General features: G+C 68.0%; 105 protein-coding genes and 2 pseudogenes (2 of these 107 running past the window's edge). 53 read left to right on the top strand and 54 right to left on the bottom strand.

The features are described 5' to 3' along the window. From J2X58_RS01060 to J2X58_RS01050, 3 genes are all read left to right on the top strand, one after another. Positions 1 to 1,236, top strand: partial view of a DUF1631 domain-containing protein gene (locus J2X58_RS01060; RefSeq protein WP_310045971.1) — the 3' portion only. The gene continues 1,032 nt to the left of window position 1, outside the view; only the last 1,236 of its 2,268 coding nucleotides appear in the window; its start codon lies beyond the left edge, outside the window; its stop codon occupies positions 1,234 to 1,236. Positions 1,237 to 1,371: 135 nt separating this feature from the next. Beyond that, positions 1,372 to 2,262 (top strand): carboxylating nicotinate-nucleotide diphosphorylase, encoded by an 891-nt coding sequence (nadC, locus tag J2X58_RS01055; RefSeq protein ID WP_310045970.1) that lies wholly within the window; start codon positions 1,372 to 1,374, stop codon positions 2,260 to 2,262. Between the two features lie 472 nt (positions 2,263 to 2,734). Continuing rightward, positions 2,735 to 3,130: a DUF3301 domain-containing protein gene (locus J2X58_RS01050; RefSeq protein WP_090054667.1), complete on the top strand. Its 396-nt coding sequence runs from the start codon at positions 2,735 to 2,737 to the stop codon at positions 3,128 to 3,130. 51 nt (positions 3,131 to 3,181) lie between these two features. Here J2X58_RS01050 and J2X58_RS01045 read toward each other — a convergent pair whose 3' ends face one another. The 5 genes from J2X58_RS01045 to petA form a co-directional block, all read right to left on the bottom strand. Further along, positions 3,182 to 3,616: a ClpXP protease specificity-enhancing factor gene (locus J2X58_RS01045; protein WP_310047865.1), complete on the bottom strand. Its 435-nt coding sequence runs from the start codon at positions 3,614 to 3,616 to the stop codon at positions 3,182 to 3,184. Positions 3,617 to 3,751: 135 nt separating this feature from the next. Further along, on the bottom strand, positions 3,752 to 4,396 hold the full coding sequence (locus J2X58_RS01040) for a glutathione S-transferase N-terminal domain-containing protein (protein ID WP_310045969.1): 645 nt from the start codon (positions 4,394 to 4,396) through the stop codon (positions 3,752 to 3,754). 70 nt (positions 4,397 to 4,466) lie between these two features. Further along, entirely contained in the window at positions 4,467 to 5,222 is a 756-nt protein-coding gene (locus J2X58_RS01035) for a cytochrome c1 (RefSeq protein WP_310045966.1), read from the bottom strand. Continuing rightward, the gene (locus tag J2X58_RS01030) at positions 5,215 to 6,516 is read right to left on the bottom strand and encodes a cytochrome bc complex cytochrome b subunit (RefSeq protein ID WP_310045965.1); all 1,302 of its coding nucleotides are present in this window, start codon (positions 6,514 to 6,516) and stop codon (positions 5,215 to 5,217) included. The genes J2X58_RS01035 and J2X58_RS01030 overlap by 8 nt, the downstream gene beginning before the upstream one ends. Further along, positions 6,516 to 7,115 carry a ubiquinol-cytochrome c reductase iron-sulfur subunit gene (gene petA / locus J2X58_RS01025; RefSeq protein ID WP_090054672.1) on the bottom strand — a complete coding sequence of 200 codons (600 nt, stop codon included), beginning with the start codon at positions 7,113 to 7,115 and terminating at the stop codon, positions 6,516 to 6,518. Before petA ends, J2X58_RS01030 begins: the two co-directional genes overlap by 1 nt. Before the next feature lie 236 nt (positions 7,116 to 7,351). Between petA and J2X58_RS01020 the strand changes: the two genes are divergently transcribed. Then, positions 7,352 to 8,533 (top strand): trypsin-like peptidase domain-containing protein, encoded by a 1,182-nt coding sequence (locus J2X58_RS01020; RefSeq protein WP_310045964.1) that lies wholly within the window; start codon positions 7,352 to 7,354, stop codon positions 8,531 to 8,533. Between the two features lie 106 nt (positions 8,534 to 8,639). On the opposite strand, the gene J2X58_RS01015 is transcribed toward J2X58_RS01020, so the two are convergent. Next, positions 8,640 to 9,692, bottom strand: a complete 1,053-nt coding sequence (locus tag J2X58_RS01015) for a lytic transglycosylase domain-containing protein (protein ID WP_310045962.1) — start codon at positions 9,690 to 9,692, stop codon at positions 8,640 to 8,642. A gap of 247 nt (positions 9,693 to 9,939) precedes the next feature. Here J2X58_RS01015 and miaB point away from each other — a divergent pair, with 247 nt between their 5' ends. The 7 genes from miaB (at position 9,940) to tssA (ending at position 17,143) form a co-directional block, all read left to right on the top strand. Then, positions 9,940 to 11,289: a tRNA (N6-isopentenyl adenosine(37)-C2)-methylthiotransferase MiaB gene (miaB, locus tag J2X58_RS01010; RefSeq protein ID WP_310045961.1), complete on the top strand. Its 1,350-nt coding sequence runs from the start codon at positions 9,940 to 9,942 to the stop codon at positions 11,287 to 11,289. 5 nt (positions 11,290 to 11,294) lie between these two features. Next, positions 11,295 to 12,275 carry a PhoH family protein gene (locus J2X58_RS01005; RefSeq protein ID WP_090054678.1) on the top strand — a complete coding sequence of 327 codons (981 nt, stop codon included), beginning with the start codon at positions 11,295 to 11,297 and terminating at the stop codon, positions 12,273 to 12,275. Then, entirely contained in the window at positions 12,272 to 12,733 is a 462-nt protein-coding gene (ybeY, locus tag J2X58_RS01000) for an rRNA maturation RNase YbeY (protein ID WP_310045960.1), read from the top strand. Before J2X58_RS01005 ends, ybeY begins: the two co-directional genes overlap by 4 nt. A 102-nt stretch (positions 12,734 to 12,835) precedes the next feature. Continuing rightward, entirely contained in the window at positions 12,836 to 13,684 is an 849-nt protein-coding gene (locus J2X58_RS00995) for a transporter associated domain-containing protein (protein ID WP_090054681.1), read from the top strand. Further along, on the top strand, positions 13,684 to 14,892 hold the full coding sequence (locus J2X58_RS00990) for a DUF4105 domain-containing protein (protein WP_310045959.1): 1,209 nt from the start codon (positions 13,684 to 13,686) through the stop codon (positions 14,890 to 14,892). Before J2X58_RS00995 ends, J2X58_RS00990 begins: the two co-directional genes overlap by 1 nt. Positions 14,893 to 15,162: 270 nt before the next feature. Then, positions 15,163 to 16,149, top strand: coding sequence for a LysR family transcriptional regulator (locus tag J2X58_RS00985; protein ID WP_090178130.1), 987 nt, complete (start codon positions 15,163 to 15,165; stop codon positions 16,147 to 16,149). Then, entirely contained in the window at positions 16,136 to 17,143 is a 1,008-nt protein-coding gene (gene tssA / locus J2X58_RS00980; protein WP_310045957.1) for a type VI secretion system protein TssA, read from the top strand. Before J2X58_RS00985 ends, tssA begins: the two co-directional genes overlap by 14 nt. A 74-nt stretch (positions 17,144 to 17,217) precedes the next feature. Here tssA and J2X58_RS00975 read toward each other — a convergent pair whose 3' ends face one another. The 19 genes from J2X58_RS00975 to tssB all read right to left on the bottom strand — a co-directional run bounded on the left by J2X58_RS00975 (position 17,218) and on the right by tssB (position 41,490). Next, positions 17,218 to 17,508, bottom strand: a complete 291-nt coding sequence (locus tag J2X58_RS00975) for a hypothetical protein (RefSeq protein WP_310045955.1) — start codon at positions 17,506 to 17,508, stop codon at positions 17,218 to 17,220. Further along, complete coding sequence (locus J2X58_RS00970) at positions 17,508 to 20,414, bottom strand: bifunctional serine/threonine-protein kinase/formylglycine-generating enzyme family protein (protein ID WP_310045954.1); 2,907 nt, start codon at positions 20,412 to 20,414, stop codon at positions 17,508 to 17,510. The genes J2X58_RS00975 and J2X58_RS00970 overlap by 1 nt, the downstream gene beginning before the upstream one ends. Continuing rightward, on the bottom strand, positions 20,411 to 21,136 hold the full coding sequence (locus J2X58_RS00965) for a serine/threonine-protein phosphatase (protein ID WP_310045953.1): 726 nt from the start codon (positions 21,134 to 21,136) through the stop codon (positions 20,411 to 20,413). Before J2X58_RS00965 ends, J2X58_RS00970 begins: the two co-directional genes overlap by 4 nt. Next, a complete protein-coding gene (tagF, locus tag J2X58_RS00960) occupies positions 21,133 to 21,690 on the bottom strand; it encodes a type VI secretion system-associated protein TagF (RefSeq protein ID WP_310045951.1) in 558 nt (185 codons plus the stop codon). Before tagF ends, J2X58_RS00965 begins: the two co-directional genes overlap by 4 nt. After that, positions 21,687 to 25,220 carry a type VI secretion system membrane subunit TssM gene (tssM, locus tag J2X58_RS00955; RefSeq protein ID WP_310045949.1) on the bottom strand — a complete coding sequence of 1,178 codons (3,534 nt, stop codon included), beginning with the start codon at positions 25,218 to 25,220 and terminating at the stop codon, positions 21,687 to 21,689. The genes tagF and tssM overlap by 4 nt, the downstream gene beginning before the upstream one ends. Beyond that, positions 25,217 to 26,506, bottom strand: coding sequence for a type IVB secretion system protein IcmH/DotU (gene icmH / locus J2X58_RS00950; RefSeq protein WP_090178476.1), 1,290 nt, complete (start codon positions 26,504 to 26,506; stop codon positions 25,217 to 25,219). The genes tssM and icmH overlap by 4 nt, the downstream gene beginning before the upstream one ends. Then, positions 26,503 to 27,849, bottom strand: coding sequence for a type VI secretion system baseplate subunit TssK (gene tssK, locus J2X58_RS00945; RefSeq protein WP_310045947.1), 1,347 nt, complete (start codon positions 27,847 to 27,849; stop codon positions 26,503 to 26,505). Before tssK ends, icmH begins: the two co-directional genes overlap by 4 nt. Then, positions 27,846 to 29,129: a type VI secretion system-associated FHA domain protein TagH gene (gene tagH / locus J2X58_RS00940; protein ID WP_310045945.1), complete on the bottom strand. Its 1,284-nt coding sequence runs from the start codon at positions 29,127 to 29,129 to the stop codon at positions 27,846 to 27,848. Before tagH ends, tssK begins: the two co-directional genes overlap by 4 nt. Beyond that, positions 29,126 to 29,656 (bottom strand): hypothetical protein, encoded by a 531-nt coding sequence (locus J2X58_RS00935; RefSeq protein WP_310045944.1) that lies wholly within the window; start codon positions 29,654 to 29,656, stop codon positions 29,126 to 29,128. Before J2X58_RS00935 ends, tagH begins: the two co-directional genes overlap by 4 nt. A 10-nt stretch (positions 29,657 to 29,666) precedes the next feature. Further along, entirely contained in the window at positions 29,667 to 31,631 is a 1,965-nt protein-coding gene (gene tssI / locus J2X58_RS00930) for a type VI secretion system tip protein TssI/VgrG (protein WP_310045942.1), read from the bottom strand. A 3-nt stretch (positions 31,632 to 31,634) separates the two neighbouring features. Then, positions 31,635 to 32,285, bottom strand: coding sequence for a hypothetical protein (locus tag J2X58_RS00925; RefSeq protein WP_090054701.1), 651 nt, complete (start codon positions 32,283 to 32,285; stop codon positions 31,635 to 31,637). A 37-nt stretch (positions 32,286 to 32,322) separates the two neighbouring features. Then, positions 32,323 to 32,775, bottom strand: coding sequence for a hypothetical protein (locus J2X58_RS00920; protein ID WP_090054702.1), 453 nt, complete (start codon positions 32,773 to 32,775; stop codon positions 32,323 to 32,325). Positions 32,776 to 32,800: 25 nt separating this feature from the next. Then, entirely contained in the window at positions 32,801 to 35,467 is a 2,667-nt protein-coding gene (gene tssH, locus J2X58_RS00915) for a type VI secretion system ATPase TssH (RefSeq protein ID WP_310045941.1), read from the bottom strand. Further along, positions 35,464 to 36,534, bottom strand: coding sequence for a type VI secretion system baseplate subunit TssG (tssG, locus tag J2X58_RS00910; RefSeq protein WP_310045940.1), 1,071 nt, complete (start codon positions 36,532 to 36,534; stop codon positions 35,464 to 35,466). The genes tssH and tssG overlap by 4 nt, the downstream gene beginning before the upstream one ends. After that, the gene (tssF, locus tag J2X58_RS00905; protein WP_310045938.1) at positions 36,498 to 38,363 is read right to left on the bottom strand and encodes a type VI secretion system baseplate subunit TssF; all 1,866 of its coding nucleotides are present in this window, start codon (positions 38,361 to 38,363) and stop codon (positions 36,498 to 36,500) included. The genes tssG and tssF overlap by 37 nt, the downstream gene beginning before the upstream one ends. A 6-nt stretch (positions 38,364 to 38,369) precedes the next feature. Then, on the bottom strand, positions 38,370 to 38,873 hold the full coding sequence (tssE, locus tag J2X58_RS00900) for a type VI secretion system baseplate subunit TssE (RefSeq protein WP_090054708.1): 504 nt from the start codon (positions 38,871 to 38,873) through the stop codon (positions 38,370 to 38,372). Positions 38,874 to 38,880: 7 nt separating this feature from the next. Further along, positions 38,881 to 39,387, bottom strand: a complete 507-nt coding sequence (locus tag J2X58_RS00895) for a type VI secretion system tube protein Hcp (protein WP_090178168.1) — start codon at positions 39,385 to 39,387, stop codon at positions 38,881 to 38,883. A 92-nt stretch (positions 39,388 to 39,479) separates the two neighbouring features. After that, positions 39,480 to 40,973, bottom strand: coding sequence for a type VI secretion system contractile sheath large subunit (gene tssC, locus J2X58_RS00890; protein WP_310045934.1), 1,494 nt, complete (start codon positions 40,971 to 40,973; stop codon positions 39,480 to 39,482). A gap of 4 nt (positions 40,974 to 40,977) precedes the next feature. Then, a complete protein-coding gene (gene tssB, locus J2X58_RS00885; protein ID WP_090054713.1) occupies positions 40,978 to 41,490 on the bottom strand; it encodes a type VI secretion system contractile sheath small subunit in 513 nt (170 codons plus the stop codon). A 236-nt stretch (positions 41,491 to 41,726) separates the two neighbouring features. Between tssB and J2X58_RS00880 the strand changes: the two genes are divergently transcribed. Continuing rightward, positions 41,727 to 42,752, top strand: coding sequence for a magnesium and cobalt transport protein CorA (locus J2X58_RS00880; protein WP_310045933.1), 1,026 nt, complete (start codon positions 41,727 to 41,729; stop codon positions 42,750 to 42,752). 826 nt (positions 42,753 to 43,578) lie between these two features. Here the strand turns inward: J2X58_RS00880 and J2X58_RS00875 are convergent. From J2X58_RS00875 to J2X58_RS00865, 3 genes and pseudogenes are all read right to left on the bottom strand, one after another. After that, positions 43,579 to 43,815: a hypothetical protein gene (locus J2X58_RS00875; protein ID WP_310045932.1), complete on the bottom strand. Its 237-nt coding sequence runs from the start codon at positions 43,813 to 43,815 to the stop codon at positions 43,579 to 43,581. Between the two features lie 258 nt (positions 43,816 to 44,073). Then, positions 44,074 to 44,241 (bottom strand): annotated as a pseudogene (locus tag J2X58_RS00870) (RHS repeat-associated core domain-containing protein); the annotation flags it as partial. Between the two features lie 618 nt (positions 44,242 to 44,859). Next, the gene (locus J2X58_RS00865; RefSeq protein WP_310045930.1) at positions 44,860 to 45,234 is read right to left on the bottom strand and encodes a hypothetical protein; all 375 of its coding nucleotides are present in this window, start codon (positions 45,232 to 45,234) and stop codon (positions 44,860 to 44,862) included. Positions 45,235 to 45,688: 454 nt separating this feature from the next. Here J2X58_RS00865 and J2X58_RS00860 point away from each other — a divergent pair. Then, positions 45,689 to 45,859 (top strand): annotated as a pseudogene (locus J2X58_RS00860) (CorA family divalent cation transporter); the annotation flags it as partial. Between the two features lie 479 nt (positions 45,860 to 46,338). Here the strand turns inward: J2X58_RS00860 and J2X58_RS00855 are convergent. Next, a complete protein-coding gene (locus tag J2X58_RS00855) occupies positions 46,339 to 46,761 on the bottom strand; it encodes a hypothetical protein (RefSeq protein ID WP_310045929.1) in 423 nt (140 codons plus the stop codon). A 364-nt stretch (positions 46,762 to 47,125) separates the two neighbouring features. Beyond that, positions 47,126 to 49,216 carry a S9 family peptidase gene (locus tag J2X58_RS00850; RefSeq protein WP_310045927.1) on the bottom strand — a complete coding sequence of 697 codons (2,091 nt, stop codon included), beginning with the start codon at positions 49,214 to 49,216 and terminating at the stop codon, positions 47,126 to 47,128. Positions 49,217 to 49,410: 194 nt separating this feature from the next. Between J2X58_RS00850 and J2X58_RS00845 the strand changes: the two genes are divergently transcribed. The 5 genes from J2X58_RS00845 (at position 49,411) to J2X58_RS00825 (ending at position 55,941) form a co-directional block, all read left to right on the top strand. After that, the gene (locus J2X58_RS00845; protein ID WP_310045926.1) at positions 49,411 to 49,863 is read left to right on the top strand and encodes a pilin; all 453 of its coding nucleotides are present in this window, start codon (positions 49,411 to 49,413) and stop codon (positions 49,861 to 49,863) included. A 289-nt stretch (positions 49,864 to 50,152) separates the two neighbouring features. After that, positions 50,153 to 50,605 (top strand): pilin, encoded by a 453-nt coding sequence (locus J2X58_RS00840; RefSeq protein WP_310045925.1) that lies wholly within the window; start codon positions 50,153 to 50,155, stop codon positions 50,603 to 50,605. A 103-nt stretch (positions 50,606 to 50,708) separates the two neighbouring features. Then, a complete protein-coding gene (locus J2X58_RS00835) occupies positions 50,709 to 52,706 on the top strand; it encodes a tetratricopeptide repeat protein (RefSeq protein WP_310045924.1) in 1,998 nt (665 codons plus the stop codon). Further along, a complete protein-coding gene (locus tag J2X58_RS00830) occupies positions 52,703 to 54,664 on the top strand; it encodes a hypothetical protein (protein ID WP_310045923.1) in 1,962 nt (653 codons plus the stop codon). Before J2X58_RS00835 ends, J2X58_RS00830 begins: the two co-directional genes overlap by 4 nt. After that, positions 54,664 to 55,941 carry a lipopolysaccharide biosynthesis protein gene (locus J2X58_RS00825; protein WP_310045921.1) on the top strand — a complete coding sequence of 426 codons (1,278 nt, stop codon included), beginning with the start codon at positions 54,664 to 54,666 and terminating at the stop codon, positions 55,939 to 55,941. Before J2X58_RS00830 ends, J2X58_RS00825 begins: the two co-directional genes overlap by 1 nt. On the opposite strand, the gene J2X58_RS00820 is transcribed toward J2X58_RS00825, so the two are convergent. The 4 genes from J2X58_RS00820 to J2X58_RS00805 are packed head-to-tail and all read right to left on the bottom strand — an operon-like array spanning position 55,927 to position 59,731. Further along, positions 55,927 to 56,958: a glycosyltransferase family 4 protein gene (locus J2X58_RS00820; protein WP_310045919.1), complete on the bottom strand. Its 1,032-nt coding sequence runs from the start codon at positions 56,956 to 56,958 to the stop codon at positions 55,927 to 55,929. The two genes, J2X58_RS00825 and J2X58_RS00820, sit on opposite strands and share 15 nt — an antisense overlap. Then, a complete protein-coding gene (locus tag J2X58_RS00815; protein WP_310045918.1) occupies positions 56,945 to 57,733 on the bottom strand; it encodes a class I SAM-dependent methyltransferase in 789 nt (262 codons plus the stop codon). The genes J2X58_RS00820 and J2X58_RS00815 overlap by 14 nt, the downstream gene beginning before the upstream one ends. Then, a complete protein-coding gene (locus J2X58_RS00810; protein ID WP_310045917.1) occupies positions 57,730 to 58,848 on the bottom strand; it encodes a glycosyltransferase family 4 protein in 1,119 nt (372 codons plus the stop codon). Before J2X58_RS00810 ends, J2X58_RS00815 begins: the two co-directional genes overlap by 4 nt. A gap of 22 nt (positions 58,849 to 58,870) precedes the next feature. Further along, complete coding sequence (locus tag J2X58_RS00805; protein ID WP_310045916.1) at positions 58,871 to 59,731, bottom strand: glycosyltransferase; 861 nt, start codon at positions 59,729 to 59,731, stop codon at positions 58,871 to 58,873. Between the two features lie 172 nt (positions 59,732 to 59,903). Here J2X58_RS00805 and pilB point away from each other — a divergent pair, with 172 nt between their 5' ends. The 4 genes from pilB (at position 59,904) to coaE (ending at position 64,602) form a co-directional block, all read left to right on the top strand. Further along, positions 59,904 to 61,631, top strand: a complete 1,728-nt coding sequence (gene pilB, locus J2X58_RS00800; protein WP_310045915.1) for a type IV-A pilus assembly ATPase PilB — start codon at positions 59,904 to 59,906, stop codon at positions 61,629 to 61,631. Positions 61,632 to 61,771: 140 nt separating this feature from the next. After that, on the top strand, positions 61,772 to 63,037 hold the full coding sequence (locus J2X58_RS00795) for a type II secretion system F family protein (protein ID WP_310045914.1): 1,266 nt from the start codon (positions 61,772 to 61,774) through the stop codon (positions 63,035 to 63,037). 78 nt (positions 63,038 to 63,115) lie between these two features. Continuing rightward, positions 63,116 to 63,985 carry an A24 family peptidase gene (locus J2X58_RS00790; RefSeq protein ID WP_310045913.1) on the top strand — a complete coding sequence of 290 codons (870 nt, stop codon included), beginning with the start codon at positions 63,116 to 63,118 and terminating at the stop codon, positions 63,983 to 63,985. After that, positions 63,982 to 64,602 (top strand): dephospho-CoA kinase, encoded by a 621-nt coding sequence (coaE, locus tag J2X58_RS00785; RefSeq protein WP_310045912.1) that lies wholly within the window; start codon positions 63,982 to 63,984, stop codon positions 64,600 to 64,602. Before J2X58_RS00790 ends, coaE begins: the two co-directional genes overlap by 4 nt. 115 nt (positions 64,603 to 64,717) lie before the next feature. Here coaE and J2X58_RS00780 read toward each other — a convergent pair whose 3' ends face one another. Both J2X58_RS00780 and J2X58_RS00775 read right to left on the bottom strand, forming a co-directional pair. Then, a complete protein-coding gene (locus J2X58_RS00780) occupies positions 64,718 to 65,968 on the bottom strand; it encodes a GGDEF domain-containing phosphodiesterase (RefSeq protein ID WP_310045911.1) in 1,251 nt (416 codons plus the stop codon). Beyond that, on the bottom strand, positions 65,965 to 67,224 hold the full coding sequence (locus J2X58_RS00775; RefSeq protein WP_310045910.1) for an HD-GYP domain-containing protein: 1,260 nt from the start codon (positions 67,222 to 67,224) through the stop codon (positions 65,965 to 65,967). The genes J2X58_RS00780 and J2X58_RS00775 overlap by 4 nt, the downstream gene beginning before the upstream one ends. 126 nt (positions 67,225 to 67,350) lie before the next feature. On the opposite strand from J2X58_RS00775, the gene msrA reads away from it, so the two are divergent. Next, positions 67,351 to 68,019, top strand: a complete 669-nt coding sequence (gene msrA / locus J2X58_RS00770) for a peptide-methionine (S)-S-oxide reductase MsrA (RefSeq protein ID WP_310045909.1) — start codon at positions 67,351 to 67,353, stop codon at positions 68,017 to 68,019. Between the two features lie 360 nt (positions 68,020 to 68,379). On the opposite strand, the gene hutU is transcribed toward msrA, so the two are convergent. Both hutU and J2X58_RS00760 read right to left on the bottom strand, forming a co-directional pair. Then, positions 68,380 to 70,062, bottom strand: coding sequence for a urocanate hydratase (hutU, locus tag J2X58_RS00765; RefSeq protein WP_310045908.1), 1,683 nt, complete (start codon positions 70,060 to 70,062; stop codon positions 68,380 to 68,382). Positions 70,063 to 70,144: 82 nt separating this feature from the next. Next, the gene (locus J2X58_RS00760) at positions 70,145 to 70,573 is read right to left on the bottom strand and encodes a hypothetical protein (protein ID WP_310045907.1); all 429 of its coding nucleotides are present in this window, start codon (positions 70,571 to 70,573) and stop codon (positions 70,145 to 70,147) included. Between the two features lie 56 nt (positions 70,574 to 70,629). Here J2X58_RS00760 and J2X58_RS00755 point away from each other — a divergent pair, with 56 nt between their 5' ends. Genes J2X58_RS00755 through J2X58_RS00735 form a run of 5 tightly spaced genes read left to right on the top strand, consistent with a single transcriptional unit; the run spans position 70,630 to position 75,538 of the window. Then, positions 70,630 to 71,910 (top strand): ectonucleotide pyrophosphatase/phosphodiesterase, encoded by a 1,281-nt coding sequence (locus tag J2X58_RS00755; protein ID WP_310045905.1) that lies wholly within the window; start codon positions 70,630 to 70,632, stop codon positions 71,908 to 71,910. Between the two features lie 10 nt (positions 71,911 to 71,920). Continuing rightward, positions 71,921 to 72,313 carry a hypothetical protein gene (locus tag J2X58_RS00750; protein WP_090054751.1) on the top strand — a complete coding sequence of 131 codons (393 nt, stop codon included), beginning with the start codon at positions 71,921 to 71,923 and terminating at the stop codon, positions 72,311 to 72,313. A 36-nt stretch (positions 72,314 to 72,349) separates the two neighbouring features. Next, positions 72,350 to 72,919, top strand: a complete 570-nt coding sequence (locus tag J2X58_RS00745; protein ID WP_310045904.1) for a biliverdin-producing heme oxygenase — start codon at positions 72,350 to 72,352, stop codon at positions 72,917 to 72,919. Further along, positions 72,912 to 74,777 (top strand): GAF domain-containing protein, encoded by a 1,866-nt coding sequence (locus J2X58_RS00740; protein ID WP_310045903.1) that lies wholly within the window; start codon positions 72,912 to 72,914, stop codon positions 74,775 to 74,777. Before J2X58_RS00745 ends, J2X58_RS00740 begins: the two co-directional genes overlap by 8 nt. 59 nt (positions 74,778 to 74,836) lie before the next feature. Next, positions 74,837 to 75,538, top strand: a complete 702-nt coding sequence (locus J2X58_RS00735; protein WP_090178235.1) for an arginyltransferase — start codon at positions 74,837 to 74,839, stop codon at positions 75,536 to 75,538. Positions 75,539 to 75,712: 174 nt separating this feature from the next. Here J2X58_RS00735 and J2X58_RS00730 read toward each other — a convergent pair whose 3' ends face one another. The 3 genes from J2X58_RS00730 to pdxH are packed head-to-tail and all read right to left on the bottom strand — an operon-like array spanning position 75,713 to position 77,550. Further along, on the bottom strand, positions 75,713 to 76,510 hold the full coding sequence (locus tag J2X58_RS00730) for an ABC transporter substrate-binding protein (RefSeq protein ID WP_310045902.1): 798 nt from the start codon (positions 76,508 to 76,510) through the stop codon (positions 75,713 to 75,715). Next, positions 76,510 to 76,950, bottom strand: coding sequence for a secondary thiamine-phosphate synthase enzyme YjbQ (locus tag J2X58_RS00725; protein ID WP_090178240.1), 441 nt, complete (start codon positions 76,948 to 76,950; stop codon positions 76,510 to 76,512). The genes J2X58_RS00730 and J2X58_RS00725 overlap by 1 nt, the downstream gene beginning before the upstream one ends. A 12-nt stretch (positions 76,951 to 76,962) precedes the next feature. Then, positions 76,963 to 77,550 (bottom strand): pyridoxamine 5'-phosphate oxidase, encoded by a 588-nt coding sequence (gene pdxH, locus J2X58_RS00720; protein ID WP_090054757.1) that lies wholly within the window; start codon positions 77,548 to 77,550, stop codon positions 76,963 to 76,965. A gap of 23 nt (positions 77,551 to 77,573) precedes the next feature. On the opposite strand from pdxH, the gene J2X58_RS00715 reads away from it, so the two are divergent. Beyond that, positions 77,574 to 78,386, top strand: a complete 813-nt coding sequence (locus tag J2X58_RS00715; protein WP_310045901.1) for a kinase — start codon at positions 77,574 to 77,576, stop codon at positions 78,384 to 78,386. A 26-nt stretch (positions 78,387 to 78,412) separates the two neighbouring features. Here J2X58_RS00715 and J2X58_RS00710 read toward each other — a convergent pair whose 3' ends face one another. Beyond that, on the bottom strand, positions 78,413 to 79,285 hold the full coding sequence (locus J2X58_RS00710; RefSeq protein ID WP_310045899.1) for an NAD-dependent epimerase/dehydratase family protein: 873 nt from the start codon (positions 79,283 to 79,285) through the stop codon (positions 78,413 to 78,415). 7 nt (positions 79,286 to 79,292) lie between these two features. Between J2X58_RS00710 and J2X58_RS00705 the strand changes: the two genes are divergently transcribed. From J2X58_RS00705 to hemE, 4 genes are all read left to right on the top strand, one after another. Continuing rightward, complete coding sequence (locus J2X58_RS00705; protein WP_090054760.1) at positions 79,293 to 79,823, top strand: shikimate kinase; 531 nt, start codon at positions 79,293 to 79,295, stop codon at positions 79,821 to 79,823. Continuing rightward, a complete protein-coding gene (gene aroB / locus J2X58_RS00700) occupies positions 79,823 to 80,905 on the top strand; it encodes a 3-dehydroquinate synthase (RefSeq protein WP_310045898.1) in 1,083 nt (360 codons plus the stop codon). The genes J2X58_RS00705 and aroB overlap by 1 nt, the downstream gene beginning before the upstream one ends. A gap of 79 nt (positions 80,906 to 80,984) precedes the next feature. Next, the gene (locus J2X58_RS00695; protein ID WP_090178253.1) at positions 80,985 to 81,248 is read left to right on the top strand and encodes a WGR domain-containing protein; all 264 of its coding nucleotides are present in this window, start codon (positions 80,985 to 80,987) and stop codon (positions 81,246 to 81,248) included. Then, complete coding sequence (gene hemE, locus J2X58_RS00690; protein WP_310045896.1) at positions 81,238 to 82,311, top strand: uroporphyrinogen decarboxylase; 1,074 nt, start codon at positions 81,238 to 81,240, stop codon at positions 82,309 to 82,311. Before J2X58_RS00695 ends, hemE begins: the two co-directional genes overlap by 11 nt. 146 nt (positions 82,312 to 82,457) lie before the next feature. Here the strand turns inward: hemE and J2X58_RS00685 are convergent, their stop codons facing one another. The 5 genes from J2X58_RS00685 to purT form a co-directional block, all read right to left on the bottom strand. Next, positions 82,458 to 82,970: a hypothetical protein gene (locus J2X58_RS00685; RefSeq protein WP_090054766.1), complete on the bottom strand. Its 513-nt coding sequence runs from the start codon at positions 82,968 to 82,970 to the stop codon at positions 82,458 to 82,460. 3 nt (positions 82,971 to 82,973) lie between these two features. Further along, complete coding sequence (gene mrcB / locus J2X58_RS00680) at positions 82,974 to 85,226, bottom strand: penicillin-binding protein 1B (protein ID WP_310047864.1); 2,253 nt, start codon at positions 85,224 to 85,226, stop codon at positions 82,974 to 82,976. A gap of 172 nt (positions 85,227 to 85,398) precedes the next feature. After that, the gene (locus tag J2X58_RS00675; RefSeq protein WP_310045895.1) at positions 85,399 to 86,229 is read right to left on the bottom strand and encodes an NAD-dependent epimerase/dehydratase family protein; all 831 of its coding nucleotides are present in this window, start codon (positions 86,227 to 86,229) and stop codon (positions 85,399 to 85,401) included. A gap of 8 nt (positions 86,230 to 86,237) precedes the next feature. Beyond that, a complete protein-coding gene (locus tag J2X58_RS00670) occupies positions 86,238 to 87,959 on the bottom strand; it encodes a hypothetical protein (protein ID WP_310045894.1) in 1,722 nt (573 codons plus the stop codon). Between the two features lie 83 nt (positions 87,960 to 88,042). Continuing rightward, positions 88,043 to 89,224 (bottom strand): formate-dependent phosphoribosylglycinamide formyltransferase, encoded by a 1,182-nt coding sequence (purT, locus tag J2X58_RS00665; RefSeq protein WP_310045893.1) that lies wholly within the window; start codon positions 89,222 to 89,224, stop codon positions 88,043 to 88,045. A 114-nt stretch (positions 89,225 to 89,338) separates the two neighbouring features. On the opposite strand from purT, the gene J2X58_RS00660 reads away from it, so the two are divergent. The 5 genes from J2X58_RS00660 to J2X58_RS00640 all read left to right on the top strand — a co-directional run bounded on the left by J2X58_RS00660 (position 89,339) and on the right by J2X58_RS00640 (position 95,133). After that, complete coding sequence (locus J2X58_RS00660; protein ID WP_310045892.1) at positions 89,339 to 90,865, top strand: transglutaminase domain-containing protein; 1,527 nt, start codon at positions 89,339 to 89,341, stop codon at positions 90,863 to 90,865. 49 nt (positions 90,866 to 90,914) lie between these two features. Further along, positions 90,915 to 92,432, top strand: a complete 1,518-nt coding sequence (locus J2X58_RS00655) for a transglutaminase domain-containing protein (RefSeq protein WP_310045890.1) — start codon at positions 90,915 to 90,917, stop codon at positions 92,430 to 92,432. 84 nt (positions 92,433 to 92,516) lie between these two features. Beyond that, a complete protein-coding gene (locus tag J2X58_RS00650; RefSeq protein ID WP_310045889.1) occupies positions 92,517 to 94,004 on the top strand; it encodes a transglutaminase-like domain-containing protein in 1,488 nt (495 codons plus the stop codon). 66 nt (positions 94,005 to 94,070) lie between these two features. Next, positions 94,071 to 94,937 (top strand): SPFH domain-containing protein, encoded by an 867-nt coding sequence (locus tag J2X58_RS00645; protein WP_090054775.1) that lies wholly within the window; start codon positions 94,071 to 94,073, stop codon positions 94,935 to 94,937. 7 nt (positions 94,938 to 94,944) lie between these two features. Beyond that, positions 94,945 to 95,133 carry an Arc family DNA binding domain-containing protein gene (locus tag J2X58_RS00640; RefSeq protein WP_090054777.1) on the top strand — a complete coding sequence of 63 codons (189 nt, stop codon included), beginning with the start codon at positions 94,945 to 94,947 and terminating at the stop codon, positions 95,131 to 95,133. A gap of 88 nt (positions 95,134 to 95,221) precedes the next feature. Here J2X58_RS00640 and J2X58_RS00635 read toward each other — a convergent pair whose 3' ends face one another. Next, positions 95,222 to 95,602, bottom strand: coding sequence for a DUF423 domain-containing protein (locus J2X58_RS00635; RefSeq protein ID WP_310045888.1), 381 nt, complete (start codon positions 95,600 to 95,602; stop codon positions 95,222 to 95,224). Between the two features lie 80 nt (positions 95,603 to 95,682). Between J2X58_RS00635 and J2X58_RS00630 the strand changes: the two genes are divergently transcribed. Together J2X58_RS00630 and J2X58_RS00625 are read left to right on the top strand one after the other, a co-directional pair. Next, entirely contained in the window at positions 95,683 to 96,297 is a 615-nt protein-coding gene (locus J2X58_RS00630) for an SCO family protein (protein WP_310045887.1), read from the top strand. Then, a complete protein-coding gene (locus J2X58_RS00625; protein ID WP_310045885.1) occupies positions 96,294 to 96,734 on the top strand; it encodes a copper chaperone PCu(A)C in 441 nt (146 codons plus the stop codon). The genes J2X58_RS00630 and J2X58_RS00625 overlap by 4 nt, the downstream gene beginning before the upstream one ends. 34 nt (positions 96,735 to 96,768) lie before the next feature. Here J2X58_RS00625 and J2X58_RS00620 read toward each other — a convergent pair whose 3' ends face one another. From J2X58_RS00620 to J2X58_RS00610, 3 genes are read right to left on the bottom strand one after another with little or no spacing between them, the layout of a single operon-like run. Further along, a complete protein-coding gene (locus J2X58_RS00620) occupies positions 96,769 to 97,038 on the bottom strand; it encodes an acylphosphatase (protein WP_310045884.1) in 270 nt (89 codons plus the stop codon). Positions 97,039 to 97,043: 5 nt separating this feature from the next. After that, positions 97,044 to 97,526, bottom strand: coding sequence for a TlpA disulfide reductase family protein (locus J2X58_RS00615; RefSeq protein ID WP_310045883.1), 483 nt, complete (start codon positions 97,524 to 97,526; stop codon positions 97,044 to 97,046). Then, a complete protein-coding gene (locus J2X58_RS00610) occupies positions 97,523 to 98,794 on the bottom strand; it encodes a YihY family inner membrane protein (protein ID WP_310045882.1) in 1,272 nt (423 codons plus the stop codon). Before J2X58_RS00610 ends, J2X58_RS00615 begins: the two co-directional genes overlap by 4 nt. Positions 98,795 to 98,870: 76 nt before the next feature. On the opposite strand from J2X58_RS00610, the gene wrbA reads away from it, so the two are divergent. The 4 genes from wrbA to J2X58_RS00590 are packed head-to-tail and all read left to right on the top strand — an operon-like array spanning position 98,871 to position 102,016. Then, complete coding sequence (gene wrbA / locus J2X58_RS00605) at positions 98,871 to 99,473, top strand: NAD(P)H:quinone oxidoreductase (protein ID WP_090178280.1); 603 nt, start codon at positions 98,871 to 98,873, stop codon at positions 99,471 to 99,473. After that, positions 99,470 to 99,817, top strand: coding sequence for a DUF2069 domain-containing protein (locus tag J2X58_RS00600; protein WP_090054787.1), 348 nt, complete (start codon positions 99,470 to 99,472; stop codon positions 99,815 to 99,817). Before wrbA ends, J2X58_RS00600 begins: the two co-directional genes overlap by 4 nt. Before the next feature lie 30 nt (positions 99,818 to 99,847). Then, positions 99,848 to 101,497, top strand: coding sequence for an acyl-CoA dehydrogenase family protein (locus J2X58_RS00595; RefSeq protein WP_310045881.1), 1,650 nt, complete (start codon positions 99,848 to 99,850; stop codon positions 101,495 to 101,497). Between the two features lie 33 nt (positions 101,498 to 101,530). Further along, entirely contained in the window at positions 101,531 to 102,016 is a 486-nt protein-coding gene (locus tag J2X58_RS00590) for an asparaginase domain-containing protein (protein WP_090054791.1), read from the top strand. Position 102,017: 1 nt separating this feature from the next. On the opposite strand, the gene J2X58_RS00585 is transcribed toward J2X58_RS00590, so the two are convergent. Both J2X58_RS00585 and J2X58_RS00580 read right to left on the bottom strand, forming a co-directional pair. Further along, positions 102,018 to 103,328, bottom strand: a complete 1,311-nt coding sequence (locus J2X58_RS00585; protein WP_310045880.1) for a S8 family peptidase — start codon at positions 103,326 to 103,328, stop codon at positions 102,018 to 102,020. A gap of 187 nt (positions 103,329 to 103,515) precedes the next feature. Further along, on the bottom strand, positions 103,516 to 105,354 hold the full coding sequence (locus J2X58_RS00580) for a M4 family metallopeptidase (RefSeq protein ID WP_310045879.1): 1,839 nt from the start codon (positions 105,352 to 105,354) through the stop codon (positions 103,516 to 103,518). A gap of 227 nt (positions 105,355 to 105,581) precedes the next feature. Here J2X58_RS00580 and J2X58_RS00575 point away from each other — a divergent pair, with 227 nt between their 5' ends. After that, on the top strand, positions 105,582 to 106,034 hold the full coding sequence (locus J2X58_RS00575) for a DUF4279 domain-containing protein (protein WP_310045878.1): 453 nt from the start codon (positions 105,582 to 105,584) through the stop codon (positions 106,032 to 106,034). An 11-nt stretch (positions 106,035 to 106,045) separates the two neighbouring features. On the opposite strand, the gene sufT is transcribed toward J2X58_RS00575, so the two are convergent. Next, the gene (gene sufT / locus J2X58_RS00570; RefSeq protein ID WP_310045877.1) at positions 106,046 to 106,603 is read right to left on the bottom strand and encodes a putative Fe-S cluster assembly protein SufT; all 558 of its coding nucleotides are present in this window, start codon (positions 106,601 to 106,603) and stop codon (positions 106,046 to 106,048) included. Positions 106,604 to 106,795: 192 nt separating this feature from the next. On the opposite strand from sufT, the gene J2X58_RS00565 reads away from it, so the two are divergent. From J2X58_RS00565 to dnaE, 8 genes are all read left to right on the top strand, one after another. Continuing rightward, positions 106,796 to 107,251 carry a hypothetical protein gene (locus J2X58_RS00565; RefSeq protein WP_310045876.1) on the top strand — a complete coding sequence of 152 codons (456 nt, stop codon included), beginning with the start codon at positions 106,796 to 106,798 and terminating at the stop codon, positions 107,249 to 107,251. An 83-nt stretch (positions 107,252 to 107,334) separates the two neighbouring features. Beyond that, a complete protein-coding gene (locus tag J2X58_RS00560; protein WP_175472819.1) occupies positions 107,335 to 107,958 on the top strand; it encodes an RNA polymerase sigma factor in 624 nt (207 codons plus the stop codon). Continuing rightward, positions 107,955 to 108,326 (top strand): hypothetical protein, encoded by a 372-nt coding sequence (locus tag J2X58_RS00555; RefSeq protein WP_310045874.1) that lies wholly within the window; start codon positions 107,955 to 107,957, stop codon positions 108,324 to 108,326. The genes J2X58_RS00560 and J2X58_RS00555 overlap by 4 nt, the downstream gene beginning before the upstream one ends. A gap of 5 nt (positions 108,327 to 108,331) precedes the next feature. Next, positions 108,332 to 108,859 (top strand): DUF3106 domain-containing protein, encoded by a 528-nt coding sequence (locus tag J2X58_RS00550; RefSeq protein ID WP_254779178.1) that lies wholly within the window; start codon positions 108,332 to 108,334, stop codon positions 108,857 to 108,859. Between the two features lie 37 nt (positions 108,860 to 108,896). Continuing rightward, positions 108,897 to 109,469, top strand: a complete 573-nt coding sequence (locus J2X58_RS00545) for a nitroreductase (protein WP_310045872.1) — start codon at positions 108,897 to 108,899, stop codon at positions 109,467 to 109,469. Then, positions 109,466 to 110,356, top strand: coding sequence for a 5'-3' exonuclease H3TH domain-containing protein (locus J2X58_RS00540; protein ID WP_256374578.1), 891 nt, complete (start codon positions 109,466 to 109,468; stop codon positions 110,354 to 110,356). The genes J2X58_RS00545 and J2X58_RS00540 overlap by 4 nt, the downstream gene beginning before the upstream one ends. A 67-nt stretch (positions 110,357 to 110,423) precedes the next feature. Then, the gene (locus tag J2X58_RS00535) at positions 110,424 to 111,008 is read left to right on the top strand and encodes an NUDIX hydrolase (protein WP_310045871.1); all 585 of its coding nucleotides are present in this window, start codon (positions 110,424 to 110,426) and stop codon (positions 111,006 to 111,008) included. A gap of 70 nt (positions 111,009 to 111,078) precedes the next feature. After that, on the top strand, positions 111,079 to 112,330 hold the beginning of the coding sequence (gene dnaE, locus J2X58_RS00530; protein ID WP_310045870.1) for a DNA polymerase III subunit alpha. 2,294 nt of this gene lie beyond the right edge of the window; only the first 1,252 of its 3,546 coding nucleotides appear in the window; its start codon is at positions 111,079 to 111,081; its stop codon lies beyond the right edge, outside the window.

Genomic DNA, 112,330 nt, shown 5'->3' with positions numbered 1-112,330 from the left:
CTGCTCGCGCAGATCGGCCAGTTGCGCGGCCAGCAGACGGCGCACGTGTCGGGCGTCGACGAAGACACCATCGACCTGGTGGGCATGCTCTTCGAGTTCATCCTCGAAGACCACAACCTGCCGACCGAAATGCAGGTGATGCTCGCGCGCCTGCAGATTCCCTATCTCAAGGTCGCGCTGCTCGATCGCCGGATGTTCGCGCACAAGACGCATCCCGCGCGCCAGCTGCTCGACGCCCTCGCCGACGCCGCCAAGGGCTGGTCGGCCGAGGCCGATCGCGACGGCCGCCTGTACGAGAAGGTCAAGACGATCGTCGAGCGCCTGCTGCACGATTTCGACGACGACCTCGGCATCTTCAATCGTCTCGCGACCGAACTGCAGGATTTCCTCGACATCAGCCGCAAGCGCGCGGAGCTCGCCGAGCAGCGCGTGGCCGAATCGACCCGCGGTCGCGAGAAGCTCGAGCAGGCCCGCCGCCGCGCCGCCCAGGAAATCATCGGCCGCATCGGCGAGGCCTCGCTGCCGCCGCTGATCTACGGCGTGCTGACGCGCGCCTGGGCCAACTACATCGTGCTGACGCTGCTTCGTCAGGGCGAGGAATCCCACGAATTTCGCGACTCGCTGCGCTTCATCGACGACTTCGTCGCCAGCGCGCGGCCCGTGCACGACACCAACGCCCGCCGCGACCTGCGCGCGATGCTGCCGGGCGTCGAGCGCGCGCTGCGCCGGGGCCTGGCGGCCGTGGCGTTCCAGGAAGCCGACACCGAACAACTCCTGGCCCAGCTGCACGCGTTCTACCGCCAGCAGCTCGGCGAGGCCGCGCCGGAGACCGCCTCGGGCACGATCGTCGCCAGCGTGATGCCGCTGCCCGAAGCGATCCAGTCGATCGAGGAGCCCGTCCTCGCGCCCGATCCGGACGACGAGGAAGCGGCGCTGCGCGACGAGGCGTTCGACGAGACCTACCTCGCGCAGGCTCGCGAACTGAAGGTGGGTCAGTGGCTCGAGTTCGTGGCCGGCGACGGCACGACCGACCGCGCGAAGCTGTCGTGGGTATCCCCCATCAGCGGGCGCTACCTCTTCGTGAACCGCCGCGGCCTGAAGGTCGCCGACCACAGCCTCGCCGGCCTCGCGCAGGCGTTCGCCGAGGGCACCGCGCGCGTGCTCGACTCCACGCTGCTGTTCGACCGCGCGATGGACGCGATCGTCGAGAAACTGCGCCAGCCGGATAACCCGTAGGAGCGCGCCCTGCGCGCGACAGCTCCTCGCGCAGCCTGCGAGCTGGCGAGCGGCCTGCGGACCGGGGCGAAAAGCTGTCGCGCGCAGGGCGCGCTCCTACGGTAAGGTAGCGGCCTTTCCCTTGCCGCCCCGCCGATGAGCCCTTCCGACCCGCGACACCTTGCCGACGCGCTGCCGTCGAAGACTGAGATCCTTGCCGACGTCGAGCGCGCGTTCGCCGAGGACATCGGACCCGGCGACGCCACGGCCGACCTGCTCGATCCGAAGGCCACCGCCACGGCGGTGCTGACCTGTCGGGAAGACGCGGTGCTCTGCGGCTCGCCCTGGTTCGACGCGTGCTTTCGCAAACTCGATCCCGACGTGCGCATCGAATGGCTGGCGAACGACGGCGACCGCGTCGCCGCCGGTTCGCCGATCTGCCGGCTGGCGGGCAATGCCCGGGCACTCGTGACCGCCGAGCGTTCCGCGCTCAACTTCCTGCAGCTGCTGTCGTCGACCGCGACCGTGACGGCGCAGTACGTCGACGCGATCGCCGGCACGCGGACACGGGTGCTCGACACCCGCAAGACGATCCCCGGCCTGCGCCGTGCTCAGAAGTACGCGGTGCGCTGCGGCGGCGGCACCAATCACCGCATCGGCCTGTTCGACGCGATGATGCTGAAGGAAAACCACATCATCGCGGCGGGCGGCATTCCCGCGGCGGTACGCGCCGCGCGGAACACGCACCCTACCCTTCCGCTCATCGTCGAAGTGGAAAACCTCGACGAGCTCGCGCAGGCCGTGCAGGCCGGTGCCGACCGCGCGCTGCTGGACAACTTCACGCCGGCGATGCTGGCGGAGGCCGTCGCGTACACCGCGGGACGCATCCCCCTCGAGGTGTCCGGCAACGTCGAGATCGACACCATCCGCGCGATCGCCGAGGCGGGCGTCGATTTCATTTCCAGTGGCGCGCTGACCAAGCACATCCGCGCCATCGACCTGTCGCTGCGCCTGGACGTGAAGCACCCCGTAGAAGCGCAACTGTAGGAGCGCCCTGTGGGAGCGCACCTGGGCGCGACGGCTCTTAGCCGCCAGCTCCATGACTGTCGCGAAAGGCTGTCGCGGCCAGGTCCGCTCCCACGAAGCCCCTACGTTGGAGCGCACCTGGGCGCGACGGCTCTTAGCCGCGAGCTCCATGACCGTGGCGAAAGGCCGTCGCGGCCAGGTCCGCTCCCACAACACCCCGACGTTGGAGCGCACCTGGGCGCGATGGCTCTTAGCCGCCAGCTCCATGACTGTGGCGAAAGGCCGTCGCGGCCAGGTCCGCTCCCACAACACCCGACGTTGGAGCGCACCTGGGCGCGACGGCTCTTAGCCGCCAGCTCCATGACTGTCGCGAAGGGCTGTCGCGGCCAGGTCCGCTCCCACACCACCCCGACGTTGGAGCGCACCTGGGCGCGATGGCTCTCACGTCGCGGCGGGACTTGTGGTCGCGCCCGCCCGGCCACACACTGCTCCCATGACCTCGTTCACCGACCTCTTCTGGTTGTTCGTGCTCGCTGCCGGCGTGGCCGCGTGGTATCGGCTGACGCGGGCCCGCGAGGTGGCGGTGCGCGCGGCGATGGCATTGTGCAAGCGGTATGGACTGCAGCTGCTCGACCAGAGCGTCGGCCTGCGGGCGATCCGCTGGCAGGGCGTCGACGGCGCACGCCGCCTTGAGCGCTGCTACGCGTTCGAGGTTAGCGAAGATGGCCAATCGCGCCAGCCTGCCCGCCTCTGGATGACCGGAAACGAGGTCGCGAGTTTCTCGCTGCCCCATTCGGGCGCACCGGAGCTCGAGACCGTCGTGGCGACCGACAGCGTGCTGGCCACGAGCAATATCATCTCGCTGGCCGACCGGCGCAGGCTGCACTGACGAACGACATCCTCGTCGACATGAAAAACCCGCCTTCCGGCGGGTTTTTCGTTACTTGACCACGCGCAGATGCGGCGTGCCGCGCTTCGGACGGTCGTCGTCGCCACCCGAGGCGGGCGGCGTGTCGCCGGCCTCGTCTTCGGACTCGTCGGCGGCGCCGGCGTTCAGGGCCTCGTTCTCGTCGGCCGGGAACATCATGCCCTGGCCGTTCTCCTGCGCGTACAGCGCAAGCACGGCGTGGACAGGAATGACGATCGACTGACTCACGCCCGAGAAGCGGGCCTGGAAGGCGATCCGGTCGTTGCCGAGGTCGAGGTTGGCCACGGCGCGCATGGCGAGATTGAGCACCACCTGGCCGTTCTTGACCACGTGCGACGGCACCCGCACGCCCGGAAAGCCCGCATCCACGAGGACGTACGGCGTCAGGCCGTTGTCGCTGATCCAGTCGTAGATGGCGCGCAGGAGATAGGGCCGATTGGAGGTCATGCCCGCGTTTTCGTTCGTATCCATGGAATCCGTCCTCGTCGTACCCGCCGGTCGGTCGGGAAGCACCCAAAGCCCGGCAGGGCAAGGTCTGGCGAAGAGTTTAAGGGATACGGCGTCCCGAAGGACCAAAACGAGCTAAACCGGACTGAAATTGAAGTCCGGACGCATGTCACGCTCTTCCGGCGTGAGGCTGCGGGCGAAGCCCTGGCTGTGGAACAGGCGCTCGCCGTAGTCAACGATCGGCTTGCCTTCCTTGCCCAGATCGACGCCCAGATGCGGCAGGCGCCACACCACGGGGGCCACGAGGCAGTCGATCAGGCTCATCTCGGGATTCAGGAAGAACCGCGAGGCCCTGAAAAGGGGCACCGACATCAGCAGGTGCTCGCGCAGGCGCTTGCGGGCCCCCTCGGCGGCCTTCCCGCCCTCGCCGATGGTCTCGATTTCCGGGAGCCAGTCATTCTCGATCCGCCACGTACCCAGGCGCAGGCGCGCGCGGGAAAGGGGGTCGATGGGCATCAGGGGCGGGTGCGGGTAGCGCTCGTCGAGGTACTCGACGACGACCGCGGGGTCGTACAGGGTGAGATCCCGATCGACCAGCGTCGGCAGCGTGCCGTACGGGTTGAGGTCCAGCAGGTCGGCCGTGGGTTGATCGGCCTTGAGGATGATCCGGTCGTAGGCGACGCCCTTGGCAGCCAGCACGAGGCGCGTGCGGTGACAGTGGATGTCGTCGGCGCTGGTGTAGAGCGTGAGTGCCGAGCGCGAACGTGCATTCTGGACCATGCTTTCGATCTCCCTCCCTGCTGCCTGAACGATGACGGGGCGACCCGTGGCCGCCCCGCCAGGACGTCAATCAGTGATTATCGTGAACGTCCTTCCAGTACTCGTGCTTCAGAAGGTACAGGAGGAAGGTCAGGCCAGCCAAGAACAGGATGACCCAGACGCCGATCGACTGGCGTTCGAGGGCGGCCGGCTCGGCCGTGTACTCGAGGAAGGTGGCCAGGTCGCGGGTGGCGCCGCGGAACTGTTCCGGGGTCATCCGGCCGGGCGTGGTGATCTCCAGCTTCTCCACCGCGGCTTCCTGGCCCGGAGCGGCCTCGCCGTGAACGGCGGTCTGCAGGCCCTGCAGTTCCCACAGCACGTTGGGCATCGAGGCGTTCGGGAAGACCGTGTTGTTCCAGCCCACCGGGCGGCTCGGGTCCAGGTAGAACGAGTTGAGATAGTTGTAGATGAAGTCCACGCCCTTGGCGCGGGCTTCGAGCGAGAGATCCGGCGGATCCTTGCCGAACCAGGCCTTGGCGTCGTCGGCCGGCATGTGCGAGATGACCGGCTCGCCGAACTTGGCGCCCGTGAAGTTGAAGTTCGTCATCACCTCTTCCTCGGACAGGCCGAGGTCGGAGGCGAGGCGCGAATACCGCACGTATTTCAGCGAGTGGCAGCCGACGCAGTAGTTGAAGAACAGCTTCGCGCCACGCTGCAGCGATGCCCGGTCGGCGACGTTGGTACCCGCGGGAGCCAGGCCCTCGCCACCTTCGTTGGCGAGGGCGGGAATCGTGGCGACCGCAAGGCCCAGCGCCAGGGCGATGGAGGAGATAGCGCGCTTAATCATGCATCGTCACCCGTTCCGGAACCGGCTTGGTCTTCTCGAAGCCAAAGCGCGTGTAGACCCAAAGGAATACGAAGAACCCGAAGTAGCCCAGCACCATCAGGCGGCCGAAGGCGTTCTCCCACGTGGTGACGTCCGCATGCGGGAACCACGCCGGGATGAGCTCCGCGGTGACGCCCGCGCCGACGAGGCCGAGGGCGAGGAAGCTGACGACGAGGACGGCCAGCGCGATGCGGAAGCCCAGGCCGCGGTAGCGCACGGAGCGGACCTCGCCCTTGTCGATCCACGGCAGCAGCGCCAGCAGCAGGATCGCGCCGAACATGCCGATCACGCCCCAGATCGCCGTGCCGAAGAACGACGGGATCATGCGCAGGATCGCGTAGAACGGCGTGAAGTACCACGACGGCTTGATGTGGCTCGGCGTGACGAGGTTGTTCGCCGGCGTGAAGTTGTCATGCTCCAGGAACCAGCCACCGAACGTCGGCGCGAAGAAGATGATGAACGCGGCGATCGTGAGGAAGAAGCCGGTGCCGAAGAGATCCTTCACCGTGTAGTACGGATGGAAGGGAATGCCGTCGGCAGGCTTCTCGGCATCCCAGCGGTTGCCCTTCGGGCCGTGCTTCACGTCGACGCCGTCGGGGTTGTTCGAACCCACCTCGTGCAGCGCCGCGAGGTGCAGCACCACCAGGAGCAGCAGCACCAGCGGCAGCGCGATGACGTGCAGCGCGAAGAAGCGGTTGAGGGTGGCATCGGCAGGCAGGAAGTCGCCCATGATCCACTGCACCAGCGCGTCGCCGATGAAGGGGATGGTGCCGAACAGCGAGATGATGACCTTCGCGCCCCAGAACGACATGTTGCCCCAGGGCAACACGTAACCCATGAACGCCTCGGCCATCAGCACGAGGAAGATCAGCATGCCGAGGATCCAGACCAGCTCGCGCGGACGCTTGAACGAGCCGTACATGATCCCGCGGAACATGTGCAGGAACACGACCACGAAGAACAGCGATGCCCCCGTGGAGTGCATGTAGCGGATGAGCCAGCCCCACTCGACGTCACGCATGATGTACTCGACCGAGTTGAACGCTTCCAGCGCACTCGTCTTGTAGTTCATGGTGAGGAAGATGCCGGTCACGATCTGGTTGACCAGGACCAGCAGCGCCAGCGAACCGAAGTAGTACCAGATGTTGAAGTTCTTCGGCGCGTAGTACTCGGTCATGTGCTTCCGGTACATGGGCGCGAGCCCCGGGGCGCGCTCGTTGACCCAATCGGCGATGTTCGAGAATACGTTGGCCATCAGCCTGCCTCCTGCGGATCGACGCCGATCTGGATGTGCGTGTCGTCCACGAAGTGGTACGGCGGCACGGGGAGGTTCTTCGGCGCCGGAACGCCGCTGAAGACGCGGCCCGACAGGTCGTACCGTGACTTATGGCAGGGGCAGTAGAAGCCGCCCTTCCAGTTCGCGTCGAACGGCTCCGGCTTGATGTCGGGAACGAAGTCAGGCACGCAGCCCAGGTGGGTGCACAGGCCGATGACGACGAGCCACTCGGGCTTGATGGAACGCGTTTCGTTGGTCGCGTACTTGGGCTGCTGCGCCGCGTCCTTCGACTCGGGGTCGAGCAGGCGCGAATCCAGGCCCTTCAGCTGGGCCAGCTGATCCTTGGTGCGATTGACGACGAAGACCGGAAGGCTGCGCCAGGCGTAGGTGACTTTCTGACCGGCCTCGATGGCACTGATATCGACCGTGACAGGCGCCCCCGCTGCCTTTGCCCTTGCGCTCGGTTCCCACGACTTGATGAAGGGCACAACCGCAGCGACCACTCCCGCACCGCCGACAACTGCTGTCGTCACGGTAAGAAAGCGACGGCGGCCATGATCGACGACTTCGTTCGCCATCAGGCTCTCCGGAACTTATGCCATTGAGGATGCGGACCCCTATCGCCGGTTCTTCGGAAATCGGCTTCCGCAAATCGCGTCAGTGTAACGTCAGCACCAGCCACGTACAATAAAATGAACTTAGCCCTGTCCGGCGTCCCGGCGGAGGGCTGCCAAGGAACCGCCCGGAAGCGGAAAAACAGGTTCGCGCTTCGTTGGCAAGGCGACGCGACGACGACAGGACCCCGCGCTCTTACATGAAACACGCCGCCCGCACGCTCGCCTTCATCGCTCGTTTCGTCGTGCTCGGCCTCGCGGTCGCCTTCGTCGTGGGACTCTTCTGGCCGGGTAGCGGCGCCTTCCTCCGGCACCGGCTCGCCGGCACGCAGGAAACGGCCGAGACGCCCGCCGCCCTGCCCGCGCCGGGCGCGGCACCCGCCTCGTACGCGGACGCGGTGGCGAAGGCCGCGCCGTCGGTCGTCAACATCTACGCCAACAAGCTGGTCACCGAGCAGCCGCGCGAGCTCTACTCCGATCCGGTGCTGCAGCGCATCTTCAGCGTGCCGAGCGGGCCCGTGCGCACACGGCGGCAGCAGAACCTCGGCTCGGGCGTCATCGTCAGCGACGATGGCTACGTGTTGACCAACAACCACGTCATCGCCAACGCCGACGACATCCAGCTGCTGCTCTACGACGGTCGCGTGGCGAAGGCCCGCGTGGTCGGTTCGGACGACGAAACGGACCTGGCGGTGCTGAAGGTCGACGCGGGCAACCTGCCCGCCATCCGCATGACCGACGCCGAGACGCGGCCACGCGTCGGCGACGTCGTCCTCGCGATCGGCAACCCGTTCGGCATCGGGCAGACGGTCACCATGGGCATCGTCAGCGCCATCGGCCGGCAGCTCAACCTGTCGAGCCTGGAGAACTTCATCCAGACGGATGCCGCGATCAACTTCGGCAACTCCGGCGGCGCGCTGGTCAACGCGCACGGCGAACTCGTGGGCATCAATACCTCGCTGATCGGACAGGCCGTCGGTGCCGAGGGTATCGGCTTCGCGATTCCGGCGCAGAGCGCGCGCGACGTGCTCGACCAGATCGTGAAGACGGGCCATGTCGTCCGCGGCTGGATCGGTGCCGACTACGGCGCGGTGCCGGTGTCGGCCGATAGTGGCCTGCCCTCGGCGGCGCGCGGCGTCGTGGTCAACGAGCTTTCGCCGGGCGGTCCGGCGGCGCTCGCCGGCATCCAGCAACGCGACGTGCTGCTGAAGCTCGGCGACGAGGACATCCTGGATACCTCGGACCTGCGCCGCCACGAGGCGTCGCTGAAACCGGGCGTACCCGTGACGATATCGGGCCTTCGCTACGGCGCCCCGTTCACCGCGACCATCACCCCGACGCAGCGCCCGCCGAGCGCGCCGATGCAGCCGTTGCGCCCCTAGCCGCTCCGGCGCTCCGTAGGAGCGCGCCCTGCGCGCGACATGTGTTGGAGCCGTGCAGCGGGCCCTGATGCGCCCCGCGAAAAGATGTCGCGCACAGGGTGCGCTCCTACGGGGCGCCGCGGATGGCCAGGGGCGTTCCGGGCGCCGGGCGCTGCCGCAGCGTTTCCGCGTAGCGCTTGCGCAGCACCCCCACGCGCTCGACGTAGACCTGCGTCTCGTCGTAAGGCGGCACGCCGTTGTACTTCTGCACCGCGCCGGGCCCGGCGTTGTACGCCGCGGCCGCCAGGCGCTCATTGCCGTTGAAGTTGCGCAGCAGCAGGGCCAGGTACCGCGCACCGCCGCGAATGTTCTGGTCGACGTTGAAGGCATCCAGCACGCCCATGTCCCGCGCCGTGCCCGGAATCAGCTGCATGAGCCCCTGCGCGCCGGCGACCGACAGCGCGCGCGGATTGAACGCGCTCTCGGCGTGGATCACGGCCCGCAGCAACGCCTCGTCGACGCCGAACTCGCTGCTCGCCGAACGAATGGTGTCGCCGAACGAGGTGATGTTGAGCGCCACGCTGTTCCAGTCGATCTTCGAATGGACGTCGCAGGCGGCGCAGGTCGCGATATAGGTAAAGAGCATCTTGATGCTCTGGCCCCTGGCCCCGCCGCCGGGCGGAATGTTCGTGTACTCCACCCCGCCGTCAGCCCGGGTGATCCGGTAGACGGCCCCGCGCAGCACCCGAGAGCCTTTCGGCGCCGCCGGCGCTTCGGCGGTGGCGAGGTCCGCGCGGGCCGATTCCCGGTAATCCCAGCTGCCCTTCGGCGCGGTGACGGGTGGCAGCACCGGCGGTTCCGGCGTGTTCCCCTCGGCTCCGCCCACCACGCCGCCGGTCACGCCGAAGAACGAGGCAGCGGTCGACGGAGCCAGCGCCACCGACCCGATCACACCCTCCAGCGAGGCCTTCCCCGGCACGTCCTCGAACACGGCCGCAGGAGCGACGGGTGCCGCGGGCCGGGCGGCGCGGGCCGGCCCGGTGCTGCCGATGCGCTTGCAGTCCTTGTAACCGGCCGCGCTGCTGGAAAAGACGGTTTCGCCCGTGCTGCCGGTGCAGCGGTAGAGCGCCCCGGCCACGGCCGGACCGGCGTTCACGCCGGCCAGCAGGACGCACGCCAACGCGGCCCTTCGCAGGACCGTGCGGACACGCGGGAAACGGCGGGCGGCATGGCCGGCGCTTTCCCCTGGCGACGCGTCGTTGACCATGGGCGCGAGTGTGCCCGAAGCCCCCTCCCGAGCCAAGCAGGGATAGCGTGACCATCTTCACGCAAGTCATTGATCCACGGCGCCCATCTGGCAACGGAGGGATCGGCGGCGTAAACTGCGCGGTTCGGTGATCCACCACGAAACCACGGTACCCCGGCCCATGAGCGGCAAGCTTTTCATCAAGACCCACGGCTGCCAGATGAACGAGTACGACTCGGCCAAGATGGCCGACGTGCTGCTGGCGTCGCACGGGCTGGAACTGACGCAGGACGAGGCCGAGGCCGACGTCATCCTGGTCAACACCTGCTCGATCCGCGAGAAGGCCCAGGAAAAAGTCTTCAGCCAGCTCGGCCGGTGGAAGGCGCACAAGCAGGGCGGCAAGCCCGTGCTCATCGGCGTCGGCGGCTGCGTGGCCTCGCAGGAAGGCGACGCGATCATCAAGCGCGCGCCGTTCGTCGACCTCGTCTTCGGCCCGCAGACCCTGCATCGCCTCCCGGAAATGATCGAAGCCCAGCGTGCCAGCGGCAAGGCGCAGGTGGACATCAGCTTCCCGGATATCGAGAAGTTCGACAGCCTGCCCGAGCCCCGCGCGGAAGGCCCCACCGCCTTCGTGTCGATCATGGAAGGCTGCTCGAAGTACTGCTCGTACTGCGTCGTGCCGTACACGCGTGGCGAGGAGATCAGCCGCCCGTTCGACGACGTCATCGTCGAAGTGGCGCAGCTCGCCGCGCAGGGCGTGCGCGAGGTCAACCTGCTCGGCCAGAACGTCAACGCGTATCGCGGCCCCATGCACGACGGCGGCACCGCCGACCTCGCGGTGCTGATCCACGCCATCGCGCAGATCGACGGCATCGGCCGCATCCGCTTCACCACGTCGCATCCGCTGGAGTTCTCGGACTCTCTGATCGAGGCCTATGCGAACGTGCCGCAGCTGGCGAACTACCTGCATCTTCCGGTGCAGGCCGGTTCGGATCGCATCCTCGCGGCGATGAAGCGCGGCTACACGGCGCTGGAATTCAAGCAGAAGATCCGCAAGCTGCGCGCCGTGCGTCCGGACATCTGCATATCGTCGGACTTCATCGTGGGCTTCCCCGGCGAAACCGACGACGACTTCGAAAAGACGATGAAGCTGATCGGCGACGTCGGCTTCGACCAGAGCTTCTCCTTCATCTTTTCCTCGCGCCCCGGCACGCCGGCCGCCAACCTGCCGGACGACACGTCCGACGAGGTCAAGCACGCGCGCCTGTCGCGCCTGCAGGCCGCGATCAACGAGAACGCCCGCCGGATCAACGAGGCCATGGTCGGCACCGTCCAGCGCGTGCTCGTCGAGAAGCCCAGCCGCAAGAACCCGAACGAAATGACCGGACGCACCGAAAACATGCGCTACGTGAATTTCCCCGGTCATGCCCGCATGATCGGCCAGTTCATCGACGTGACGATCACCGAGGCCATGAGCAATTCGCTCCGCGGCCGCGTGGTCCTCGGCGACGAGGTCGCCCTAGCCTCGTGAATGCCATGAGCCAGCTTTCCCAACGCGATTTCGCCCTCGATCCCGAGGACAACGCCCGCCTCGCCAACCTCTGCGGTCCGCTCGACGAGCACATCCGCCAGATCGAGCTGCGGCTCGGCATCGAAGTCGACCACCGTGGCAGCCTCTTCCGCGTGATCGGCGACGAAGCCGCCGCGAAAGCCGGCGAGCAGGTGCTGCGCGCGCTCTACGACGCGACCGAGCACGAGACGCTCAACGGCCAGGTGATCAACCTCCGCCTGGCCGAATCCGGCATCGACGCCCTGAACGAGCAGGCGGCGGAGTCGGCGCAGGAGGTCGTGATCAAGGTCAAGCGTGGCGTGATCAAGGGCCGCGGCCCCAACCAGGCCCGCTACCTCCACGCCATCACCACGCACGACATCAACTTCGGCGTCGGCCCGGCCGGTACCGGCAAGACCTACCTCGCCGTCGCCAGCGCCGTCGAGGCGCTCGAGGCCAACCGCGTCCAGCGCGTCCTGCTGGTGCGCCCCGCGGTCGAGGCCGGCGAGAAGCTCGGCTTCCTGCCCGGCGACCTCAGCCAGAAGATCGATCCGTACCTGCGTCCGCTGTACGACGCCCTGTACGAGATGGTCGGCTTCGAGAAGGTGTCCAAGCTGATCGAGCGCAACGTGATCGAGATCGCGCCGCTCGCGTACATGCGCGGCCGCACGCTCAACGATGCCTACGTGATCCTCGACGAGGCGCAGAACACCACCGTTGAGCAGATGAAGATGTTCCTGACCCGCATCGGCTTCGGCTCCGTGGCGGTGATCACGGGCGACGTCTCGCAGGTCGACCTGCCCCGTCACATCCGCTCCGGACTGCGTCACGCCATCGAGGTGCTGCGCGGCGTGGACGGCATCAGCTTCACGTTCTTCACCTCGCGCGACGTGGTGCGCCATCCGCTGGTGGCCAAGATCGTGCGCGCCTACGAGGCCTTCGAGCAGAAGCAGGACGAGGCGCAATGAGCCGTGTGGAGGTCGCGGTCGGCTACGCCGCGCCGCGCAAGGGCGTGCCGGCCCCGGCGAGCTTCCGCCGCTGGGTCGAGGCCGCGCTGAAGGGCGCCCGTCGCCGCAAGGCGTCGGAAGTGGCCATCCGCATCGTCGACGCCGACGAGGGCCAGGCCCTGAACCTGCAGTACCGGGGCCGCGATTACGCGACCAACGTCCTGTCATTCCCCGCCGACCTGCCGCCCGGCGTCGATCTTCCGCTGATCGGCGATCTGGTGATCTGCGCCCCCGTGGTGGTCCGCGAGGCCGCCGAACAGGGTAAGAAACCCGCCGACCACTGGGCCCACCTCACCGTCCACGGCACCCTGCACCTGCTGGGCTACGACCACATCGACGAGGCCGAGGCCGAGGCGATGGAAGCCCTGGAGACGAAGGTGCTGGCCGGACTCGGCATCGCCGACCCGTACCTGGCCTGATCGGCGATTCGCGGCGTAGCCGCGACCCGGCGCCCTGAACCGTCACGTAAATTCCGCTAGACTGACCCTTCCGCCCCCTGCTGGGCTGAACCACAAAGAGTAATGAACGAGGACCCTGGTAGTACCAACGGCCCGGCTCACCGATCCTGGTGGGACCGACTGGGCCACATGTTTTCCGGCGAGCCCCGCAACCGCGACGAACTGATCGAGGAACTGCGGACCGCCCAGGCCAACGGCCTGCTTTCGAACGACACCCTGACCATGGTCGAGGGTGCGATCAAGGTCACCGAGCTCAGCGTCGACGATGTCATGGTGCCGCGCGCCCAGATCGTCAGCCTCCCCGCCGACGCCCCCCTCCCCGACATCCTCGCGACCGTGGTCGAATCTGGCCATTCGCGCTTCCCCGTGCATGGCGAAGACAAGGACGAGGTGCTGGGCATCCTGCTCGCGAAAGACCTCCTGAAGTACTTCGGCCAGAGCGAAGGCTGCGACGTGCGCGCCCTGCTCCGTCCCGCCGTCCTGATCCCGGAATCGATGCGCCTGAACGTGCTGCTGGCGGAATTCCGCCTGACGCGCAACCACATGGCGCTCGTGGTCGACGAGTACGGCGGTGTCGCCGGGCTCATCACCATCGAGGACGTCCTCGAGCAGATCGTCGGTGAAATCGACGACGAGCACGACGACGAGGAAGACCCGGTGCTGGTTCAGGCCCTCGACGGGGGCGGCTTCGCGGTCAGCGCGCTCACGCCGATCGCCGATTTCAACGAGATCGCCGGCGCCCATTTCTCGGACGAGGAATTCGACACCGTCGGCGGCATGATCACCTCGGAGTTCGGCCATCTGCCGGCCGTGGGCGAGGAGATCGGCGTCGGCAACTTCCTCTTCCGTGTCACGGAGGCCGACGACCGCCGCGTCCAGGCGTTCCACGTCACCCGCGCGAACGGCGGCTGATGCGGTTCGTCCTGTTTCTCCTGATCACCCTGTGCTTCACCCCGCTCGCCAGGGCGGGGATCGTCGACGCGCCCGCGGCGAACCTCGAGGTCTCGCTGATGACCTACGGCCCGGGCGATATCTACTGGGAACGGTTCGGTCACGACGCGCTGGAGATCCGCGACACGGTCAGCGGCGAGTCGATCGCGTTCAACTGGGGCGTGTTCGACTTCGACCAGAAGGGTTTCCTGCTCAATTTCGCGCGCGGCATCATGGCCTACCGCATGGACGCGGAGACGACGCAGTCGGACGTCGATTTCTACGCCAGCGAAGGTCGCTACGTCCGCCGGCAGCGCCTGGCCCTCGACGATGCGCAGAAGCAGATCCTGCGGCGCGCGGTCCTGTGGAACATCCGGCCCGAGAACGCCGGCTACCACTACGATTACTACGTGGACAACTGCACCACGCGCGTGCGCGACATGCTGGACAACGCGCTCGGCGGCGCGCTGAGCGCGCAGTGGACCGGCACGCCCGGCGGCATGACCTACCGCGAGCAGACCGCGCGCCTGATGAGCAACCAGGCGTGGCTCATGCTCGGCATGGACCTCGGCCTCGGCCCGTTCGCCGACCAGCCGATGACGGCCTGGACCGAAGCCTTCCTGCCGATGACGCTCGAAGAACAGATCCGCCACGTCCGCATCGGCGAAGGCGATGCCTCCCGCGCGCTGGTGATCGACGAGGCCACGCTGTCGCCGAACCGCCTCGTGCCGCCGCCCGACACGGCGCCCGACCTGCGCTGGCCGCTGCTGGGCGCGGGCGTGGCGCTCGCCGTCCTCCTCGCGCTGCCGGTGTTCACCCGCCAGCGCGTCGCACGCACCGTGTTCGCCGTCGCGGCCACGGCCTTCGTCGTCTTCGCCGGTCTCGCGGGCCTGTTCATGCTCGGCCTGTGGACGTTGACGCTGCATCGCTCGGCGTGGGGCAATTTCAACCTCCTCGCCTATCAGCCGCTCGCGCTGCTGCTGATCCCCGGCATCTGGCGCCTGCGTCGTGCCGGCCGCCCCATGGGCCGTTTCACGCCGCGCATCGCGGCGATCTCGTTCGCGGCCGCCGTGATCGGCCTGCTGCTCCACCTGTGGCCGGAGTTCCCGCAACGGAACATGCCCTGGCTGCTTTTCGCGGTACCGTGCTGGGCGGCGCTGTTCGCGAGCTTCTGCCGGCGGCACGACTGACGCTCGTTCGCGAGCACATTCGCGCACGCTCCGCCTCGCTCGATTGGGGGATTCCCCGGAGGCACATCCATGGCACTAATGGACGTCCATTCCGCATGGAAGGCGACAGCGAGACGCATCCCCGACGTCGCTGACGCCTGTCCGTAAAAACTGCGGACCACGTCACGAAACACCACGTTGCCAGCGCGTCGTTCGGGACGCACATGGATAGTGCGCCCTCGCCGAACGTCCTGCATTCGTCCCCACGGGTGCCTGGCACACCGCCAATCGATGAATCTGAAACCGAGCGACCTTCCCCTGCTGGTCTCCCTCGACATGCTGCTCGAAGAGCGGAACGTCACGCGTGCCGCCTCGAAACTGCATGTGAGCCAACCCGCGCTGTCCGCCCAGCTCGCGCGGCTGCGGCGTCTGTTCAAGGATCCCCTGCTCGTCCCGTCCGAGACGGGCCGCGGCATGGTGCCCACGCCCAAGGCCGAGGAGATGGCCACGGCCCTGCGCGACGCGTTGTCCCAGCTTGGCGCGCTGGGCGATCCCAGCGATACGTTCGATCCCTCCACCGACGGCGCCACGTTCCGCATCGGTGGCTCGTTCAGCGCGATCGGCACGTTCGCGAAACCCCTGATCGCGGCGTTGCACGCGTGGCGGAACAGCGACCTTCGCATCACGTTCCGCACCGGTTGCGAGATCGCGGACGTGCTCGCGCGCTTCGAGAACGGCGAGGTCGACATCCTCCTCGCGCCCAACGAGCAGATCCCGTCGTCGCTGAAGATGCGCCCGTTGATGGCCGACGAGTTCGTCATGCTCCAGCGCAAGGGCCATCCGCGCGGTACGGCGCCCGTCACTCTCGACGAATACTGCTCCCTCGGGCATCTCGTCATCTCGGACTCCGGACGGACGACCGGACTCATGGACGACCGCCTGAAAGAGATCGGCCGTTCGCGCGACGTGCTCGTCTCCGCGCCGGTAGGCGATTCGATCGGACCGATCCTCAATGCCACCGACCTCGTCTGCACGCTGCCGCAAAGCATGGTGGAAGCGGTGGGCCCGGGCGTCGAGGCCTATGCCATTCCCTTCGACATGCCCGACATGTCCCTGGCGATGGCCTGGCACAGCCGCCTGGACAAACAGCCCGCCCACCGCTGGCTGCGCGACGAGCTGATCCGCGTCAGCCGCACGCTGCATCCCACGCGCCACGTGGAGCCACAGAAGAGCCTCCTTCCGATGATCATCGACCGAGTACGCGATGGATACCATTGACACCCTGCTCATGCCCATCGAGGCCGACGCCCCGTGCGGACCGAACCTCGAATACGACGCGGCCTTTCTCGCGCTCGAGACGCTGGCAGCGCCACGCGGCGAACGCGCCATCGGCGACACGGTGAAGCAGGCCGAGGAACCCGAGTGGCGCGATGTCGCCCGGCAGGCGGAGCAGCTCGCGACACGCACGCACGATCTGCGCGTCGCGATCCATCTCGCCACGGCACGCCTGCGTACCGAGGGATGGGAGGCGTGGGCCGCGACCATCGCGCACGTGCGAGGTTTGCTCGAACGTTATTGGGACGACGTGCATCCCACGCTCGACGACGGCGACGCCATGGAGCGCGTCAGCGCCCTCGCCGCGCTCTCCGCGCCGGAGGCCATGCTCGGGCACCTGCGTCAGGCGCCCCTGCTCGCCGCCGATCGCGTCGGCGCCTTTTCGCTTCGCGACCTGCGCGTGTTGAGCGGCGCGCTCAAGCCGGGTGACGGGATCTCCGTCGTCACGCAGGAGCATGTCGACGCCGTGATGCAGCAGGTCGACACCGATGCGTTGGTCCGCCTCCACGCGGCTGTCGTCGGTGCGCTCGACGACGCGCGCGCCGTCGCCGCGACGTTCGACGAACGCACGCCCGGCACGGGCCCGGAACTCGATCCCCTGCTGCGCGACCTGCGCGAGGTGCAGGCATTCCTCCAGCCGTATCTCGCCGTGCGCGCACCGGCGTCCGTCGAGGGCGTCGCGCCGGTTTCCGAGGAGCCGGGTGCGGTGGCTGCCACGACGGCCGACGCGCGCGGACCGATCCGCGGCACCGCGGACGTGGTCCGGCTGCTCGACGAGATCTGCGCGTGGTACGCGACGCACGAACCGTCCAGTCCGATTCCCGCGCTGTTGCAACGCGCGAAAGGCCTCGTCGGACTCGGCTTCACCGACCTGCTCAAGGCACTCGCACCGGGTGGGTTGTCGGAGTTCCAGGTGCTGGCGGGTGACGGCGACTGAGGCCGCGCCTGCTTCGTGTCTCAGGCGCCAGCCCGAGGGCACGGCCCCAAAAGATGTCGCGCGCAGGCGCGCTCCTACAGATAGACGCGCAGCGACGCCGCGGCGGCCAGCAGGATCGCGCCAACCCACCACGCCCACGAGGTCCATCGGCGCTCGCGCGCGGGCACGACAGACCGCACCGGCAACACCGTCACCACCGCGCCGGCGGGCCGCCGCAACGTATGCGTCGCACCGCCCCGACGTCGTGCGAGCGAGCGCAGCAGCATCCGCCGGCGCAGCCGGTACTCCGGCGTGTCGATCCGGCGGGCGCTGTGCGCCGCGTTGAGCGCGGCGAGTTCCCCGTCGACGCTGGCTTCCCAGTCCATCAGCGAATCTCCCGGACGAGACGGAAACCAACGTCGCGCTGCGCCGTGCCGTCGCTGTCGCGCACGGTGTCGACGGAACAGGCATCGCCCCCGCTGCGATAGCTGCCGCCGCGCATGACGACGCCACGGCCCTTCGTGGTCCACTCCCACACGCTGCCGGTGAGATCCACGAGCCCCCATGGGTTGGCGCTACCGTGCGCGCTGAAATCGGGCGCCTTGACCAGGCGGCCGAGGCCGGACGAATCGGCGCCGCAGTTGCCGTCCTTGCTGTCCCAGTTGCCCTTCGCGTGGGCGGCAAGCAGCCATTCCTCGTCGGTCGGCAAGCGATACACGTGCCCGCTGACCTGCGTCAGCCAGGCGGCGTAGCGCTGCGCGAAGGCGACCGGAATCGACCGCGCCGGCTCCGTCGCCGCGACTCCGCGCGAGACCGCGCAGGTGCGCGTGGCGCGACAGAACTGGTCGAGGTTGGCGATCGTGATCTCCGTGCGCGTCATCGCGAAGGGCTTCGGCGAGCGCGGTATCACGACCATCGCTGGCCCGTACGCGCCGACCGCGAACGTGTCGAAGCATTCGCGCGCCGAACCCGCCAGGCCGCGGCGGCCACAGGGATCCGGTGGCGTCGTCGCGACCGGATGCATCTTGCCGATCACGGCGGACAGCGATCCCTCGGGCAGCAGCTTCGACGTGACCATCGCGGCTTCGAGGTCCTTGAGGCCCTGCGGGTCCGTGGTCTGCACGGCCGCCAGGCGCTTGCGCAGATCGTCCTGCGCGGCGGGAGCGACACCGGGCGCTTTCGCCGCGGTCATCACGGCGACCGCGAGGTCGTAGCGCGTCTGCGCGCGACGCAGGTCGTCCCGTTCGCCGATCACCGACAGCGCGTTGTCGATCCGCTCCGCGGCGTCTTTCCAGTGACCCGCGCGGCATGCCTCGCGGGCCGCGTCGAGATACGCGCCCGTGAGCAGGTTGGCGGCCTCGTCGTCGGTCTCGACGGCACCCCCGTCGATACGGCGAAGATCCTGGAAGCTTTCGACGGCCTTGGGCAGGTCGCCCGCCGCCGCCGCGTGGCGCAGCGATTCGAGGCGTGCCTCGTGCTCGGCATGCTGCAGGTCCGGTGCCGCGGCCGTCGACGCCGCGGCGGGCGCGGCAGCCAGAGGGCCAGCCACCGACGCGGCTTTCGCGGGTGCCGTCGCATCGGCGAGCGCGATGGCTCGCGCCGCGAGCCGCGTGGATGACGGATACACCCGGCGCGCGATCGCCAGGCGTTGTCCGGCGGTCTGCATGTCTCCGGCCGCCAAGCTCTCGCCCACGGCCATGTCGAGCTTGAGCTCGAGTTCGGGGTTCGTCAGCAGGCGGCTCGCCGGGTCGATCCGGCGGATGCGCGCCAGGATCGCGGGCACGTCGTCGCTGGCGTCGCCGAACAGGCGGCCGCCGAGGATCGCCTGGCTCAACGCCGTGTCGAGCCGGTTCAGCGCGTCGTCGCGTTCGTGCGTCACCTCCTCGCGCCGTCGATCCAGCTTCGGCGCGAAGCTCTTCAGGTCCGCGCGTAGCGCGAAGGTGCGCGTCGCGCCCGGGTAATCGAACTGGCCTCCCGCCGGATTCCAGTGCGTCGCCACGAGACGGACGAGGAAGCCGTCGATCGCGTCGGCGCCGTCGACCACGACGCGCCGGCGCTCGTCGCCGTCGAGCGCCGCGAGCGCCGTGCGCAGGTCGTCCTCGTTGCGATAGCCATCGGGCTGGCCCGGCGCGAGGCGACGCAGCGTGTCGGCCACATGATGTCGTTCGGCCTGCGCGGACGCGAACCACGCGCCACCACCGGCGAGCGCGACGGCGACCGCGGCGGCGACGAGCCACGGCGTCGCGCGTTCGCGCCAGCGGCGCGGACGCAGCGCGGCGAGCAGCACGCCGATGTCGCTGCCCCGCCGGGCTCCGTCGAAGGCGACGGCATCGCACAGCGCCTTGTACTGACGCTTGTCGAGTCCGGGCACGGCCGGTGGCCGGCGGCCGTGCGCGAGCGCTTCCTCCGCGCTCTCCTTGTCGAACGGGTGGCGGCCCGTGAGCAGTTCGAACACGACGCAGCCGAACGCGTAGATGTCGTCGGCGGGCGACGGTGGCTTGCCCTGCAGCATCTCCAGGCTCGCATAGGCCGGCGTCATCGCACCGAGCGTGCCGGCGTCGAACACCGTGCGATCGTCGCCGCCGTCCGCGCCGATCTTGCCGGCGCGCGCGATGCCGAAATCGAAGACCTTGGCGACGCCCGCCGACGTCACCATGACGTTGCCCGGCTTGAAGTCCGAGTGCACGATGCCGGCGCCGTGCGCGCGACCCAGCGCTTCACCCATGCCCGCGATGAGCGGCCACGCCTCGGCGAACGGCATGCCGTCGCGCGCCTTGCCACGGATCAGCGCGCGAAGGTCGCTGCCTTCGACGTACTCCATCGTCATGAAGACGTTGGTGCCGTCCTTGTCGAAATCGTAGACGCGCACGATGTGGTCGTTGGCGACCTGCTGCGCGCGCCGTGCTTCGCGCTGCAGCGCGACCAGCGCGTCCGGGTGCTTGCGGAAGTCGTCGTTGAGCACCTTGACCGCCACGTACGGGTCGCGGTCGCGCGCCTCCACCTTGCGCTCGTCGCGCGCCAGGTACACCACGCCCATGCCGCCACGCCCGAGCTCGCGCTCCATGAAGAAGCGCCCCTTGAGCAGGCTGCCCACGCCGATGCGTTCGCCCTGCGCCATGTCGGCGATGCGCCGCCATCCGCTTTCGCCCGTGCCTCGCGAGGCCGTGCCGGTCGCCGTGCCTTCCGCCGTCGCGCCGTGCAGCGGCTTGACGACCGTGGCATCGTCCTGGGCGCCCGCGGCGGAGCCGCGCAGCGGATCGACGCGGGTCGCGTCGTCGTCGTGTTCGTTCATCGTGTTTCCTCGAAATCGTCGAGCCGTACCACCACGGCGGACACGTTGTCGCGGCCCGCGCGTGCCAGCGCGCCGTCCATCAGTTCGCCCACCACCGCGTCCGGCCTCGCATGGCGCCGGCAACAGGCTTCGATGTCCGCGTCGCCGAGTTCCTTGTTGATCCCGTCCGAGCACAGCACGAAGGACATCCCGCGACGCCTCGGCACGATCTTCCAGTCCACGTAGAGGCGGTCTTCCGCGCCGACCGCGCGGGTGAGCACACCCGCCGCCGCGTGCGCCGGGTGCGCGCCGAAGCGCGTCTCGTCGCCGCGATCGCCATGTACGTGATCGCGGGTGAGCAGGCGCAGGCGGTCGTTCTCGAAGCAGTACGCGCGGCTGTCGCCGACCCATCCGCAGAGCATCGCGTCGCGCGTGTGCACGAGGATCACCACGGTCGACGCGATCGCGTCGACGTGCCGCTCGGCGGCCATCCTTCGCAACGCGTGATTGACGCGAAGCAGCTCGTCCTCGATCGCGTCGATGCGGTCCGCGACGTCGTCCACCATCGGCAGCGCGCGCAGCCGATCGACGACGAGACGGCTGGCCACGTCGCCGGCCGCGTGGCCGCCCAGGCCGTCGGCCACCGCCCAGAGCCCCAGTTCGGGCGCATCGAGGATGGCGTCTTCGTTATGCCGGCGAACGTGACCGGTTTCGGTCCGGCCCGCCGATCGGAACAGGGTCATGCGATGCTTTCCTCGTTGAAATCGGGCAGCCCGTGCGTGAACACGCCGGCGCCCGGATCGTCGCCCCGCCACCCGAGAGCCCGCGCGGCATCGGGTCGTGGCGTGTCCCACGCTCCCGACGTCGGGGAGGGCTCCGGCAGCGACGACACGGCGACATCGAACGCCTCGGGCCCGACGTCACCGACGGCGTCGCGCAGCGCGTCCTCGGCCATGCGGAACCACATGCCACCGGGCAGCGGTGGCCAACCATCGGCGGCGGACGGTAGGGACGCGGCGATCACCAGCGGATAGACGCGACCGGCGCGATCGCGCGACGGTGCGACGACGCCGACCCACGCGCGCGGACCACAGACATGGGATGCGAGCGCGAAACGCGTGGCGGGTATCGCGAGAAAGCGCTGGCGCCAGTCGTCGCCATCGCGATCCGCCATCGCCGCGAGGCGCATCTGCCAATGCCGGTCCCATGGCTCGACGAAGTCGCCCGGCACGCGGCGCTGGACGAAGTCGCCGACGCCGGGCAACTTGCCATGGAAGCCCGCCATCGGCCGCGTCATGCCGGGCACCGGAAACGGTGCACGCTGCCATCGCCGAAGGGATTGCGCAGGCTCGCCGCTTCGATGTCGACATTGGCACGCGCCGAGCCGAAACCGAATGTCGCACCGAAGCGTGTTTCCGTGCGTCGTTGCAGCGACGCCGCGTCGAGCGCATGGAACAGGCCCCACTCGCCCGGATAGCTCAGCGTCGGAAGCGGCTCGCCGGACGTATCCCACGCGCTGACGCGCGTCGCGCCCGGCTTCGGTCCCGGCCACTGCATCGCCACGGGCTGCGCGGCCTCGCCGGCCTTGTATTCGAACGTCTGGCCGTCGATGTCGATGGTCAGGCGCCCGATGCCTTCGGGCGGCGTGGTGATCGACACGGTGAAGCCGACCTGCGGCTGCGGGCCGTCGCGGAAATACGTCTGGCGGATCGCGTCGGCGACCTGCGCCTGCGCCAGCACGCCCGCCGCGTCGTTGGCGGACGTCGCGTCCCGGAAGCGCCAGGCCGTTCCGCTCGTATCGACGACGCGTGACAACGACTGGCGGAAGAACGCGTCGAAGCGCCCGCCGTTGCCGAACAGCGCCGCGAAATCCTGCACCGGGATGTCGTTACGGCTGCCCGCGACGAAGGGATAGCGGCCCTGTACGAATCGGTCGCAGTCGGCGCCCGCCGCCTGGCGGAAGCCGTCGGCGAGCGCGCCGCTCGCGCCCTTTCCCACCAGCGTCTCGCTGTTGCCGGCGAGTCCGCCCAGCCACGACGACAGGGGTGGCGGCAGTTGCGCGGCCTCCTGTCGAGCGGTCGCCAGCGCGGGGTCCGTCTGGCCGATGCTGTCCGCCCCGGGACGCACCGTGAGCAGCGTCTTGCTGAGCTGCTCGAGCGTCGCCATCGTCCGGTCCAGCGGCGTCGCTCCCGCGCCGCCGTCCGTGAGGCGGTTGATCGCCGCGAAATGCTCGACGATGGGCGCATCCGCCGGCGCCGCCGAACGAATGTTCGCGGGGCGCGCGCCTTCGGCGATCACGCGAGCGATCTCGTTCCTGCTGCCGACGCGCTGCGTCGCGCGCGCCTTCGCCGCATCGGCGATCCGGTCCGCGGGATCGGTCGAAGGTGCTGGCGCGCGCAACAGATCGGTCGTGTTGTCGCGCACCAGGAGGAGCAGCGCCTTGAGCGGCGAGCCTGGGCCGGCGAGGCGCGAGGCGACTCCGCTGGCTTCCTGCACGGTCGCCACCGGCTGGATCTCGAGACCGCCGATCAGACCATCCCACGCCCGGATGTAATCGTCGACGTAAAGGCCGCGCACCTGCGTCGCGAGCGACGCACGGCGCAACGGATCGGCGGCGGTGGCGCCGAAGACCCAGTCGTCCTTCACGAAGCGGTCGACCGCTTGCGCGACGCGTCCGGGCGGCGTTTCGCTGACCATGCTGGCGAACACCGGGCGCGTGTAGAGCGCGGGCAGCGGTTTCGCCAGGGAGGTACCGTCGCGACGGCGGAACACCTCGCCCAGCAATCCGAGCGTGCGGTCGAGACGCACGGGCGCGTCGCCGCTGGCCGCCTCGTCGATCTTCAGTCCGCCATAGATCAGCGTCGCCAGATCGGCCGCCCGCAGGGTCGCGCGCGCCGACTCCACGAGCCCGCCGTCGACCGGCAGCGCGCGCAGCGTGTCCTGACCCTCGAAGAGGACGCGGAAGTGGTCTTCGAGCGCCTGCACCAGGGTGTCTTCGTCCGGGAACACCTCGCGCCAGCGTTCGCCGGCGAACAGCACCAGTTGCGCATCGTCCCGGTGCGCGGGCTCGCCGAGCATGAGGTATCCCTTGAGGATGGTGTACAGGCGCTGCGGATCGTCCGCCGCGTCCCTCAGCCCGTCGCGGAACTGCAGCGCCAGGCCCGGCAACACGCTCGCCTGGAATTCGCGCGCGCGTGCCGCGCGCGTTTCGGCGAACACCGCGTCGCCCTGGTACAGGCCGAAGCGCATCGACCACGGGGTATCGCCGCGCACCTCGTTCGCCACCTGTTCCGCGCGTGCGAGCACGTCGAGACGTTGCAGCGCCTGCGCGTAGTACGGTCGCAACGAAGCCGTCGCCGCGGGTGCCGCGTCGGGGTAATCGCGCAACGCCTCCGCGACGCGTGCGACGTAGTCGGCGTTGCGACCGTAGCTGACCGCCATGCCGACCAGCAGCGCGGCCGTCGCCGTGCCGATGCCCGCGATCGCGGCCGCCTCGGCGATGCGGCGACGACGCAGCGCCTGCGGATCCGATCCCACGAAGCCCGCTTCCGGCAGGATCGTCTCCTTCATCAGCCGGGAAACGAAGTACGCGCGTCGCTGCGCCCGCGTGGACGGGGTCGCGGCGGCATGCATGCCGAACGAGCGCCCGACCACCGAGAGCACGCGGTCGATCGGCGTGCCCTCCTGCGTGCCCGAGGTCATGTAGACGCCCCGCAGCAGCGGCGAGCGACCGTAGGCGTGGCGGCCGAACACGGTCGCTACCAGTGGCAGCGCGAGCTCGCGGAGTCCACGCACCTGCTGCGGAAAGGCGAGCACCTGCGCGCGGCGGCGCACGTCGCGTTCGGCATGCATGCGTCCGAGCACGCGCTCGTCGAGACGCGCCAGCAACGCGTCGAACTCATCGCCGAGGCGCGCGGGCGCGCTGCCGTCGAGGCTCTGCTCCGCCGTGAACGTCGCACCCCAGACCTGCTCCCGTGCGGCGGCGTCGAGCCCGTCGAAGAACGCGAGGAACCCATCGACGAGGTCGCACTTGGTGAACACGAGGTACACCGGCACCGCGATGCCCAGGCGGGTGCCGATGTCGTCGAGGCGCTCGCGCAGCACCGTCGCATGCCGCTGCCGCCCGGCCTCGTCCATCGTCAGCAGTTCCGACGCGCTCACGGTGAGCACGATGCCGTTGACGGGCCGACGACGGCGGTGGCGACGCAGCAGCTGCAGGAATCCATCCCATGCCGAGGCGTCCGCCCGCGGGTCGGAATCCTGCGTCGTGTAGCGACCCGCGGTGTCGAGGAACACGGCGGTGTCCGTGAACCACCAGTCGCAGTGACGCGTGCCACCGATGCCGGCGACCGAGCGCTTACCGGTGCCGCCCTGTACCGGAAAGTCGAGACCCGAATGCTCGAGCAGGGTGCTCTTGCCCGAACCGGGAGCGCCGATGAGCAGGTACCACGGCAGGTCTTCGAGATGGCCGCCGCCAGCGCGACGCTTGCGCAGGAGGGCGAGCGCTTCCGCGAAACGCGCTCGGAGCACCTCGTGCTCGGCGCGCGCGCGGAGGTCCGAGTCGGCGCGCGCGGCGTCGGACCCGGCGAGTTCGGCACCCATCCGTTCGTCGCGGCGGGCGGCGAGGCGTCGACGGAACAGCAGCGCGCCGATCCAGACGACAGCGACGACGAGGATCGCCACGACGCGCGCGGGGACGCTCGCCAGCGGCTGCGTGTCGCCGATGCCCAGGTACGGGCCACCGAAACCGATCAACAGCGCGCAGCAGAGGATGCCGATCGCGGCATGGAACCACGGATGGCGAAGCAGCTCAGTCGCGGACTTCATCCGGCCTCCGGAACGAAAAGAATGTCGACGCGGCGGTTACGCGCGCGATTGGCGGGCACGTCGGCCGGCGTGGCCACCGGCTGGGACGCCCCGGCGCCGCTGGTTTCGATGCGCCGCGGATCGGTGAGGTCGCGGGCGAGCACCGCGCCGACGTTGCGGGCACGCGCGGCCGAAAGTTCCATGTTGTCCTTGAAGCGCAGCGACCGGATTGGCTGGTCGTCGGTGTGTCCGACGACCACGACGCGCCCGCGCACCTGGTTCAGCGCCCGCGCGATGCGCGAGAGCAACGCGGCACGGTCGGCGGCGACATCGGCGCCGCCCGACGGGAACATCTCCGTGCCGGCCAGGCGCAGGACGGCCTGGCCATCGGGTTTCTCGTCGATGCCGAGCGCCCCGCTCCGCTCGTCCTCGGCGAGCAGCGCGCGCAGGCTCGCCGGTTGCCTCTTCGCCGGTGCCGCGTTCGCGGGAAGCGGCACGCCCTGCAGGCCGATCGCCGCGAGACGCGCGCCCACCGGTTCGGCCACACCGTTGAGGCGGCCGTGCAGGACGATCCACACGACGACGAGCAGGCATGCGGCACCGAGTGCCGCCATCCACACCGGCAGGCCGCGACGGACGCGCAGCGGGCGATCCAGGCCACGCCACCGCGGCGACAGCTCGGTCGCCACGCCGGACCGGTACGCCGTGATGCGCCGATAGACGTCCTCGCGACGGTCCGCCAGCCGTGCCACACCGCCGGGCTCGACGAGGTAGCGCCCGCCGAAGCCGAGCGCGAGGCAGAGGTACATCAGTTCCACGAGGTCGGCGTGACGCACCATGTCCTGCGTCAGGCGGTCCAGCAGGACGAAGAACTTCTCGCCGCCGTAGGCCTCGCCATGGAACGTGACCAGGAGCGTCTGCCGCTGCCAGCCGGTGCGCTCGCCCCAGGGCGACTCGAGCACCGCCTCGTCGAGCATCGTGCACAGCACGTAGCGCGCCGTCACGCTCGTCTGGCCATCCACGCCCGCGCGCGCCAGCGTGTCATCGAACCGACGGATGCCGGCGATCGCGCGCTCGCGCAGCACCGTCGGATCGGGCGCGTCGCCGCTGTGGCGAAGCTGCGCGGCGAGCAGCAGGAGCGGATTCGCGGCGCGCAGGATCGGACTGCCCGCGGCCGACGGAAGCATCTGCGTCACGGCGTCGATCGACGCTGGCGCGGGACGCGCGGCCACGGGTTCCGGCGCCGACGCGCTCGGCCGCACGATCGTGGCGTCGTCGTTCACGCCCGGACGGTCGTCGCGTCTCATGACGACGCCCTCACCGCCCACAGTTCGAGGTCCAGGCCGTCGAAGCCGTTACCGAAATGCAGCGCGACGCCACCGGAGGTGCGCAGCGTTTTCCACATGGGCGAGGCCTTGTCCAGTTCGAAGTACTGGTAGCCGCTCCGGTATGGAATCTGGCGCGGCGCGCTGGGCAACGACGCCACCGCGATACCCGGCAGCTGAAGGTTGACCAGGTCGCGGATCTTCTCCACCGGTCCGATCTTCGACTGCGTGGGCAGGCGGCGGCGCATGTCGGCGGCCGCGATGTCCGCCTTGGCCGCGAGCACGAAACTGGCGCCGTCGAGCAGGCTCGCATCCGCCAGCGTTCCCACCCATACGCCGAACTTGCGCTGTTGCAGCGGCACGGGAATGGCCGTCTGCTCCAGCACCGCGCTCAGGCTCGTGCGCAGGGCGGCGATCACGGGCTCGAACGATTCGCGCAGGCGGTCGTGACGGTACGGCGGAAACGCCTCGCTGCGCTTGCCGGGCGCGGTGAACGTCGCCAGTTCACCCGCCATGCCGAGCAGGAGGCGATAGAGGTCCTCCGGATGCAGCAGCGGCGCCTCGGCGAGATGCGCCAGCTGCGGCTGGCTACGATTGACGATCTGCAGCATGAGGAAGTCGGCGAGCTCGGCCGTGCTCGTGCGATCCGTGCCGGCCACGCGCGCGGCGAGCGCCTCGCCGCGCTGGTGCAGGAGTCCCAGCAATTCCGTGATGAAGAGGGACAGCGGGTTCGCCGCGCGGCACGACAACGCCGTCGGGATGAATCCATCGTCGAGCACGACGCGACGATCCGCGCGGCATTCCACGAGGTGCGCCATGGGCAGCTCGACCAGACCCTCCCGCGCCTGCGAGCCGACCAGCAGGCGTGCGTCCAGCCCGCCGACCTCGAGTACGACGGTACCCGTGGTGCTCCCGGACGCGTCGCCGACCTCCGCCTCGCGCACGCGGAAGCGCGACAGCTGGCCGGACGGCGACGCGTCGGGCCAGCGGCTCTCGGGCTGCGTCGCTTCTCTCAACGGCAGCGTCAGGTACACCGGCTGGTCGCGCCAGTTCGCGTCGATATCGAGCGGCGGCGGCAGCGGGTCGCGATCCGGCATGGAGAAGGGCGTGCCGTCGGGAAACACGCCGCGCGCGCGGCGAATGCCCAGCTTGCCGATCGCGAGGAGGTCGCGCTCGATCTCCAGCTCGTCGAACCCCCAGGGATGCGGGCGCAGCGTCGCGGCGCGAAGCTCGATGTAGCGCTCCGTGTAGCGGTCCTGCTGCTGCATGTGCTGCGGGCGAAGGAACAGGCCCTCGCTCCACACCACCTTGTTGAATGCGGTCATCGCGTGGCTCCGTCGCGCTTGAAGCGCGCCAGCTGGTCTTCGTAGGCACGGGCGAACTCGTCGCCGAAGAGGCGACGGAACCGCTCCTCGGGGTCGGCGGCGAGTCCCTCGTGGAATGCCCGGTATCGCTCCCAGGGGCCTTTCGCCGCGCCGAACGCGAAGCGGGAGCGACGCGCGCCACCCTCTTCGAAGCGGGCCGGGTCGATCTGGGCGATCAGGTCGTCGAACGCCGCGCGCACTCCCGCGAGCAGCGCGACCTGGTGCAACCGGATATCGTCCATCGCATCGGCGACGGCGGCGTCGCCGGAAAGAAACGCGTCGTTCGGTGCCGCCAGCAGTCGATCCAGCGCTTCCGTCGCGGTGGGCGCGAACTTCAGTGGGTTGTTCTCCGAACGGCGGATCAGCGTCGCCGGCATGCGGAAACCGTTCTTCAGTTCGGCACGCGCGCGCAGGACGTCCATCACACCGTCGAGCATGCGCAGGAAAAGCGGTTCGAGACCGGCGCGTGCCGGCGCCGGAGCCTCGCGCTCCGGCGAGGGCGCCGGTGCGGCTGGCGGCACCGATGCGACGGAAGCCGGCTCGTTCGCCGTCGGCGCGGGCACGGCGGACGTGTCCGGCATCACGAACACGCTGCGCGTGCTGTCCCAGTGCTCGGGCAATACCGCCCCGGCCGAGGGCGTGGCGGCGGTGTCGACGCGCGGCGGTGCAAGATGATCTTCCATCGGCGACGCGTGGGCCCACGACGGTGCGTCGCCGAACGTCGCGCGTGGCTCGCCGCTCACCGGCAGCATCGTCTGGAACCACGCCAGCGGATCGACCGATCCGCCTGGCCCGGCCTCCCCGATCAGCGCATCCACCGGCGAGCGCAGGGGCGACGCGACCGGCGGCGCCGGTCGCAACGTCCGCGCGGTGTCGACCGATGCCCGCCGTGCCGTCGTGTGCGCGACGTCGACGGGGGATTCGACCGTCGCCAGCACTTCGAACGTATCGATCTGGATCACGTCGCCGTCGCGCAACACCGCGGGTTCGCCGCGCAGCGCCTCGCCGTTGAGGAGCATGCCGTTGGTGCTGCGGTCCTCGAGGAAATACATGCCGTTGAGGAAGCGCACGATCGCGTGCTGACGCGACACGCCCTGGGCGTGCAACACCCAGTCGCACTGGTCGGCGCGGCCGATGGTCAGCGCCTCGCCTTCCACGCGGACCGACGTGCGCTCCGCGATGTCGTCGACATGCGTGCCGAGCACGGAAAGGACCAGGCTCGGTCCGTTGAAACGATTCATGGTGAGTCCTCCGGGGCGAGCAGGGGCATGCCGGCGGCGACGAGGGCACGACAGCGCCCGGCGAAGTCGTCGTCCGCCATGGCGAGGGTCAGGAGCGCGCCGGCGGCGACGACGGCCATGAGATGCGCGGCCACGGGCGCCACTTCGTTGCCGTCGGCGTCGAGCAGAAAGCCTTCGGACCAACCCGCGCTCGCGGCGATCAGGGCGCCCGCGCCCACGTAGTGGCGTTCGGCCGCGTGCGCCAGCGCGGCGCGGCGGTTCGCTTCGGCGCGATCGCGCATCCATGCCTCGGCCAGGCGAAGCCCGTCGCGCTCGGTCTCGTCGAGCTCGCTCCCGGCGGCGCACTGGCACAGCCATGGCACGACATAGCCGCGCGGAAGGAGACGTACGAGCAGTCGAAGCGCCTGGGCGGGAAGATCGGCGTCGGTGAGCGCGCGCACCGCCGCGCGCGCGGTCAGGCCGTCGCGCACGAGTCGCAACGCGTCCGCCTCGAGCGCCATCTCGCGCGCCGCGGTAAGGATGTTCATCGTCGCTCCGTCACAGGATCAGGGGTGGCATGCCCTTGAGCACGGCCGGACCCAGCGTGGAAGAAAGCATCAGCGCCGCACCGCTGGTCACCGTGATCGCGGCGGTCGCGTTGACGGCGACCGTCGCACCGGCGGTGATCGATACCGCGGCGCCGGACGTGATCGAGGTGGCCCCGCCCGACGACAGGTTGATCGCCCCCGCGCCGGTCACGCGCAACGTCGTACCGAAAATCTGCACCTCGCCCGTGCGCTTCATGATGATGCGGGCGAGACCCGTGACGAGCTCGATCTCCTCCCCCGCCTCGATGCGCAGCCGACGGCCGACGTGCAACGTGTCGTCGCGCGCCACGTCGTGGCTGCGGTCGCGGCCGATCGACTCCGTCTCGTCGCGGTCGATGGTGCTGAAGTGGTCGTTCTCCGCCTCGTGGCGAAGATCCCGCTGCGCATGCAGCAGCAGCTCCTCGGCGCCCTTGCGGTCCTCGAAGCGCACTTCGTTCGCCTCGCCTTGCGCACCGCGCAGGCTGCGGCTGACGAAGCCGCTGCGCGTCTTCTCGCCGGGCAGCGCGTACGGCGGCAGGTGGTCCTGGTTGTAGACGGAGCCGATGACGAGCGGCCGGTCGGGGTCGCCTTCGAGGAAGCCGACGATCACTTCCTGACCGACGCGCGGAATGAATTGCGCGCCCCAGCGCTTGCCCGCCCATGACGTACCGACACGCACGGGGCACGACTGGTCGGCCTTCGGTTTGCCCGGCGGATTCCAGAAGAACGTCACCTGCACGCGCCCGAGGCTGTCGACCTCGATGTCCTCGTCGACTTCGCCGTGGACGACGGCCGTCTGCACACCGGCGATGCGCGGCCACCGCGTGGTCTGCGCGGTGCGGAACGGCTGGCGCGCACGGATGGCACGGAAGCGGCAGGCGAACGGCGCTTCGTCGGCGTCCGGCTCGATGCCACCGGCCTGGTAGTCCACTTCGACGAGCCGCGTCGTCGCCCCGATCACCAGGTATTCGCGGTTCGCCTCCTGCAGCGGGAAGTCGCGCAGGGTGAACAGCGCGCCCGTCGCGAGGCCCACGGCGTCCGTGACGGCCTCGCTCGTGGCGGCGGGTACGTTCAGCGCGTCGACGCGCACCTGCGCGAAGCGCTGGCCGGTCGATACCTGCTGCGCATGACCGACCGATCCATACGGGTAATCGTAGATCTCCAGACCGGACACCGGGTGCACGTCGGCGGCGTCGGTCACCTGCTCGTTCGCGAGCAGGCTCGCCTTGGGTCGCTGGTAATCGTAGTCGTCGAGGCGCACCCGTGTCGGGTTGACGGACAGCGCGCTCGTCCATTCGGTGATCGACGCCTTGACGCGATGGCCGCGCTCGGTCGGCGGCGCATAGGGAATGGATTCGAAGCCGGGAACGGGCGCGTGAGCACCCAGCGCGTCGGCGAGCACCATCGTGTGGCTCCCCTGCGCGTGGGTGAAGTAGTAATAGATGCCCTCCTGCTCCATCAGCCGGCTGATGAAGTCGAAATAGCTTTCGCGGTACTGCACGCAGTACTCGCGGGCCGTGTAGTTGCCGGTCAGGCTGAGCCGCACGTCGCTGTACCCGAACTCGGCCAGGACCTCCCGAACGATCTGCGGCACGGACTTGCCCTTGTAGATCCGGCAGTCCGAGGTCTGCCGGAGCAGCCACGGCTTCGGTCGCACGGTGAACGCGTATACGGCGTACCTGACGTTATCGATGGCGACGAAACCACCCTGCTCCGCCTCCACCGCGATGCCGTGGAAGTGCCGCGTGTATCCCTGCGGAGTCTTCAGGGTCACCGTCATGGACGTGCCGAGCAGCGCGCGCAGGTCGACCTGCGCGTTCTTGCTGATCGCCTCGATGCGGAAGGCGAACAGCCGACCGAGCTCCTCCGTCGCCGTCATGCTGGCGAAGCGCAGGGTGTCGCCCAGCGACGATGCGAGGGTGATGGCGTGTGCCATGGATCAGCCCGCTCCGCTCGCCGGCGCGAACCAGCCCGGGCCCAGGCCCTTGCCCAACGTCGCCTTCCAGCCGGACTCGCTCTTGGCGTAATCGTAGTTCTGCAGCTGCAGGTCCAGGCGCAGCTCGATCAGCCATTTCGCGGTGTCCTTCGTCAGGGCTCCGCGAATGAACTTCTCGATCTCGAGGCAAAGCGTCCGCCGCCCTTCCGCCGACCGCGGCGCCAGCGACTGCGAGCTTCCCGCGACGAACCGCTCCATCGCCGCATGATCCACCCCGGCGTTCACCAGCTGGCGCCAGGCCGCCATGGGATTGTCGCGGTCCCCGCCCATCGCCCAGTCCACCACCGCGCTCCGGAATGCGGCCGCGGCTTCGCCGAAGGCGCCCGAGTTCTCGTCGTTCGCCGCGACAACCGCATCGTCCTGCACCCAATGGATCTCCGCGATACGCGGATTCGATCGGATCACCAACAGCGACGGATACGACCGCGTGAATTTCGAATCCATGAACGTCCTGGCGGGAGCGACCGGCCCGCCGCTGCCGTTGAGCGCGCGCAGGTGCGCACCGCCCTCCCCGCCCATCTTGGCGAGGACATCGGCGAACGCCGATGCGATGCAGCCGTCGAAATCGTTGAATACGTGGTTGCCCTTGGCCATCTCGTTTCCTGGTAAGTCGCTGGGACGCTACGGTTGCTTACGGCCAGCCCTGGCCCGCCTGCCACTGGTCGAAGCCGGGGTCGGACGCGGTGTCGAGACCTTCGATGAAAATCCAGCGGCGATCGATGGAGCCCTTGTAAGCCCACGCGCCATTCGTCGACGGACCCTGCGGCGGGCCGTACTGCGCGGAGTCGCCCTTCAGCGTGCCGGCGATGAACCGACCGGATTCGGTCAGCTCCGGCCAGTTGATCAGAACGGTGACGGTGTCGGCCGTACCGTTCTCGATGCCGCGACGGCCGCGCACGCCTGCCGTGGTGCCGTCCCACAGGAAGACATGCTGGTGGTGCTGCATCGCGATCATCGGCAGCGGATAGCCCGGCGGCATGCCGCGCTGCTCCTGCGTCTGCAGACCGTGCAGGGCCAGCTGGTTCCGCAGGTGCGCAACCCCGACGTTGTTCTTGTCGATGACGACGTGATAGTAGATGGCCACTTGGGTTCCTTCGTACCGGGAAGAGTCAGGCAAGCTGCGGCGCAGCGGCGTGGAAGTCGTAGGCGAACGAGCCGTCGACGACATCGATGCGGACGGCTTCGACGGGCACGCCCTCGATCGTGCGCATGAGCAGTTCGCGACTGATATCCGGCAGCATCGTTTGAGTCAGGATCGCGTCGATCATTCGTCCGCCGGATTCGCTTTCCGTGCAGCGCGACACCACGAGGTCCACGACGGCATCGCTCACCTCGAACGGCACGCGGTAACGCGATTCCACGCGACGCTTGATGCGATCCAATTGCAGCCTGACGATGCGGCCGAGCATGGCCTCGCTGAGCGGGTAGTACGGGATGGCGACGAGGCGGCCGAGCAGCGCGGGCGGAAATACATCCAGGAGCGGCGCGCGCAGGGCCTTGCCGATCGTCTCCGGATCGGGTGTCGGTGAGGCAGCGGCACACATCCGCGCGATCACGTCGGTACCGGCATTGCTGGTCAGGATGATCAGCGTGTTGCGGAAGTCGATGCGGCGACCCTCGCCGTCCTCCATCACGCCCTTGTCGAATACCTGGAAGAAGATCTCATGGACGTCCGGATGGGCCTTCTCCACCTCGTCGAGCAGCACGACGGAGTACGGTCTGCGACGCACCGCCTCGGTCAGCACGCCGCCCTCGCCGTAGCCGACATAGCCCGGCGGCGCGCCCTTGAGCGTGGAGACCGTGTGCGCCTCCTGGAACTCGCTCATGTTGATCGTGATGAGGTTCTGCTCGCCACCGTAGAGCGCCTCGGCGAGCGCGAGCGCCGTCTCGGTCTTGCCCACCCCCGAGGTGCCCGCGAGAAGGAAGACGCCGATGGGTTTGTCGGGGTTATCGAGACCGGCGCGCGAGGTCTGGATGCGCCGGGCGATGGCGTCCATCGCATGGTCCTGCCCGATGACCCGCTGTCCCATCAGCGACGCCAGGTTCATCACGGTGTCGAGTTCGCTGCGCAGCATCCGGCCGACGGGAATACCGGTCCAGTCGGCGAGCACCGCGGCGACCGCCTGGTGGTCGACCGTCGGCAGGATGAGCGGCGTTTCGCCCTGGCGCTCCGCGAGACGCGCCTGCAACGCGCGCAGCTCGACGAGCACGCCGTCGCGTTCCTCGCCTGACGGCGCCTCGTCGCGGAGCCGCGCCCGCAACGCGAGCACGCCATCGACCAGGGTCTTTTCCTCCGCCCAGCCGGCTTCGAGATCCGCGAGCCGGGCGCGCTCGGCGACGAGACGCGTGTCGACGTCGGTTTCGCGCTCCACCACATCGATGCCCACGGCCTTCTCGCGCGCCACGATCGCCTGCTCGGTCTCCAGCGCCTGGATCCGCTTGCGTGAATCGTCGACGGCGGCAGGCACGGCATGCTGGCTTACCGCCACGCGCGCGCACGCCGTGTCGAGCAGGCTCACCGCCTTGTCGGGCAGCTGCCGTGCCGGGATGTAGCGATGCGACAGCTTCACAGCGGCCTCGATCGCTTCGTCGAGTACCTGCACCCCGTGGTGCGACTCCATGACGCCGGCGACCGTCCGCAACATGAGCACGCCGCGCGCCTCGTCGGGCTCGCCGACCTGCACCGTCTGGAAGCGGCGCGTGAGTGCAGGATCCTTCTCGATGTGCTTCTTGTATTCGGCCCACGTCGTCGCGCCGATGGTGCGAAGCGTGCCGCGCGCCAGCGCGGGCTTCAGCAGGTTGGCGGCGTCGCCCGTCCCTGCCGCGCCACCCGCGCCGACCAGCGTGTGCGCTTCGTCGATGAAGAGGATGACCGGCTTTTCCGAGGCCTGCACCTCGTCGATCACCTGGCGGAGGCGGCTCTCGAATTCGCCCTTCATGCTCGCACCGGCCTGCAGCAGGCCGACATCGAGCGCGCGCAGCTCGACGTCGCGAAGGGCCGGCGGCACATCGCCCGCCACGATCCGCTGCGCGAAACCCTCGACGACGGCGGTCTTGCCGACGCCCGCCTCGCCGACCAGCATCGGGTTGTTCTGGCGGCGTCGCATGAGGATGTCGACGACCTGGCGGATCTCGTCGTCGCGTCCCACCACCGGGTCGATCGATCCGTCGCGGGCCTGCGCGGTGAGGTCGACCGTGTAACGCCGCAAGCCGTCGCGACCACCGAGGGCGGCGGGAGCGTCATCGGCGGGCGTCGAACGGGCATCCATCCGGAAGCCGTCGCTCGCGGCGAGCCGGTCTTCGGGCGATCCGGCGACGATGCCGGGAAGCGTGTCGACGAAGCCTTCGGCGCGCAGCTTGTCGAATTCGGGCGAGATGGCGGTCAGCACGTGGCGCAGGCGGCGCGTGCGCACGATCCCGGCGAGCAGGTAGCCGGTGCGCACCTGCGCTTCGCCGAACGTCAGCGTCGCATACACCCACGCACGTTCCACCGCTTCCTCGATGTCGGCCGACAGGTCGCTCACCGAGGTCGCGCCACCCGGGAGACGCTCCAGCGCGTCGTCGATGTCCCGCGCGAGCCGCGAGGCGTCGATGCCGGCGTGACGCACGACGCGATGCGCGTCGGAGTCGGCCAGTTGCAGGATCTGCTGCAGCCAGTGGACGAGCTCCACCTCGCGATGCCCACGCAGGCGGCAGGCCACGGTCGCGCTCTCGATCGCCTTGTAGGCGATGGCGTTGAGCTTTCCGAAGAGCGCGGTACGGCTGATATCGGTCACGATGGAGTCCTCGAGCGAAGCGGGTTGGCCGTGGCCCGGGGGGCCACGGCTGGATGGGAGTCGGGCTGGAGCACGAGATCGTCCGCGTCGTCCGGGCCGGCGAAGCGGCCCATCCACGTCGACAGGCCCATGCGGGCGCCGCGGCCGAGGTGCGCCTGTGGCACCTCGTCGCGACGCAGGATGAGCTGGACGTCCCACGCCATCGGATCGCCGACGTAGAAGCGGACGGCGGCGATCAGCACCGGAAGCGCCTCGCCACCCGGCAAGAAGCGCCGGTAGTCGGCCATCGCCATCGGTCCGAGGCGGATGCGGAAGCGGTTCTGGGCGTCGCGCACCGCGGCGCCCAGAACCGCCGTCGTACCCAGCGCCGCCATCGCCTGCCCCATGCGTAGCCGCCCTTCGTCGGGCAGCGGCATCCAGCCCACGACGAATTCGTCCACGTGCACCGCGACGTCGAAGAACGCCGCTAGCATCGCGACCAGCCCTTCGGCATTGCGTGCCTGCGCGACGAGGCGCCCGGTCATGTAACGGCGGAAGCGGTCGGGCAGCGCGTCGCGGTCGGCGAGCGACGGCGCGTCGATGCCCGCCAGCGCCCCGGCGTAGCGCGCGAACGCGTCGTCGTCCGGTCGGTCCAGCTGCGCGGTCGGCTGGGACTCGGCCCACGCCCTGTAGAACAGGCTGAGCATGCGGTGGTGGAACACGTCGGCGAACGCGGTGAACGTCGCATCGCGCGCCGTGCGCTCGCGTTCCAGCGTGTATTCGGTGAGATGCAGCGGCAGCGCGCCGTTCGGACCCCAGAGCCCGAGCATCAGGCTGCGGATACGTGGCGGACGGCCGGGCTCCGCGTCGACGCGGTCGATGGCGCGAGGGGCGAACGTGAGCGACGGCGCATGCGCGAGGCGCACGGGATCGTCCGCGAGGCGCGCGGAACGGCCGAGCCGCGGGCGGTCGACGTGAACGCACTCCACCCGCCGCAGCGCACCGAACCAGTCGAACGAACCCGGGTCGGCACGCAGCGCGTCGAAGAGCGCTACAGGATCGGGCGCGTGCCGGAGCGAGCCGTCCACCGTGCCACCTCGTTGCGTTCCAGGGTATGCAGCACCGTCTCGGTGAACGAATTCAGCGAGACGTAGCGCGAGAAGAAGTGCCGCATCACCGAGCCGAAGAGGTACGCGCCCGAGCCCTCGAACGCGCGGTCCTCACAGGTGATGCGTATCTCGAGGCCACGGCCGTACGTCGCCGGGCCCGGGATCGGAAGGCGCCGCACGATCGGCGCGGAGCGCACGTCGCGTACGCCGTCGACCAGCCGCCGCGTGGCCGCGTCGTGCTCGTCGGCGTAGAGCAGCAGCATCTCGCGCAGCGCCACGGCACCGTCGTCGTGATCGAGCAGCGAGAGGTAGTTCAGTTGCAGGTGGCTGATCAGCTTCCACGCCGCCTGCCCTTCCGCCATCGCGCCGCGGGGCCGCGTGGGTCCGGCCAGGCAGCGGATGCTGCGCACCGGCGCCTCGGTGTCGAGTTCGAAATCGGTGCGCCCCTTCCCGACCGGCATGTGCAGCGGCAGGTCGCGGTTGCTGCAGAGCAGCTGCATGCCGATCTGGCGAAGGCTGCTCGCGTAAGGGGCCTCCCGCGCGTCGACCAGCGAGACGAACACCTCGCTTCCGCCATAGCTCGACCGCGGCCCGTCGCGGCGCTGCCGCGAGGAAAGCAGACGCGGCTCGCGGCGAAGCGTGTAGAACGCGCCGGCCGGGTCGTGCCACGTGCGGGCATCCCCGCCGTAGAACGACCGGAACGCCTGTTCCGGCTCCTGGCTATCGCCATAGCCCTGCACGTCGCCGATGTCGAAGACTTCGAAGTCGAGCGGACGCGAACGGTCCGCCAGCACGTGGTACTCCGCGGCGCCGTCACGCAGGTGGATGCGGTCGGCCCGGCGCGGGAAAAGGTTGACGGCCGGCGTGCAGAACAGACGGAGGAACGACGCGTCCACGGCGCCGTCGAGGCGAGCGACGCCGCGGTCGAACCAGACGACGATGTCGAACCCGCTGGCGGACGATTGCGCGAGCACGCGCCGCAGTCCGGTGAACGCGGCGAACTGGAAGCGCTGCGGGCACGCGAAGTATTCCTGCAGAAGCCGATACCCGCTGAAGGACCGGTCCACCGGCGGCAGCAGCGCTTCGTCGTCGCCGAAGCCGCGCGCTTCGATGCGTGCCTGCTCGATGAAACGCGACTCCCCATCGACGACGACGGAAAAGCCGAGCCCGTTACCGAGCACCTGCTCGTGGAGAAGCCCCGGAAGATCGCCCGTTCCGGCGAAGAAGAGCGGCAACTCGTCGAAGGCCAGCGCATCGAGGCGCGCGCCGGCGTTCAGGCCGAAGCGCAGGCGCAAGGCCGCGCGCGGCGCGGTCCCGGCTGGCACGACGAGCCCGGCCGCCGCGATCGCCGCGGGAGTGGCGAGGTAGCCCGCCTCGCGCAGGCCCAGCGGAAGCAACGTCACGGCGTGCGCGGTGCGGTACTCGCAGGCCGTCCGCTCGCCGAAGCCGATCTGGCTGCGCAGCGCGGTGCCACGCGGCACGATGTGACCTTCGACCGGCAAGGTGCCGGCGTCGTCCGGCGTGAGCTCGACGACGGCCATCGACGGCACCGGCGCGAGGTAATGGGGATAGACCATGCGCAGCAGGTGCTGCGTGAACACCGGATGCTGCGCATCCAGCTTCATCTGCACGCGCGCGGCCATGAAGGCGAACCCTTCAAGGAGCCGCTCGACGTAGGGATCGGCGCATTCGATGCCCTCCATGCCCAGGCGGCCGGCGATCTTCGGATACGCGCGCGCGAACTCCGCGCCCGACTCGCGGACGTGCTGGAGTTCCTGGTTGTAGTAGCGGAGCAGTCGGGGGTCCATGGCGCTCTAACCGACGCCGTCGAACACGCTGAAGCGCGCGGTTTCGAGGTCGACTTCGGTTCTCAGGTACAGGTTCAGTGGCATGGGCTGCGCCCACATCGTCGAGACGATGCGGAACGACAGCGTGAGGCGGTCCATGCGCGACACGTCCGTCTGCACGTCGACCTGCAGGCTCGCCGGGTCGAGCCGCGGTTCGAACGCGACGATCGACGCGCGAATGCGCTGCGCGAGCTCCTCGACGTCCATGCCGGCGATCGCGGCACCCGTGAGGTCGGGAATGCCGTAGCCGATGACCGAGCTCCCGACGTGCGGAAGCCCGGCCTCGTCATCGCCCGCGCCGCGGCGCGTGCAGTTGAACAGCCAGCCCAGGTCGCGCACGACGTGCTCGCGCAAACGCGCCGCCGTCATCACGCGCTTCTCGCGGCTTTCCTCGGTGACGTGAGGCTCGTCGTCGCGAAGTCGGTCCAGCAGCGAGGGCTGGAGCCGTTCCTGGGTGGTCAGTTCCGCCATGCGTTACTCAGGCCTGGCCCTTGACCTGCTGCATGTCGTACGTGAACTCCTTCTTGCCGCCGTCCGGCTTGCCCTTGTCGTCCTGCGGCTGGAAGGCGTACTTGAACTTGCCGAAGTGCAGCGTGATGTTCTCGGTCAGGCGCTCGTCGCCACCGCTGCCGCCGGTGGACATCGACGTGACCATGACGCCCTCGCTCAGCTCGATCGTGACGAAATCGGTCTGCTCGCCCGTGGCGTTGGTGACGTAGAGCGTGGCGTTCTCCACGCGCGCGCCGGTGCAGCAGGCGTTGAGCAGGGCGTTGGAGCAGGAATCGACGAACTTGGTGATCGTGATGTCCTGCACGTTGGCCTTGCCGCCCGACGCGTAACCGGCACCGGTATGCAGGTTGCCCGAGTTGCTGGCACCCCAGGCCCACGCGATGATCGGTACCTCGCCCTTGTGCTTGGCGTGGTTGGATGCGCCCTCGATCTTGACCTGACCGGGGCCGAACTTGATGTGCATGTCGAATGCCATGGACGATTTCCTCGTTGACGCGTGAACGGGTGGCAAAAGGTTCCCGTCGCGCCCGTCGATTCAGGGCGCGAGGGTGTTTCAAGGTGACCGGATCAGGCGGCCTTGCCGGAAGGCAGGCGCGCGACCAGACGCAGCGACACCGTGAGGCCTTCCAGCTGGTAATGCGGCTTCAGGTAGAACTTGGAGGTGTAGTAGCCAGGGTTGCCCTCGACTTCCTCCACCACGACCTGCGCGGCGGCGAGCGGCTTGCGGGCCTTGGTTTCCTCGCTGGAGTTCACCGGATCGCCGTCGACGTAGTTGAGCACCCAGCTGCTGAGCCAGTTCTCCATCTGCTCGCGCGTGCTGAACGAGCCGATCTTGTCGCGGACGATGCACTTCAGATAGTGCGCGAAGCGCGAGCAGGCGAACATGTACGGCAGGCGCGCGCTGAGCGCCGCGTTGGCGGTCGCATCCGGATCGTCGTACTCCTCCGGCCGGGCCAGCGACTGCGCGCCGATGAAGGCCGCCATGTCGGAGTTCTTGCGATGCACGACCGGCATGAGGCCCATCTTGTCCAGTTCGGCCGAGCGGCGATCGGTGATCGCGATCTCGGTCGGACACTTCATGTCCACGCCGCCGTCGTCGGTCGGGAAGACGTGCGCCGGGAGGTTGTCGACGATGCCGCCCGATTCGACGCCGCGGATGCGCGTGCACCAGCCGTACTGCTTGAACGAGCGGTTGATGTTCACGCCCATCGCGTAGGCGGCGTTCTGCCAGGTGTACTTCGACGAATCGGCGCCGGCGGTGTCTTCCTCAAAATCGAAGTCCTCGACCGGATCGGTCTTCGCGCCGTACGGAAGGCGGGCCAGCGTGCGCGGCATCGTCAGCGCGACGTACTTGGCGTCCTCGCTGTCGCGCAGCGAGCGCCATGCCGCGTAGTCCGGCGTGGTGTAGATCTTCGCCAGGTCACGGGGATTGGCCAGCTCGTTCCAGCCGTCCATGCCCAGGAGGCCCGGCGCGGCGGCGGCGATGAACGGCGCGTGCGAGGCGGCGGCGATCTGCGACATGCCGCGCAGCAGTTCGACGTCCTGCGGGCTGTGGTCGAAGTAGTAATCGCCGATGAGGCAACCGTACGGCTCGCCACCGAGCTGGCCGTATTCTTCCTCGTAGATCTTCTTGAAGATCGGGCTCTGGTCCCAGGCGGTGCCCTTGTAGCGCTTGAGCGTGCGGCCCAGTTCGCTCTTGGAGACGTTCATCACGCGGATCTTCAGCTGCGTGTCCGACTCGGTGTTGGTCACCAGGTGGTGCAGGCCGCGCCAGGCGCCTTCCAGCTGCTGGAATTCCGGATGGTGCAGGATCAGGTTGATCTGCTCGGTGAGCTTGCGGTCGATCTCGGCGATGTACGCGTTGATCGTCTGGGCGACGTCGTCCGACACCACGTCGGCACGGTCGAGCACCTGCTCGGCCAGCGTGCGGACGGCGGATTCGACCTCTTCGCGCGCCCGCTCGCTCTTGGGACGGAACTCCTTCGTCAGGAGGGCCGCGAAATCGTTGCCCTCGACGGTGTCGACCGACGGCTCGACGGCCTGGGTCTGTTGCGTGGCCATGGGATCAGCCCTCCTGCGGGTCGTTGGTCTTGCGCGTGGCGGCGAGCGCGGCCAGCAGCGCGGGATCCTGCAATGCCTGGGCGATCAGCTTCTCCGCGCCGGCCTTGCCGTCGAGGTAGGTGCCCAGGTTGGCCAGCTGCGTGCGCGCCTCGAGCAGCTTCGCCAGCGGCTCGACGCTGCGGGCGATCGCGGCGGGCGTGAAATCGTCCATGTGCGAGAAGCTCATGGCCACGTTGAGGCTGCCCTCGCCGGTCAAGGTATTGGGCACGCTGATGGCGACCGACGGGCGGGTGGACTCCAGCCGCTCGTTGAAGTTGTCCGCGTCGATCTCCAGCGCCTTGCGCTCCTCGATCGCCGGCAGGTCCGCCGCGCTGGCGCCCGAGAGTTCGGCCATCACGCCCATCACGAAGGGGATGCTGACCTTCTTCTGGGCGCCGTAGAGCTCGACGTCGTATTCGATCTGGACCCGCGGGGCGCGGTTGCGGGCGATGAACTTCTGGCTGCTCGGCTTGGCCATGGAGGCGTCCTCTGGCATTTCAATAGACAACATGAATCAACTTGATAGTTTTGTTTCACCCTATCAATCGAGGCGCCATTGTCGACCACGGTACCCGCCACCTGAAATCGTTCGTCGATATAGGAGGCATAAAGAGATGTGATAGCTCCCGACGTCATGAACGCCGCCTTCGTCCGGTACGCGCGCGCGGCGCTTTGCGATTGCCGCGTCACATGGGCGACGGCATCATGCCCGCCATGGAATCCGTCTCGATCGTCCCCGAAGCCCCTGCCCCCGTCCTGCCCTCGGGCGGCATGGTCGTCAACTGCGTGGCCTACCGCACCGACGGGTGTCGCATCGGCGACATCAGCATCGATGCGATCAGCGACGTGCTGAAGGAGCCGGATACGTTCGTCTGGGTGGGGCTGCACGAACCCGACGAAGCCCTGCTGCTGAAGCTGCAGGAGGAATTCAACCTGCACGATCTGGCGATCGAGGACGCGCAGCACGCGCACCAGCGCACCAAGATCGAAGCCTACGGCGACTCGCTGTTCATCGTGGCGCAGACGGCGCAGCTCGTCGGCGGCAACATCGCCTTCGGCGAAACGCAGATCTTCCTCGGCCGCCGCTACTTCGTGACGGTCCGCCACGGCGCGTCGCTCTCGTACGCGCCGGCGCGCCGCAGCTGCGAGCAGACGCCGGAGCTGCTGGCGATGGGTCCGAGCTACGCGCTGTACGCGGTGCTCGACTTCATCGTGGACAACTTCCTGCCGATCGTCCGCGACTTCCGGCAGGAGCTGCACGAGCTCGAGAACGACATCTTCGCGGAGACGTACAACCGCCAGACCATCAAGCGCCTGTACGACATGCAACGGGAACTGATGACGCTACGTCTCGCCGTCGCGCCGCTGCAGGACATCGTGGCCCAGCTGACCCGCCTGCACCCGCACCTGATCCACGACGAACTGCGCGCGTACTTCCGCGACATCTACGATCACGTGTTCCGCGTCAACGAATCCATTTCGGCCATGCGCGAAATGCTCGGCGCCGCCATCAGCGTGAACCTCGCCCTCGTCACCTTCGGCCAGAACGAGGTGATGAAGAAACTCGCCGGCTGGGCGGCCATGCTCGCCGCCCCGACGCTGATCACCAGCTGGTACGGCATGAACTTCGTGCACATGCCCGAGCTCGACAAACCCTGGGCCTACCCCGCCATCACCTGCCTGGTGGCCTGCATCGTCGGTGGCATCTTCATCGCGCTGAAGCGCAATCGGTGGTTCTGAGGATCTGAACCAACATTCCGGTTGTTTTGTGGGAAGCGCGCTCGCGCGCGAATGGGTGCTCGCCCCAAGCTCCCATTCGCGCGATCGAAATTTCACGCAACAAACCCGCTGCCACGCTCAGAAGAAGCTGTTTCGATGCACCACACGCGGTGAATGGCCTCATACCCCGCTGGATCGTGTTACCGGTGGACGTTGTGGCTCAAGCCACTTTCCGCAACGAAATGCCGCCCCAGCACAGGGAGAGGATTCCGCCGGTGCCCGACACCTCGGCGCAGTCGGTAGCGTCGGCTCCACGTCGGTTCCTCCGCGGTCCCCCAGCGGGTCGCGGAACAAAGAACGCCCGCTCAACATCCGAAGGGGCCGCATCGCAGCACCGCCGATGACGTCACTAAAAACTAAACCGATCGCATTGGTATGCGAACGACCGCACAGAAGATAGCGCCGGAAATCAGTCCCATAAGTAGACCTGTAAAAATTTGCTCTAACAGTATGCTCAAATTAAAGGGCCATCTACCCCGAAGTAGCGCAGCCGCGACTACGAACGTGATCATGCCTATGACGCCTGCCCCAGCGCAGACGTAGGCAAAAGTTAGCCTTCTCCAGCGAGTAAGAGCTATCAACCATGGCCAGCCAAAAGCAGCCAGCGCTAAGAAAGCAATCGGCGCGCCGAAAAGGTAAGTGAAGCCTAACGACAATGCCCACGCTTGCCACGCCTGATCGGTGCCCGTAACGAGATCATAAAGCCCGTAAACAACGGAAAAGGCCAGTGGCGTTAGGAGTGACGTAACGAGGATGCCCAGCCAAATTCTGTCTGGAGTCAGCTTTATCATTGACATGCGGGCGCCTTACACCAGTGAACTGCCGCGTTGCTCCACGGAAGATCCCCACCAAAAACAGGAAGTCCCCAGGAAGACACGGAACCACCCGCTATAGCATCGAAGATTTGATGATGAAAATCGGCAATTGATTGACCACTGACCATCACCGGGTTGGTAGGAGACGCATTTAAGGCGTCCAGCTGAGCAGCACGCGCAGCGAGCAGTGCTTTTCGAATGGCATCCATTTTTTCATCCGTCATCACTTTGGCTGAGGCACACGTCCCGCCCGGTGGAAGGTGGTCAGAAATCAGCATCGCAAGCCGGTAATTCGCTACCCCCGAAAGAAGGCCAACATTGCTAGCAACATCACCTGCTTCGCAGGCATACGGGTCTCCTCCAGCACACGCTGTGCTGTAATAATTCCTCCAGTCCCCGGCTTTTGCATACGCCCTTTCCGTTGGAGTATTCCAGCAGCCTTGGCCCGAACAGGCAAGTCCAGTGGGATCTGTCCTCATAAGGGGGTTGCCTCCCACGTATGAATACGTAGATGCACCACTGACCAACCCAATCGGGTCGCTCTGGACATAACGTCCGGTTGTCGGATCGTAGTAGCGATTAAGGTTGTCGCTCAGTCCACTCTCGGCATCAAAGTACTGTCCGGGAAACCGCAGATTGACCAGTCAGTCGCCCTCCGATTCTGAAGCGCTGCTAGTCAGCGGAGAGCAAATGATCAATATCTATGACTGCACCGATTGTTCCAGCAAAAAGTGACATCGAAGGTGGAATCATGATGGACGGATACCGTCCATCCATGCCTTGGATTGCTATCGTGAGCACGGCTGATCCTTCGGAAGCAAAACGACGAAATGCATCGGTGCGTGGTACGAGTTCAGGCTCGAGCGTCCGCCAGCATGCGTCCAAAGAGCCCTCGGCGCTCTTTGTCGACTCGATCGACCAGAGATTCGACCTCGGAAGAACACGAACTGGATCACGTTCGCCCTTCAACAACGCGGCTGACGGCTCGACACCCGTAGCCGTCGAAATCTCGAGCGGAGGGGTCGAAGTATTCCTTAGAGAGAACGAGATAAACATGTAGTCGGACGTGATTTCCACCCATTTACGTTCATGTGAAGGTATTCCATTTCTCCGGTTCCCTGGCGGGGGCCCGAGTACATGTGTCCATTCCCATCCAGGAATAAATCTCGATCGCTACCCAGCTGGAGATCCCGATTCATCGCATGAGCGCTCTCTTATCCGTTCGCTTGACATGCCTCAGCGAGAAGAAAAAATCATTGCGCAGCGAACGCGAAGTCGTCCTCGGTCCCTTCAAGGAGACTCTTCGGAGTGGAAAAGCCAAAGAAACTGACTTCCAGGAACATTGGAACACCGTCTCGGAGGAACAGTACGAAGTCAACTCCGCCTGGCAACGACGGATGCTGCGCCCACACCGCAAGGTGTTCTGGCGCCCCGTCGATGGGCACGTTCTTCGGGTATTCCAAGTGAACGAACTGGCCCACGCAACTATCTGGGTATGCAACGTCCGGACTCCACTCTCGCCGTTCCACCGCCATATGACTGACTATATCGTCTGCATCGCCCGGACTGATGCCCCCGTTCGAAAACATCACATGCAGAACCCTTGCCTCGATGCTGGTCAATTTCATGGGATAAACGCAGTTCCGATATCGAATTGACCATCTGTTAGCACACCGCGAAGTACTACGCGAAGGCCCGATAGGCTGCCGCATTACCCGTGCCCAACCGCGCGCTCCGTCTCATGCCACATGCCAGGCAGAGGTCATACCGCTGGCACGTCTGGCTTCCATTGTCGCATCGACCGTTAACAGATGCGGCGCGCACCCATCCGTTCCATTCGCCGCTGCCGAAGTCAAGACCGCGGCCCTCCTTCATCGTCCCCTTTCGTAACCCGACCCTTCCATTCCGCTGCCAACCATGAGCTATCAGTCGTGTCGGCTCCGGAACGCCTCATGACGCTCCACGTACCTGGGCTGCCGGGGCGGAATTGTTTCATTGACAGATTCCTTATCGACTTCTCTCTGCTCCTCACCGACGGCTCCCGGCTGCCCTGCCCGAATGGTCTTTTGTATCGGCCATAACGAGGTGATGAAGAAGCTCGCCCGTTGGGCGGCCATGCTCGCCGCACCGACGCTGATCACCAGCTGGTGCGGCATGAACTTCGTGCACATGCCCGAGCTCGAAAAATCGTGGGCCTACACCGCCATCGCCTGCCTAGTGGCCTGCATCGTCGGCTGCATCTCCGTGACGATCCTCCTTGATGCCTGGACCTGTGGTGAGCATCTTGATCACGTAAGCGACAAACTCTCGGATCAGGTCGCTATCGTCGGAGAAATCCCATTTTTCGAAGATCGTCCAGTCGCGCCCTTTCAATTTGCAACCAGCTTCATCCGTGTACACATAAAGCTCGACTGATAGATTCTCCTGGATCACCCTGGCGTATTCGTACGCCTCGTGCTTTCCACGTACCAGATCAAACTGGAAAGGCTGCAGTCGACGCAACGCTAGCTCTCTGGCGAGAGCAGCAATGCATCTTTCGGAGAAGCTGGTCATCACCCTTTACCCGTAGCCCAGAGATCAAAGTGAGCGCTGCCGATGACGGCTTACCGCGCTTCCGGAGTCACGTGTTCGGTGTACTCATCCAGGTCTGTCGAGCGCAACCTCATCACTCGGCGCGAATGCCGGCTATATGCAAACTCCACCGATGCCGCCAGCCGGAGCGGCAGCACCGATCAAGCGAAGAAGCCCTTCACCCTTCGATTCAGGAATAGGTAAGCGCTCAAAGCCGTGACTTGCAAGGCAGCGAAGAGACAATCGTAAAAATAGTCGTCGGTGGGATAACTCACGCCGTTGATCAGCTCGATAAAATAGGCTGCCACGTAGAGGCCCGCGAAACCGGATACGTAAACCGCTCGACCAAGCCGCCGAGCTTTAAGTAGCAAGATTCCGGCGCTGAAAAAGAAGGAAACAACTACAGCGAATACCAACCCGCTGCCGTTGATCCACCAGTCTTCTAATCCAACCCTTCTCTGACCGACAACAGCACCGCCCGGGAGGACCGTCGGCACTACGAGCAATACCGACGTCAGCGAGAACAGTGTTAAGACCTTGAGAGGTCCAGGCATTCTTCTGAAATTGACGACGAGGTTATTCATGTCTGGTGAACTACAACTTCAATACCGGTCGATAATCCCATCCCAAGAGCTTTCACCGATAGCCGATCGAAGGTTAGCGAATCGGCCGAACCGTCCAGTTTCAACCTTCGAGGCATGGCAGCTCGCGCAGACGACCCCTGCCAACCCGCGAATGAGAGGCTGACAGATGCACCAATAGCGGTATGTAGTCCTCCGCCTACAGCGTGCGACATTTTCGAGAACCAGATCGCACTTCGTGACGAATGTCCGAAGCGACTCGGATCCGCCTTGATCGGGATGGCCAAGAGAAGCTGGTTGTCCAAACAGTCCGCCCGACCAGATCACAAGAAAATGGCCGCATTGCGCGGCCATTTCGTCTTGCGGCTTATTTAGCGCCGGGAGCCGTCCACTCCTTCAGCCACGCGTTCACCGTTTCATGCCACTGCACGCTGTTCTGCGGCTTCAGCACCCAGTGGTTTTCGTCCGGGAAATGCAGGAGCTTGCTGGGGATGCCGCGGCGCTGCAGGGCGGTGAAGGCGCCCAGGCCCTGCGTGTCCGGGATGCGGAAATCCTTGCCGCCGTGGATGACGAGCATCGGCACGCGCCAGTCCTTGACGTGGTTGACCGGATTGAAGCGCTCGTAGTTTTCCGGATGGTCGTACTGCGTGCCGCCGTTTTCCTTTTCCTCGAACCAGAGTTCGTCGGTGTCGTAGTACATGGCGCGCGCGTCGAAGACGCCGTCGTGGTCGACGAAGCACTTCCACGGCTGGTTCCAGTTGCCGGCCATCCAGTAGACCATGTAGCCGCCGTAGCTCGCGCCGAGCGCGCACGCCCGGTTGCCGTCGAGGAACTTGTACTTCGACAGCGCGTCGCTCCAGCCCGCCTTGAGGTCTTCCAGCGGCTTGCCGCCCCAGTCGCCCGAGATGGATTCGGTGAACGCCTGGCCGTAGCCGGTGGAACCGTGGAAGTTGACGGTGACCACCGCGAAGCCCTGCCCCGCGTACGTCTGCGCGTTCCAGCGATAGCTCCAGCTGTTCGTCATCGCGCCCTGCGGGCCACCATGGATGATGAACGCCACCGGATAGGTCTTGCCACGCTTGAAGCCGACCGGCTTCACGACGTAACCCTGCACCGTCTCGTTGTTCCAGCCCTTGAAGGTGAAGAACTCGAAGTCGCCGACCTGCGCGCCCTCGAGGCGCTTCGCATTGAAGTGCGTGACCTGCTTCAGGCCCTTGCCCTTCAGGTCGGCGGTGTAGAGATCGGCCGGTCGCTTCAGATCGTCACGCGAAAGCAGGAACGTCTTGCTACCGGCGGAGAAAGCACCCACTGAACCGTCGGTCACCAGCATCGTGGCCTTACCGGTCGCCACGTCGACGGCGAACAGCGGATGCTGGCCATTGTCGTCGGTGGTCGTGTAGAGCGTCTTGCCATCGGCCGACACCTGCAGCGCGCCCGCGGAGCGGTCCCACGACGGGTCGACCTCGCGCTTCGCACCCGTGGCGATATCCATGGCCATGATGGCGAAGCGGTCGGCTTCCGAGCCGGGCTCCTTCATCGCCGTATAGAAGAGTGTCTTGCCGTCCGGCGACACGAGCGGGTTCGCGTCCCACGCCAGATTGTCGGCGGTGAGGTTCTTCGGCTCGGCCGATCCGTCGGCCGGCACGCTGAAGATGTCGAAATTGGTCGACCACGGTTCGGTCTTACCGGCGATGCGCGCGTCGAAGTACACCGTCCGGCCGTCCGGCGAGAACGAGAACTCGTCGTCGCCACCGAACGGCTTGCTCGGGACGTCGCCGTCGATGCCGCGGCTCAGCAGCAGCGGCTGGGAGGCGGCCGTGGCGTCGGCGATGTAGAGCTGCGCGCGGCGGCCGTCGCTCCAGGTATCCCAATGGCGGACGAAGAGCTTGTCGTACACCGTGCCGGACGCCTTGTCCTTCTCGCGGCCATCCAGCCGCTCCTTCGTGCAGGCCAGGTCGGCGCAGTCGGTGAAGACGTCGTACGTGAGCAGCAGTTTCGAGCCGTCGGGCGAGAGCTTGAACGCGTTGACGTCGAGAGGGCCGTCGGTCACCGCCTCTCCGGTACGGACGGTCAGCGACAGGCCCTTGCCCGACGCGTCGGCGTCGAACGCGCGATGCCAGACCTGCGCGGTGCCGTCCTTCGCCGCGACGTAATAGATGGACTTGCCATCCGGGGCCCAACGCGCCGAGGAACCTTTCTCGACGATCTTGACTGGCTGCGGCGGCTTGTTGAGGTCCAGCACGTAGAGCGACGTGACGCCCTTGTTCGCCGCGTAATCCGTGGCGCGCACGGAGAATAGCGCGTAACGCCCGTCCGGCGAGAGCTGCGGATCGCTCACGCGATCCATCATGACCAGGTCGCGGATGGAGAACGGATGCGGAGCGGTGCTGTCGGCGTCGGCGGCCATCACGGGACCGGCCGCCAGCGCGAGGGCCAGCGCGGCGAAGAGGGGTTTCATGTCGGTGGAGCTCCCTTGGGAATGCAGGGAGGGACGGTAAGGGGTGGCGTGGGCGACTGCAAGCAGGGCGTTTTCCGGTGCCTCCCGGGAAATCGGTGACCGTGGTCACGTTTGGACGGCCATACGAAGCCCGTGCACCGGCGGTGGTACGGATCGTGCTCCGCCCCGCTCACATTCCGCCAAGACCCCTACTCATGCGACCGACCAAGCGCGCCAGCGGCTTTACCCTCATCGAGCTGATGATCGTCGTGGCGATCATCGCCATCCTCGCCGCGATCGCCATCCCCGCCTACCAGGACTACACGGTCCGGGCGCAGGTCTCCGAAGGCATCAGTCTGTCGACAGGGGCGAAGACCGCGATCTGGGATTTCTTCGCGGACAACGGGCGCCTTCCGCGAAGCAACACGTCGGCGGGTCTCTTCAGCAGCACGTCGATCGCAGGCACGTACGTGTCCGAGGTGGCGATCGTCGATACCGGCGTGATCAAGGTCTCCTTCGACACCGAAAAGGCCAACACGCATGTGCGCCAGACGACCATCCAGCTGTCGCCGGTCACGACGCAGGGCAGCATCGTCTGGGTGTGCCGCAGCGACGATATGCCGGACCGCTACCTGCCGACCGTGTGCCGAAAAACCACGGCCAACTGACGCGAAATGTCACATTGTGACGCGCTACGTCATGACGTAGCTTACTGAATATCGGTAATTTTTCGCAGTTGCCGACAGCCGTGACAAACTGCACAATTCCGGCGCCAGTAATATGAGGGAATACGCAACGTCGGCACTGGCACGCAAGATGCAGTCGACTCAGCGAGCTTCCTGGTCGTTCCTGACCACGTGAGTGCGAATGGGGGCCGGACCCTTCCTAGGGGGTTTCGGAGCCGGGGCTCAGGGGGCATCACAAACGGTTAGCTAACCACCTTTAACAGGACACACCATGAAGAACGTGCAGAAGGGCTTCACCCTCATCGAACTGATGATCGTGGTCGCGATCATCGCGATCCTCGCCGCGATCGCCATCCCGGCCTACCAGGACTACACCATCCGCTCGCAGGTCTCGGAAGGCCCGGTCCTCGCCGACGGCGCCAAGACGGCCGTTGCCGAGTTCTTCCAGAACACCGGTCGCATGCCTGCCGGCAACGAGTCCGCCGGTCTCGCTCCGGCTGATTCGATCAAGGGCCAGTATGTCACCCAGGTTGAAGTGGTCGATGGCCTGATTACGGCGACCTACGGCGGCCCGAAGGCCAGCAAGCGCATCGGTACCGACGCGAAGCTGGACCTCTCGCCGATCACTACGCAGGGCAGCATCACCTGGATCTGCAAGCCGAACGGCACGTCGATCAAGGCGAACTACCTGCCGCAGAATTGCCGCAGCACCGCCGCCAACTAAGCGGGCGCCGCAGGTTTGAGAGAAGGAGCCGCGAAAGCGGCTCCTTTTTTATTTTCCGGCGTGCCACCATGCCGGGCCCGGAATCCGGAACAGAACGAACGCGATGCCCAAGCACCTCAAGCCCGCGCCCGTCGCCATGCTGCTTGTCCTCGTGCTGACGTGGATCGCTTATCGTCCGGGCCTGTCCGGCCCCTTCCTGTTCGACGACTTCGCGAATCTGCCCGCCCTGGGGGCGACCGGCCCCGTTCACGACTTTCCGTCGTTCGCGCGCTACGTCACCTCCGGCATCGCGGATCCGACGGGGAGGCCCGTCGCGCTTGTCAGCTTTTTGATCGATGCGCAGGACTGGCCAGCCGACCCGCTGCCCTTCAAGCGAACCAACATCCTGATCCACCTGTTCAACGGGGTCTTGCTCTTCTTGCTGCTGCGCAGCCTCGGCACGCTGGGCATCGCGCGACCCGGTACGTCGACGCGGCGGACGGAACTTGCCGCCCTGTTCGCGTCCGCCGCCTGGCTCGTGCATCCCTTGTTCGTGTCGACGACGCTTTACGTCGTGCAGCGCGAAGCGATGCTTCCCGCGACCTTCGTGCTGATTGGCCTGCTCGGCTGGCTGCACGGGCGCGAATGGATCATTCGTGAGGCGACGCGACGCGGCATCCTGCTCGCGTCAGGCTCGATCGCCGCGTGCACGGCGCTTGCCGTCCTATCCAAGGCGAATGGCATTCTGCTTCCGGTGTTCGTGCTCGTCATCGAATTCGGGCTGCTCGCCCATCGTCGCCCCATTGCCGGAAGAAGCGACGCATACCGATGGCTGATCGGCGTCTGCCTCGTCATTTCCGCTATGGTCTTTGGCGCTCTGCTCTACCTCGGCGCCCACGGCATCTTGCATGGCATCGGTACGCAGCGGCCGTGGTCGCTGGGGCAGCGACTGCTCACGGAACCAAGGGTGATCTGGGACTATCTCCGCCTCCTCTGGCTCCCCCGTCCCTTCTCGGCAGGGGTCTTCAACGACCAGTTCGTGCCGTCGACATCCTTGCTCCGTCCCTTGAGCACGCTCCCCGCATTCCTGGGAATCGGAGGACTGGCGGCTGCGGGCATATGGCTGCGCCGACGCAAGCCTGCACTTTCCACGGCCATCCTGTTCTTTCTCGTCGGACACCTGGTCGAGTCGACAACGATTCCGCTCGAGCTCTACTTCGAGCATCGCAACTATCTTCCGGCGCTCCTCCTGTTCTGGCCTCTCGGTTTGTGGCTTGCCGACGTTCCGTCAGGCACGTCGCGATCCGTCGCGTTCCCGGACGTGGCGCGCGCGAGCATGGCGATCGCCGCGATCGCAGGACTGGCGTGGATGACGCACGCCAACGCGACCGTGTGGGGTAACGGCCGTGAACAGGCGTTGCTCTGGGCCGCGCTCAATCCGGCGTCACCCCGCGCGCAGGTCAACGCCGCCCAGGCAGAGATGAGCAGCGGCCACCCTGAGGCGGCGGTGGCCCGGCTTACGCCGCTCCTGCGCCAGAAGCCTTCCGAAATCCAGCTCGCGCTCAACATGCTCGCGGCACGATGCGCCGCAGGGTCTCTTCGCGACAGCGATCTGGTGGCCGCAAGGGTAGCGCTTCAGACCGCGAGGGACCCCGGCACACTGCTCGTCTCCTGGTTCGGCCGAGCGATCGACCAGGCACGGACCGCGCCCTGCCAAGGGTTAGACCTGCCCGCTATTGAAGGGCTCGCCGAAGCCGGCGCCGGCAATACCATCTTTTCCGATGGACGAAGGCAGGACCTCGCGCACATCCAGGGCCTGATCGCATTGGAGCGACGCGACGCGCGACGCGCCCTCGAGGCCTTCGACCGCGCGCTCATGTTCGACCCCCGCCCCGGCATCGCGCTCGAGCAGGCTGCGATGCTGGGCTCCGCCGGGTATCCTCGGGCCGGGCTGGACCATCTGTTCACGTTCGACACCTTGCCTGCTCCGCCTCATCCGGGGGCAGGCATGCCATACATTCACGCATGGGTCCTCGACCGACAAGATTACTGGGCAAACGAGCGCACTCACCTGGAACACACGCTCCGCACCGACCTGCATGACGGCGAGAAGAATCCTTGAATCGACACACGTTGCCTGACCTCGCACGACGCCCATGGCTGATCGTCATCGCAGGCATGCTGTTTGCTGCCCTGCTCTACACCCCCGGCCTCACCGGCGGCTGGCTCTTCGACGACTACCCCAACATCGTCGACAATCGCGGCGTCCAACCGGCGGACCACGACATGGCGAGCCTCGTCAGGGCCGCGCTGTCGTCACCGTCGAGCGATTTCAAGCGCCCTCTCGCGTCGCTCAGCTTCGCGCTCAACTACCTCGTCTCGGGGCTCAATCCGCCCGCGATGAAGGCCACCAACCTGGCGATCCACCTCGTCAACGGCCTTCTGGCGTTCCTGCTGCTGCGCGTCGTGATCCGGACGGCTCGTCGGCGCGAGGACGCCAGCGCGGATCGTCTCGCGGCTATGGTGGCCGGTGGATGGATGTTGCTCTCGATCAACCTGACGTCGGTGCTCTACGTCGTCCAGCGCATGGAGAGCCTCGCCAACGCGTTCGTGCTCGGCGGCCTGCTCGCGTATGTGCACGGCCGGCGGCGCATGCTCGAAGGCCGGCCGGGGATCGTCCTCTGCATCGCAGGCGTGATCCTCGGTACGGGCATCGGGGCGCTCGCCAAGGAGACGGCGGTCATGCTGCCGCTGTACGCGCTTTTCGCGGAAGTCATCCTTTTTCGCTGGCAGCGTATCGGGCCCGAAGGCGCGCGCAAGGACAGGCGGCTCATCGCGTTCTTCCTGATCGTGCTCGCGCTTCCGCTCTGCGTCGGCGGCGCGTGGCTCGCGCCTACCCTGCTCGACCCGCGCACCTGGGCGACGCGCACGTTCACGCTCTCGACCCGGCTGCTTTCGGAAGGGCGCATCGTCGTCGACTACATCGTCTGGACGCTGTTTCCCACGCCCGAAGGGCTTTCGTTCTATCACGACGACTTCGCCATCTCGACCGGCCTGTTCACGCCCTGGACCACGGCGGCGAGTATCGCCGTGCTGGCCGGTCTTGCGGTTTTCGCCGTCGCGGTCCGGGCACGCATGCCGCTCGTCGCGCTGGGCATTGCCTGGTACCTCGGCTGCCACCTGCTCACGGGCACCGTCCTGCCGCTGGAGCTCGTCTACGAGCATCGCAACTACTTCGCGAGCCTCGGCGTGCTACTCGCCGCCTTCGACGGCGTACCGAGGATCCTGACCCGCTTGCACGTCCGTCGCTTCGTGCTGGTCGCCATCGCGGCGCTCTTCTTCGTCTGGCAAGGCGGACTGACGCTACTCACCGCGCAATCGTGGGGCGACCCGCTCGCACTGGCGCGCGAGTTCGCCTACCGCGGCCCATCGTCCCCGCGAGCGCAATACGAACTCGGGCGCACCTACATCATCTACTCCCGTTACGATCCCGCATCGCCTTACCCGGCCCTCGCGACCACCGCACTGGAGAAAGCGGCGGCGCTGCCCGGCTCATCCATCCTGCCGGAGCAGGCGCTGATCTTCATGAACTCGCGCATGCACCGGCCGATCGATCCGGCGTGGTGGAAAAGCATGGTGGCGAAGCTACGCGCGCGCCCGCCGGCCGTCCAGGACGAGAGCGCGCTGGATGCATTGGCAGCCTGTCTCAGAGACAAGGCCTGCGATTTTCCCGCGCAGGATCTTCTTGACGCGTATCTGGCGTCCCTGGAGCACCCGCGACCTAGCGCGCGACTCCTCGGGATGTATGCGAATTTCGCGTGGAGCTCGCTCAACGATCGTAGGTTAGCGCTACGGGTCCAAGGAAATGCGATCGCGGCCGCACCCCGCGAGGCGGCTTATCGAATCGGTTTCGTGCGCATGGCGACGCTCTCAGGGGATTTTAATGGTGCTCGCGAACAGCTCGGCAAGCTAAGAATGATGAACATCGGTGGCGAGCTTGATCACGATATCGATAACCTCGATTCGGGCCTTCGTGATGCTGAGCGCAGTGCCGTCGATAATCCGCTTCGCTCCGAATGATGAAAAGCGATCTCGCTCGCAGCAGCTTTCGTACTGGCGGAGTGCTGGTGTTGCGGCTTTTCTCTCTCGCGGCGAGCCTGGTGCTTACGACCAGAATCCTCGGCCCGGTGGAGTACGGCGCCTACGTCGCTACGGCTTCGCTCGCTGTAGTCCTCGGCATCATTCCCAACCTCGGGTCGGGATATCTGCTGATGGCACGGGCGAGCAAGGAAGTAGACGCCGCAGGCGATACATGGCGCTACGGGTGGCCACTGACGCTCGTGATCGGCAGTGTGCTTGGCGGCCTCTTCGTTATCACAGCTTCGGCACTGACGTCCGGAGCAATCGGGTGGCTGAGTCTCACTGTAATGGCCGCGGCCGAGCTGATCCTGATTCCACTGGTATACCTGCTTGGATTCCTCTTGCAGGCCGGTCATCGGGTTGCCACAGGCCAGCTTGTCACATGGATGCCCATCGGCTTTCGTGTCGCCGCCGCGTCTGCCTGTCTGATAAACCCTCGCTGGCATGGGATCGACGCGTTTATCGTTAGCCAAGCGCTGGGCGCGCTGTTTGGCTTGGGGTGCGCGCTGGGATTAACGTCGAGACTCGTCGCATTACCTTGGCTGCCTCGTCCACCCACGCGAGGAGAACTCACCAAAGGCGCCTCGTACGCCGCGATGCACGTGGTCTCCGCGAATCCTGCAGAGGTGGACAAGATCCTCGCCCCTATCCTGCTGGGCGAGCATCTCGCTGGAATCTACTCGGCTGCGTCGCGCGTGATGGGGGCGATGATCACGCCGATCGCCGCGGTACTTCTCGCCTCGCAGCCTCGGCTTTTTGCACACGCAGGAGAGCCGACAGCTGACGGACACAGGCTTCTGATCGCCCTGGCCCGACTGGCGGCGATCCTTGGCGTCATCAGCATGGCGATTCTTGCAGCGTGCGCGCCATTGGTAACGCTGCTGTTCGGTGCCTCCTACGCCGAGACCGCGGCGCTTCTGCCTTGGACCGCAGCTGCTGTTCCTTTTCTTTGCCTGCGTCTCGCCGCCGGCACGGTCCTCGTTGCGCTAGGCAAGCCACTCGAGCGCCTCACGTTTGAACTCTGTGGGATCCTTTTGCTTATACCTCTGCTCTGGATCGGAGCACACGCAGGAAACATCGTAGGAATGACCCTTGGGCTGACGATCGCCGAGGCAAGCATGGCCGGGACGGGGTGGATGCGTATAAGGCAGATCGAGAGGCACACCTTACGCATGGCCCAGAACACGCAGGGCGCGTCAGGATCAGGTAGCCCGTAGCAGCTCGCGGTAGACGCTGATATAAGCCTGCACGGCCCTCGCCTCCGAGAAATACTCGATGGCACGGATGCGCCCCGCTTCACCGAGCCGCCGTCGTAGCGCGGGATCGAGCAAGGCGCGAGCATGAGCGGCCAGCCGTTCCACGTCATTCACCGGAGCGAGCAACGCCGTTACTCCGTCGACACAGACTTCAGCGGTGCCCGTGCTATCGAATCCGATGACGGGCAAGCCGCATGCCATGGCTTCAAGCGCGACATAACCGAAGGCCTCGTAACGCGTGGGCACGACGACGACATCGGCGCCGGCATATGCCGCTCTCATGCCAGACGGCGGCAGCCGAGCGAGCTGCCGGATATTTCCCACCGCCATCGTCGACGGGAACTCTCGGCGCAGGCCACCCAGACAATCGATTTCAGCGAACTGCACAACGCGTGATGCGAGCTCTGGCAGAACATCGGCGCCCTTCCAGCGCGACGGATTCCCCACGAAAAGGAGGCGCAACGGTCCGCCACCGCCACGTAGATAAGACGCGCGAGGATAGAACTGCTCGTGATCCACCCAGTTATGAATGACTCGCGGACGCGTGCCGATGTCGGCCTCCATGGCGTCCGCGGTGTGTTCACTCACCGCGACCACCGCGTCGGCACGCTTCAGGGACGCACGCATCGAACGGTACAGAACAACGTTGTGGTACAGCACCTTTTGCAGAGAGCGTTGCGGCAGGAAGGCCGGATGACGAATGTACTGGTGCTCCGTCACGACCAACGGCGCGTCGCGTCCCGCCAGTGCGTGACCAAGCGTGCTTCCGGTGTGAATGATGTCGACACCGGCCGGAGTCGGCACACGGCGAACGATGTCGGGAAAAAACTCGGTACTGTGTCTGAACCACTGCAGGATCGGATCGTGGCCCGCTCTCTTCAATGCCGCCGCGAGCCGCTCGGTGAAGACGTCCGATCCGCTACCCGCTCGAATGGCAGGAAGCCAGACTCTGAGCGGTCTATCGTCAGAGATCGACATCGACCACCGCACCTCGAACACCGACACGCGTCGCAAGGCGAGCCTCATCGTGCGCCAGCAGATAGATATGCGTGGGAATCGCACTCTCCAATGTGCTGAGGACGCGATCCGGCATCGCGTGGAGTATCCGCGCGAGGGGTCCTTTATCGCCCTCGATGGCCAACGTCGCCCTGAATCCACTGACCGAAATGTTCCGGTAGGAAAGGCCCGCCTCGCGTGCAAGTTCCTCGAGTTCGCGCCGTTCGAGAGGTTCGCAATCGTAGTAGTCGCCCCGGCCGCGCAGCCGTAGGTACGGCGTCCTCAGCCGGTGGGGAAGCCAGCTCAGGAATCGCAGTCGGTAATGCGGCTCGACCAACATCCAGCGATTCGGCACCGCCAGGTACACGATTCCGCCCGGTTTCAACACGCGCCGCAGCTCTCGAAGATGGCTGACCTGCTGCGCACGGTCGCCAACGTGTTCGATCACGTGATTGCTGATGACCACGTCGAAGCTGTCATCGCCAAAAGGGAGGAGGACGTCGTCGACCCTGGTGAAACGATAGCCGTCGTGCAGAAGCCGCGAGTCGACCACATCGACGGCGTCGACGTCGACCTTGATGCCGGGAAGATGCGCGAAGTAATGAGCAATGCCGCCGGAGCCGGTACCGACCTCGAGCAACGATACGGGAGACGACATGCGCCGGATGCCCGTGAGCATCGCGATCTTCTCCGCTTTCTGGCCACGGGACGGCAGGTCGAGGACAGCATGCGGCTGGCGATGGAACCCGTCGTTCATACCTTGCTCGCGCCCCCTATCGCATCGCGCACTGCAACGCCGAAGCGGTCCCAGCTGAAACCTGCGGCAAACTCCCTGCAGGCGTCTCCCAGTCGCGCCCTGCCATCGGTCACGAGCGAGATCGTGGCCTCGGCGAATCCGGCGTAGTCGCCTGCCGGAATCAGTCGTCCGGAGACCCCTTCGCTCACGGCATCGGTCACGCCGCCAACGGCGAAGGCAACGGTCGGCAGGCCCTGCGTGGCCGATTCGATGGCGACCATTCCAAACCCTTCGATATCGCCCGGCACCTCGCGCACCGGAAAGACGTGCACGTCGCTGGATGCATACGCATCCGTCAGTTCCGCTTCCGATACGGGGCCGAGCAAGACGACATGTGCTTCGAGTCCCGTTTTCCGAATGGCCCGCTCGACCCTGTCGCGCATTCCCCGCGCGCCCTTCGTCAACGCGTCCGGTGCGTCGTCGCCGATCACGACGAGCCTGGCTTCCGGGATCTTTGCCACGACCCGCGGCAGGACGTGCTCGATGAAGAGATCCAGCCCCTTTCGTTCGGTGATGCGACCTACGGACAGCAGCACCTTGGCTCCGTCGATGCCATGTCGCCGATGGAAGGCGCCTGTCGCCGGTATCTGGGCGGTGTCCGCACCAGGATTGACGACGACGAGGCGATCCGGGTGGATTCCGGCCTGACGCGCAAGCGTGGCAGTCGCTCGACTATTACAGATGCAAAGCCGGGCGCGTCGAATCAAGGGAATCCAGATTCGTTGATAGATCGAATGTCCGACGACGATGTCGAGCCCATGCAGGTAGAGGGCCGACCGCCCTCCGGACACCAGGGCGGCGATCCGAACGATCGGCGCGACGAGGCCGCTCCCCCCGAGAATCACCCGAGGCCTGCGGCGAAGGGCGATGGTGACGGACTTGAACAAGGCCCATAGAAGAAACAAGGCCACGTTCGAGGTCGGCGCCTCGTGGACGCGAGTCGAGCCGCCGAGGAATGCCGAACAACCGAGTGGACCGACAAGATCGACTTCGTACCGCTCGGCCAGCTCGCTTGCCATGTGGGCGTTCAGACGCTCCATGCCACCCCGAAGCGGCGGCATGTTCCGCGTCACCATGAGAAGGCGCTCCGCAGGCATTTCAGTTTCGGTCAGTCGGCCGGTACGTCAGCGACGTGATCTGCTCCGAGACCAACCCGATCAGGAAGACGATGACTGCCGCGCTCCACATGAGCGTGCTCATGTTGGTGAGCCGCCCGTCCGTGAGGAACGTCCTCGCATAGTTGAGGCAGCCCAGGACGAAGAACAGTGCGCTGACCGGCACGAACAGCTTCAACGGCGAATACAACGTCGCGATCTTGAAAATGATCAACAAGAACCGAACGCCGTCCTTCAACGGCTTGATGTGGCTCTTGCCCACCCGCTCCGCCGCCTTGATCGGTTCGTAGGCCACGCCGTAGGCGCTGCGGAAGAACGCCATGGTGCTCGTGGTCGGATAGGAAAAGCCGTTGGGCAGCAAATGGATGAACTCGCGGAAGCGGCTGGCGCGCGCCACGCGAAAGCCGGAGGTCAGGTCCGCCACCGTCTGCCCGGTCATGCGGCTCGCCAGCCAGTTGTAGAGCGTGTTGGCCAGGCCGCGGCCGACGCCCGCCTGGCTTTCCCAGTCGCGGGCACCCACGACCATGTCGTAGCCCTGTTCCAGGCGGGACACGAGCCGGGCGATGTCGGCGGGGTCGTGCTGGCCGTCGCCGTCCATGAATACGAGGATGTCGCCCGTCGCGGCGCGGGCGCCGCGCTTGATGGCGGCACCGTTACCCATCGAGTAGGGCGACGAGAGGCAGGTGACGCCCGCGGCGGCGCAGACCGCCCGGGTGTCGTCGGTCGATCCGTCGTCGACCACGATGATTTCCGCCCCGGGCTGGGCGGCGGTCAGGCGGGGCAACAGGTCTTTCAATGCGGCCGCCTCGTTCTTGGCGGGCAGGATGATACTGATACGGCTCAAGATATGTCCCCCGTGGTCGTTGAATCATAAGGGATATCGGGTCCATGAGACGAGACGGGCGGCGCAGACGGCGATGCCGTGAAGGGCACGCCCCCGTTCACGGGCGCTGCGCGTGACCTGACCCATTATCTGGAGTAGATTCAGCCGCGTATCTCGGGGAAACGGGTCTTTCATGGCTTCTCAAATGCATACGCCGATGCTGGCGGGTCTCACGGGCATGGCACGACGGCTCGTGACGGAGAACGTCCTGGCGGAGGCCGACGTTCGCAAAGCCGTGCAGGACGCCGCGGAAAAACGCGTTTCGCTATCGGCGTGGCTGGTCGACCACAACCTGGTCGACAGCAACAAGCTTTCCCAGGTCGCGTCCGCCGAATTCGGGATGCCGCTGATGGACATCGCCGGCATGGCGCCCGCCAACATGCCGCTGGACCTCGTGACGGAAGCGCTCGTCACGAAGCACCAGGCGCTCCCGCTGTTCAAGCGCGGCAAGCGGCTGTTCGTCGGCATCGCCGACCCGATGCAGTCGCACGCGCTGGACGAGATCAAGTTCCACTCCAACCACATGGTCGAGCCGGTGCTGGTCGAGCGCGGCCAGCTGCGCCGGATCATCGATTCCGCGCTTTCGGCCATGTCCGCCAACGTTCCCGGATTCGACGACGGCGGCCTGGACGAACTCGCGCTGGAAGGCGGCGACGAAGATGGCGACGGCGCGACGGGCATCGACGCCAACGCCAACGACGACGCTCCCGTCGTCAAGTTCGTCAACAAGATCCTGGTCGACGCGATCAAGCGCGGCGCCTCGGATATCCATTTCGAGCCATTCGAGACGGTCTACCGCGTCCGCCTGCGCATGGACGGCATCCTGCGCATCGTCGCCACGGCGCCGATCAAGCTGGGTACGCGCATCGCCTCGCGCATCAAGGTGATGAGCGGCCTCGACATCGCCGAGCGCCGCGTCCCGCAGGACGGCCGCATCAAGCTCAATCTCACGAAAACCCGCGCGATCGACTTCCGCGTGAGCACGCTGCCGACGCTGTTCGGCGAGAAGATCGTGCTGCGTATCCTCGACGGTTCGTCGGCCAAGCTCGGCATCGACAAGCTGGGCTACGAGGAAGTGCAGAAGAAGCTCTACCTCGATGCGATCGAAAAACCTTACGGCATGGTCCTGGTCACCGGCCCGACGGGCTCGGGTAAGACCGTCTCGCTGTATACGGCCCTGAACATCCTGAACATCGAGGGCCGCAACATCTCCACGGTCGAAGATCCGGTCGAAATCCGCGTGGAGGGCATCAACCAGGTCCAGCAGAACGTGAAGCGCGGCATGACCTTCGCGGCCGCCCTGCGTTCGTTCCTGCGCCAGGATCCCGATGTGATCATGGTCGGCGAGATCCGCGACCTCGAAACGGCGGAAATCGCCGTGAAGGCGGCGCAGACCGGCCACATGGTGCTGTCCACGCTGCACACGAACGACGCGCCCCAGACCATCTCGCGCCTGATGAACATGGGCATCGCGCCCTACAACATCACCTCGTCCGTCACCCTGATCATCGCCCAGCGCCTCGCCCGGCGCCTGCACGACTGCAAGCGGCAGATCTCGCTGCCGCCGGCGGCCCTGCTCGCCGAAGGCTTCACGCAGGACGAGGTCGACGCCGGCATCACGCTGTACGAGGCCGTGGGCTGCGACAGCTGCAACGAGGGCTACAAGGGCCGCGTGGGCATCTATCAGGTCATGCCGATGGTCGAGGAGATCCAGAAGATCGTCCTCGAGGGCGGCAACGCCCTGCAGATCGCCGAGGTGGCGAAGGCGGCCGGCATCAACGACCTGCGGGCCTCGGCCCTGCTGAAGGTCCGCAACGGCGTCACCAGCCTCGCCGAGATCAACCGGGTGACCAAGGACTGATCCACCCGGGCGCCGGCCGTGTGAAGATGTGCGCCAGACGGCAGAAAGGCACGGGCCCCAGCCGTCACACTAGAATAAGAGCGAGGGGCCGCCCGGGAGGGCCGGCCCACTGAAGCATCCACCGGGGGGAACACCGCGTCATGGCTACTGCCACCGCCACGAAGAACGCGCGCGCCGTAGGCGCGGCGCGAGCGCAAGTCAACAAGCTGGTCATGTACGACTGGACCGCCCTCGACAAGCGCGGCAAGCGCATGAAGGGCGAGATGCCCGCCAAGAACGCGGCCCTCGTGAAGGCGGAGCTCCGCCGCCAGGGCATGAATCCCCAGACGGTCCGCGAGCGCGCCAAGCCGCTGTTCGGGTCCGGCGGCAGCACGGTGAAGCCGAAGGACGTGGCGATCTTCAGCCGACAGATCGCCACCATGATGGCGTCGGGTGTCCCGATGGTTCAGGCGTTCGAGATCATCTCGAACGGCCAGAAGAACGTGCGCTTCAAGAACATGCTGACGGAAGTGAAAGCTTCCATCGAAGGCGGCTCGGCGCTCCACGAGGCGCTCGCGCTGTATCCCGTCCAGTTCGACGAGCTCTATCGCAACCTTGTCCACGCCGGTGAATCGGCGGGCGTGCTCGATACCGTCCTGGAAACGGTGGCGACGTACAAGGAGCGCATGGAGAGCATCAAGGCCAAGATCAAGAAGGCCCTGTTCTATCCCATCATGGTGCTCGTCGTCGCGATGCTGGTCAGCATGATCCTGCTGCTGTTCGTCGTGCCCGTGTTCGAACAGACCTTCAAGGATGCCGGCGCCGAACTGCCCCTGCCGACGCAGATCGTGGTATCGGCGTCGCAGTTCATGCAGTCGTACTGGTGGCTGGTGATCGGCGTGATCGTCGGCAGCATCACCGCGCTGATCATGGCCAAGAAACGGTCGCCTAAATTCGCTCATCTGCTCGAGCGCATATCGCTCCGCCTGCCCGTCATGGGCAACATCCTGCGCCTTTCGGCGATCGCGCGATTCGCCCGCACCCTCGGCGTGACGTTCCACGCCGGTGTGCCCCTCGTGGAGGCGCTCGAGGCGGTGGCCGGCGCCACGGGCAGCGTCATCTACGGCGACGCCGTGATGCAGATGCGCGACGACATCGCCGTGGGCCACCAGCTGCAGCTCTCGATGCGCCAGACCGGCCTGTTCCCCAACATGGTGGTGCAGATGACCGCCATCGGTGAGGAATCCGGCTCGCTCGACCACATGCTGTTCAAGGTCGCCGAGTTTTACGAGGAAGAAGTCAGCAATGCGGTGGACAATCTCGCCACGCTGCTGGAGCCGCTGATCATGGTCATCCTCGGCGTGCTCGTCGGCGGCATGGTCGTCTCCCTCTACCTGCCCATCTTCAAGCTCGCCGGCACGGTCTGATTTTCGTCGCGCGCGAGGCACAATAAAGACCCTTCGCCCTCGCGGGCGAAGGGTCTTTTCTTTGAATACGGATCGCTCATGCCGGAACTGCCGCTCTCCCTCTGGATCGCCTTCGCCGCGGTGTTCGGCCTGCTGGTCGGCAGCTTCCTCAACGTCGTGATCCTGCGCACGCCGCCGCGCATGGAATGGGAGTGGCGTCGCCAGGCGCGCGAAGTGCTGGGGCTCGACCCCGTCGACGAGCCGAAGCCACCGGGCGTGGCGCTTCAGGCGTCGCATTGCCCGCGATGCAAGCATCGCCTCGCCGCCCACGACAACATCCCGGTGTTCGGCTGGCTCTTTCTTCGTGGCCGCTGCCGCTACTGCAAGGCGGCGATTTCCGCGCAGTATCCGGCGGTCGAGCTGCTCACGGGCATCGCCAGCGGGCTCGTCGTGTGGCACTTCGGGCCGACGGCCGCCGCGCTGGCCGCCCTGCTCTTCACCTTCTTCCTGATCGCGCTGTCCGGCATCGACGTGCGCACGCAGCTGCTGCCCGACGAACTCACCTACCCCCTTCTCTGGATCGGCCTTGGCCTCTCGCTGATTCCCGCGTGGCAGCCGTCGCCCGTGTCGCCGTCGAGCGCGATCGTCGGCGCCCTGATCGGGTACCTCAGCCTGTGGAGCGTGTACTGGCTGTTCAAGCTGCTCACCGGCAAGGAGGGCATGGGCCACGGCGATTTCAAGCTGCTCGCCGCCTTGGGCGCGTGGATGGGCCCGGTGTCGATTCTGCCCGTGGTGATGCTGTCGTCGCTGATCGGTGCCCTCGTGGGCGGCAGCCTGATGCTGCTGCGCAAGCACCAGCGCGACGTTCCCATCCCGTTCGGTCCGTACATCGCCGCGGCCGGCTGGGTCTGGCTGCTCGCCGGCGACCGTTTGCTCGCCGCCTACCTGCACGTGTCGGGCCTGCGATGAGCCGCTTCGTCGTGGCGCTGACCGGCGGCATCGCCTCGGGCAAGAGCGCGGTCGAGCGGCGCTTCGAGGCGCTGGGCATCCGCGCCTACGATGCCGACATGGCCGCGCGCGCCGTGGTCGCGCCGGGGTCGGAGGCGCTGGCCGAGGTGGCCAGCGTGTTCGGTCCGGAAGCACTCGATGCCGACGGCGCGCTCGATCGCGCGGCCATGCGCCAGCGGGTGTTCGCCGATCCGGCCGCCCGGTCGGCCCTCGAAGGCATCCTGCATCCGCGCATCCGCAGCTGGCTGCGTGACGCCGTGGCGGCGGACAGCGGGCCGTACTGCATCCTCTCGATCCCGCTGCTGGTCGAGAACCTCGCGCATTACGACTGGGTGGATCGCGTGCTGGTGGTCGATGCGCCCGAAGCCGTTCGCGTCGAGCGGCTCGTGCGGCGCGACGGTATCGATGCGAGCCTCGCGACGACGATGATCGCGGCTCAGGCATCGCGCGAGGCCCGCCTGGCGATCGCCGACGACGTGATCGTCAACGACGGGGACGAGGCGGCGCTCGACGCCGCGGTGGCGGCGCTGGACAAGCGCTACCGGGATCTCGCGACCCGGTCCACCCCACCATCGTAGGAGAGCGCCCTGCGCGCGACATGTTTTGTAGCCGAGCCTGAAAGCTCGCGCGCAAGAGCGAGGACAGGGGCGAAAACATGTCGCGCGCAGGGCGCGCTCCTACGACAGCGACGTGTCAGACCAGCGACGCCGCCGCCAGGCGTTCGGCCACGAAATCGTCCGCCGGCATCGGCTGGCCGATGTGATAGCCCTGCACCAGGTCGCAATCCATCTCGACGAGGCGCAGCAGCGTGGCTTCGTTCTCCACGCCTTCGGCCACGGCCTCCATGCCCATCCGATGGGCGACATCCACCATGGCCTGCACCAGCAACTCCGTGCGGCTGTCGGTGATCATGGCGTCGACGAAGGTGCGGTCGATCTTCAGCTCGGTGGCCGGGAAGTGACGCAGATACGCGAACGACGCGTAGCCGGTGCCGAAGTCGTCGATCGCGACGCGCACGCCACGGTCGCGCAGGCTGCGCAGCACGCGCACGCTCATGTCGAGATCGGTGAGCAGCGCCGTCTCGGTGATCTCCACGATCACGGCCGTGGGCGGCACGCCCCAGATCTCCATGGCGCCGATCATCTGCTCGGCGAAGCCCTGCTCCGCGAAGACACGCGGTGAAAGATTGATCGCCACATCGAGCGGGCAGCCGCCGCGGTGCAGCGCCGCCGCATGGCGTAGCGACGCGTTGAGGCTCCAGCGGGTCAGCGGCACGATCAGGTCGCTCCGCTCGGCGAACTGGATGAAATCGGCCGGCGCGACGTGCACCTGCGCGGTCGTGGTCCAGCGCGATAGCGACTCCACGCGCACCATCTCGCCCGAGCGCAGGTCGCGCAGCGGCTGAAAGGCGACGTGGAGGCGATTGGCCTCGATGTCCTCGCGAAGCTCGCCGTAGAGGATCTCCACCGGCGTGGCATCCGGCTGATACAGCGCGAACGGCTCGCCGATGCGCAGGGCTTCGTCGTGCGCCAGCTCGGCGCGCCGATAGAGCAGCTCGGCGGAGGTGCCGTGCTCCGGATGGACGGCGACACCGACGACAGGTCGTCCGTGCCAGGGACGCTCGCCACGAAGCAGCGGACTGTCGAAGGCACCGACGATGCGCGTGGCGGCGAGCAGCGCGTGCGTGCGGTTGCGCACCGACGGCAGCACGACCACGAAGGAATCGTCGCCCGCGACGAACACGGTATCGACATGCCGCAGGGCCTCGACGAGCCGGCCCCGGGCGGCGAGCATGATCTCGCTGCCGAAGTCGTAGCCGAAACGCAGCTGCGCCTCGCGGATGCCTTGCAGGCGCACCACGAGCACGGCACGCCAGCTCGTATCGGGGACGACCCGGTCGAGGATGACCTGCACGGCAGGCAGGATGTCGGCGCGTTCACTCATGGAAGGAAATACTCGCTGGGATCGATGCCGTAGCTACCGGGCGGCAGTGTACGCAGGATTTCCCTGCGAACCACGTCCGCCTGGTACATGAGGTCGACGATCAGGAATTCGTCGCGCGGCCCCTTGTCCGTACGCGTCAGGACGGCCACACGCGGCTGCAGGCGGCGGACCTGATTCTGCACCATCACGATCGCGACTTCACCCGTGTTGAGTTCCACGAGCGTTCCGGTGGGATAGACGCCGAGGCACGCCTGGAACTGTTCGACGAGCTCCGCCTGGAACAGACGATCGCGCCCGGCATAGAGCTCGCGCAGGGCGAGGTGTTGCGACACCGCGGGCCGGTACGGCCGTCGCGACGACATCGCGTGGTACGTGTCGATGATCGCCGCCATGCGCCCCGCGAGCGGGATCGCCGCGCCGGCGAGGCCTTCGGGGTATCCGCTGCCGTCGTAACGCTCGTGGTGCGTCAGCAGCATGTCGCGCACGTCCGGATCGTCGACGCCCGAATGATCGAGGATCGCCACGCCTTCGGTGACGTGCTGCCTTGCGAGTTCCCATTCGTCGTCGTTGAGCGGCCCGGCCCGGTTGAGCATTTCCTCCGGCAGCTGCGCCTTGCCGACATCCATCAGCAACCCGCCGGCGGCGAGGCTGACGATGGCCTCGGGCGCGAAGCCCATGTGCCGGCCGAAGGCCGCGGCGAGCGTGCTGCAGCCTACGGCGTGCTGGTAGGTATAGGTGTCGCGGCGGCGCAGGCTCTCCACCCACGAGAAGGCATCGCCGCTGCGCAGGACGCTCGCCACGAGCGGCCGCACGGCCTGCTCGACGGCGCCGGGGTCGATCGGCCTTCCCTCCTGGATGTCGTCGACCAGGCGCTCGGCGAAGCGCGTGACGCCTTCGAAAGCCTCGTGCGCGCGGGGCACCTCGTCGTCGAAGGAGGCGGTGTCGGTATAGGTGTGGCTGGGCACCAGCCGCGGATTGACCGGGGCGGGTGCCGGGGCCCCACCCGCGCGGGCACCCGCGACACGCGGCGGCGCGCCGACGACAGTCGATACCGCCGCCGGCGCCACGCGACGATGCAGGTCGACGAAGACGTACTTGCAGAATTTCGCGAGGCGCTCGATGTCGTCGCGGGACGTGATGGGCACGCCCTGCAGCGGGAACGGGGTGTCCGACCACTCGCAATCGAGACGACTGACGTACATGCCGACCTCGAGGTCGGTCACGAATACGCGTCTCTCCACCAGGTCGTACGCCACGCTTCCGCTCCCTCCAGACGAAGACATCTGCCCTTTATCGGCACCCTTTCGCGATCCTGAAGGGACGGACGTGAGGAATACGCGGTGGCCCCGGTCTAGTGAGGAGTAACCCTCCAGGAGCTTCCCATGCGCCGCCTCCTCTCCACCCTGTTCGTCGCCCTCGCCGCCTGCTCGTCCGCCGCCGCGCGGGACGAGGGACTCAAACTGCCCGCTCCCGCCGTGGACGCCACCCCGGCCGCCGGGGAAGCCACCGCCGTCTTCGCCGGCGGGTGTTTCTGGGGCGTGGAGGGTGTCTTCCAGCACGTTCGCGGCGTGAAGAGCGTCCGCGCGGGCTATTCGGGCGGCGACGCCGCCCACGCGAACTACGACGACGTCAGCGAGGGTGACACCGGGCACGCCGAATCGGTGCGCGTCGTCTATGACCCGGCGCAGGTGACCTACGGCCAGCTGCTCCAGGTCTTCTTCTCCGTGGTGCAGGACCCGACCCAGCTGAACCGCCAGGGGCCCGACACCGGCACCCAGTACCGTTCCGCGATCTTCTACGCCACGCCGGAGCAGAAGAAGGTGGCCGATGCCTACGTCGCCCAGCTCACCGCGGCGAAGAGCTTCCCCGCCCCCATCGTCACTCAGGTCACCCCGCTGAAGGCGTTCTATCCGGCCGAGGACTATCACCAGGACTACATGCGCCAGAACCCGGACGACCGCTACATCGTGATCAACGACCTGCCCAAGGTGCTGGCGCTACAGCGGATCTACCCGGAGCGCTACGTGCCGGGCTGGGCGAACGGCCGCTGATCGCCGGCCTTCGCAGGAGCGCGCCCTGCGCGCGACATGTTCTGAGGCCACGCCGCGGAGCTGGCGCGCAGACCTTGGGAACCGAGGCGAAAAGATGTCGCGCGCAGGGCGCGCTCCTACGACATGGACGTCAATATCGGCAGGTCGAGGCCCTGCTCGCGTGATCAACGACCTGCCCAAGGTGCTGGCACTGCAGCGGATCTACCCGGAGCGTTACGTGCCGGGCTGGGCGAACGGCCGCTGATCGGCGGCCTTCGTAGGAGCGCGCCCTGCGCGCGACATGTTCTGAGGCCACGCCCCGGAGCTGGCGCGCAGACCTTGGGAACCGAGGCGAAAAGATGTCGCGCGCAGGGCGCGCTCCTACGACATGAGCGTCAGCATCGGCAGGTCGAGGCCCTGCTCGCGGGCGCAGGCGATCGCTTCGGGGTAGCCGGCGTCGGCGTGCCGCATGACACCCGTGCCCGGATCGTTCCACAGCACGCGGGCGATCCGGCGGTCGGCCGCTTCGGTGCCGTCGCAGACGATCACCACGCCGCTGTGCTGGCTGTATCCCATGCCGACGCCACCGCCGTGGTGCAGGCTGACCCAGGTCGCGCCGCCCGCGACGTTGAGCATCGCGTTGAGCAGCGGCCAGTCGCTGACGGCGTCGCTGCCGTCGCGCATCGCCTCGGTCTCGCGGTTCGGGCTGGCGACGGAACCGGAATCCAGGTGGTCGCGGCCGATCACCACCGGCGCCTTGAGTTCGCCGTTGCGGACCATGTCGTTGAATGCCAGGCCCAGGCGGTGGCGCTCGCCGAGGCCGACCCAGCAGATGCGCGCGGGCAGGCCCTGGAAGCTGATGCGCTCACGCGCCATGTCGAGCCAGCGGTGCAGGTGCGGATCGTCGGGAATCAGCTCCTTCACCTTCGCGTCGGTCTTGTAGATGTCCTCGGGATCGCCCGATAGCGCCACCCAGCGGAATGGGCCAACGCCGCGGCAGAACAACGGCCGCACGAACGCCGGCACGAAGCCCGGGAACGCGAAGGCCTCCGTGAGGCCCTCGTCCTTCGCCATCTGGCGGATGTTGTTGCCGTAGTCGAAGGTCGGCACGCCCATCGCGTGGAACGCGAGCATCGCTTCGACGTGGCGCCGCATCGATGCCTTCGCTGCGCGCGAGGTGCCCGCCGGATCGCTCTTGCGCCGCTCGAGCCATTCCTCGACCGTCCACCCCGACGGCAGGTAACCATTGACCGGGTCGTGCGCGCTGGTCTGGTCGGTGACGGCGTCGGGCCGCACCCCGCGCTTCACGAGCTCCGGCAGGACATCGGCGGCGTTGCCGAGCAGAGCGACCGAGACGGCGCGCCCGTCCTTCGCGTAACGGTCCAGGCGAGCCAGCGCATCGTCGAGGTCCGTCGCCTGTTCATCGACGTAACGCGTCTTCAGGCGGAAATCGATGCGGCTCTGCTGGCATTCGATCGTCAGCGACGATGCGCCCGCCAGGCTGGCGGCGAGCGGCTGCGCCCCGCCCATCCCGCCGAGGCCCGCCGTGAGAATCCAGCGACCGGCGAGGCTGCCGCCGTAATGCTGGCGACCCATCTCGACGAAGGTCTCGTACGTGCCCTGCACGATGCCCTGCGAACCGATGTAGATCCACGAGCCGGCCGTCATCTGGCCGTACATCATGAGGCCCTTGCGATCGAGTTCGTTGAAGTGTTCCCAGTTCGCCCAGGCGGGCACGAGATTGGAATTCGCGATCAGCACGCGCGGCGCGTCCGGGTGCGACGGGAACACGCCGACCGGTTTGCCGGACTGCACGAGCAGGGTCTGGTCGTCGCGCAGCTCGCGCAGGCTGCGCAGGATGGCGTCGAAACATTCCCAGTTGCGCGCGGCGCGGCCGATGCCGCCGTACACCACCAGCTCAGCCGGATTCTCGGCCACCTCGGGATCGAGGTTGTTCTGCAGCATGCGGAACGGCGCCTCGGTCAGCCAGCTGCGGCAGGTCAGCTCGCTGCCGCGCGGGGCGCGCACGATGCGGGTGGTGTCGATGCGCGTGACTGCGGCCATCGGTGGAACTCCGTCGATGCAGGAATCCCCGATTATGGTCCGGCCCCGCGACGCGTCGCCAGACGCGTCGCAGCAACGGGGGTCAGCGTCCCGCCGACGATGCCCGAGCCGGCGCGGGCTCGACCCGGCGCGTCTGGGTAGCGGGCTCGTTGGCCGGCAGCGACTGGTAGCGTTTCACCGCGTCCTCCTGGCGCGCCCGATAGAGCTGCTGCTGGCTGCGGTCGGCGGCGTCCAGCTGGTTCTGCAGCGCCGGGTTGGTCGTGTTCGCCCGCTGGCGATCGAGGTTGCCCTGGCGCAGCTGCTCTCGGACGGCGTTCTGGTTCTGCTGGTTCTGCAACTGCTGCCGGTCGACCTGGCGCTGCCACTGCTGGGAAGGGCTCGGCGTGGTGACGATCACGGGGCGCGGCGGGGGCGGCGCGGCCGGTTTCGGCGGCGGGGTCTGCGCGAGCGCCAGCAGGGGACACAGGGTAGTCAGGGTCATCAGCAGGAAGTTGCGTGATGAATTGGTCATGGGACTCGTCCATCATGGGAGGGATTGCCTTTAGACCAGAGCCTACGTTCCCCGTCATGAATGCCATGTTGTTCCGCCGTGTCGCGGCCCTCGCGCTGCTCGCGGCCCTTGCCGGATGCGCCACCCGTCCCTCCACCCGGCCCGCCACGCCCCAGCACGCCGTCCTGCTCGTTTCCATCGACGCGTTCCGCGCCAATTACATCGAGCGGGGCCTCACGCCGAACCTGGTGGCGCTGGCGCACGATGGCGCGACCACGCCGTACATGCTGCCGTCGTTCCCCTCGCTGACGTTTCCCAACCACTACACGCTCGTGACGGGGCGCGTGCCCGACCGCAACGGCATCGTCAACAACACGATGCGCGATCCCGCCCTGGGCAGGTTCAGCCTGTCGAACCACGCGGCGACGAGCGACGGGCGCTGGTGGGCGCAGGCGGAGCCCATCTGGGTGACCGCCCAGAAGCAGGGCCTGCGGACGGCGACGATGTTCTGGCCCGGCACCGAAGCCGAGATCCACGGCATGCGGCCGGACCACTGGATCCCGTTCGACGATTCGCTCTCGTCGCGCCAGCGCGTCGACAGGCTCATGGCGTGGATCGACGAACCCGGGGCAAAGCCCTCGTTCGACACGCTGTACTTCGACGCCGTGGACCACGCGGGCCACGAGTTCGGCCCCGACTCCCCGCAGGTGGACGCCGCGCTCAGGGAGGTCGACGACGCCATCGGCTATCTCGTCGAGGCCCTGCATCGGCGCGGCCTGTACGACAGCACCGATCTGGTGATCGTCTCCGACCACGGCATGGCCGACGTGCCGCGCGGCAACATCGTGTTCGCGGACGACGAGACCGACCTCGCATCGCTCACCGCGGTGTCGTGGGGCGTCATGGCCACGTTCAATCCGAAGCCGGGCGTGGACGCCACGCACGCGATCGCGCGCCTGCTCGGACCGCATGCCCACATGCGCTGCTACCGCAAGGAAGACCTGCCGCCGCGCCTCGATTACGGGCACAACGCCCGCGTCCCCGCCTACCTCTGCCTCGCCGACACGGGCTGGGCGATCACCAGCCGGCAGACGCTCGCGGAACGCACCTCGCCGATGTCGCGCGGCGAACACGGTTACGACAACCTCGATCCTTCCATGCGCGCCCTGTTCATCGGCCATGGTCCCGGCTTCGCGCGCGGCGTGACGATCGCGCCGTTCCCCAACGTCGACATCTACCCGTTGCTGGCGCACCTGCTGGGGATCGCGCCCCTGCCGAACGACGGGCACCTCGATGCCGTGAAGGGCGCCCTGGCACCGGAGCGGCCCGGCGCGTCGCCGGCCGGCCAATTCCCGTAGAATCGGGCCCATGCGCCAGATCTATACATCGCCACGCCAGGACAACATCGACCGTATCGTCGCCCTGCTCACCGAGCACGAGATCGAGACGTCGGTGACCAACCGGTCGAGCTGGAATCGCCCGACCTACCAGCGCTTCAGCTATTCGCAGCGTAGCGACGATCGCAGCAGCTGGCCGCAGGTCTGGGTCAAGAGCGCCGACGATTTCCCGAAGGCGCGCTCGCTGCTCAAGGACATCGGCATCGAGCCGGTGGTGCGCTACCAGGAAGAACTGCAGATGCACCGCCAGCCGGATCGCCGGCCGCCGGCGCAGCGCACGGCCTCGCGTATCCGCCTGATGGTGCTGGCGATCGTCGCCGGCGTCATGCTCGTGGTCGTCCTGAAGGCCACCCAGGTCCTCTGAGTGGACGGCGCGGGGGAAGGCACGCCTGCCCACGTCATGTTGCGCGAAGCGACGCGCGATGCGCACGAGGCCGCCGAGGCCTCGGCCGGCATGCGCCGGCTGCTCGCGGGAGACCTCGACGAAGCCGGCTACCGGGAGTTGCTGGCGGCTCAGCTGACGTTGTTCGGCGAGTGGGAGGCCGAACGGAGGGAGTGGCTTCGCCACGTCGCTCCCCGCTGGGAATATGCATCCCGCGCCAACGCGCTCGAAGGGGACCTTGCCGCCGAACCCGTCGCCGATACGATCGGCTCCCACCCCTCCGGTAGCGATGCGCCCGGCCGTGCGGGCGGCACGCTGGACAGCGCCGAGGCCTGGGGCGAGCTGTATGTGATCGAGGGGTCCGCGTTGGGGGGCCGGCTGATCGTGAAGATGCTCCGCGAGCGCTTTCCTCACCTGCGCCATCGCTTCTACGCCATCGGCGAGCGGACCGCCCCCTGGCGCCGGTTCCAGGCCGTCCTCGATGGCGAACTGACCGGCGAAGAAGCACACCGGGCCGCCCTGAACGGCGCGCTGGCCATGTTCGCGCGCTTTCAACGAACGTTACAGGACCATGCCGCGCATGTCTGAACTCCCCGACCTCACCCTCTGCGACCGCGAGCCGATCCACATCCCCGGTTCGATCCAGCCCCATGGCGTGCTGCTGGTGGTCGATGCGTCGACGGGGACCATCCTCCAGGCGAGCGAGAACATCGCCGACGTCCTGGGCGTCGACGTGGAAGCGGCCCTTGATGCGCCGCTGCACGAGGTGCTGACGCTGCCGCCCGACCTCTTCGAGGACGACGAGCGCCCCGCGCACAGCGCCTGGGTGCCTGCGGGCTTCCCGCAGACGAAGAGGACCGGCACCTGGCATGCGGCGGTGCATGCGTACGCGGACCGCTGGATGATCGAGATCGAGCCGCGCGAGGGTTACTTCGAGGACGATCCGATCCGCGTGGCCTACGACCTCGCCCACAAGCTGGAGAACGACGCGTCCGTCGAACGCGCCGCGGCGCGGGTCGCGCGGACGGTCCGCACCTTGCTCGGATACGACCGCGTCATGGTCTACCGCTTCGACCACGACTGGCACGGCGAGGTCGTCGCCGAGGCACGCCGCGACGATCTCGAGGCGTACCTCGGCCTGCACTATCCCTCCACCGACATCCCGGCGCAGGCGCGCGCGCTCTACCTGCGCAACCGCGTCCGCCAGATCAGCGACTGTGGCTACGTGCCGGCGTACATCCTGCCCGCGTACGATCCGCAGACCGCCCAGCCCACCGACCTCAGCGACGTGTCGCTGCGCAGCGTCTCGCCCGTGCACCTGGAGTATCTCGGGAACATGGGCGTCACCGGCACGCTGGTGGCATCCATCGTCACGAACGGCCGGCTGTGGGGCCTGATTTCCTGCCACCACTATTCGCCCTTCTTCGCCGATCACCAGATGCGCGAGGTGGCCGACGCGATCGCCCGTTCGTTCGCGGCGCGCGTCTCGGCGATCGAGGAACTGGCGAAGATCGAAGTCGAGAGCACGCTGCTCACCGTGCGCGAAAAGCTGATCACGGCGTTCAACGAGAGCGAGCGGATCGATCCCGACCTGCTCGCCTCGCTCGCCCCGGAACTCCTCGAGGTCGTCGACGCCGACGGCGTCGCGATCTACGCGGGCGATCGCGTCATGCGCCATGGGCAACTGCCCGACGAGGCCACCCTGCTCGAAATCCGCGACATCGTCGCCGCCCATGGCGCGGCCGGCTCCCCCGACGGCATCGCCGGCGTGCTGCATACGGACGCGATCGGCGCATGGCACCCGGCGCTGGCGGCGCACGGGGTCACCGAGCTCGCGGCGGGCGTCATCTTCATGCCCCTGCAGGCCGACTCGCATAACGCAGTGATGTGGACGCGCAGCGAGCAGGTGCGCCAGGTGCGCTGGGGCGGCAACCCGTCGCTGGCGAAGCTCGAGACGATCCCCGGCGCCCGCCTGTCGCCGCGGCAGAGCTTCGAGGCCTGGCAGGAAACCGTCCGCGGCCGCTCGCGGCCCTGGTCGCGGTTGCATCTGGAATCGGCGCGCAGCCTTCGCGTGCTCATCGAGATGATGGAGCGCAAGCATTACCAGCAGAACTTCGCGCTGATGCGCGCGTCGCTGGCCCGCCTGCCGGAGCCCATCGCCATCGCGGAAGCGACCGAGGCGCGATGGCAGGATTGCCCCATCGTCTTCGTCAACGACGCGTTCGTCCGCGCGACCGGCCGTGACGCGCGGTCCGTCGCGGGGCTGCCGATCTCGGCGTTGCTCCCGGCGGCGGCCTCGCTGCCCGCCACGCCGGGCGTCTCCCACCGGGTGCGCCTGCAGACGAACGATGGCGCGGGCGTGGACGGCAGGCTCGAGCTGGAGGCCGTGACCGACGGCGGCGGCGCGACGACGCACTGGATGGTCGTCCACCACGCGGGCGGCTGAGCGCGCGACGAACACCCCGCGGTGACGCGGCGCGCGCCATCGGGCTATAACATCGGACCATGACCGATCGCGTCCGCCTGTTCCAGACCCTGCCGCACACGTGTGGCTATTTCGCCGAGCGGACGGCGCAGAATCTCGTGGTGGATCCAGGCGCGCCGCATCTCGACCGCCTCTACGCGCCGGCGCTCGCCAAGGGCTTCCGTCGCGCCGGCGGCCACCTGTACCTGCCCCAGTGCGCCGCCTGCCAGGCGTGCGTGCCCTGCCGCATCGACGCCGCGGCGTTCGCGCCGGACCGCTCCCAACGGCGCTGCCTCACGCGCAACGCGGATGTGACGGTCAGCGAAGAGTTGCCGGGGTTCACGCACGAACGGCACGCGCTGTATCGCCGCTACCTGCAAGCGCGGCACAGCGGGGGCGGCATGGACGCCGCGGACGCGGACGACTTCCAGCGCTTCCTCGCCGCGCCGTGGAGCCCGACGCTCTTCCTCGAATTTCGCAAGGCGGACCGGCTGCTCGGCGTGGCGGTCACCGACGTCACGCTCGCCGGCCTGTCGGCCGTCTATACGTTCTTCGATCCGGACGAGGAGGCGCGCAGTCTCGGCACGTTCGGCATCCTCCAGCAGGTGGATCTCGCCCGACGCCGCGGCATTCCGTACGTGTACCTCGGCTTCTGGATCGCGGGGCACCCTAAGATGGACTACAAGCGGCGTTTCCGGCCGCTCGAAATCCGCAAGCACGACCGCTGGATCGCGATGCCCTGAGCATCGACGAACCTCGGCGGTGGGAGCGGACCTGGCCGCGAACCCGGGCTGTAGGAGCGGACCTGGCCGCGACAGCTCTTCGCCAGGAGCAGCAGGGCCTGCGGCTCTTCGCGAAAAGCCGTCGCGGCCAGGTCCGCTCCTACAGAGCCGTCGCGGCCAGGTCCGCTCCAACAGCTATCCCCGCGCCCACGCCGCGATATGCGCGTGCAACGCCTCGACACCGTCGAACAGCGCCGCCGGACCGGGCTGGAGAATGATGGGCGACTTGATCTCGTGTAGCTCGCCGTCGCGCACGGCGGGCACGTCCGCCCAACCCTGGCGCGACGCCACCCGGTCGGGCCGGAAGCGCTTGCCGCACCACGAACCGAACACGATGTCCGGTGCGCGCCGTACCACCTCGAGCGGATCGGCGAGGATCCGCTGTTTCGCCAGCGGCTCTTCGAGGAGTTCGGGAAACACGTCGTCGCCGCCGGCGATGCGGACGAGCTCGCCGACCCAGCGGATGCCGGTGATCAGCGGATCGTCCCATTCCTCGAAGTAGACGCGCGGCCGCTTCGGCAGCAAGGCGGTCTGCGCCGCGATGCGGTCGAGGTTGGCCCGTGCGCGATCGGCGAGCGCGGCGGCTTTCTCGCCCGCTCCCACCATCGCGCCGAGGCGCCGGATGTACGCGAGGATGCCGTCGACGCTGCGATGATTGCTGATCCAGACCTCGACACCCGCGCGGATCAGTTCGCGCGCGATGTCCGCCTGGATGTCCGAAAAGCCGATCGCCAGATCGGGCTTCAGGTCGAGGATCTGGTCGATCTTCGCGCTCGTGAACGCGGAGACTTTCGGCTTCTCCTTGCGCGCCCGCGGTGGCCGCACGGTGAACCCGGAAATGCCGACGATGCGGTGCTCCTCGCCGATCGCGTAGAGGACTTCGGTCGGTTCTTCGGTGAGGCAGACGATCCGCCGCGGATACGCGTCGCCCATCAGTGGCCCGACACGGTGACGGTGATCCTGCGCTGGTGCGCTTCGTGGCGGTGTTCGTAGAGGAACACGCCCTGCCAGGTGCCGAGCAGCGGCTTGCCGCCATGCACGGGAATCGACAGCGACACGCCGGTGAGCACGGAGCGCACATGGGCCGGCATGTCGTCGGGGCCTTCGTCGCGATGCCGGAACAGCGGGTCGCCGTCGGGCACCAGTCGCGCGAAGAAGCGTTCGAGGTCGGCCACGACGGTGGGATCGGCGTTCTCGCCGATCAGCAGCGACGCGCTCGTGTGCTGCACGAAGACATGCACGATGCCGGTGCCGACGCCGCTCGCCGCGACCGCGTCCGCGATGCGGTCGCTGATCTCGCTGAGCGAGCGTCCGCGCGTGTGCACGGTGAACGTCGACTGCGCGATGTGCTGGACGGGCTGAGCGCGGCTCATCGGGGGCTCCGGTCAGGGGTACAGGAGGTGGTTCGTCCAGTGTGTACCCGCCTGGGCGTGCACGACGCGTTCGTGGAGGCGGAACGTCGCGCCATACCAGAACTCCACGCGATCCGGTTCCACCAGAAAACCGCCCCAGTGCGGCGGGCGTGGCACGTCGCGACCGGCGAATTCGGCCTCGTACCGGGCGACGCGGTCGTCGAACGTCTGCCGGTCGGGCAGCTCCTGGCTCTGCAGCGAGGCCCACGCACCGATCTGGCTCCCGCGCGGACGGCTCGCGAAATAGGCGTCGGACTCCGCCTCGCTCGTCTTCGTGGCGCGGCCTTCGAAGCGCACCTGGATGCCTTCGCGGATCTGTTTCCAGTGGAAGCACAGCGCGACCTGCGCGTGCTCGGCGATCTCGCCCGCCTTGGCGCTACCGTAGTTGGTGAAGAAGCGCAGGCCGCGCTCGTCGATGGCCTTGAGCAGCACGATGCGCGAATGCACGCGACCGTCGTTGCTCGCGGTGGCGAGGTTCATCGCGGTGGGCTCGCGGTCGCCGCTGGCCTTCGCCTCGTCGAGCAGGCCGCGGAAGGTGTCGAGGATCTCAGGGGTAAGCATGACGATGGACTATGCTGTCGGCCATGGAATCGTCCGATGCTAGCACGCTGGCCGCCACGGTCCTCGGGCGTTTCGCCGCGGACGTCGCGCAGGCGACTGCGCCCTTCGTGCTCGGGATTTCCGGGCTGCAGGGCAGCGGCAAGAGCCACCTTGGCGCCGGTCTCGTGGCGGCCGCGCGCGAGCGCGGCTGGGGCGCCGTCACGCTGTCCCTCGACGACGTTTACCTGACCCGAGCGGAGCGCGGAGCGCTCGCGGCGACGGTGCACCCCCTCCTCCGCACACGCGGCGTGCCCGGCACGCACGACCTGGCGCTGCTCGCCTCCACGCTCGACGCGCTGGCGCAGGCATCCGCGGAAAATCCCGTGGCCATCCCGCGTTTCGACAAGGGCCGCGACGACCGCCATGAAGCGGCCCTGTGGCCGGCGGTCGGCGAGGTGCCGAAGCTGGTCGTCCTCGAAGGTTGGTGCCTGGGAGTGGAACCAGCGGGCGAGCAGGCGCTGGTCGAGCCGGTGAACGCGCTCGAACGCGAGGAGGATCCCGACGGAACGTGGCGGCGCTGGGTCGACGCGCGCCTCGCCGGGTACGCGCCGCTGTGGGAACGGATCGACGCGCTCGTCGTGCTGCAGGCGCCATCGTGGGACGTGGTCGCGTCGTGGCGCGACGAGGCCGAGCGGCCGCTGCGCGAGCGCGGCGATCCGCATGCGATGGATGCGGCCGCGCTGGCGAGGTTCCTGCAGCATTACGAGCGGATCAGCCGGCGGGCGCTGGCGACGCTGGCGTCGAAGGCCGATCTGATCGTCCGGCTCGATGAGCGGCGGCGCGTCCTGTCGATCTGATCGGCGCCACGCCGGCCGAAACACGGCTACCGACGGGTGGGAGCCGATCGTATCGGCGATCGGAGCAGCGCGGCGTAGCCGTCCCGTGCATCGGGCCACGCGCAGTGGAAGCCCGCGGCGCGCAGGCGCGCGTTCGACAGCCGCTTGTTGCCGATCCCCGCCGGGCCGGGCCCCTCGGGCGGGATCGGCGCGGCCAGCAGGCCGGCGATGTGGTCGTACAGCACGTCGATCGGCAGCGGTGTGTCGTCGACGCCGAGATATACCGGCGCGGGTTGCGGCACATCGAGCAGGAAGGCCAGCGCCGCCGCCGCGTCATCCACGTGGATGCGGTTGGCGTAGACGCCCTGCCCGCGCGGCACGGCGGCCTTGCCTTCGCGCAGCCGCTCGAACAGCTGCGTTCGACCCGGGCCATAGAGCCCGGCCAGGCGCACCGCGATGCCGCCGATGGCCTGCGCGGCAAGCCACCGCTCGGCCTCGAGCAGCACGCGTCCGTTGAAGCCCGGCGGGGCCGGTGCCGTGTCCTCGTCGACCCAGCCGCCCGCGTGCTCGCCGTACACGGCCGACGACGAGACGAAGAGCGTCCGCTTCGGCGGCTCGGGCAGCGCTTCGACCAGATGGCGCAGGCCGTCGACGTAGATCCCGCGGTACGCCGCCTCGTCGCGGGCGTCCGGCGCGGCGGCGAAGACCAGCGCGTCGACCCGCGGCAGATCCGTCAACGTCGCCGGCCGCGTGAGGTCGCCACGCAGCCAGTGGATGCCGCCGCCCGACGCGTCGCCACGGCGCAGCGCGAACACGCGCCGGCCCTGTGCGGCGAGACGCGCGGCCAGCCGGCCGCCGACATCGCCGGCCCCGGCCACGAGCACCGTTTCGTATCCCTGCTGATGGCTTGTTGCTAGCATCGGAGCGATGAATCCTTCGCCCAACCTGTTCCTGGTCGGCCCCACGGGCGCCGGCAAGACCACGATCGGACAGCGCCTCGCGGCGCATTACGGCCTGCCGTTCATCGACCTCGACGTCGAGATCGAGGCGCGGTGTGGCATGACGATCGCCGACATCTTCGAACGCGAAGGCGAGGCGGGCTTCCGCGCGCGCGAATGCGCGCACCTGGGCGAGTTTAGTCTCCGCGACGGCATCGTGCTCGCCACGGGCGCCGGCGCCGTCCTCGATCCCGCGAACCGCGAAACGCTCATGGCGCGCGGCACGGTGCTGATGCTCGGCGTCGACGTGGACGAGCAGCTCGACCGCCTGCGGCACGACACCGCCCGGCCGATGATCGCCGGCGACGATCGTCGCGGCCGGCTGGAAAGCCTCGCCGGGCATCGCAACCATCTGTATGAAGAGATCGCGGACCTGATCTTCCGCGGTCGCCACGAATCGGTGGACGAGGCCGCGCCGCGCGCCATCGCCCTGCTGGAACGCCACTGGAAACGCCACTGATGGAAACGCACCTGACGGAGACGGTCGACGTCGACCTCGCCGGCCGCAGCTACCACGTCTGGATCGGCCCGGGCCTCATCGAGGACAGCGCGCGCTGGCGCGCGGCGATCCGCGGCAGGCACGTGCTGGTCGTGAGCAACACCACGGTCGCCCCGCTCTACCTCGACGCGCTCGCGAAAGGCCTCGACGGCCTGCGCTGGTCGTCGTTCCTCATCGAGGACGGCGAAACGCACAAGACGTTCGCCAACGTCGGGCGCGTGCTCGAAGCGCTCGGCGCCCTGGGCGCCACGCGCGACGCGTGCGTGATCGCGCTCGGCGGCGGCGTGGTCGGCGACCTCGCGGGCTTCGCGGCGGCGTGCTGGATGCGCGGCATCGACTTCATCCAGATGCCGACCACGCTGCTGTCGATGGTCGATTCCTCGGTCGGCGGCAAGACGGGCGTGAACCTTCCCGCCGGAAAGAACCTCGCCGGCGCCTTCCATCAGCCGCGTGCCGTCGTCGCCGACATCGACACGTTGCGAACGCTGCCGAAGCGCGAATACCGCGCGGGCATGGCGGAAATCGTCAAGGGCGCCGCGATCGGCGATCCGGCGTTCTTCGCCTGGCTCGAAGCGCACGCGGACGCGCTCGCGGCGCGCGAGCAGTCGGTGCTGATCGAAGCGATCGCGCGCAAGTGCCGCTACAAGGCCGGCGTGGTGGCGCGCGACGAGACGGAGCAAGGCGAGCGCGCGCTCCTGAACCTCGGTCACACCTTCGGCCATGCGCTGGAAACCGCCGGCAACTACAGCGAGATCCTGCACGGCGAAGGCGTCGCGATCGGCATGGTGCTGGCGGCGCGTCTGTCCGAGCGCCTGGGCATGTCCGATGCCGTCGACACCTCGCGCCTGGTCGCGTTGCTGACACGCCTCGGCCTGCCCACGGAACCGTCGCGCGTCCACGCGGCCAGCCGCATCGTCGAACTGATGCGCCTCGACAAGAAGAACACCGCGGGCACGCTGCGCCTCATTCTGTGGCGCGGCATCGGGCGCGCCGAGATCGTCTCCGGCGTGGCCGAGGACGACGTGCTGGGCGTCCTTCCCTGAGCGATGCGCCGGCCAGCGCCGTCGCTCGCTGACAAAACCCCCTACAATGGCCGGCCCTGCGTCTGCCCCGGATCGCTCGATGCGGATCTACCTGCAAACCATGCCCGAAGCGGGCGCCGAAGCGCCCCGCTACGTCCAGATCACCCTCGAACAGGATCTCCTGGGCGGCTGGACCCTGTACCGCGAGAGCGGCGTGCAGGGCGGCAAGGCGATGCTCAAGCGCGAGGTCTACGTCGACCGCGACGCCGCGATGGCCGCATTCACCAAGGCGCGCGACGCGCAGATCAAGAAAGGTTTCAAAGTGATGTTCAGCCAGGGACAGGAGTCGGCGCATGGCCGCTGAGCTCCGCAACGACCGCTTCCTCCGTGCCCTGCGCCGCGAACCGACCGACACCACGCCCATCTGGGTGATGCGCCAGGCCGGGCGTTACCTGCCGGAATACCGCGCCACGCGTGCGAAGGCCGGCAGCTTCATGGGCCTGGCCACGAATCCGGAGTTCGCCTGCGAGGTCACGCTGCAGCCGCTCGACCGGTTCGAGCTCGACGCCGCGATCCTGTTCTCGGACATCCTCACCATTCCCGACGCGATGGGGCTCGGCCTGTCGTTCGAAGCCGGCGAAGGCCCGAAGTTCGCGCGCCCGCTACGCGACGCCGCCGCGATCCAGGCGCTCGCCGTGCCCGACATGGACGGCGAGCTGCGTTACGTGATGGACGCCGTCCGCCTGATCCGCAAGGAACTGGATGGCCGCGTGCCGCTGATCGGATTTTCCGGCAGTCCGTGGACGCTCGCCTGTTACATGGTGGAGGGCGAAGGCTCGCGCGATTTCGCGCGGGTGAAGGCGCTGGCATGGAACGAGCCCGCGCTCGCGCATCGCCTGCTCGACACCGTCGCCCGCTCGGTCGCGGCCTATCTCGTCGCGCAGGCGCGTGCGGGCGCGCAGGCGCTGATGGTGTTCGACACGTGGGGCGGGCTGCTCGGCCCGGGCCCGTTCCGTGAGTTTTCGCTGCGCTACATGGCGCAGGTGGTCGACGCGTTGAAGGCCGACCCGGCCAGCCGCGATCTTCCGGTCATCCTGTTTTCGAAGGGTGCGGGTGGCCAGCTGGAAGCCATGGCCGACACCGGCTGCACCGCGTTGGGCGTCGACTGGACGCTGGACATCGGCGAAGCGCGCCGCCGCGTCGGCGAGCGCGTGGCGCTGCAGGGCAACCTCGATCCTAGCGTGCTGCGGGCGTCGGCGTCGGTGGTGGAGCGCGAGGCGCGCGCTGTCCTGGACGCCTTCGGCAACCACCCGGGGCATGTGTTCAACCTCGGGCATGGCATCACGCCGGAAGTCGATCCGGAGAACGTGAGGGTGCTGGTGGATACCGTGCATGCGCACGGGCGGGCGATTCGAACGAGGGCCTGAGAGCACCCGCTCATTCCGTAGGAGCGCGCCCTGCGCGCGACATCTTCTCGCGATGAGCTCAGGCCCTGCAGCTCACGACCTCAAAACATGTCGCGCGCAAGGCGCGCTCCTACAAAAGTCGACCGTCGTCCGGCCACGCCTTGCGCTCAGAAGCGGTTGGGACCTGCGATGTGGCACTTGGCCAGTTCGCCGCGGGCGGCGGTCGCGCCCGCGTTGTCGTCGGCCTGCAGGCGCATCTCGACGATGGTCTGCCAGTTGCGCGCGCACAGGCTGCCCGACTTCGGGCCCATCTCGAACGACTGCTTCGCGAGCTTCTCGGCCGCCGGGTAGTCCTGGCGGCGGATCGCGTTTTCCGCGCGATCCTGGATGAGTTCCGGCGCTTCGGGCGCCAGCTTCAGCGCCTGCTGCAGCTTCGCGTCCGCCTCGTCGTACTTGCCGGCGCGGTCGTCGGCCTGCGCCGCCTGGGCCAGGCCCTGGACGCCCGGATCGCGCAGCGGCGCGACCTCGATGGCCGACTTTTCGCGCTCACCCGCCGCGCGTACCTGCGCGACGATGTCGTAGGTGGGCTTGGTGGGGCGCGTCGCCTGCGGCGGGGCGGGCTGGCTGCAGGCGGCGACGAGCGTGACGGTGGCGATGGCGCAGAAACGAAGGCGATGCATGGGTCAATCCACAGGATTACTGGGTGCGGCCGGCGCGGAGGGCTCGGTTTCGCCGCCGAACATACCCTTGAATCGCTGCCAGAAACAGCCCTCCTCCGCTTCGGGCACGTAACCCGCCACGAACGGGAACGGACGGGCGCCCTCGCACGAGGGATCCGTGCGCTTGCCGCTCTGCGGATTCACATAAGCCATTTCGAGGCCCTCGCCCGGCGTCGCCGCCAGTGGGCGTGTCGGCAGCTTGCGGAAGAGCTCCTGCCATACGCGCATGCTGCCCGTGGCGCCGTAAAGGCCGGTCGGCTTGTTGTCGTCGCGGCCCATCCAGACGATCGCCAGGCGATCGGAGGTGAAACCGGCGAACCAGCTGTCGCGCTGGCTGTCGCTGGTGCCGGTCTTGCCCGCCGCATGCAGCCACGAGAGCCCCGAGTTGCCGATCGCGGCGGCGGTGCCGCTGTTGACGACCTGCTGCATCGCCCACGTCGTGAGGCGCGCGGCGGTCTGGTATTCGCCCTCGCCGCCCTTCACCTCGTAGCGCTTGATCGCCTGGCCCTTGTTGTCCATGACGCCGCGCACGGCGACCAGCGGCAACGCGTGGCCGTCGGCGGCGATGTACTCGTAGAGCTGCGCGACCTGCAGCGGCGAGAGGTCGACGGCGCCCAGCAGCAGCGACGGGCTGGGATTCACACCCTCGAGACCGAACGATTCGAGGAAACCCTTGATGCGCGGGACGCCGACCTGCAGGCCGAGGTTCACCGTGGCGAGGTTCCATGAATGGACGAGCGCGTCGAGCATCGGCACCTGCCCATGGATCTCGCGATCGTCGTTCTGCGGCGTCCACGGCTTGCCGTCGGGCTGACGCATGTTGATCGGCGAATCGTCGACGATGGAGGCGAGCGACCACTTCGCCGGCTGCGCGAGCGCGACGAGGTACACCAGCGGCTTGACCAGCGAACCGATCGGGCGGCGCGCGTCGAGCGCGCGGTTGAAGCCCTGATCGCCCGGGTCGCGCGATCCCACGATGGCGAGCACGCTGCCGTTCGTCGTGTCGGTGACCACGGCGGCGGCCTGCGCGGCGGCACCGCGCTTGCCCAGCCCCTTCATCGTCGTGACGATCGCCTGCTCGGTGTAGAGCTGCGCCGCGGGATCCAGCGTCGTGAAGATCGAGAGGCTGCCGTCGCGCAGCGCGGCCTCGTCGAAGTCGGCCGTGATCTGCGAGCGGACCAGCTGCATGAACGCCGGGAAACGGTTGTGCGGCAGCTGCGCGTTCGCGGCGATGCCGAGCGGCGAGGCCTGCGCCGCCTTCGTCTGCGCGTCGTCCAGCAGGCCCGTGTCGTGGAACTGCTGGAGCACGAGGTTGCGGCGCGCCAGCGCGCGATCGGGGTAACGGCGCGGATCGTAATAGCTAGGCCCCTTCACCAGGCCGACCAGCAGGGCGATCTCCTGCGGACGGAGGTCTTCGAGACGACGGCCGAAGAAGAACTCGCCGCCGGCGGCGAAGCCGTGCACCGCCTGGTTGCCCTGCTGTCCGAGGAAGACCTCGTTGACGTACGCCTCGAGGATGCGGCCCTTGGAGTAATGCACCTCCATCAGGATCGACAGGATCGCCTCGTTCACCTTGCGCAGCATGTTCTGGCTGCGGTCGAGGAAGAGGTTGCGCACCAGCTGCTGCGTGAGCGTGGAACCACCCTGCACCGTGTGTCCGGCGCGGATATTGGCGAACGACGCGCGCAGGATCGCCGAGAAATCGAGGCCGATGTGGCTCTTGAAGTCGCGATCCTCCACCGCCTGCAGGCCCTGCACGAGGAGCGGCGGAACGTTCTCGAGGCGAACGATGCGGCGTTCTTCCTGCTGCGCGCCGTACAGCGTGGCGATGCGTGCCGGATCGAGGTGGATCGACTTGATCGGCTTGTTGTTGGTGTCGTCGACGACGGAGGCCACCTGACCATCCGACAGCGCGACGCGGATCCGGTGCGGCAGTTCGCCACCGTCTGGGCCGGCGTAGCCGTGCGACGCGATCACGAAGCGCGAGCCGTTCTTCGAATAGCTGCCCTGCACCTTGCCGCCGCCTTCGGTGGTGTAGCCGGCGAAGGTCAGTTCCAGTTCGAGCGCCGCGGGCGTCATGGGCAGCCCCTGAGCCAGCGGCAGCGGGCGGGCGTAGACGCGCGTCGGCACCGCGAACACGAGATCGTTGAAGCGGTCCTGCAGGCGGGCGTTGAGGATCAGCGTGTACGGCAGCAGGAAGCCGAACACCAGACCCATGACCAGCCAGAAGGGAATGCGCAGCCAGGGCCAGCTGGTGCGCAGGAGGGAGCCGAGACGGTTGAAGAAAGCCAACGCGGAGGAGTCCTGGGGAAGGAGGTGTGTCCGGATGATAGGGGCACACGACCGGCGCCCATCTGAACGGATGCTGGCGACGGTGTGGCGGACGCGGTCAGCGCCGCGGCCGCCACATGTCCGGCGAGGGCCGGAATGCCCGGGGATGGATGCCGAGCACCCGCTCCAGTTCGCGATTGTCTGCGATCAGGTCGCTATCGAGCCGGCTCACCGGGCCACGGATGGCGGGCGACATCAGGGCGGCCAGGTCGAGCACCAACCGCGGGATCGGGGCGGGAAAGGTCGCACCGCCCGCGCTGCGACGGGCCCGGCGGAACATCTCGGCCGCGAGGAGGCGCTCGCCACCCCCGATGGGGAAGGTCTGCCCGCGGGCGAACGGCGAGGCGATGGCGGCCACCACGGCGGCGGCGATGTCGTCGGCGTGCACCGGCTGGCGCTGCCCCCTTCCGGCCGGCAGCGGGAAGATCCGCCGGCGGAGTGAGGCCTGGACGATCGGCGTGAGACTCTTGTCCACGCCCGCGCCGTAGATCAGCGTGGGACGGAACAGCGTCCAGGGCATGCCGCGCGACGCGCAGGTGGCGGTGATGGTGGTCTCGGCGTCGCGAAGGCGGCGCGACACCTCGCGCTCCTCCGGCACGAGGGATTCGCGCTTGGTCTCGGCGCTCATCGACGAGGTCGCCAGGACGTGCGGCGTGCCCGGCAACCGGTTCGCCACCAGCCATGCGGCGAACTCATGGATCGGGCCGAGGCTGACGATCGCACGCAGCGGCGGCAGCTCGGGCATCGCATTGGGAAGGCTGCCCACGCGCCAACGCGTGTCGGGACCCTCGCGACGACTGACCGCGATCCAGCCGAAGCCGGCGGCGTCGAGCCGGGGAAGGAGGAAGTGGCCGATCTGACCCGACGCGCCAAGCACCAGTACCGTCATGCCGCCCCTCACCGGCCCGTCGCGATGCGCTCGTACGCGCTCTGCAGGCGGGGATCGTCCGGCGCGTAGCGGCGGGCGCGGTCGAGCGCCTGGAACGCACCCTGGCGGTCGCCCTGCCCGGCGCGCTGCAGCGCGTTGTCGATCCACGCGCTACCGAGCCGGTGACGCAGTTCGCCCTGCGACGTGTCGCCCGGCGCGAGATCGGCGAGCGTCGCGTAGAGGTTCTCCGCGCGCTGGACGTTGCCGTTGGCCACCGCCTGCTGCATCTGCTTCTCGACCTGCGTGGGCAGGCCCTGCAGGCCCGCGCGCGCCGCGGGGTCGTTACCGTCGATGGCTAGCGCGTTGCGGTACAGGTCGTACGCGCTGTCGCCCGGCGGATCCATGATGTCGCCGCGCGAGGCGGCGGACTGCGCCCGGCGAACGAGCTCGGCCACCTTGGCCTTCTGTTCGGGACTGACCGCGAGCGAAGCCTGCGCGAGGTCGCCGTCGTCGTCCGCCGCGCGAACAGCGCCGCTCGACTGCCGGGCCTTCACGTCGCCGCCAGCGATGCGCGCGCGAGCGGCCGCGAGTTCGGCCGACTTCGGCGCGAGCTTTTCGGCCTGGTCGAGCAGCCGCGTGGCCTGGTCGTCGTCCTCGCTGTCGAGCGCGGCGTTGGCCTGCACGATCAGGGCCTGCGCGACCTGGCCCAGACCCGCCTTCGCCTCGGCGTTGTCGGGATCGGCCGCGAGCGCGGCGCGGAAGCGCGCGAGCGCGTTGTCGTCGCCGCCGCCCGTGAAGCGGCCGGCGCGCATCGCGTCGTTGCCCTGCTGCACGAGCGCCTTGACCGCCTGGTCGTCCTGCTTCTTCGTTTCGGCGAGCGCGGCCCGCAGCGACGGCAGGTCGCCGTAACCCGGCACGAGGATGGCGATGCGATCGACGAGGGCATTCGCCTTCGTCCTGTCGTTGTCGGCGATCGCCTGTCGCGCCTGCGCCGCGAGACCGTCGCCGACCTTGTCGAGGCCACGCGCGGCCACCGCGTTCGATTTGTCGGCGTCGAGCACGCGGCGGTACAGCGCGCCCGCGCCGTCGTCGCCATCGAGCCGGCCCGCGGCGAACGCCTTCTGCGCCTGGTCGATCAGCGACTCCGTGCGATCCTGCGGATTGCGCGCCTGCGAGAGCCGCTGTGCCAGCTGTTCGACATCGCTGCCGCCGCCGAGCAGTTCGCGCGCCACGTTCAGTGCCGCCTCGGCTTCGTCGAGGCGCCCCGCCTGGAGCGCCGCATCCGCCCGCGCGATCTCGGCCTGGCCGACGCGACGAAGTCCATCCCGCGCCTGGTCGCTATCGGGCTGCTGATCGCGCGCTTTTTCGAAGAGTTCGCGCGCACTGTCGCCGTTCGTGCCGTCGAGGTGCCCCGTCTCCAGCGCGTGGTTCGCCTGCGCCAGCGTGTCGTTGAGTTCGGTGGCGGGCACCATGCCGCGAAGACGATCCTGCTGCAGCCACAACGCCGTGACCGCGCCGATCAGCACGAGCACGAGAACGGGAATGAGCCAGCCACGCCGGCGCGGGCCGCGGGTGCCACGCGACGGCGGAGGCGTGCCGCCACCACTGCGCGGGCGAGGCGAGTCGACGACGATGCTCGGCAGCCCGTCGTCGGGCGGCGACGCGGGCCGGTCGAGGTCGTCGAGCCGGCCGAGGGTCGGTTCGGTGCGCGCGCGCGCGTCGCGATCGTGGTGGTCTCTGCGTCCGCTCATGGCCATCGGTCGTCCATAGGAGCATGGCAGCTTAACATCCGGCCGTGAACGGCCGTTGAGGAATCAGGGCGGCGGGAGACGCGTCAGAGCTCCACCCGGATGCGGCTGGCGGCACGTTTCGCCTTCTCGAGGGCTTCCTCGACGGTGCCGGCCCGGGCGAGCGTCACGGCCATGCGGCGACGGCCGCGGACCTCGGGCTTGCCGAAGATCCGCAACATCGTGCCCGTCTCCGCCAGCGCGTCGGCGATGCCGTGATAGGTGGGCGCGTGGCCCTCGCCCTCCACCAGGACGGCACACGACGCGGCGGGCGAGAACGCATGGATTTCCGGCACGGGCAGGCCGAGGATGGCACGCGCATGGAGCGCGAACTCGGAAAGATCCTGCGAAATGAGCGTCACCAGGCCGGTGTCGTGAGGACGGGGACTGACCTCCGAGAAGATCACCTCGTCGCCGCGCACGAAGAACTCGACGCCGAACACGCCCCAGCCGCCGAGCGCCGCGGTGATCGCATCGGCCTGGCGCTCCGCGTCGGCGCGTGCCGCGTCGCTCATCGGCTGCGGCTGCCACGATTCGCGGTAGTCGCCGTCCTCCTGGCGATGCCCGATCGGCGCGCAGAAGGATACGCCGTCACGGTGGCGTACGGTCAGCAGCGTGATCTCGTAGTCGAAGTCGATGAACCCCTCGACGATCACCCTGCCCTTCCCCGCGCGGCCGCCGGATTGCGCGTAGTCCCACGCGGCAGCGGCATCGTCCGGCGTGCGCACGACGCTCTGGCCCTTGCCGGACGAACTCATCACGGGCTTCACGACGCACGGCGTGCCGAGTTCCGCGACCGCGGCGAGGAAGGCTTCGCGCGTATCGCAGAAGCGGAACGGCGAGGTGGGCAGGTGCAGTTCGTCGGCGGCGAGGCGGCGGATGCCCTCGCGATCCATCGTGAGCCACGCGGCGCGCGCGGTGGGGATCACCTTGAGGCCTTCCTTCTCCATCTCGATCAGGGTCGGCGTGTGGATCGCTTCGATCTCCGGCACGACGAGGTGGGGCTTCTCCTCCTCGATCAGCGCGCGCAGCGCGGCGCCGTCGAGCATGTCGATCACGTGACTGCGATGAGCCACCTGCATCGCGGGTGCGTTCGCGTAGCGATCGACGGCGACGACCTCGACCGCGAACCGCTGCAGTTCGATGGCGACCTCCTTGCCGAGCTCGCCCGATCCAAGGAGGAGCACCCTGATCGCGGTGTGGGAGTGCGGCGTGCCGAAGGTCTTCATGGAGCGGTCCTCGATATGGATGGCGGCATTGTACCGGCCCGGCCGAGCGCGATGCGGGTTGACGCCCGCGACCGCATGCGCTGTGATGCGTGGATGCCCGGTCATCAAGGACGAGTGCGCGCGCGACCCCGTTTCGTCGTCATCGCGGCGTTTCTCGCGGTGTCGTCGGCGCACGCCGCCGACATCGGGACATGGATGGCCGTGACGATCGACGGCCGCAAGGTGGGGCATGCCGAGATCCATCGCATCGTCGACGGCGATCGCGTCGTCACCACCCAGGTTCTCGACTACCGCCTCATGCGCTGGAAGACGGGACTGCCACTCCGCACGGAAGGACGGTTCGAAGAATCCCGCACCGGCGCACCGCTGGCGTTCACCGCGAGTGCGACGTCCGCGGGACAGACGACGACGGTCGAGGGCTTCGCGCGGACGGACGGCACGTTCCAGGTGTCGCGCGACGTCGACGGGCAGGCCTCGGTGGGCCTGCTCACGTGGCCGACCGCCGCGCTGCTGAGCGAAGGCCAGCGTCTCGATATCGTGCGCCATGGCTTCGCCGGCGGCACGACGTACACGATGCGAACCTTCGATGCGCTGAAGCAGGAGGTGGCCGACATCGCGCTGACCGTGGTCGGCGACGAGGTCGTCGAGCTGCCATCGGGCAACGAAACCCTCCACCACCTGCGCCAGACGTTCGCGGCGCGGCCACAGGGCGCCGCGATCGACATCTGGGTCGACGACCGGGGAGACACGCGTCGCAGCGTGCGCCCGATGCTCGGCAAGCGCATGGAACTCCTGGCCTGCGACGAGGCCTGCGCCCATGCGCCGGACCAGGATGTCGACATCCTGCGCGCCGCGATGGTCGGATCGCCGCGGACGATCCCGCGGGACATGTCGGACGCCGCCCTGCGTTACACGATCGAAGTACCGCGCGATCGACGCAATCCGTACGTGGAGACGGGCGAACAGGAGGTCGTGGCGCACGACTACGGTTATCAGCTGACGATCGGCCCGCCGCAGGTACGGAAGGACGACGACGGTCCCACGCCCGGCGATGCCGCGCCGAACCCGTGGGTGCAGTCGACCGCGCCCGAGATCGTCGAGGCGGCGCGCGAAGTGGTGGGACGTTCCGGCAACGACCGCGACCGCATGGCGCGACTGCGCCGCTTCGTCTCGGGCTACATCGCCATCAACGACCTCGGCGTAGGCTATGCGTCGGCCCTCGAGACGTTCCAGACGCGCCGTGGCGACTGCACCGAGCACGCCGTGCTGCTCGCCGCGATGGGTCGGGCGATCGGTATTTCCACGCGCATCGTGTCGGGCCTCGTGTACATGCCGCGCTACGCCGGCGCGTCGCGCGTGTTCGTTCCGCATACGTGGGTGCAGGCGTGGATCAAGGATCGCTGGGTGAGCTTCGATTCCGCGATCGGCCGTTTCGACGCCACGCACATCGCGCTCGCCGTCGGCGACGGCGATCCGTGGCGATTCTTCTCGTCGCTCGGCGCGCTCGGCTCCATCACGATCCGCAAGGTGGACCTGCCCTTCCGCCAGATGCCGACGCGTCCCGACCCCTTCCAGGGCATGAACCGGCCCGAACCCTACCATCCGCCGACCAACGTGCCCGCCAGCGGCGGAAAACCCTGATCGCACGGCACCCGAACCGATGAACCACCCGACAGAAAGGACACGCGCCATGAGACGACGGATCGCCACCCTGCTTTGCCTGCTGTCGATCGGCGCGACGCACGCGACCGCGACGACGACCTGGATGGCCGTCACGCTCGACGGCCGCAAGGTCGGCAACATGCAGCTCGAACGCGACGCCGGCGACGGCGACGTGCGTACCTCGCAGACGATCGAACTTCGTGTCGCCCGAGGCTCCGCACCCCTGACAATCCGCAGTGCGACGACCACGACGGAGTCGTCCGACGGGGAACCGCTCGCGTTCGTTTCGCGCAATGGCTCGTCGAGCCAGGAAACGCATATCGAGGGACATCGTCGCGACGACGGCCGTTTCCAGGTCACGACGCGCGTGGGCGGACAGACATCGGTCGGCCTGCTGAGCTGGCCGGAGGGTGCGCGACTGGGCGAAGGCCAGCGCCTCGCGATCGTGCGGGAGGGCTTCGCGGCGGGACATCGGTACACGATGCGTAACTTCGATCCGACCAAGCAGCAGGTCGCGACGCTCGACGTCGAGGTCGTCGGCGACGAGATCGTCGAGCTGCCGGGCGGCGACGAGCGCCTGCACCACCTGCGCCAGAGCCTCGCCGGATCAGGCGAAGCCCAGCGCCTCGACCTGTGGGTGGACGACGGCGGCAACATGCGCAAGGGGCTCTCGCCATCGATCGGCCATCGCATGGAGTTGATGGCGTGCGACGAAGCCTGCGCCAACGCGCCCGACCAGGACGTCGACGTGCTTCGCTCGGCGATGGTGATGGCGCCGCGCTTCATCACGCCCGCGCTGCGCGAGCAGGCGGCGCGCTACACGATGATCGTGTCGGGCGACCTCGCCAGCCCGTTCGCGGTCACCGACGAGCAGCAGGTCGAGTCGCGCGGCAATGGCGTGTACGAGGTGACGATCGGCGCGCCGCGCGCGCACGAGAAGGAGAGCGGCCCGACGAAGGAAGACCTCGCCGCGAATCCATGGGTGCAGTCGAACCATCCCGACGTCGTCGCGCTGGCCGGCGAAGCGGCCGGCGGCGCGGATACGGACATGCGACGCATGCTCCGCCTGCGCAGCTTCGTGTCCGGCTATATCCAGCCTACCGCGCTCGACGTGGGCTACGCGTCCGCGCTCGAAACGCTGCGCACCCGACAGGGCGACTGCACGGAGCACGCGGTGCTGCTCGCTGCGCTTGGCCGCTCGCTCGGCATCCCCACGCGCATCGTCACCGGGCTGGTCTATACCGACCGTTTCGCGAAGGCCTCGCATGTCTACGTGCCGCACACCTGGGTGCAGTCGTGGATCGACGGGCGCTGGGTGAGCTTCGATTCCGCGAACGTGCGTTTCGACACGACGCACATCGCCCTCGGCGTCGGCAATGGCGACCCCTGGCGATTCTTTTCGGCCATGGCGTCGCTGGGCCGGATCAGGATCGATCGCGTGTCGCCCGTCGAAGGCGTGATCTACAAGGCGCCCGCGCCCGTGCAGCGGGTCCTGCCCCGGGAGCCGAACACCAGGGAGCCACCTCCGTCGAACGGGAAGCACTGAGCCGCACCACGCCGAATGGGGCACTTGACTCGCGGCGCCAACGTGCTGTGATGAAGGCGTCCCCAACAATCCGGACGTACGCTCATGAGACGCTGCCTGGCCGTCCTCGCCGTACTGTGCGCGCTTCCCACGGCCGTTCCGGCCGAGGAACGCTGGATGACCGTCCTGCTCGACGGTCGCAAGGTGGGCAGCCTGCGTATCGACCGCGAGGTCGAGGCCGACCGGGTGGTCACCCGTCAGGTCCTCGATTTCCGGATGACCCGGGCGAAGACGCCGATGGCGCTTCGCACGGAGCTGCGTTCGACGGAATCGGCGTCGGGCGCCCCTCTCGCCTTCTATGCCAGCACCCGGATGTCGAGCCAGGAGAACCTCGCGACCGGCCAGGTGCGCGACGACGGGCTGTTCCAGATCTCCAATACCGTCGGCGGCCAGTCGAAGATCGACCTCCTCATCTGGCCTGCGGGCGCCACGCTCGCGGAAGGCCAGCGCCTGACGGTCGTCCGCCAAGGGTTCCGACCGGGGACCACCTACCGCGTGCGGAACTTCGACTCCACGAAGCAACAGGTGGCGAACGTCGACGTGACGGTCATCGGCCGGGAAGTGGTGACGATGCCCGACGAGACCCGCGAAAGGCTGCACCATCTGCGCCAGTCCATCGCCGGATCGGCCACCGACCACAGCGTGGACATCTGGGTCGACGACAACGGATACATCCGCCGCAGCGTCGCGCCGCTGCTCGGGTTCCGGCTGGAAATGGCCGCCTGCGACGCCGCGTGCGCACAGGCGCCCGACCAGGACATCGACCTGCTCCGCGCCGCGATGATCGTCTCGCCGCGACCCATGGTCGCCGCGCTGCGCGTCGCGCCGGTGCGTTACACGATCAGCGTGCGCGGCAAGCACGCCAATCCCTTCGTCCAGACCGACGAGCAGAAGGTGTACTCGCTGGGCGACGGGGTCTACCTCGTCGACGTGGGCTTCGGCTCGCGGCACAGCGACGAGCCCGGCCCCCTGCCCGAGGACACCGCGCCGAATCCCTGGGTGCAGTCCGATGCGGAACCGGTGATCGCGCTGGCGAAACTCGCCGCGGGCGACGCGAGGAGCGACCTGCAACGCATGCGGCGCATGCGCACCTTCCTCTCCGAATACATCACCGCGAAAGGGCTGGACGTCGGATACGCATCGGCGCTCGAGACCGCGACGACGCGGCGCGGCGACTGCACCGAACACGCGGTGCTCCTGACGGCCATGGCACGCGCGCTCGGCATCCCGGCACGCGTCGTCACCGGCATCGTCTACGCGGAACGCATGGGCGGCGCGAACCGCGTCTTCATTCCGCACGCGTGGGCGCAGGCGTGGATCGACAACCGCTGGATCAGCTTCGACTCCGCGCAGCGCCGCTTCGATTCCACCCATATCGCCATGGGCACCGGAAGCGGCGAGCCCTGGCGATTCTTCGCCGCGATGAGCACCCTCGGCAGCATCCGCATCGAACGCGCCTTGCCGGGGTCCAACCTCATGGACATCCCGGTACCGGCCAGCGGGACGCAGGGCGGGAGTGGCCAGGCGCCGTGACGGCACTTGAAACTGATATCACCTTGATATCAACTACCCCCACACCTTCCAGGGGGAACCGCCGTCATGAATGAACGCTCCGCCGCATCCCTTCCGGGGATTCCGACGATCCTCGTCTTCCTCGTCGCGATCGTTCTCGTCGCCGGCTGGGTCTTCGGGCAGGTCGCGCATGCCGGCAATCCGGCGGCGACCGGCGCCTTCGTGCTCATTCCGCTGTTCGCGTTCCTGGCGAAGGGTTTTTTCCAGGTGCAGCCGAACCAGGGCCAGGTGATGCAGCTGTTCGGCAAGTACGCCGGCACGGAGCGGCGCGAGGGCCTGCGCTGGACCAACCCGTTCTACTCGCGCCGCCCTGTGAGCCTGCGCGTGCGCAACTTCGAGAGCGGTCGCCTGAAGGTGAACGACAACGACGGCAATCCGATCGAGATCGCGGCGATCGTGGTCTGGCAGGTCGTCGACACGGCCGAGGCCGTGTTCTGCGTCGACGACTACGAGAACTTCGTGCAGATCCAGAGCGAGTCGGCGCTGCGCCAGATGGCGCAGAGCTACGCTTACGACGCGCACGACGATGCCAAGGCGTCGCTGCGTAGCCACGGCGAGGAAGTGAACAACCACCTGCGCCAGGAAATCGAGGCGCGCCTCAACAAGGCGGGCGTGCAGGTCATCGAATCGCGCATCAGCCACCTCGCCTACGCGCAGGAGATCGCCCAGGCGATGCTCCAGCGCCAGCAGGCCGGCGCGATCGTGGCGGCGCGCGAGCGTATCGTGGAAGGCGCCGTCGGCATGGTCGCCCTCGCGCTCGACCAGCTGCGCGCGCAGGGTGTGGTCGAACTCGACGAGGAACGCAAGGCGGCGATGGTCTCGAACCTGCTCGTCGTCCTGTGTGGCGACCGGGCCACGCAACCGGTCGTCAACGCCGGTTCGCTCTATAACTGATCCGATCGTGGCGGCCGAGAAGAAAGCCTATCCGCTACGCGTGAGCGCGACCGTCCTGGAGGCCATGCAGGCGTGGTCCGAGGACGAACTGCGCTCGCTCAACGCGCAGATCGAATACGTGCTGCGCGACGCGCTGCGCCGCGCGGGACGGCTGAAGCCGCGGGCCATCGAACCGATCGACGATCCGGAAGGCTGATAGCGACCGATCCGTGGCGACATCGTTTCGCGAAGCGCTCAGGTCCGGAACGCGCGACCCCACAACATGTCGCGCGCAAGGCGCGCTCCTACGTGGCTCGCGCGCGCACGGCGATGGCCAACCCGATCCACCCCACGATGAACGCCACGCCGCCGAACGGCGTGATCGCGCCCACGATCCGCGGTGCCCCGAGGGCGAGCGCATAAAGGCTGCCCGAGAAGAGGACGATACCCGCGACGAAGGCCCATACCGCCACGCGACGCGCCCGACCGGCGGCCGGCACCGCGACCGCCAGGGCCAGCGCCAGCGCGTGCCAGAAGTGGTACTCGACGCCCGTGTGCCACGTGCCGAGCGCGGCATCGCCGAGCACGCCGCGCAGCGCGTGGGCACCGAAGGCACCCACCGCCACGGCTGACGCGCCAGCCACGCCGACGAGCACGGCCTCTGTCAGGGGGACATGTTGTCGCATCGAAGGCATTCCTCATCCGGGGGCGCCTGCCCGCGCGGGCGGGTGGCGTATCCTGCGCAGGATATCTCGCGGAGCATCGCATGACGCCGTCCACCCGCCGGGTCTTCCTGGCACTGATCGCCCTGCTCGCCCTCGTGCCCCTCAGCGCCTGCCAGCGTGAGCCACAGCCGGAGTGGCGCCTCAACGATGTGTCCGGCCACCTGCCCGACCTCGACTTCCGGCTCACGGACGACAACGGCAAGCCCGTGACCGGCGCCGACTTCAAGGGCAAGGTGACGGTGATGTACTTCGGCTACACGCACTGCCCCGATGTCTGCCCGTTGACGCTGACCCAGCTGCACGTCGTGCTCGATCGCCTCGGCGCGCCCGCGGACAAGGTGCGCATCCTGTTCGTCAGCGTCGATCCCGCGCGCGACACGCCGGCCATCATGCATGCCTACGTGAACGCCTTCGACAAGCGCGCCGTCGGCCTCGTCGGCTCCGACCGCGACGTCGAGGCACTGGCCAAACGCTATCGTTCCGCGTTCACGCGCGAGCCCGACCGGGGCGACGGCAATTACGAGGTCAGCCACAGCTCGGCGATCTACATCTTCGACGGCGACGGCAAGGCGCGCCTGCTGGCCACGCCCTCCGCCTCGCAGGACGATATCGTCCACGACCTGCACCTGCTCACTTCGATGGAGTCCACGCCATGATGGTTCGCACGATCGCCGCCGCCCTGCTGCTCGCCGCCGGCGCCGCCCACGCGACGGATACGGTGAGAGCTTCCGGCGCGTGGATCCGCGTGCTGCCCGGCAACCTGCCGGCAGGCGGCTACGCCACGTTCGAGAATCCCGGCGACGGCAAGGTCTCGATCACCGACGCGACCAGCGCGGATTATGGCGAGGCGATGATCCACCGGAGCAGCACGGAAACCGGCATGGGCCGCATGGAAATGGTGGACGAGGTGCCCGTGCCCGCCAGGGGCAAGGTCGCCTTCTCGCCGGGTGGCTACCACGTGATGCTGATGAATCCGAAGCACCCGGTGAAGCCCGGCGACACGGTCGTCGTGACCTTCACCCTTTCCGACGGATCGACACTGGCCGTGCCCTTCCTGGCGCGACCGGCGAACGCGAAGGGACTGGACGATTGATCACGGCGCCGCACACCGGCGCCGGAGGACGCTTTCAGCGGACGTCGAACGCCTTCGGTACCTCGTGCACCGCGAGCTCGTCGCGGTAGAGCTCGTCCACCCTCGCGTGCTCCGGGCCGTCGCGCAGCCACTCTTCCATGGACGCGATCGCGCCGCGGTCGCCGTACACGACCACCTCGACGCTTCCGTCGGACAGGTTCTTCGCGAACCCCGTGAGGCCGAGCCCCAGCGCGCGCTCGCGGGCCGAAGCCCTGAAGAACACGCCCTGTACCTTGCCCCTGACGACGAAACGCGTGGCTTGCATGATCGCTACCCCTTCGGGTTCGGATGCTTCGACATCTCGTCCCTGAGCTTTTCGGCGGTCACGGGACCGACGAACCGTTTGGCCAGGCGACCGTCCGGTGCGATCAGCCAGCTGGTGGGCAGCCCCTTGGCTTCGCCGAAATCCTTCGGCGGCGCGGTGACGTCGACCTGCGCGATGGGGTACGACACCGGGTGCTTTCCGAGGAAGGCTTCGATCTCCTTCGGGTCCGTGTCCTCGTACGCCAGACCGATGGCCGTGACGTCCTTACGGCCTTTCACGAACGCCGAGATGTCCGGCATCTCCTTGATGCACGGCACGCACCACGTCGCCCAGTAATTGACGAGCACCCACTTGCCACGCTGCGCGGCGAGATCGAACGGCTTGCCGTCGAGGGTTTTCACGGAAAGCTGGTAGACCTTGACGTCGTCCGCGGCGAACGCGGGAAGAGCGGTCGCGAGGGCGGCGGCGGCGAGCAGGCGGCGGATCATGCGGGGGAATCCTCGGTGGGGACCGGAACCGGCGGGGGCGGAAAAAGGGCGTCGAGTCTCGCGCCGAGCGTGGCGTCGAGCGCTTCGGCCAGATTATCCAGCAACCCGAGAAGCTCGGGTGGAAGAACGATTCCCAGACGCTGGACCTGTTCCCGGGGATGCAGCGGCAGACGGTACTGGGTACAGCGGTAGACGCGCAGCAGTTCGGTGGCGTCGAGGCTGCGGGTGAGCAGCCAGCCGCCGGCTTCGCCGCGCTGGATCATGTCCGCGCGCTGCAGGTCGTCGAAATAGCAGGCGATCGCGCTCGACGGCAGATAGGGCTCGCGCACGCGCACGATGGCGGGGTCGACGCTCTCCCCCGTCCGCTGCGCATGGACGAAGTGCTGGAGCACCACCAGCAGGCCGATGAATTCCGCCCCTTCGGGCAGCGCCTCGTGAGGCACGACGTATTCGAACGCGGAGATCGACGCCGCGATGGACGCGCCGAGGATCACGATGATCCACGAGAGGTAGATCCACAGGAGGAAGATCGGGATCGCGGCGAGCGCGCCGTAGATCTCCTCGTAGTTCGGCGAATTGCGGATGAACTGCGCGAAACCCCAGCGCGCGGCTTCGAACAGGATGGCACCCAACAGCGCGCCGATGGCCGCGTGCCGCCACGAGACGCGGCGGTTGGGGATCATCGTGTACATCAGCACGAGGGTGACGAAGGTGATCGCGAAGGGCAGCAGGTTGAGCAGGCTGCTCTGCGTCGCCAGCGTGTCCGCCGCCTCGTGCAGCAGCGGGAACGCCGCGATGTACGAGGAAAGCGCCAGGCCGCCGACGACGAGGATCGGGCCCAGCGTGAGCGCGGCCCAGTACAGGAGCAGGCGCGAGGTCCAGCCGCGCGGCTTGCGGACGCGCCAGATCCGGTTGAGGCGATCCTCGATGCTGACCATCATCGATACGGCGCTGAACAGCATCACCAGGATCGAGATGCCCGTCAGCTGGCTCGCCTTGTCGGCGAAGGCGAGCATGTATTCCTGGATCTTCATGCCGGTCGCCGGCACGAAATTCTGGAAAGCGTAGTTGGCGAGCGCGCCCCGCCACTCGGCGAACACCGGGAACGCCGAAAGGATCGCGAAGACGGCCACCGTGAGCGGCACCAGCGACACCAGTGTCGTGTACGACAGGGCGCCCGCCGTTTCGAAGCACTTGTCGTCGACGAAGCGCAGCCAGGTGAAGCGCGAAAAACTCAGCGCGCGGTCGCGGTCGATGCGCAGCGGCATGTCCATCCTCATCCCGAACGATTGGGAACACGTGTCAGTTCTGCGAGACTAACCGCCTTCGTAAAGGTGGCCATCCATGTCCCACGACGTCCTCGTACTCTACTACAGCCGCAGCGGCCACACGGCCCAGCTCGCCCGGTTCATCGCGCGTGGCGTCGAGGAAGTGCCCGGCATGCGCGCGCGCCTGCGCCAGGTGCCGCCGGTGGCGCCCGTGACCGAGACGGCCATGCCGCCCGAGCCCGAGGAAGGCGCGCCGTACGTGTCGCGTGCCGACCTGGTCGAGTGCGTGGCGCTGGCCATGGGCAGCCCGACGCGGTTCGGCAACATGGCCGCGCCGCTGAAACACTTCCTCGATACCACGGGCGCCGAATGGGCTTCCGGCGCGCTGGCGGGCAAACCCGCCGCGGTGTTCACGTCCACCAGCACGATGCATGGCGGACAGGAAGCCACGCTGCTGTCGATGGCGTTGCCCTTGCTCCACCACGGCATGCTCCTGGTCGGCATTCCCTACACCGAGCCCGCCCTGAACGCCACGCTGACGGGCGGCACACCATACGGCGCCAGCCATGTCGCCGGCACGCGCGGCGACAACGCGATCAGCGAGCACGAACGCGAACTGGCACGGGCGCTGGGCAAACGCCTCGCCGACGTCGCGCGACGCCTGGGAACCCCGGCATGACCGTGGCGCTGAGCACGGCGCAGAAGGTGGGCCTGGCCGCATGGGCGGGCCTCCTTCTCGTGCAGGTGCTGTGGTATTCGCTCTACCCGCCCGTCGCCATCCCCACGTGGGTAGCCTTCGCCCTGACCGTGCCGGCGCTGCTGCTTCCGCTTTTTTCGCTGCCCAACGTGACGCGTGCCCTGCTCTGGGTCGGCATCCTCGCGCTGTTCTATTTCTGCCATGGCGTGGCGGAAGCCTGGAGCTCGACCGGCGACCGCTGGCTCGCGTTCATCGAGGTGGCGCTCACCCTGCTGCTGATCGGCACGCTCGGCGCTGGCGTACGACGCCGCAGCGGTGCACGCTAGGCGCATCGACGCCGGCTCGAGGACATGACGATGGGTTTTGTGCAGGAGGCGCCGCGACTGGCGCATCCCTTCCGCCACGATCGCGTGCTCAGCGCGTGGCTCGACAATCGCCTGCCCGCCGACCGGCTGGACCACGCGCGGCCGGATCTCGAAGCGCTGGGCGATTACGCCGTCATGGCCTGGGATCGCCGTACGCGCACGCCGCGTGTCGAGCCCGTGCTCACGCAATGGGACGCCTGGGGCAACCGCGTCGACCGGATCGCCCTCACGCCCGCCTGGGAGGAAGGCCCGGCACTGACGACCCGCCACGCGGTGCTCGCGGCCGGCCATGCGGGGACGCCCTGGGCGCGCGTCGAGGAGTTCGCCCGCGTCTACCTCTACCACGTCGCCAGCGAATTCTGGTGCTGCCCGCTCGCGATGACCGACGGCGCCGCCACGGCGCTGCACGCGTCGGGCAACACCGCGCTGATGAAACGCGCGCTGCCCCGGTTCCTCAGCCGCGACCCCGCGACCTTCTGGCTCTCGGGACAGTGGATGACCGAAACGCCGGGCGGCTCGGACGTGGGCCGCACCGAGACCGTGGCGCGCCAGGACGCGGAGGGGCAATGGCGCCTGTACGGGCGCAAGTGGTTCAGTTCGGCGGTCGTCGGCGAGGCCGCGCTCGCTCTCGCGCGCCCCGAGGGTGCCGGCGGTGGCACCTCGGCGCTCGCGCTGTTCTATGTCGAGACGAAGGACGAGCACGGCGCCTGGCAGGGCATCACGATCGACCGCCTGAAGAAGAAGCTCGGCACGCACGAACTGCCCACGGCGGAGATCCATCTCGACGGGCTGGCGGCGACGCCCGTCGGACCGCTCGATCACGGCGTGCGGCAGATCGCGCCGATGCTCAACGTCACGCGCACGTGGAACGCCGTGTGCGCGGTGGCGAGCATGGCCCGGGCGATTTCGCTCGCCCGCGATTACGCGAGGCGGCGCGACGCGTTCGGCGCGCGGCTCGTCGAGCACCCGCTGCACGCGCGCACGCTGGCCGACATGCAGGCGGAATTCGAGGGCGCGTTCGCGCTCGCCTTCCACGTCGCCGAACTGCTGGGCCGGACCGAACATGGCGAGTGCGAGCCGCACGAGCCCGCGCTGCTCCGCCTGCTGACGCCGCTGGCGAAACTGTGGACCGCGAAGGTTTCCATCCGCGTCGTGTCCGAAGCGATCGAATGCTTCGGCGGCGCCGGCTACATCGAAGATACCGGCCTGCCGCAATTGCTACGCGACGCGCAGGTGTATGCGATCTGGGAGGGCACGACGAACGTGCTGTCGCTGGACATGCTGCGGACCCTGTCCAGCGGGATCGTGCCGCTGAGGCACGCGATCGGCGGACTGCTTCCCGCGGGCGAGTCGCGCGAGCGGCACGCGATCGTGGCGGCCCTGGACGCGACCGAATCGCTGCTCGGCGAGATCGTGGCCGACCGCGCGTCGCTCGAGGCCTCGGCGCGGGGCATCGCCTACACCCTGGCGCGGACGATGGCCGCGGCCCTGCTCGTCCGCGCCGCGGACTGGGGCGACGCCGCGGGCGATCCCCGTCCCCGCGCCGCCTGCCGGCGCTTCATCGAGCGGGGCCTCGACCGGCTCGCCCTTCCGGCCAACGAGGACGACGCCCTGCTCGCGAGGGACAACCCTGTAGAATGAAGGCCCCGTTTCACCCCCTTCCCAGGTCACTCCATGCAGCAGCTCACCATCGTCACCACCGGCGGCACCATCGACAAGGTCTATTTCGACGACAAGTCGGACTACCAGATCGGTTCGCCGCAGATCGGTGACATCCTCCAGCAGCTGGGCGTCGCTTTCCGCTTCGACGTGATCCCCATCCTGCGCAAGGACAGCCTGCACGTCACCGACGAAGATCGCGCGCTGATCCGCAGCACCATCGAAGCCCAGCCGCACCGCCATGTCCTCGTGACGCACGGCACCGACACCATGGTCGACACGGCGCGCGTGCTCGCGGGCATCGAAGGCAAGGTGATCGTGCTCACGGGTGCGCTCAACCCGGCGCGGTTCCAGGGTTCCGACGCCGTGTTCAACATCGGCTGCGCCGTCGGCGCGGTGCAGACGCTGGCCGACGGCGTCTACATCGCGATGAACGGGCGCGTGTGGGATCCGGCCGCGGTTCGCAAGAACCGCGACGCGAACCGCTTCGAGGCGATCTGATTCAGCGCGGGGCGCGGTCTTCGAAGACCGCGTCCACCGTCGCCCCCGCATCCATGAGGCCTGCGCCGCAACCCTTGGGGCACGGGCCAGGCAACGGCCGCGCGTTGTCCACCAGCTGACGCGTGACAGCGTCCACGTCGATGGCCGGATCCACCGACCGCATGAGCGCCACCAGCGCCGACACGTGCGGCGCCGCCATCGAGGTGCCGGCCTTCCAGGCGAACGCCGGCCGTTCCCGACCGCGCTGTCCGCCGTCCACGGAAGACACGATGTCGTCCGCGCCCACCTCCGTGAGGCTTCCGCCGGGTGCGGCGAGGGTCACGCGATCGCCGAAATTCGAGTACCAGGCCATCGCTCCGTCACGGGCCAGCGCGCCGACCGTGACGACGCCGGGGCAGTTCGCCGGCATCGCGGCGGATGCCGGCATCTCCTCGTTGCCCGCGGCGGCGACCACCACCGAGCCACGAGAGCGCGCGCCATCGATCGCGCGGGAGAACGTGCCGCTGCACGCGCCCGGCACGCCGAGGCTGAGATTGATCACGTCGGCGCGTCGCTCCACCCGCGGCACGTCCGGCACCTCGCCACCGCTCGCCCAGACGATGGCATCGGCGACGTCGGACATCCGTCCGCCGCAGCGCCCCAGGACGCGCACGGGCAGGAGCTTCGCCTCGGGCGCCAGCCCGATCATGCCCGGCAGGTTGCCGGCACGGGCCGCGACGATGCCGGCGACGTGGGTGCCGTGCCACGACGAGCGGCGGGCGGATGTCGCGCCGCACTCGCCGGGATCGTTCCAGTCGCCCTCGTCGGTCGGGTCGGCATCGCGACCGTCGCCGTCTCGTGCCTGCTGCGCATCGCCCACGAAATCGTAACCGCGCAGCAGCTGCCCATCGAACTCGGGGTGGGGCGTGATGCCGGTATCGAGCACGGCGACGACGGCGCCGGCGCCGCGCGTGCGCCGCCACGCGACTTCGGCATCGACGCCGACTCGCGGGTCGTGCAGGTTCCATTGGCGCCGCCACAACGGATCGGTGACGGCCGTCGGCTGCAGCCAGACGTCTTCCTCCACCGACACGACGCCGGGCAGCGCCACGAGGTGTGCCACGTTGCCGTCCGACACCTCGAACACCTCGCCGCCCGTCGCGACGCTGCGCACGTGGCGTGGCACGACGTCGCGCGCGCTCGTCGCGCGTAACGGGCGACGGGCCACGGCCGCCGCGGCGGGATCGGTGAAATGCACGATGTAACGGACGGGCTCGGCCATGGCCGAAGCGGAGGCGAGCGAGAACAGCAGCGCGACGGGGAGGATGCGCATGAGGAATTCCTTTGGGGTGGGGTCCGTTCACCGTAGGAAATGCGTGTCCTGGCGGGAATCCGATGTCGCCCGCGCCGGTGCGTCAGTGTTTCCGCGCCCCGCGACTAAGCGCGAGCGGTGCGGGCGGCGCACAAGAAAAAGGCCCGGGCGTCGCCGCCCGGGCCTTCATGCTGCCTATGCCTGCGCGTTACGGCGTCCAGGTCGCCTTCAGCGAGACGCCCGAGAAGGTGCTGTAACCACGCACCTTGACGTAGTACGTGCCGGCCTGCGGCGCGGCGAACGTGCACGACTCGTTGTTGCCGTTGAGGTAAGGACGGCAGTTGTAGCTCGACGTCGTCGGCGCGGAACCGAACTTCACGTAGAGGTCCGCGTCGCCCGTGCCGCCGCTGGTGGCGATGGTCAGGTTCGACGCGCCGGCGCTGACCACGACGGTGTAGCTGAGCTCCGTGCCCGAGCTTCCCGCCAGGCCCGTCTTGGCGACGCCGTTCTGCAGCTGCGTGCTACCACCGCCGCCGCCCGTCGAGCAGCTGACGCCGACCGCCGTGAAGGCCGCGGCGACGTCCGTGGCGGAGTAGCCGAGATCGGTCGCGGCGCTCGCCACGCCGCACGCGCCGGTGTTGAACGTCGAATTGGCCGTCCAGTACAGCGCGTTCGCGCGGGCGAATACCTTGAACGCCTTGACGGTGTCCCAGTTCGTCTTCTTCGCCAGCGTGCAGAACGCCTTGTTGTAGACACCCGACGAGTAGTGCACGTCGAGACCGTTGTAGTACTGCGATGCGTTGTCGATCGACGCGCCGTCCTGCGAGGGCGTGCACATGTAGCGAAGGGCGTCGCCGATACCCGCGCTGGTCTTGACGATGTCCGAGCCCACGAGGAAGTCGTTGCTGCCACGGTCGTAGTACTCGGCCGCTTCGCCGGCGATGTCCGAATACGCTTCGTTCATGCCGCCCGACTGACCGGAATAGGCGAGGTTCGAGTGTTGCTCCGTGTAACCGTGGCTGATCTCGTGCGACGTCACGTCGAGCGCCACCAGCGGATAGAACGTGCTGGCGCCATCGCCGAAGGTCATGGAGCTGCCGTCCCAGAAGGCGTTCTCGTAGGCGTTGCCGTAGTGCACCTTCATGATCAGCACCTGGTTCAGCGGTGCCGCGCCGGTGTACGCGGTGTACATGTCGTGCACGACGCCGCCGAAATGGTGCGCGTCGTTGATAGGGCCGTAGGCGCCGTTGACGGCGTCGCCGCTGGAATTGAAGCAGGTGAAGCTCCACAGCGTGCCGCTGCCGGAGGTGGCCTTCTTCATGTTGTACGACTTCACGTATGCGTTCTGCGCCGTACAGGTGCTGCCGGACTGCGTGACGCGAAGTGCCGGCTTGCCGCCCGCGCCCCACGTGTACTGCCCTGTTTTCTGATTGCCGCCGGGACCGGTCGCGTCGACTTCCGCGTTGGTCAGGCCTTCCCACTGTACGATGATCTGTCCGGTGTTCGCGTCGACGATCGCCGTCGGACGCGACGGCGTGTCGCCGCCGACGAAGTACGAGGTCAGGTAGACCAGGCGCGCCGGCGCGCCTTCGACGGGATAGACGTAGAGGTCGGCCTTGACGTTCTCCGGCTTCGACGTGGCACCGATCGTGCGCGCCTGCTTCGTGAGCGCCGCGACGGCGGCCGCCTGGTCGAGCCGCGGGGTCACGGAGGCGATGTCCACCTGGAGGTCGGAACTGACGATGCCGTTGGCGACGAGCGAATTGCCCTGGGCGTCCTGCTCCACGGCGATGCTGCGGCCATACACCGGCACGCCCTTGAACGTCTGCTGCATGCGTACCGTCTGCGTGCCGCGTACCGTCGGCAACGCGGTCTTCGCGACGAACGCGTTGTCGGACGTGAGGCCGAGCTTCACCGCGAGCTGGCTGGCCGGGACGGCGCCGAGGCTCTGCGCGTGAAGCGCCTGCTCGGTGCCGGCCGTGGCGGCCGATGTGGCGGCGATGGCCAGGGATGCGGCCAGGAGCTTCCTACGAACATGACTTGCCATTACGTTCCTCCTCCGGAAATGGGCCACACCCAGCCATTGCGGCCGTGGGGACCACATTTCGAACGAATCAAAGTTCGCGCCGAGGCGCGATGCCCGTGTAACCCGCGGTCCCCTTACCGAAGGTCGCCGTCAACCTAGCGCAAGAAACCACGGTCGACTACCTAGGGATTTCCCTAGGCGGCGCAAAAACGCGATGCTACGCACACGACGACCGCGAAGGACCTCCGATGAGCGCCACCGACGACATCGATCTCGAACTGCGGCAGCTCACGCCGTCCGTGCGGGCGGCGTTCCGCCTGACGTCGGAGCGCCACACGCTGGATCATCTTCTGGGGGAGATCGGACTCGAGGGAGCCACCACGTGGCAAAAGGGCGAGAACATCGCCGCGTCGGACCTGCAGCGCAGGACGAACGGCTGGTGCTTCGAGCTACCCTGGCAGCGCACGTACATGCTGGACGACGCGCTGAGCGAACTGCTGCGCTCGCTGACGCCTCATCGCGACGAGATCGTCGCCGCGGCGCGTGCCCTCGACCTGGATGCGCACTTCGCGCTGGAGACGCGCATGTACGCCGAACGCGCGCCCGCCGCCTACCTGTCGCCCGCGAACGTCAAGGCGATCGCCACCTACGGAGCATCGCTCGACACGGCGGTGACGCCATCCGTGCCGGAGCGATCCTGAGCGACGAGCGCTCAGAGCATGCCGGTCTCGAGCTTGGCGGCGTCGGACATCATCGAGTGATTCCAGGGCGGATCGAACACGAGATCGACGTCGGCCTCGGCCACGGTCGGGATCAGCTCGAGCTTGGTGCGGACGTCGTCGACGAGGATGTCGCCCATGCCGCAACCCGGGGCCGTCAGCGTCATCTTGACGTACACCTTGCGGGAGCCCTCGTCGCTGGGTTCCAGCGCGACATCGTAGACAAGGCCAAGCTCGACCACGTTGATCGGGATCTCTGGATCGAAGCAGGTGCGCAGCTGCTGCCAGACGAGCTTCTCGACGTCGTCATCCGACGCGCCGTCCGCCAGCTCGATCGCCTTCGGCGGCTCCTTGCCCAGCGCATCGGCATCGTTGCCGGCGATGCGGAAGAGATTGCCTTCCACGTACACCGTGAAACTGCCACCCAGCGCCTGGGTGATGTAGCCGATCTGCCCGGCCGGGAGCGTCACCGTCTCGCCCTGCGGCACCATGACCGCCTGGCAGTCGCGCTCGAGGGTGAAAGGTTCGCTGCTGAGGCTGAAACCGCTCATTGCTGTCCTGTGAAGGCCGCACCGCGGCCGCAAAGTCGTCGATTATGCGCCCGGGCGGGGCACCCGGGTAAGCATCCACCGGCTCAAGGTCGGGGCGACCGCGCTCCGCCTCAAGAGCGCGACGCGGGCGCGCCCGCTATCATGGCCGCTTTGCCCGAGCCGTCGATCCCATGCGCGACCTGACCGTTCCCCATGCCCTCTGAGCGTTCCGGCCCAGCCACGCTGCTCTTCGGGGTGCTCTGCGCCGCGACCTTCGGCTTCGCCGTCGGCGCCGTGTGGATGGTGCCGCAGATGATGTTCGGGCGCGCGCTTCCCGCGCTGGTCCTGCCCGCCGGGTGGGTGCTGGGCGTCGTCGTCCGGCGCTGGCTGCGCTTCCAGGGCCTCACCGGCGCCCTGCTCGCGGCGGGCGCGACGCTCCTGGCGGCCGCCTACACCGCCTGCCTCGTGGCGGCGGCCACCATCGCGGGCATGATGGGCATGGGGCTGGGCGACACCATTTCCGACGCCGGCCCGGGCATGCTGCTCGCACTGGCCCGTCTGGCGCAGGGCCCGGGTGACTACGCGCTCGCGGGCGCCGGTGCGCTGCTGGCGGCGCTCGTCGCCTTCCCCCTTCGCTCGCGCCGTGGGGGCGCACTTCAGAAGCCGTAAATCCCCCGTCGCGGAAGATATTTCGCCCAGCGGACAGTCAACCGGCGGTCGGCGACCGCGTTTACCGGAGTGGAAACGAGCCGATGGAGCACGAGGATGCGGATACCGACGAAGCGGAGAAAGGCGTGAACGCCTCGCTCGCGCTCGACAGCGCGTCGCTCGACGACATCCGGGACGTGCCCGCGACCATGGATGCTTTCCTGGCGTCCATCGAGCGGCGCGCCTGGCGCATGGCGGAGATCCACCTCGGCAACCGCGAGGACGCGCTGGACGCCGTGCAGGACGCCATGATGCGGCTGGTGCACCACTACGGCGCCAAGCCCGCTGGTGAGTGGACGCCGCTGTTCTGGGGCATCCTGCGCCGCCGCATCGTCGACCTGCAGCGGCGCCGCAAGGTCCGCTCCATCGTGGTCGGCTGGCTCGGTGGCGGCAAGGACGACGACGGCGACGAGCTGCCCACCTGGGAGCCCGCCGACGACAGTCCCGACCCGTCCGGGCGACTGCAGGATTCGCAGGCCTACGGCGACATCGTGGCGGCGCTGCGCAACCTGCCGCGGCGCCAGCGCGAGGCGTTCACGCTGCGGATCATGGAAGGCCTGGACGTGGCCGAAACCGCGGCGGCCATGGGCTGCTCCGACGGTAGCGTGAAGACCCATCTTTCGCGCGCGATGCATGCGCTGCGCGAGCAACTGGAGGCATGGCGATGAGCCAGCACGATCGGGAACTCGAACGTCGCGCCAGGGAGCTGTTCCTGCGCGCCAGCCAAGACGTGGATCCGGCCATGTCGGGACGCCTCCGGGCGGCCCGGCGGAGCGCCCTGTCCCGGCCCCGCGCCTCGGCGGCGCGGCGTCTGCTGCTGCCCGCGGGCGCCTTCGCGGTGCTGGCGCTGGCCAGTCTCATCGTCTGGCAGCCGGGCGGCTCGCCGCCTTCGCCGGCATCGATCGGCGCCGCCGTCGAGAGCGACCCCAACGACCTGCCGCCCGATGCCGACAGCGCCGATCCGGCGCTCTACAAGGACCTCCAGTTCTACAGCTGGCTGGCCTACAACGACACCAAATCCCCGTCCCGCAAGTGACCGCCATGCGCCGCGTCCCGTTCGTCCTCACCCTCCTGCTCGCCATGGCCGCGCCGTTCGCCACGCCGGCGCAGGATCGACCGCCGCCGCCCGGCGCCGACGCGCCCCTGCCGGCGCCGCGGCCATGGAGCGCCCTGTCGGCGGATGAAAAGGACATCCTCGCGCCGCTGGCGAAGGAATGGGACACGTTTCCGCCGCAACGCCAGTCGAGGATGCTCGACAAGGCGCAGCGCTGGCGTGGGCTGCCGCCGGAGCGTCGCGCGCAGATCCGCGAACGCATCGAGCGCTGGCAGCAGATGACCCCGCAGGAGCGCGACGAGGCGCGGCGCAACCGGCAGAAGTTCCAGGACCTCAGCCCGGAACAGCGCGACCGCCTGCACGATGCCTTCGAACGCTTCCGCAGCCTCACGCCGCAGCAGCGCGACGCCCTGGTGGACAAGTGGCGCGGCCTGACGCCGGATCAGCGCCGGGACGCCATCGACCACCTCGGTCCCAACGACGCCCTGCCTCCGCCACCGCCGCCGCGCAACTGACGGCGGGCACGGTGACCGGCGCGTGTAAAATGCCCGGATGACCCTCAACGACCTGGCTTTCCTCGATTCGCGCCGATCCGTGCCCTCGCGACAGCTCGGCGAACCGGCCCCCGACGACGCGACGCTGCGCCGGCTGCTCGAATCCGCCCTGCGCGTTCCCGATCACGGCAAGCTCGCACCATTCCGCATCCGCATCCTGCGCGGCGAGGCGAAACTCGCCTTCGGTCGCAAGCTGGCGAAGCTCGCCGCCGATGCCAATCCCGACATGTCCGACGCCAAGCGGGACAAGGAGCAGCGCCGCTACGAACACGCGCCGCTGGTGCTCGTCGTCACGACGAAGATCGACGGCGACAGCAAGGTGCCCGCGCTGGAACAGGACCTCGCCGCGGGCTGCGTGGCCTACAACATCCTGCTCGGCGCGCAGGCCCTCGGCTTCGGCGCGCAGTGGCTCACCGGCTGGGCGGCGTACGACCGCGACGTGGCGAAGCTGCTCGGCATGAAGAAGAGCGAGCACGTCATCGGCTTCATCCACGTGGGCACGCCCACGATGGACGCACCCGAGCGCGAGCGTCCGTGGTACGACGACATCGTGAGCGTGTGGTCGCCGTGAGCGGCGATTCCCTCGTCCACCTGGTGGACGGCAGCCTCTACGTGTTCCGCGCCTGGCATTCCATGCCGGACGAATTCCACGATCACGAGGGCGAGCCGGTCAACGCGGTGCACGGCTTCACCCGTTTCCTCTGCGAACTGCTCGAACGCAGCCGTGCCGAGCACATCGCCGTGGCGTTCGACGCCTCGCTGACGACGTCGTTCCGCAATGCGATCTACCCGGCGTACAAGGCCAACCGGGAGCTACCGCCGCCGCAACTCGTACGGCAGTTCGCGCTGTGCCGCGAGATCGCGGCCGCGCTGGGCCTCACGGTCCTGAACGACCACCAGTACGAAGCCGACGACCTCATCGGCAGCGCGCTGTGGGGCCTGCGTTCGCACGGGTTCCGGGGCGTGATCGTCTCGGCCGACAAGGATTTCGGGCAGCTGCTCGGCGAGTTCGACGAGCAATGGGATTTCGCGAAGAACGTGCGCTGGGGCGCCGCGGGCGTCTTCGAGCGCCTGGGCGTGCATCCGCACCAGGTCGCCGACTACCTCGCCTTGTGCGGGGACGCGGTCGACAACATCCCCGGCGTGCCCGGCATCGGAGCGAAGACCGCGGCCGCGCTGCTCGCGCACTTCGGCAGTCTCGACGCGATCCTCGACCGCATCGACGAGGTGGCCTTCCTGCGCATCCGCGGCGCGGCGTCTTGCGCCGCGCGCCTTCGCGAGCATGCGGAACAGGCGTTGCTCTGCCGGCGGCTGACGCGCATCGCGCTGGACATCGCGGTCGCGGAGACGGCCGATGCGCTGAGCCGACGGGCCGGCGACGCGTCGGCCGTCGACGACCTCTGCGAGCGCATCCGCTTCGGGCCGCTGACGCGCACGCGGCTCCGCGCGCTGCTGTAACGCCCCAACGTCACACACCCGAGATACCCTTGGGTGGATACTTCGTCGCCTCGCCTGGAGCCCACCCATGCTGAAAAGCCCGCTGCCGCACGCCTCGCCCATCCCCGACGACGCCCACGCGCCCGAGGAAACCCTGTTCCGGGGCGACTGGCTGACGCTCAAGCGGCGCGGTCGCTGGGAATACGTCTCCCGCAACAACCCGCGCGGCGCGGTGATCATCCTGGCCGTCACGCCCGACGACAAGGTGATCTTCGTCGAGCAGTACCGCGTCTCGCTGCTGCAGAACACGATCGAGATGCCGGCCGGCCTGGTGGGGGACATCGCCGGTTCGGAAGAAGAGGACGTGCTGCTCGCCGCGCGCCGCGAACTCGAGGAAGAGACCGGCTACGCCTGCGGCCGCATCGAATTCGTGCACGAGGGCCCCTCGTCGTCGGGCATGAGCACCGAGATGATCGCATTCGCCCGCGCGTGGGATCTGGAAAAGGTCGGACCGGGCGGCGGCGACGAGACCGAGAACATCACGGTGCACGAAGTGCCCCGCGCCGAGGCCGGCCGCTGGCTCTTCGAGCGCGCCGAGGAGGGTTTCTCGATCGACGCCAAGCTCTTCGCCGGCCTCTGGTTCATCGAACACCCCGACGCGCACATGCGCTGAGGCCCGTGTCAATTCTTGCCGAGACACCCCCTGCCGGTTAGCCTTCCCGGTGGCCTACCAGGCACCGCCCATGTCCGTCCGCTTCGCCCATCTCCACCTGCACAGCGAGTATTCGCTGGTCGATTCGACCATCCGCATCAAGCAGCTGGTCGCGGCCTGCGTGCGTGCGGGGATGCCGGCGGTCGCACTGACGGACGAGAACAACCTCTTCGGCCTGGTGAAGTTCTACAAGCAGTGCACCGCGGCGGGCATCAAGCCGATCGCGGGCTGCGACATCTGGGTCTCGAGCCCGGACGATCCGCGCCCCTCCCGCCTCACGCTGCTCTGCCAGGACCGCGACGGTTATCTCAACCTCTCCCGCCTGGTCTCGCGCGCATGGCGCGAAGGCCAGGGCACCGGCCGCGCGCTCGTCGACGCCGCCTGGATGACGCCCGACACCGTCTCGGGCCTCATCGCCATCGCCGGCCGGGAAAGCGAGGTCGCGCGCGTGGCGCTCGGCACGGGGCTGCCGGCGGCGGGCCTCCGGCTCGGCATGCTCACGCGCCTGTTCCCCGATCGCCTCTACCTCGAACTGACCCGCACGGGCCGTGAGAACGAGGAACACTGGGTGCGCGCCGCCATGGCGCTGGCGGGCGAGCACGAACTGCCGGTCATCGCGAGCAACGACGTCCGCTTCCTGGAGCGCGAAGGCTTCGAATCGCACGAGGCGCGCACCTGCATCAACCAGGGCCGCGTGCTGGCGGATCCGAAGCGTCCGCGCGAGTACAGCGAAGAGCAGTACTTCAAGACGCCCGAGGAGATGGAGGCGCTGTTCGCCGACATTCCCGAGGCGCTCGAGAACACCGTCGAACTGGTCAAGCGCTGCAACCTCGAACTGTCGTTCGGCACGTATTACCTGCCGAACTTCCCGGTGCCCGAGGGCCACACGCTCGATACGTTCATCCGCGAACAGGCGCAGCAGGGCCTCGAGGAGCGCCTCGCGGCGAATCCCCTCGCGCCCGGAAAGACGCGCGAGGACTACCAGGCACGACTCGATCGCGAGGTCGACGTCATCATCCGGATGGGCTTCCCCGGCTACTTCCTGATCGTGGCGGACTTCATCAACTGGGGTAAGCAGAACGGCATCCCCGTCGGCCCCGGTCGTGGTTCGGGCGCGGGTTCGCTCGTGGCCTGGGTGCTGAAGATCACCGACCTGGATCCGCTTCAGTTCGAGCTCCTGTTCGAGCGCTTCCTCAATCCCGAACGCGTGTCGATGCCCGACTTCGACATCGACTTCTGCATGGATCGCCGCGACGAAGTCATCGACTACGTCGCGCGCAAGT

Source organism: Luteibacter sp. 3190 (assembly GCF_031456385.1).
Taxonomy (GTDB): Bacteria; Pseudomonadota; Gammaproteobacteria; order Xanthomonadales; family Rhodanobacteraceae; genus Luteibacter.
Note: the sequence above shows the minus strand (reverse complement) of the source record. Positions and strands in the feature narration are given on the sequence as shown.

What these genes read in the sequence shown, in the direction of transcription:
- nadC (WP_310045970.1), top strand. Translation starts at nt 1,372, where the DNA reads ATGAGCCCTTCCGACCCGCGACACCTTGCCGACGCGCTGCCGTCGAAG.
- J2X58_RS00875 (WP_310045932.1), bottom strand. Translation starts at nt 43,815, where the DNA reads ATGGATGCCATTCGAAAAGCACTGCTCGCTGCGCGTGCTGCTCAGCTG.
- mrcB (WP_310047864.1), bottom strand. Translation starts at nt 85,226, where the DNA reads ATGGGTCTGGTGTTCGGCTTCCTGCTGCCGTACACGCTGATCCTCAAC.
- coaE (WP_310045912.1), top strand. Translation starts at nt 63,982, where the DNA reads ATGAGCCGCTTCGTCGTGGCGCTGACCGGCGGCATCGCCTCGGGCAAG.
- J2X58_RS00715 (WP_310045901.1), top strand. Translation starts at nt 77,574, where the DNA reads ATGGAATCGTCCGATGCTAGCACGCTGGCCGCCACGGTCCTCGGGCGT.
- J2X58_RS01040 (WP_310045969.1), bottom strand. Translation starts at nt 4,396, where the DNA reads ATGGTCCAGAATGCACGTTCGCGCTCGGCACTCACGCTCTACACCAGC.
- wrbA (WP_090178280.1), top strand. Translation starts at nt 98,871, where the DNA reads ATGTCCCACGACGTCCTCGTACTCTACTACAGCCGCAGCGGCCACACG.
- J2X58_RS00985 (WP_090178130.1), top strand. Translation starts at nt 15,163, where the DNA reads ATGAATCTGAAACCGAGCGACCTTCCCCTGCTGGTCTCCCTCGACATG.
- J2X58_RS00820 (WP_310045919.1), bottom strand. Translation starts at nt 56,958, where the DNA reads ATGTCGATCTCTGACGATAGACCGCTCAGAGTCTGGCTTCCTGCCATT.
- J2X58_RS00710 (WP_310045899.1), bottom strand. Translation starts at nt 79,285, where the DNA reads ATGCTAGCAACAAGCCATCAGCAGGGATACGAAACGGTGCTCGTGGCC.
- J2X58_RS01035 (WP_310045966.1), bottom strand. Translation starts at nt 5,222, where the DNA reads ATGATTAAGCGCGCTATCTCCTCCATCGCCCTGGCGCTGGGCCTTGCG.
- J2X58_RS00590 (WP_090054791.1), top strand. Translation starts at nt 101,531, where the DNA reads ATGCAGCAGCTCACCATCGTCACCACCGGCGGCACCATCGACAAGGTC.
- J2X58_RS00730 (WP_310045902.1), bottom strand. Translation starts at nt 76,510, where the DNA reads ATGGGCGACGCGTATCCGCGGCGGATCGTCTGCCTCACCGAAGAACCG.
- J2X58_RS00635 (WP_310045888.1), bottom strand. Translation starts at nt 95,602, where the DNA reads ATGCGACAACATGTCCCCCTGACAGAGGCCGTGCTCGTCGGCGTGGCT.
- J2X58_RS00595 (WP_310045881.1), top strand. Translation starts at nt 99,848, where the DNA reads ATGGGTTTTGTGCAGGAGGCGCCGCGACTGGCGCATCCCTTCCGCCAC.
- J2X58_RS00740 (WP_310045903.1), top strand. Translation starts at nt 72,912, where the DNA reads ATGTCTGAACTCCCCGACCTCACCCTCTGCGACCGCGAGCCGATCCAC.
- J2X58_RS00795 (WP_310045914.1), top strand. Translation starts at nt 61,772, where the DNA reads ATGGCTACTGCCACCGCCACGAAGAACGCGCGCGCCGTAGGCGCGGCG.
- msrA (WP_310045909.1), top strand. Translation starts at nt 67,351, where the DNA reads ATGCGCCGCCTCCTCTCCACCCTGTTCGTCGCCCTCGCCGCCTGCTCG.
- J2X58_RS00725 (WP_090178240.1), bottom strand. Translation starts at nt 76,950, where the DNA reads ATGAGCCGCGCTCAGCCCGTCCAGCACATCGCGCAGTCGACGTTCACC.
- J2X58_RS00610 (WP_310045882.1), bottom strand. Translation starts at nt 98,794, where the DNA reads ATGCCGCTGCGCATCGACCGCGACCGCGCGCTGAGTTTTTCGCGCTTC.
- J2X58_RS00735 (WP_090178235.1), top strand. Translation starts at nt 74,837, where the DNA reads ATGACCGATCGCGTCCGCCTGTTCCAGACCCTGCCGCACACGTGTGGC.
- J2X58_RS00995 (WP_090054681.1), top strand. Translation starts at nt 12,836, where the DNA reads ATGAACGAGGACCCTGGTAGTACCAACGGCCCGGCTCACCGATCCTGG.
- J2X58_RS01005 (WP_090054678.1), top strand. Translation starts at nt 11,295, where the DNA reads ATGAGCCAGCTTTCCCAACGCGATTTCGCCCTCGATCCCGAGGACAAC.
- J2X58_RS00835 (WP_310045924.1), top strand. Translation starts at nt 50,709, where the DNA reads ATGCCCAAGCACCTCAAGCCCGCGCCCGTCGCCATGCTGCTTGTCCTC.
- J2X58_RS00620 (WP_310045884.1), bottom strand. Translation starts at nt 97,038, where the DNA reads ATGCAAGCCACGCGTTTCGTCGTCAGGGGCAAGGTACAGGGCGTGTTC.
- J2X58_RS00865 (WP_310045930.1), bottom strand. Translation starts at nt 45,234, where the DNA reads ATGAAATTGACCAGCATCGAGGCAAGGGTTCTGCATGTGATGTTTTCG.
- J2X58_RS00545 (WP_310045872.1), top strand. Translation starts at nt 108,897, where the DNA reads ATGACCCTCAACGACCTGGCTTTCCTCGATTCGCGCCGATCCGTGCCC.
- tssI (WP_310045942.1), bottom strand. Translation starts at nt 31,631, where the DNA reads ATGGCACACGCCATCACCCTCGCATCGTCGCTGGGCGACACCCTGCGC.
- J2X58_RS00535 (WP_310045871.1), top strand. Translation starts at nt 110,424, where the DNA reads ATGCTGAAAAGCCCGCTGCCGCACGCCTCGCCCATCCCCGACGACGCC.
- J2X58_RS00550 (WP_254779178.1), top strand. Translation starts at nt 108,332, where the DNA reads ATGCGCCGCGTCCCGTTCGTCCTCACCCTCCTGCTCGCCATGGCCGCG.
- J2X58_RS00990 (WP_310045959.1), top strand. Translation starts at nt 13,684, where the DNA reads ATGCGGTTCGTCCTGTTTCTCCTGATCACCCTGTGCTTCACCCCGCTC.
- pilB (WP_310045915.1), top strand. Translation starts at nt 59,904, where the DNA reads ATGGCTTCTCAAATGCATACGCCGATGCTGGCGGGTCTCACGGGCATG.
- J2X58_RS00575 (WP_310045878.1), top strand. Translation starts at nt 105,582, where the DNA reads ATGAGCGCCACCGACGACATCGATCTCGAACTGCGGCAGCTCACGCCG.
- J2X58_RS00615 (WP_310045883.1), bottom strand. Translation starts at nt 97,526, where the DNA reads ATGATCCGCCGCCTGCTCGCCGCCGCCGCCCTCGCGACCGCTCTTCCC.
- J2X58_RS00760 (WP_310045907.1), bottom strand. Translation starts at nt 70,573, where the DNA reads ATGACCAATTCATCACGCAACTTCCTGCTGATGACCCTGACTACCCTG.
- sufT (WP_310045877.1), bottom strand. Translation starts at nt 106,603, where the DNA reads ATGAGCGGTTTCAGCCTCAGCAGCGAACCTTTCACCCTCGAGCGCGAC.
- J2X58_RS00895 (WP_090178168.1), bottom strand. Translation starts at nt 39,387, where the DNA reads ATGGCATTCGACATGCACATCAAGTTCGGCCCCGGTCAGGTCAAGATC.
- J2X58_RS00970 (WP_310045954.1), bottom strand. Translation starts at nt 20,414, where the DNA reads ATGAACGAACACGACGACGACGCGACCCGCGTCGATCCGCTGCGCGGC.
- tssK (WP_310045947.1), bottom strand. Translation starts at nt 27,849, where the DNA reads ATGACCGCATTCAACAAGGTGGTGTGGAGCGAGGGCCTGTTCCTTCGC.
- J2X58_RS00685 (WP_090054766.1), bottom strand. Translation starts at nt 82,970, where the DNA reads ATGCATCGCCTTCGTTTCTGCGCCATCGCCACCGTCACGCTCGTCGCC.
- J2X58_RS00925 (WP_090054701.1), bottom strand. Translation starts at nt 32,285, where the DNA reads ATGGCCAAGGGCAACCACGTATTCAACGATTTCGACGGCTGCATCGCA.
- J2X58_RS00650 (WP_310045889.1), top strand. Translation starts at nt 92,517, where the DNA reads ATGAGACGCTGCCTGGCCGTCCTCGCCGTACTGTGCGCGCTTCCCACG.
- J2X58_RS00705 (WP_090054760.1), top strand. Translation starts at nt 79,293, where the DNA reads ATGAATCCTTCGCCCAACCTGTTCCTGGTCGGCCCCACGGGCGCCGGC.
- J2X58_RS00855 (WP_310045929.1), bottom strand. Translation starts at nt 46,761, where the DNA reads ATGAATAACCTCGTCGTCAATTTCAGAAGAATGCCTGGACCTCTCAAG.
- petA (WP_090054672.1), bottom strand. Translation starts at nt 7,115, where the DNA reads ATGGCGAACGAAGTCGTCGATCATGGCCGCCGTCGCTTTCTTACCGTG.
- J2X58_RS00780 (WP_310045911.1), bottom strand. Translation starts at nt 65,968, where the DNA reads ATGAGTGAACGCGCCGACATCCTGCCTGCCGTGCAGGTCATCCTCGAC.
- J2X58_RS00670 (WP_310045894.1), bottom strand. Translation starts at nt 87,959, where the DNA reads ATGAGCGGACGCAGAGACCACCACGATCGCGACGCGCGCGCGCGCACC.
- J2X58_RS00630 (WP_310045887.1), top strand. Translation starts at nt 95,683, where the DNA reads ATGACGCCGTCCACCCGCCGGGTCTTCCTGGCACTGATCGCCCTGCTC.
- J2X58_RS00750 (WP_090054751.1), top strand. Translation starts at nt 71,921, where the DNA reads ATGCGCCAGATCTATACATCGCCACGCCAGGACAACATCGACCGTATC.
- icmH (WP_090178476.1), bottom strand. Translation starts at nt 26,506, where the DNA reads ATGAGACGCGACGACCGTCCGGGCGTGAACGACGACGCCACGATCGTG.
- aroB (WP_310045898.1), top strand. Translation starts at nt 79,823, where the DNA reads ATGGAAACGCACCTGACGGAGACGGTCGACGTCGACCTCGCCGGCCGC.
- J2X58_RS00625 (WP_310045885.1), top strand. Translation starts at nt 96,294, where the DNA reads ATGATGGTTCGCACGATCGCCGCCGCCCTGCTGCTCGCCGCCGGCGCC.
- pdxH (WP_090054757.1), bottom strand. Translation starts at nt 77,550, where the DNA reads ATGCTTACCCCTGAGATCCTCGACACCTTCCGCGGCCTGCTCGACGAG.
- J2X58_RS01020 (WP_310045964.1), top strand. Translation starts at nt 7,352, where the DNA reads ATGAAACACGCCGCCCGCACGCTCGCCTTCATCGCTCGTTTCGTCGTG.
- tagF (WP_310045951.1), bottom strand. Translation starts at nt 21,690, where the DNA reads ATGACGCGGCCGATGGCGGGCTTCCATGGCAAGTTGCCCGGCGTCGGC.
- J2X58_RS00810 (WP_310045917.1), bottom strand. Translation starts at nt 58,848, where the DNA reads ATGGTGACGCGGAACATGCCGCCGCTTCGGGGTGGCATGGAGCGTCTG.
- J2X58_RS00565 (WP_310045876.1), top strand. Translation starts at nt 106,796, where the DNA reads ATGCCCTCTGAGCGTTCCGGCCCAGCCACGCTGCTCTTCGGGGTGCTC.
- tssF (WP_310045938.1), bottom strand. Translation starts at nt 38,363, where the DNA reads ATGGACCCCCGACTGCTCCGCTACTACAACCAGGAACTCCAGCACGTC.
- hemE (WP_310045896.1), top strand. Translation starts at nt 81,238, where the DNA reads ATGGCCGCTGAGCTCCGCAACGACCGCTTCCTCCGTGCCCTGCGCCGC.
- J2X58_RS00585 (WP_310045880.1), bottom strand. Translation starts at nt 103,328, where the DNA reads ATGCGCATCCTCCCCGTCGCGCTGCTGTTCTCGCTCGCCTCCGCTTCG.
- J2X58_RS00965 (WP_310045953.1), bottom strand. Translation starts at nt 21,136, where the DNA reads ATGACCCTGTTCCGATCGGCGGGCCGGACCGAAACCGGTCACGTTCGC.
- J2X58_RS00580 (WP_310045879.1), bottom strand. Translation starts at nt 105,354, where the DNA reads ATGGCAAGTCATGTTCGTAGGAAGCTCCTGGCCGCATCCCTGGCCATC.
- J2X58_RS00555 (WP_310045874.1), top strand. Translation starts at nt 107,955, where the DNA reads ATGAGCCAGCACGATCGGGAACTCGAACGTCGCGCCAGGGAGCTGTTC.
- J2X58_RS01045 (WP_310047865.1), bottom strand. Translation starts at nt 3,616, where the DNA reads ATGACCTCCAATCGGCCCTATCTCCTGCGCGCCATCTACGACTGGATC.
- J2X58_RS00975 (WP_310045955.1), bottom strand. Translation starts at nt 17,508, where the DNA reads ATGGACTGGGAAGCCAGCGTCGACGGGGAACTCGCCGCGCTCAACGCG.
- J2X58_RS00675 (WP_310045895.1), bottom strand. Translation starts at nt 86,229, where the DNA reads ATGACGGTACTGGTGCTTGGCGCGTCGGGTCAGATCGGCCACTTCCTC.
- tssM (WP_310045949.1), bottom strand. Translation starts at nt 25,220, where the DNA reads ATGAAGTCCGCGACTGAGCTGCTTCGCCATCCGTGGTTCCATGCCGCG.
- J2X58_RS00815 (WP_310045918.1), bottom strand. Translation starts at nt 57,733, where the DNA reads ATGAACGACGGGTTCCATCGCCAGCCGCATGCTGTCCTCGACCTGCCG.
- J2X58_RS00790 (WP_310045913.1), top strand. Translation starts at nt 63,116, where the DNA reads ATGCCGGAACTGCCGCTCTCCCTCTGGATCGCCTTCGCCGCGGTGTTC.
- J2X58_RS00560 (WP_175472819.1), top strand. Translation starts at nt 107,335, where the DNA reads ATGGAGCACGAGGATGCGGATACCGACGAAGCGGAGAAAGGCGTGAAC.
- J2X58_RS00745 (WP_310045904.1), top strand. Translation starts at nt 72,350, where the DNA reads ATGTTGCGCGAAGCGACGCGCGATGCGCACGAGGCCGCCGAGGCCTCG.
- tssB (WP_090054713.1), bottom strand. Translation starts at nt 41,490, where the DNA reads ATGGCCAAGCCGAGCAGCCAGAAGTTCATCGCCCGCAACCGCGCCCCG.
- J2X58_RS00825 (WP_310045921.1), top strand. Translation starts at nt 54,664, where the DNA reads ATGAAAAGCGATCTCGCTCGCAGCAGCTTTCGTACTGGCGGAGTGCTG.
- J2X58_RS00655 (WP_310045890.1), top strand. Translation starts at nt 90,915, where the DNA reads ATGAGACGACGGATCGCCACCCTGCTTTGCCTGCTGTCGATCGGCGCG.
- J2X58_RS00845 (WP_310045926.1), top strand. Translation starts at nt 49,411, where the DNA reads ATGCGACCGACCAAGCGCGCCAGCGGCTTTACCCTCATCGAGCTGATG.
- miaB (WP_310045961.1), top strand. Translation starts at nt 9,940, where the DNA reads ATGAGCGGCAAGCTTTTCATCAAGACCCACGGCTGCCAGATGAACGAG.
- J2X58_RS00935 (WP_310045944.1), bottom strand. Translation starts at nt 29,656, where the DNA reads ATGAACATCCTTACCGCGGCGCGCGAGATGGCGCTCGAGGCGGACGCG.
- J2X58_RS00880 (WP_310045933.1), top strand. Translation starts at nt 41,727, where the DNA reads ATGGAATCCGTCTCGATCGTCCCCGAAGCCCCTGCCCCCGTCCTGCCC.
- J2X58_RS00600 (WP_090054787.1), top strand. Translation starts at nt 99,470, where the DNA reads ATGACCGTGGCGCTGAGCACGGCGCAGAAGGTGGGCCTGGCCGCATGG.
- tssA (WP_310045957.1), top strand. Translation starts at nt 16,136, where the DNA reads ATGGATACCATTGACACCCTGCTCATGCCCATCGAGGCCGACGCCCCG.
- J2X58_RS00645 (WP_090054775.1), top strand. Translation starts at nt 94,071, where the DNA reads ATGAATGAACGCTCCGCCGCATCCCTTCCGGGGATTCCGACGATCCTC.
- ybeY (WP_310045960.1), top strand. Translation starts at nt 12,272, where the DNA reads ATGAGCCGTGTGGAGGTCGCGGTCGGCTACGCCGCGCCGCGCAAGGGC.
- J2X58_RS00755 (WP_310045905.1), top strand. Translation starts at nt 70,630, where the DNA reads ATGAATGCCATGTTGTTCCGCCGTGTCGCGGCCCTCGCGCTGCTCGCG.
- J2X58_RS00695 (WP_090178253.1), top strand. Translation starts at nt 80,985, where the DNA reads ATGCGGATCTACCTGCAAACCATGCCCGAAGCGGGCGCCGAAGCGCCC.
- J2X58_RS00850 (WP_310045927.1), bottom strand. Translation starts at nt 49,216, where the DNA reads ATGAAACCCCTCTTCGCCGCGCTGGCCCTCGCGCTGGCGGCCGGTCCC.
- J2X58_RS00840 (WP_310045925.1), top strand. Translation starts at nt 50,153, where the DNA reads ATGAAGAACGTGCAGAAGGGCTTCACCCTCATCGAACTGATGATCGTG.
- purT (WP_310045893.1), bottom strand. Translation starts at nt 89,224, where the DNA reads ATGAAGACCTTCGGCACGCCGCACTCCCACACCGCGATCAGGGTGCTC.
- hutU (WP_310045908.1), bottom strand. Translation starts at nt 70,062, where the DNA reads ATGGCCGCAGTCACGCGCATCGACACCACCCGCATCGTGCGCGCCCCG.
- tssE (WP_090054708.1), bottom strand. Translation starts at nt 38,873, where the DNA reads ATGGCGGAACTGACCACCCAGGAACGGCTCCAGCCCTCGCTGCTGGAC.
- J2X58_RS01030 (WP_310045965.1), bottom strand. Translation starts at nt 6,516, where the DNA reads ATGGCCAACGTATTCTCGAACATCGCCGATTGGGTCAACGAGCGCGCC.
- tagH (WP_310045945.1), bottom strand. Translation starts at nt 29,129, where the DNA reads ATGAATCGTTTCAACGGACCGAGCCTGGTCCTTTCCGTGCTCGGCACG.
- J2X58_RS01050 (WP_090054667.1), top strand. Translation starts at nt 2,735, where the DNA reads ATGACCTCGTTCACCGACCTCTTCTGGTTGTTCGTGCTCGCTGCCGGC.
- tssC (WP_310045934.1), bottom strand. Translation starts at nt 40,973, where the DNA reads ATGGCCACGCAACAGACCCAGGCCGTCGAGCCGTCGGTCGACACCGTC.